Origin of the sequence: Lunatimonas sp., assembly GCF_020832325.1 — a bacterium.
Taxonomy (GTDB): Bacteria; Bacteroidota; Bacteroidia; order Cytophagales; family Cyclobacteriaceae; genus Lunatimonas.
The window spans coordinates 1-115,343 of record NZ_JAFIEU010000002.1; the positions used below are offsets into that span (position 1 = coordinate 1).

105 protein-coding genes, 2 tRNA genes and 2 pseudogenes (1 of these 109 running past the window's edge) are annotated in these 115,343 nt (G+C 47.9%); 44 read left to right on the forward strand and 65 right to left on the reverse strand.

The genetic code is table 11. From position 1 onward, the window contains the following. Nucleotides 1-809, reverse strand: a pseudogene (locus JJU34_RS00125) (Na+:solute symporter); the annotation flags it as partial. Nucleotides 810-1,116: 307 nt separating this feature from the next. Between JJU34_RS00125 and JJU34_RS00130 the strand changes: the two are divergent. From JJU34_RS00130 to JJU34_RS00165, 8 genes are all read left to right on the forward strand, one after another. Further along, on the forward strand, nt 1,117-2,181 hold the full coding sequence (locus JJU34_RS00130; RefSeq protein ID WP_228690269.1) for an aminoglycoside phosphotransferase family protein: 1,065 nt from the start codon (nt 1,117-1,119) through the stop codon (nt 2,179-2,181). A gap of 18 nt (nt 2,182-2,199) precedes the next feature. Then, complete coding sequence (gene recG / locus JJU34_RS00135; RefSeq protein ID WP_228690270.1) at nt 2,200-4,293, forward strand: ATP-dependent DNA helicase RecG; 2,094 nt, start codon at nt 2,200-2,202, stop codon at nt 4,291-4,293. Nucleotides 4,294-4,413: 120 nt separating this feature from the next. Further along, nucleotides 4,414-5,256 carry a flagellar motor protein MotB gene (locus JJU34_RS00140; protein ID WP_228690271.1) on the forward strand — a complete coding sequence of 281 codons (843 nt, stop codon included), beginning with the start codon at nt 4,414-4,416 and terminating at the stop codon, nt 5,254-5,256. Nucleotides 5,257-5,258: 2 nt separating this feature from the next. After that, a complete protein-coding gene (locus tag JJU34_RS00145) occupies nt 5,259-5,882 on the forward strand; it encodes a pseudouridine synthase (RefSeq protein WP_228690272.1) in 624 nt (207 codons plus the stop codon). A gap of 138 nt (nt 5,883-6,020) precedes the next feature. Continuing rightward, on the forward strand, nt 6,021-6,992 hold the full coding sequence (locus JJU34_RS00150; protein ID WP_228690273.1) for a MoxR family ATPase: 972 nt from the start codon (nt 6,021-6,023) through the stop codon (nt 6,990-6,992). Nucleotides 6,993-7,057: 65 nt separating this feature from the next. Further along, a complete protein-coding gene (locus JJU34_RS00155; protein WP_228690274.1) occupies nt 7,058-8,107 on the forward strand; it encodes a histidine kinase in 1,050 nt (349 codons plus the stop codon). A gap of 14 nt (nt 8,108-8,121) precedes the next feature. Further along, nucleotides 8,122-8,856: a LytTR family transcriptional regulator DNA-binding domain-containing protein gene (locus JJU34_RS00160; protein WP_228690275.1), complete on the forward strand. Its 735-nt coding sequence runs from the start codon at nt 8,122-8,124 to the stop codon at nt 8,854-8,856. A gap of 242 nt (nt 8,857-9,098) precedes the next feature. Beyond that, nucleotides 9,099-9,854, forward strand: coding sequence for a response regulator (locus JJU34_RS00165; protein ID WP_228690276.1), 756 nt, complete (start codon nt 9,099-9,101; stop codon nt 9,852-9,854). A 9-nt stretch (nt 9,855-9,863) separates the two neighbouring features. Here JJU34_RS00165 and JJU34_RS00170 read toward each other — a convergent pair whose 3' ends face one another. From JJU34_RS00170 to rfbC, 8 genes are all read right to left on the reverse strand, one after another. Beyond that, on the reverse strand, nt 9,864-11,210 hold the full coding sequence (locus JJU34_RS00170) for a PhoH family protein (RefSeq protein ID WP_228690277.1): 1,347 nt from the start codon (nt 11,208-11,210) through the stop codon (nt 9,864-9,866). Nucleotides 11,211-11,355: 145 nt separating this feature from the next. After that, the gene (locus JJU34_RS00175; protein ID WP_228690278.1) at nt 11,356-12,105 is read right to left on the reverse strand and encodes a shikimate dehydrogenase; all 750 of its coding nucleotides are present in this window, start codon (nt 12,103-12,105) and stop codon (nt 11,356-11,358) included. Nucleotides 12,106-12,107: 2 nt separating this feature from the next. Then, nucleotides 12,108-13,046, reverse strand: coding sequence for a DUF368 domain-containing protein (locus JJU34_RS00180; protein WP_228690279.1), 939 nt, complete (start codon nt 13,044-13,046; stop codon nt 12,108-12,110). Nucleotides 13,047-13,090: 44 nt separating this feature from the next. Then, nucleotides 13,091-13,858, reverse strand: coding sequence for a phosphosulfolactate synthase (locus tag JJU34_RS00185; RefSeq protein WP_228690280.1), 768 nt, complete (start codon nt 13,856-13,858; stop codon nt 13,091-13,093). Between the two features lie 38 nt (nt 13,859-13,896). Next, nucleotides 13,897-15,309, reverse strand: a complete 1,413-nt coding sequence (locus JJU34_RS00190) for a tetratricopeptide repeat protein (RefSeq protein WP_228690281.1) — start codon at nt 15,307-15,309, stop codon at nt 13,897-13,899. Between the two features lie 89 nt (nt 15,310-15,398). Then, nucleotides 15,399-16,376: an NAD-dependent epimerase/dehydratase family protein gene (locus JJU34_RS00195; RefSeq protein ID WP_228690282.1), complete on the reverse strand. Its 978-nt coding sequence runs from the start codon at nt 16,374-16,376 to the stop codon at nt 15,399-15,401. After that, nucleotides 16,373-17,122 (reverse strand): CpsB/CapC family capsule biosynthesis tyrosine phosphatase, encoded by a 750-nt coding sequence (locus JJU34_RS00200; protein WP_228690387.1) that lies wholly within the window; start codon nt 17,120-17,122, stop codon nt 16,373-16,375. Before JJU34_RS00200 ends, JJU34_RS00195 begins: the two co-directional genes overlap by 4 nt. Further along, nucleotides 17,122-17,673 (reverse strand): dTDP-4-dehydrorhamnose 3,5-epimerase, encoded by a 552-nt coding sequence (rfbC, locus tag JJU34_RS00205; protein ID WP_228690283.1) that lies wholly within the window; start codon nt 17,671-17,673, stop codon nt 17,122-17,124. The genes JJU34_RS00200 and rfbC overlap by 1 nt, the downstream gene beginning before the upstream one ends. 262 nt (nt 17,674-17,935) lie before the next feature. Here rfbC and hflX point away from each other — a divergent pair, with 262 nt between their 5' ends. Beyond that, nucleotides 17,936-19,213, forward strand: a complete 1,278-nt coding sequence (gene hflX, locus JJU34_RS00210) for a GTPase HflX (protein ID WP_228690284.1) — start codon at nt 17,936-17,938, stop codon at nt 19,211-19,213. Here the strand turns inward: hflX and JJU34_RS00215 are convergent. Next, nucleotides 19,207-20,598: a tRNA/rRNA cytosine-C5-methylase gene (locus tag JJU34_RS00215; RefSeq protein ID WP_228690285.1), complete on the reverse strand. Its 1,392-nt coding sequence runs from the start codon at nt 20,596-20,598 to the stop codon at nt 19,207-19,209. The two genes, hflX and JJU34_RS00215, sit on opposite strands and share 7 nt — an antisense overlap. A 133-nt stretch (nt 20,599-20,731) precedes the next feature. Between JJU34_RS00215 and mtgA the strand changes: the two genes are divergently transcribed. Then, the gene (mtgA, locus tag JJU34_RS00220) at nt 20,732-21,424 is read left to right on the forward strand and encodes a monofunctional biosynthetic peptidoglycan transglycosylase (protein WP_228690286.1); all 693 of its coding nucleotides are present in this window, start codon (nt 20,732-20,734) and stop codon (nt 21,422-21,424) included. A gap of 98 nt (nt 21,425-21,522) precedes the next feature. On the opposite strand, the gene JJU34_RS00225 is transcribed toward mtgA, so the two are convergent. From JJU34_RS00225 to JJU34_RS00255, 7 genes are all read right to left on the reverse strand, one after another. Further along, nucleotides 21,523-22,125 carry a DUF2179 domain-containing protein gene (locus JJU34_RS00225; RefSeq protein ID WP_228690287.1) on the reverse strand — a complete coding sequence of 201 codons (603 nt, stop codon included), beginning with the start codon at nt 22,123-22,125 and terminating at the stop codon, nt 21,523-21,525. Between the two features lie 40 nt (nt 22,126-22,165). After that, nucleotides 22,166-23,341 carry an MFS transporter gene (locus JJU34_RS00230; RefSeq protein ID WP_228690288.1) on the reverse strand — a complete coding sequence of 392 codons (1,176 nt, stop codon included), beginning with the start codon at nt 23,339-23,341 and terminating at the stop codon, nt 22,166-22,168. A 351-nt stretch (nt 23,342-23,692) separates the two neighbouring features. After that, a complete protein-coding gene (locus JJU34_RS00235) occupies nt 23,693-25,600 on the reverse strand; it encodes a metallophosphoesterase (protein ID WP_228690289.1) in 1,908 nt (635 codons plus the stop codon). Between the two features lie 76 nt (nt 25,601-25,676). Further along, nucleotides 25,677-26,267 (reverse strand): LUD domain-containing protein, encoded by a 591-nt coding sequence (locus tag JJU34_RS00240; protein WP_228690290.1) that lies wholly within the window; start codon nt 26,265-26,267, stop codon nt 25,677-25,679. Continuing rightward, nucleotides 26,264-27,640 carry a lactate utilization protein B gene (locus tag JJU34_RS00245; protein ID WP_228690291.1) on the reverse strand — a complete coding sequence of 459 codons (1,377 nt, stop codon included), beginning with the start codon at nt 27,638-27,640 and terminating at the stop codon, nt 26,264-26,266. The genes JJU34_RS00240 and JJU34_RS00245 overlap by 4 nt, the downstream gene beginning before the upstream one ends. Before the next feature lie 6 nt (nt 27,641-27,646). Further along, nucleotides 27,647-28,378 (reverse strand): (Fe-S)-binding protein, encoded by a 732-nt coding sequence (locus tag JJU34_RS00250; protein WP_228690292.1) that lies wholly within the window; start codon nt 28,376-28,378, stop codon nt 27,647-27,649. Nucleotides 28,379-28,671: 293 nt separating this feature from the next. Further along, nucleotides 28,672-29,385 carry an SGNH/GDSL hydrolase family protein gene (locus tag JJU34_RS00255; RefSeq protein ID WP_228690293.1) on the reverse strand — a complete coding sequence of 238 codons (714 nt, stop codon included), beginning with the start codon at nt 29,383-29,385 and terminating at the stop codon, nt 28,672-28,674. Between the two features lie 191 nt (nt 29,386-29,576). Here JJU34_RS00255 and JJU34_RS00260 point away from each other — a divergent pair, with 191 nt between their 5' ends. Together JJU34_RS00260 and JJU34_RS00265 are read left to right on the forward strand one after the other, a co-directional pair. Then, nucleotides 29,577-30,515, forward strand: coding sequence for a DUF1684 domain-containing protein (locus JJU34_RS00260; protein ID WP_228690294.1), 939 nt, complete (start codon nt 29,577-29,579; stop codon nt 30,513-30,515). Between the two features lie 139 nt (nt 30,516-30,654). After that, a pseudogene (locus JJU34_RS00265) lies at nt 30,655-31,040 on the forward strand (hypothetical protein). 23 nt (nt 31,041-31,063) lie between these two features. Here JJU34_RS00265 and JJU34_RS00270 read toward each other — a convergent pair. The 6 genes from JJU34_RS00270 to JJU34_RS00295 are packed head-to-tail and all read right to left on the reverse strand — an operon-like array spanning nt 31,064 to nt 35,076. Further along, nucleotides 31,064-31,411 carry a nucleotide pyrophosphohydrolase gene (locus tag JJU34_RS00270; RefSeq protein WP_228690295.1) on the reverse strand — a complete coding sequence of 116 codons (348 nt, stop codon included), beginning with the start codon at nt 31,409-31,411 and terminating at the stop codon, nt 31,064-31,066. Next, a complete protein-coding gene (locus JJU34_RS00275) occupies nt 31,377-32,900 on the reverse strand; it encodes an ATP-binding cassette domain-containing protein (protein ID WP_228690296.1) in 1,524 nt (507 codons plus the stop codon). The genes JJU34_RS00270 and JJU34_RS00275 overlap by 35 nt, the downstream gene beginning before the upstream one ends. 33 nt (nt 32,901-32,933) lie before the next feature. Beyond that, nucleotides 32,934-33,386 (reverse strand): D-aminoacyl-tRNA deacylase, encoded by a 453-nt coding sequence (gene dtd, locus JJU34_RS00280; protein ID WP_228690297.1) that lies wholly within the window; start codon nt 33,384-33,386, stop codon nt 32,934-32,936. Nucleotides 33,387-33,396: 10 nt separating this feature from the next. Next, the gene (locus JJU34_RS00285; protein WP_228690298.1) at nt 33,397-34,116 is read right to left on the reverse strand and encodes an oxidoreductase; all 720 of its coding nucleotides are present in this window, start codon (nt 34,114-34,116) and stop codon (nt 33,397-33,399) included. After that, on the reverse strand, nt 34,113-34,544 hold the full coding sequence (locus JJU34_RS00290) for a YkvA family protein (protein WP_228690299.1): 432 nt from the start codon (nt 34,542-34,544) through the stop codon (nt 34,113-34,115). The genes JJU34_RS00285 and JJU34_RS00290 overlap by 4 nt, the downstream gene beginning before the upstream one ends. A gap of 10 nt (nt 34,545-34,554) precedes the next feature. Next, a complete protein-coding gene (locus JJU34_RS00295) occupies nt 34,555-35,076 on the reverse strand; it encodes a hypothetical protein (RefSeq protein WP_228690300.1) in 522 nt (173 codons plus the stop codon). A 112-nt stretch (nt 35,077-35,188) separates the two neighbouring features. Between JJU34_RS00295 and JJU34_RS00300 the strand changes: the two genes are divergently transcribed. Continuing rightward, nucleotides 35,189-35,503 carry an iron-sulfur cluster assembly accessory protein gene (locus JJU34_RS00300; protein WP_228690301.1) on the forward strand — a complete coding sequence of 105 codons (315 nt, stop codon included), beginning with the start codon at nt 35,189-35,191 and terminating at the stop codon, nt 35,501-35,503. A gap of 11 nt (nt 35,504-35,514) precedes the next feature. Here JJU34_RS00300 and JJU34_RS00305 read toward each other — a convergent pair whose 3' ends face one another. The 4 genes from JJU34_RS00305 to JJU34_RS00320 form a co-directional block, all read right to left on the reverse strand. After that, complete coding sequence (locus JJU34_RS00305) at nt 35,515-35,976, reverse strand: DUF4268 domain-containing protein (RefSeq protein ID WP_228690302.1); 462 nt, start codon at nt 35,974-35,976, stop codon at nt 35,515-35,517. A gap of 90 nt (nt 35,977-36,066) precedes the next feature. Further along, nucleotides 36,067-36,432, reverse strand: a complete 366-nt coding sequence (gene folB, locus JJU34_RS00310) for a dihydroneopterin aldolase (RefSeq protein WP_228690303.1) — start codon at nt 36,430-36,432, stop codon at nt 36,067-36,069. After that, the gene (locus JJU34_RS00315; protein ID WP_228690304.1) at nt 36,432-37,277 is read right to left on the reverse strand and encodes a DivIVA domain-containing protein; all 846 of its coding nucleotides are present in this window, start codon (nt 37,275-37,277) and stop codon (nt 36,432-36,434) included. The genes folB and JJU34_RS00315 overlap by 1 nt, the downstream gene beginning before the upstream one ends. Nucleotides 37,278-37,282: 5 nt before the next feature. Beyond that, on the reverse strand, nt 37,283-38,191 hold the full coding sequence (locus tag JJU34_RS00320) for a PQQ-binding-like beta-propeller repeat protein (RefSeq protein ID WP_228690305.1): 909 nt from the start codon (nt 38,189-38,191) through the stop codon (nt 37,283-37,285). A 40-nt stretch (nt 38,192-38,231) separates the two neighbouring features. Between JJU34_RS00320 and JJU34_RS00325 the strand changes: the two genes are divergently transcribed. Beyond that, nucleotides 38,232-38,861: a 4'-phosphopantetheinyl transferase superfamily protein gene (locus JJU34_RS00325; RefSeq protein ID WP_228690306.1), complete on the forward strand. Its 630-nt coding sequence runs from the start codon at nt 38,232-38,234 to the stop codon at nt 38,859-38,861. A 90-nt stretch (nt 38,862-38,951) separates the two neighbouring features. After that, nucleotides 38,952-39,542, forward strand: coding sequence for a redoxin domain-containing protein (locus JJU34_RS00330; RefSeq protein ID WP_228690307.1), 591 nt, complete (start codon nt 38,952-38,954; stop codon nt 39,540-39,542). 2 nt (nt 39,543-39,544) lie between these two features. On the opposite strand, the gene JJU34_RS00335 is transcribed toward JJU34_RS00330, so the two are convergent. Both JJU34_RS00335 and JJU34_RS00340 read right to left on the reverse strand, forming a co-directional pair. After that, nucleotides 39,545-40,390, reverse strand: coding sequence for a transglutaminase-like domain-containing protein (locus JJU34_RS00335; RefSeq protein ID WP_228690308.1), 846 nt, complete (start codon nt 40,388-40,390; stop codon nt 39,545-39,547). A gap of 100 nt (nt 40,391-40,490) precedes the next feature. Further along, nucleotides 40,491-41,291: an N-acetylmuramoyl-L-alanine amidase gene (locus JJU34_RS00340; RefSeq protein WP_228690309.1), complete on the reverse strand. Its 801-nt coding sequence runs from the start codon at nt 41,289-41,291 to the stop codon at nt 40,491-40,493. A 63-nt stretch (nt 41,292-41,354) separates the two neighbouring features. On the opposite strand from JJU34_RS00340, the gene JJU34_RS00345 reads away from it, so the two are divergent. Further along, nucleotides 41,355-44,129 carry a putative LPS assembly protein LptD gene (locus JJU34_RS00345; RefSeq protein ID WP_228690310.1) on the forward strand — a complete coding sequence of 925 codons (2,775 nt, stop codon included), beginning with the start codon at nt 41,355-41,357 and terminating at the stop codon, nt 44,127-44,129. A gap of 3 nt (nt 44,130-44,132) precedes the next feature. On the opposite strand, the gene JJU34_RS00350 is transcribed toward JJU34_RS00345, so the two are convergent. Further along, nucleotides 44,133-45,350, reverse strand: a complete 1,218-nt coding sequence (locus JJU34_RS00350; RefSeq protein WP_228690311.1) for an arginine deiminase family protein — start codon at nt 45,348-45,350, stop codon at nt 44,133-44,135. Nucleotides 45,351-45,447: 97 nt separating this feature from the next. Between JJU34_RS00350 and JJU34_RS00355 the strand changes: the two genes are divergently transcribed. After that, on the forward strand, nt 45,448-46,872 hold the full coding sequence (locus JJU34_RS00355; protein ID WP_228690312.1) for an aminopeptidase P N-terminal domain-containing protein: 1,425 nt from the start codon (nt 45,448-45,450) through the stop codon (nt 46,870-46,872). 111 nt (nt 46,873-46,983) lie between these two features. Here JJU34_RS00355 and JJU34_RS00360 read toward each other — a convergent pair whose 3' ends face one another. From JJU34_RS00360 to JJU34_RS00390, 7 genes are all read right to left on the reverse strand, one after another. Further along, nucleotides 46,984-47,838, reverse strand: a complete 855-nt coding sequence (locus JJU34_RS00360; protein WP_228690313.1) for a prephenate dehydrogenase — start codon at nt 47,836-47,838, stop codon at nt 46,984-46,986. Between the two features lie 19 nt (nt 47,839-47,857). Next, the gene (locus JJU34_RS00365; RefSeq protein WP_228690314.1) at nt 47,858-49,006 is read right to left on the reverse strand and encodes an aminotransferase class I/II-fold pyridoxal phosphate-dependent enzyme; all 1,149 of its coding nucleotides are present in this window, start codon (nt 49,004-49,006) and stop codon (nt 47,858-47,860) included. Beyond that, complete coding sequence (locus tag JJU34_RS00370) at nt 49,003-49,848, reverse strand: prephenate dehydratase (RefSeq protein ID WP_228690315.1); 846 nt, start codon at nt 49,846-49,848, stop codon at nt 49,003-49,005. Before JJU34_RS00370 ends, JJU34_RS00365 begins: the two co-directional genes overlap by 4 nt. A 25-nt stretch (nt 49,849-49,873) precedes the next feature. Continuing rightward, nucleotides 49,874-50,242 (reverse strand): DMT family protein, encoded by a 369-nt coding sequence (locus tag JJU34_RS00375; RefSeq protein ID WP_228690316.1) that lies wholly within the window; start codon nt 50,240-50,242, stop codon nt 49,874-49,876. Between the two features lie 147 nt (nt 50,243-50,389). Next, entirely contained in the window at nt 50,390-51,616 is a 1,227-nt protein-coding gene (locus JJU34_RS00380) for a 3-phosphoshikimate 1-carboxyvinyltransferase (RefSeq protein ID WP_228690317.1), read from the reverse strand. Nucleotides 51,617-51,748: 132 nt separating this feature from the next. After that, complete coding sequence (aroB, locus tag JJU34_RS00385) at nt 51,749-52,786, reverse strand: 3-dehydroquinate synthase (RefSeq protein ID WP_228690318.1); 1,038 nt, start codon at nt 52,784-52,786, stop codon at nt 51,749-51,751. Between the two features lie 28 nt (nt 52,787-52,814). Further along, nucleotides 52,815-53,921 carry a chorismate mutase gene (locus JJU34_RS00390; RefSeq protein ID WP_228690319.1) on the reverse strand — a complete coding sequence of 369 codons (1,107 nt, stop codon included), beginning with the start codon at nt 53,919-53,921 and terminating at the stop codon, nt 52,815-52,817. A 256-nt stretch (nt 53,922-54,177) separates the two neighbouring features. Here JJU34_RS00390 and JJU34_RS00395 point away from each other — a divergent pair, with 256 nt between their 5' ends. The 6 genes from JJU34_RS00395 to JJU34_RS00420 all read left to right on the forward strand — a co-directional run bounded on the left by JJU34_RS00395 (nt 54,178) and on the right by JJU34_RS00420 (nt 63,439). After that, nucleotides 54,178-55,410 carry a prolyl oligopeptidase family serine peptidase gene (locus tag JJU34_RS00395; RefSeq protein WP_228690320.1) on the forward strand — a complete coding sequence of 411 codons (1,233 nt, stop codon included), beginning with the start codon at nt 54,178-54,180 and terminating at the stop codon, nt 55,408-55,410. A 73-nt stretch (nt 55,411-55,483) separates the two neighbouring features. Beyond that, nucleotides 55,484-56,719 (forward strand): Nramp family divalent metal transporter, encoded by a 1,236-nt coding sequence (locus JJU34_RS00400; RefSeq protein ID WP_228690321.1) that lies wholly within the window; start codon nt 55,484-55,486, stop codon nt 56,717-56,719. Between the two features lie 20 nt (nt 56,720-56,739). Next, nucleotides 56,740-57,756, forward strand: a complete 1,017-nt coding sequence (locus tag JJU34_RS00405) for an NAD(P)-dependent oxidoreductase (RefSeq protein WP_228690322.1) — start codon at nt 56,740-56,742, stop codon at nt 57,754-57,756. A gap of 63 nt (nt 57,757-57,819) precedes the next feature. After that, entirely contained in the window at nt 57,820-58,896 is a 1,077-nt protein-coding gene (locus JJU34_RS00410) for a dihydrodipicolinate synthase family protein (RefSeq protein ID WP_228690323.1), read from the forward strand. Nucleotides 58,897-59,094: 198 nt separating this feature from the next. After that, complete coding sequence (locus JJU34_RS00415; RefSeq protein WP_228690324.1) at nt 59,095-60,150, forward strand: LacI family DNA-binding transcriptional regulator; 1,056 nt, start codon at nt 59,095-59,097, stop codon at nt 60,148-60,150. A gap of 169 nt (nt 60,151-60,319) precedes the next feature. Beyond that, a complete protein-coding gene (locus JJU34_RS00420; RefSeq protein ID WP_228690325.1) occupies nt 60,320-63,439 on the forward strand; it encodes a PAS domain S-box protein in 3,120 nt (1,039 codons plus the stop codon). Between the two features lie 33 nt (nt 63,440-63,472). Here JJU34_RS00420 and JJU34_RS00425 read toward each other — a convergent pair whose 3' ends face one another. The 11 genes from JJU34_RS00425 to JJU34_RS00475 all read right to left on the reverse strand — a co-directional run bounded on the left by JJU34_RS00425 (nt 63,473) and on the right by JJU34_RS00475 (nt 72,659). Continuing rightward, on the reverse strand, nt 63,473-63,847 hold the full coding sequence (locus JJU34_RS00425; RefSeq protein ID WP_228690326.1) for a hypothetical protein: 375 nt from the start codon (nt 63,845-63,847) through the stop codon (nt 63,473-63,475). A 104-nt stretch (nt 63,848-63,951) separates the two neighbouring features. Next, nucleotides 63,952-64,491 carry an OmpH family outer membrane protein gene (locus JJU34_RS00430; RefSeq protein ID WP_228690327.1) on the reverse strand — a complete coding sequence of 180 codons (540 nt, stop codon included), beginning with the start codon at nt 64,489-64,491 and terminating at the stop codon, nt 63,952-63,954. 21 nt (nt 64,492-64,512) lie between these two features. After that, nucleotides 64,513-65,037 carry an OmpH family outer membrane protein gene (locus JJU34_RS00435; RefSeq protein WP_228690328.1) on the reverse strand — a complete coding sequence of 175 codons (525 nt, stop codon included), beginning with the start codon at nt 65,035-65,037 and terminating at the stop codon, nt 64,513-64,515. A gap of 2 nt (nt 65,038-65,039) precedes the next feature. Next, complete coding sequence (locus tag JJU34_RS00440) at nt 65,040-67,754, reverse strand: POTRA domain-containing protein (protein WP_228690329.1); 2,715 nt, start codon at nt 67,752-67,754, stop codon at nt 65,040-65,042. Continuing rightward, nucleotides 67,754-68,497 (reverse strand): isoprenyl transferase, encoded by a 744-nt coding sequence (locus JJU34_RS00445; protein ID WP_228690330.1) that lies wholly within the window; start codon nt 68,495-68,497, stop codon nt 67,754-67,756. The genes JJU34_RS00440 and JJU34_RS00445 overlap by 1 nt, the downstream gene beginning before the upstream one ends. Before the next feature lie 96 nt (nt 68,498-68,593). After that, on the reverse strand, nt 68,594-69,355 hold the full coding sequence (locus JJU34_RS00450) for a DUF6089 family protein (RefSeq protein ID WP_228690331.1): 762 nt from the start codon (nt 69,353-69,355) through the stop codon (nt 68,594-68,596). Nucleotides 69,356-69,429: 74 nt separating this feature from the next. Beyond that, entirely contained in the window at nt 69,430-70,305 is an 876-nt protein-coding gene (locus JJU34_RS00455) for an NAD kinase (RefSeq protein WP_228690332.1), read from the reverse strand. A gap of 8 nt (nt 70,306-70,313) precedes the next feature. Continuing rightward, entirely contained in the window at nt 70,314-70,979 is a 666-nt protein-coding gene (locus tag JJU34_RS00460) for a cbs domain containing protein (RefSeq protein ID WP_228690333.1), read from the reverse strand. A 107-nt stretch (nt 70,980-71,086) separates the two neighbouring features. Beyond that, nucleotides 71,087-71,674 carry a gamma-glutamyl-gamma-aminobutyrate hydrolase family protein gene (locus tag JJU34_RS00465; protein ID WP_228690334.1) on the reverse strand — a complete coding sequence of 196 codons (588 nt, stop codon included), beginning with the start codon at nt 71,672-71,674 and terminating at the stop codon, nt 71,087-71,089. Then, entirely contained in the window at nt 71,658-72,203 is a 546-nt protein-coding gene (locus JJU34_RS00470) for a CvpA family protein (protein WP_228690335.1), read from the reverse strand. The genes JJU34_RS00465 and JJU34_RS00470 overlap by 17 nt, the downstream gene beginning before the upstream one ends. Nucleotides 72,204-72,206: 3 nt before the next feature. After that, entirely contained in the window at nt 72,207-72,659 is a 453-nt protein-coding gene (locus tag JJU34_RS00475; RefSeq protein WP_228690336.1) for a GatB/YqeY domain-containing protein, read from the reverse strand. A gap of 156 nt (nt 72,660-72,815) precedes the next feature. On the opposite strand from JJU34_RS00475, the gene JJU34_RS00480 reads away from it, so the two are divergent. From JJU34_RS00480 to JJU34_RS00490, 3 genes are all read left to right on the forward strand, one after another. Beyond that, on the forward strand, nt 72,816-73,538 hold the full coding sequence (locus JJU34_RS00480; RefSeq protein WP_228690337.1) for a pyridoxine 5'-phosphate synthase: 723 nt from the start codon (nt 72,816-72,818) through the stop codon (nt 73,536-73,538). 36 nt (nt 73,539-73,574) lie between these two features. After that, the gene (locus tag JJU34_RS00485) at nt 73,575-74,333 is read left to right on the forward strand and encodes an alpha/beta fold hydrolase (protein ID WP_228690338.1); all 759 of its coding nucleotides are present in this window, start codon (nt 73,575-73,577) and stop codon (nt 74,331-74,333) included. Between the two features lie 61 nt (nt 74,334-74,394). After that, a complete protein-coding gene (locus JJU34_RS00490; protein WP_228690339.1) occupies nt 74,395-75,528 on the forward strand; it encodes a 6-bladed beta-propeller in 1,134 nt (377 codons plus the stop codon). A gap of 38 nt (nt 75,529-75,566) precedes the next feature. On the opposite strand, the gene JJU34_RS00495 is transcribed toward JJU34_RS00490, so the two are convergent. Beyond that, nucleotides 75,567-75,800, reverse strand: coding sequence for a DUF2905 domain-containing protein (locus JJU34_RS00495; RefSeq protein WP_228690340.1), 234 nt, complete (start codon nt 75,798-75,800; stop codon nt 75,567-75,569). 11 nt (nt 75,801-75,811) lie between these two features. Here JJU34_RS00495 and JJU34_RS00500 point away from each other — a divergent pair, with 11 nt between their 5' ends. Continuing rightward, on the forward strand, nt 75,812-76,528 hold the full coding sequence (locus JJU34_RS00500; RefSeq protein ID WP_228690341.1) for an SAM-dependent methyltransferase: 717 nt from the start codon (nt 75,812-75,814) through the stop codon (nt 76,526-76,528). Nucleotides 76,529-76,550: 22 nt separating this feature from the next. Here JJU34_RS00500 and JJU34_RS00505 read toward each other — a convergent pair whose 3' ends face one another. From JJU34_RS00505 to JJU34_RS00515, 3 genes are all read right to left on the reverse strand, one after another. Further along, complete coding sequence (locus JJU34_RS00505) at nt 76,551-77,894, reverse strand: Gfo/Idh/MocA family oxidoreductase (protein WP_228690342.1); 1,344 nt, start codon at nt 77,892-77,894, stop codon at nt 76,551-76,553. 237 nt (nt 77,895-78,131) lie between these two features. Next, on the reverse strand, nt 78,132-78,794 hold the full coding sequence (locus JJU34_RS00510) for a hypothetical protein (protein ID WP_228690343.1): 663 nt from the start codon (nt 78,792-78,794) through the stop codon (nt 78,132-78,134). Continuing rightward, a complete protein-coding gene (locus JJU34_RS00515) occupies nt 78,791-79,258 on the reverse strand; it encodes a hypothetical protein (RefSeq protein ID WP_228690344.1) in 468 nt (155 codons plus the stop codon). Before JJU34_RS00515 ends, JJU34_RS00510 begins: the two co-directional genes overlap by 4 nt. Before the next feature lie 279 nt (nt 79,259-79,537). Between JJU34_RS00515 and pnuC the strand changes: the two genes are divergently transcribed. The 5 genes from pnuC (at nt 79,538) to JJU34_RS00540 (ending at nt 86,169) form a co-directional block, all read left to right on the forward strand. Further along, nucleotides 79,538-80,152 carry a nicotinamide riboside transporter PnuC gene (pnuC, locus tag JJU34_RS00520; RefSeq protein WP_228690345.1) on the forward strand — a complete coding sequence of 205 codons (615 nt, stop codon included), beginning with the start codon at nt 79,538-79,540 and terminating at the stop codon, nt 80,150-80,152. Further along, nucleotides 80,145-80,669 (forward strand): ATP-binding protein, encoded by a 525-nt coding sequence (locus tag JJU34_RS00525; protein ID WP_228690346.1) that lies wholly within the window; start codon nt 80,145-80,147, stop codon nt 80,667-80,669. Before pnuC ends, JJU34_RS00525 begins: the two co-directional genes overlap by 8 nt. A 117-nt stretch (nt 80,670-80,786) precedes the next feature. Beyond that, a complete protein-coding gene (locus JJU34_RS00530; protein ID WP_228690347.1) occupies nt 80,787-81,716 on the forward strand; it encodes an SMP-30/gluconolactonase/LRE family protein in 930 nt (309 codons plus the stop codon). A gap of 265 nt (nt 81,717-81,981) precedes the next feature. Further along, nucleotides 81,982-83,637, forward strand: coding sequence for a proton-conducting transporter membrane subunit (locus JJU34_RS00535; RefSeq protein ID WP_228690348.1), 1,656 nt, complete (start codon nt 81,982-81,984; stop codon nt 83,635-83,637). Between the two features lie 54 nt (nt 83,638-83,691). Further along, the gene (locus tag JJU34_RS00540) at nt 83,692-86,169 is read left to right on the forward strand and encodes a DUF2309 domain-containing protein (protein WP_228690349.1); all 2,478 of its coding nucleotides are present in this window, start codon (nt 83,692-83,694) and stop codon (nt 86,167-86,169) included. Between the two features lie 141 nt (nt 86,170-86,310). On the opposite strand, the gene JJU34_RS00545 is transcribed toward JJU34_RS00540, so the two are convergent. Further along, nucleotides 86,311-86,384: transfer RNA gene (locus JJU34_RS00545), tRNA-Asn, on the reverse strand. A gap of 380 nt (nt 86,385-86,764) precedes the next feature. On the opposite strand from JJU34_RS00545, the gene JJU34_RS00550 reads away from it, so the two are divergent. From JJU34_RS00550 to JJU34_RS00560, 3 genes are all read left to right on the forward strand, one after another. Continuing rightward, a tRNA-Pro gene (locus tag JJU34_RS00550) sits at nt 86,765-86,838 on the forward strand. Between the two features lie 39 nt (nt 86,839-86,877). Then, nucleotides 86,878-87,135: a GIY-YIG nuclease family protein gene (locus JJU34_RS00555; RefSeq protein WP_228690350.1), complete on the forward strand. Its 258-nt coding sequence runs from the start codon at nt 86,878-86,880 to the stop codon at nt 87,133-87,135. A 183-nt stretch (nt 87,136-87,318) separates the two neighbouring features. Continuing rightward, nucleotides 87,319-87,606, forward strand: a complete 288-nt coding sequence (locus JJU34_RS00560) for a GIY-YIG nuclease family protein (protein ID WP_228690351.1) — start codon at nt 87,319-87,321, stop codon at nt 87,604-87,606. Between the two features lie 138 nt (nt 87,607-87,744). Here the strand turns inward: JJU34_RS00560 and JJU34_RS00565 are convergent, their stop codons facing one another. Further along, complete coding sequence (locus tag JJU34_RS00565) at nt 87,745-91,017, reverse strand: glycosyl hydrolase (protein WP_228690352.1); 3,273 nt, start codon at nt 91,015-91,017, stop codon at nt 87,745-87,747. A 249-nt stretch (nt 91,018-91,266) separates the two neighbouring features. On the opposite strand from JJU34_RS00565, the gene JJU34_RS00570 reads away from it, so the two are divergent. Both JJU34_RS00570 and JJU34_RS00575 read left to right on the forward strand, forming a co-directional pair. Beyond that, nucleotides 91,267-91,998: an SIMPL domain-containing protein gene (locus JJU34_RS00570; RefSeq protein WP_228690353.1), complete on the forward strand. Its 732-nt coding sequence runs from the start codon at nt 91,267-91,269 to the stop codon at nt 91,996-91,998. 97 nt (nt 91,999-92,095) lie between these two features. Beyond that, entirely contained in the window at nt 92,096-93,016 is a 921-nt protein-coding gene (locus JJU34_RS00575) for a metallophosphoesterase (RefSeq protein WP_228690355.1), read from the forward strand. Between the two features lie 130 nt (nt 93,017-93,146). Here the strand turns inward: JJU34_RS00575 and JJU34_RS00580 are convergent, their stop codons facing one another. The 6 genes from JJU34_RS00580 to JJU34_RS00605 all read right to left on the reverse strand — a co-directional run bounded on the left by JJU34_RS00580 (nt 93,147) and on the right by JJU34_RS00605 (nt 97,898). Continuing rightward, nucleotides 93,147-93,392, reverse strand: coding sequence for a hypothetical protein (locus tag JJU34_RS00580; RefSeq protein ID WP_228690356.1), 246 nt, complete (start codon nt 93,390-93,392; stop codon nt 93,147-93,149). Between the two features lie 139 nt (nt 93,393-93,531). Beyond that, nucleotides 93,532-93,708, reverse strand: coding sequence for a histone H1 (locus tag JJU34_RS00585; protein WP_209330915.1), 177 nt, complete (start codon nt 93,706-93,708; stop codon nt 93,532-93,534). Between the two features lie 568 nt (nt 93,709-94,276). Next, complete coding sequence (locus tag JJU34_RS00590) at nt 94,277-94,630, reverse strand: hypothetical protein (protein WP_228690357.1); 354 nt, start codon at nt 94,628-94,630, stop codon at nt 94,277-94,279. Nucleotides 94,631-94,726: 96 nt separating this feature from the next. Then, nucleotides 94,727-95,590: an HIT domain-containing protein gene (locus tag JJU34_RS00595; RefSeq protein ID WP_228690358.1), complete on the reverse strand. Its 864-nt coding sequence runs from the start codon at nt 95,588-95,590 to the stop codon at nt 94,727-94,729. After that, the gene (locus JJU34_RS00600) at nt 95,574-96,164 is read right to left on the reverse strand and encodes an HNH endonuclease domain-containing protein (protein ID WP_228690359.1); all 591 of its coding nucleotides are present in this window, start codon (nt 96,162-96,164) and stop codon (nt 95,574-95,576) included. The genes JJU34_RS00595 and JJU34_RS00600 overlap by 17 nt, the downstream gene beginning before the upstream one ends. Before the next feature lie 534 nt (nt 96,165-96,698). Next, nucleotides 96,699-97,898 (reverse strand): helix-turn-helix domain-containing protein, encoded by a 1,200-nt coding sequence (locus JJU34_RS00605; RefSeq protein ID WP_228690360.1) that lies wholly within the window; start codon nt 97,896-97,898, stop codon nt 96,699-96,701. A gap of 116 nt (nt 97,899-98,014) precedes the next feature. Between JJU34_RS00605 and JJU34_RS00610 the strand changes: the two genes are divergently transcribed. Genes JJU34_RS00610 through JJU34_RS00620 form a run of 3 tightly spaced genes read left to right on the forward strand, consistent with a single transcriptional unit; the run spans nt 98,015 to nt 103,831 of the window. Continuing rightward, entirely contained in the window at nt 98,015-101,281 is a 3,267-nt protein-coding gene (locus JJU34_RS00610) for a DUF1553 domain-containing protein (RefSeq protein ID WP_228690361.1), read from the forward strand. A 7-nt stretch (nt 101,282-101,288) separates the two neighbouring features. Beyond that, nucleotides 101,289-102,758, forward strand: a complete 1,470-nt coding sequence (locus tag JJU34_RS00615; RefSeq protein WP_228690362.1) for a DUF1501 domain-containing protein — start codon at nt 101,289-101,291, stop codon at nt 102,756-102,758. An 8-nt stretch (nt 102,759-102,766) separates the two neighbouring features. Continuing rightward, entirely contained in the window at nt 102,767-103,831 is a 1,065-nt protein-coding gene (locus JJU34_RS00620; protein WP_228690363.1) for a twin-arginine translocation signal domain-containing protein, read from the forward strand. A gap of 470 nt (nt 103,832-104,301) precedes the next feature. On the opposite strand, the gene JJU34_RS00625 is transcribed toward JJU34_RS00620, so the two are convergent. From JJU34_RS00625 to JJU34_RS00635, 3 genes are read right to left on the reverse strand one after another with little or no spacing between them, the layout of a single operon-like run. Next, nucleotides 104,302-104,724 carry a DUF1801 domain-containing protein gene (locus tag JJU34_RS00625; RefSeq protein ID WP_228690364.1) on the reverse strand — a complete coding sequence of 141 codons (423 nt, stop codon included), beginning with the start codon at nt 104,722-104,724 and terminating at the stop codon, nt 104,302-104,304. Nucleotides 104,725-104,763: 39 nt separating this feature from the next. Continuing rightward, the gene (locus JJU34_RS00630; protein WP_228690365.1) at nt 104,764-106,512 is read right to left on the reverse strand and encodes a M14 family metallopeptidase; all 1,749 of its coding nucleotides are present in this window, start codon (nt 106,510-106,512) and stop codon (nt 104,764-104,766) included. Next, entirely contained in the window at nt 106,509-108,119 is a 1,611-nt protein-coding gene (locus JJU34_RS00635) for a M14 family metallopeptidase (protein ID WP_228690366.1), read from the reverse strand. The genes JJU34_RS00630 and JJU34_RS00635 overlap by 4 nt, the downstream gene beginning before the upstream one ends. Nucleotides 108,120-108,391: 272 nt before the next feature. On the opposite strand from JJU34_RS00635, the gene JJU34_RS00640 reads away from it, so the two are divergent. The 3 genes from JJU34_RS00640 (at nt 108,392) to JJU34_RS00650 (ending at nt 111,421) form a co-directional block, all read left to right on the forward strand. Continuing rightward, on the forward strand, nt 108,392-109,114 hold the full coding sequence (locus tag JJU34_RS00640; RefSeq protein ID WP_228690368.1) for a DUF4143 domain-containing protein: 723 nt from the start codon (nt 108,392-108,394) through the stop codon (nt 109,112-109,114). Nucleotides 109,115-109,324: 210 nt separating this feature from the next. Next, the gene (locus JJU34_RS00645) at nt 109,325-110,155 is read left to right on the forward strand and encodes a universal stress protein (protein WP_228690369.1); all 831 of its coding nucleotides are present in this window, start codon (nt 109,325-109,327) and stop codon (nt 110,153-110,155) included. Between the two features lie 9 nt (nt 110,156-110,164). After that, on the forward strand, nt 110,165-111,421 hold the full coding sequence (locus tag JJU34_RS00650) for a cation:proton antiporter (protein ID WP_228690370.1): 1,257 nt from the start codon (nt 110,165-110,167) through the stop codon (nt 111,419-111,421). A 16-nt stretch (nt 111,422-111,437) separates the two neighbouring features. Here JJU34_RS00650 and JJU34_RS00655 read toward each other — a convergent pair whose 3' ends face one another. Next, nucleotides 111,438-113,588: a cation:proton antiporter gene (locus JJU34_RS00655; protein WP_228690371.1), complete on the reverse strand. Its 2,151-nt coding sequence runs from the start codon at nt 113,586-113,588 to the stop codon at nt 111,438-111,440. Nucleotides 113,589-113,794: 206 nt separating this feature from the next. On the opposite strand from JJU34_RS00655, the gene hemH reads away from it, so the two are divergent. Continuing rightward, nucleotides 113,795-114,829 (forward strand): ferrochelatase, encoded by a 1,035-nt coding sequence (gene hemH, locus JJU34_RS00660; RefSeq protein ID WP_228690389.1) that lies wholly within the window; start codon nt 113,795-113,797, stop codon nt 114,827-114,829. Between the two features lie 90 nt (nt 114,830-114,919). Here the strand turns inward: hemH and JJU34_RS00665 are convergent, their stop codons facing one another. After that, nucleotides 114,920-115,343, reverse strand: the end of a protein-coding gene (locus JJU34_RS00665; RefSeq protein ID WP_228690372.1) for a sialate O-acetylesterase. It continues 1,025 nt past the right edge of the window; only the last 424 of its 1,449 coding nucleotides appear in the window; the start codon falls outside the window, past its right edge; it ends in the stop codon at nt 114,920-114,922.

The window sequence follows — 115,343 nt, forward strand, 5'->3', positions numbered from 1 at the left end:
AGCATACGCTGGGCAATGTATCCACCACCTCCGGGCTCTGCGCCGGGATACCAAGTGGCCCACCACTGTATGGCTATTGGCATAATAAACAACGGAATCAACAGATTCCAGTCATTAAAGTCTGGCACCAGGTCTAGCTTGTCCGATACATTCGGGTGTGCCAGCAGATTACCTAGGCTGCCAATTTCCGGCAAACCGACAATATAGATGGCCGCGCCAAACGATCCCGCCATCGCAATGAAAAATTGAAAAAAGTCTGTGAGCAAAACCCCTTTCAATCCCCCCAACGAGCTATATATCACCGTGACCACTGAGACCAAAAGTAATGTGGTCAGCGGCGTTAAACCCATCATGGTACCAAAGATTTTGATGGCTGCCAGCAATACGGTTGCCATGATTACTACGTTGAAAAATACCCCCAGATACAACGCACGGAATGCCCGTAGGAATGCAGCCGGCTTACCTCCATAGCGAATTTCGTAAAACTCCAAGTCTGTGGTTACCTCAGAACGGCGCCATAATTTTGCATACACAAACACCGTCAGCATTCCTGTAAGTAGAAAAGCCCACCAAACCCAGTTGCCGGATACCCCGTCCTTACGGACAATGTCCGTCACCAGGTTAGGCGTGTCGGCCGAAAAGGTGGTAGCAACCATGGAAATACCCAACAGCCACCAAGGCATATTCCTTCCCGAGAGAAAAAATTCCTTTGCACTTTTGCCGGCAGTTTTAGACGTTAGGATGCCTATGAGCATGGAAATCACAAAAAAGGCGATAATGATTGCCCAGTCTAGTACCGAGATGTTCATGATGTAGGATAAAATTAGATTTGGAAGATATGTGATACAGCTTTTCTCTTATTCGACTCAAAACAGCCCCTAAATTATTAATAATTTTATCAAATAAAGGGTGCTTTATCGATATTTTTATTAATTATTTTCGCTTTTCGGTCCTTATTTCTGCGTGTAAACCGAGGTGGGGATAGTGGCCGGGTAAATATAAACGGTTTCGAACAAGATTAAGCAAAACTCTTGTAATTTTACAGGTTAAATACCTCTGGTATTCCAAAATGTACCATTCCGCGTTTCCACTTAGCGTTGGGACAAACAATAAACCATGGAAAAACAGATTATCGATCAGGTGTTGACAGCCTATCCTGATCTCAGAAGCGATGCTTCTTTTTCGAGGTTCGGGTCCGGCCATATACACAGCACTTACAGGCTACAGGTGGGCCCTGCAGCTTATATCCTTCAGGAGTTTAACGACAAGGTATTCAAGTATCCGGACAGAATATCGGGTAATTTAACTGTTTTGTACAGCCATTTAAAAGAGGGCATGCTTTCCTTTGAACTACCCTTGCCGGTGCAAAATAACGAAGGAGAAATGTTTACCTCGGTTGGAGGCCGGTTATTTCGAATCTTTCCATTTGTGGAGGGCATCACGAAAGATAAGGTAGATGAGCTACCCGCCTGCCGGAAGGCTGCGGCAGCCTTTGCGGATTTTATAGTAGCCTTTCTCCCAGTGGACGCTGCCACCATGCGGGATACCATCCCGGATTTTCATAACCTAGCCCTTCGGTTTGAGCAGTTTGAGGAAAGTATCCGCAACACACGGGTGGCCATTACACCGGAGGTGGACCGTTTGATCACATTTTATCAGCGGCAGCGTGATTTGGTAGACACTTATAGTATGTATAAGAAGTCGCTGCCACTTCGCGTTACCCACAACGACACCAAAATAAACAATCTCATTTATCAGGAGGATCTCTCCAAGGTCAATGCACTCATTGATCTAGACACCATTATGGCCGGGTATGTTTTTTACGATTTTGGGGACCTTGTCCGAACGGTAACCTGTTCGGAAGACGAGTCTTCCCTGAACTGGGATTCGATCCATGTAGATTTGGCGAAATACGAAGCATTGATTGCCGGTTTTTTCCAACCTTTAAAAGGCCTGTTGGATGCAAAGGAAATGGGCTCTTTGACCTATGGAGGGGAGATGATGACCTGTATCATGGGGTTGAGATTTCTGACCGATTACCTCAATGGAAACGTGTATTACCACATCTCTTACGAGAACCAAAATCTCCATCGGTCCAAAAACCAAAGCATGCTATTGCAGTCCCTAAGAGATCATCGGGCACAGATACAGCAGATGGTAGATAGTATCGTGACAGCTTAAACGTAAAAATACAAACCATTGTCGGGATTCTTTGATACGAACATTGAGTTTCTCAGGGGTGTTGGCCCGCTGAAGGCTGAGTTGCTCCGAAAGGAGCTACAGATTTTTACCTTTGGAGATTTGTTAGAGCACTTTCCTTTTCGCTACGAAGACAGAACAGCATTTGTAAAAATAAACCAACTGAATCCAGACCTGGAGCATGTGCAGGTAGTGGGAAAGTTGGGATCTTGGGAGCTGATAGGTGAGGGTAGGAAAAAGCGCTTGACTGCACAGTTTAGCGATGATACCGGGGTAATGGAACTTACTTGGTTCAAAGGAGTTCAGTGGGTCATCAAACGGCTGGTGAAGGGCGCTTCTTACGTGGCCTTTGGCAAGCCCAATCAGTATGGGAGAAAATATTCCATGGCCCACCCCGAGTTGGAATTGGTCACCGATCGGCAATCAGACAAGTCTTTTCTACAGCCGGTATATTCAAGCACCGAAAAGCTGCGTGCTAAATATTTAGACAGCAAGGGCATTTCCAAGCTGATGGAGGAGTTGCTGAAGCAGGGGCTTTCCCAGGTGTCAGAGACACTACCTCCCACGCTGATGCAGGCCCATCGGCTTATGGCAAAGGTCGAAGCCATTCGACATATTCATTTTCCATCCGATGTGCAGGTGCTTCGTAGGGCTAGGTACCGACTCAAGTTTGAGGAATTTTTCTTTTTGCAGCTTAGGCTGCTGAAGTTGAAATTGGCCAGAACGGAAAAATTTCGGGGTCAAGCTCTGGGCCAAACCGGGCTGCTGACTAATTTCTACCAAAACCATCTTCCCTTTGACCTAACCGACGCCCAAAAGAAGGTGACCCGGGAGATTTTTGCGGATTTGAAGTCTGGGAAGCAAATGAACCGGCTTGTGCAGGGAGATGTGGGATCTGGTAAGACCATAGTGGCCTTCATCAGTATTCTCATTGCCGTGGACTCCGGCGCGCAAACCTGCCTGATGGCCCCCACGGAGATCCTCGCTACACAACATTTCGAGGGGTTAAAGGATTATGCGGGTAAGATGGGCTTGGAGATTGCGCTGCTTACCGGGTCTACCAAACGTTCTTCCCGGGACGAGATACACGCTGCACTATTGGAAGGACGCCTACACATTCTGATCGGAACCCATGCACTTTTAGAAGATGTGGTGCGGTTTCAGAATCTGGGGCTGGCAATTATTGATGAACAGCACCGCTTTGGCGTTGCTCAGAGGGCAAAACTTTGGGGTAAAAACAAGGATGTATATCCCCACGTGCTGGTGATGACAGCCACGCCGATTCCCCGTACGTTGGCGATGACCCTTTATGGGGATTTGGATATTTCGGTCATCGACGAGTTGCCAAGCGGTAGAAAGCCGATACAAACCATCCACAGGTATGACCGGGACAGGCTGCGGGTCTTTGGTTTTTTACGAAAGCAGATTGAGGAAGGCAGGCAGGTGTACTTGGTGTATCCCTTGATAGAGGAGTCGGAAAAGTCGGATCTAAAGAGCTTGATGGACGGATACGAGAGTATTTGCAGGGCTTTTTCCGAGTATCCGATAGGTATTCTTCATGGCAATATGAAGCCTGCCGATAAGGAATACGAAATGGCTCGGTTTGTAAAGGGGGAGACAAAAATCATGGTTGCCACCACGGTGATTGAGGTAGGTGTCAATGTGCCCAATGCGACGGTTATGGTGATCGAAAATGCCGAACGTTTTGGTCTCTCGCAACTTCATCAGCTTCGCGGAAGGGTAGGGCGAGGCTCCAATCAGTCTTATTGCATCTTGATGACCAAGTACGAGTTGTCCAAGGATAGCCGAGTTCGGTTAGAGACCATGGTGCGAACCAACAACGGTTTTGAGATAGCAGATGTGGACCTCAAATTGAGGGGTCCGGGGGACCTAACGGGCACGCAGCAGTCTGGACTTACGGATTTGAAAATCGCTGATTTGAGTAAGGATGCACCCATTCTGGCACTGGCCCGGGACGTTGCGAGGGAATTATTGGAACGGGATCCTCAGCTACTTTCGGAGGAGCACAGGCCTATTCTAGCGCAAATTAGCAAACAGAAAAAAAACGCTGTAAACTGGAGTAGAATTTCTTAAGTCTGCGGGAATTTTTTTTGTATCAAATTGGAAGTATATTTCGTACGAGTAGTTGGAAAGAGGGGAAGGTTGGTACGGTTTTTATTGCTAAATCACTAGTTGTACAAAAAATACATGGATATGTACTTGTCTCGAATACCCTTGTTTCTCCTTTTTGGCGGAATCCTAGCCTTTTCTTCGTGTGTTTCCAAGAAGAAATTTACCGAAGCCAATATGCGCATCTCCAGCCTCACCCGATCGCTGGGCGATACCGAGTCTTCTTTACAGACGACTAGGGAAACCCTCCAGAAAACCCAGGAGGAACTGGACCAAACCAAGGGCGCGCTGTCCAGAGAAAAAGAGCTCACTGAAACCCTCAATAGCCGTCTAAGTCAGGCATTGTCCACCTCCACTTCTGTACAGCAACAGTTGACCGAAAAGGAGCGAAGGCTTTTGGAGCAACAGGAACGGCTCGACATGCTTCAAAGCCTGTTGGACGAACAGCGTTCGGTGATGGCCAATCTAAAAGCTACAGTGGACAGGGCATTGAACCAATACCGATCCGACGAGCTACAGGTCTACGAGGAGGACGGTAAGCTGTATGTCTCCCTACAGGATAAATTGCTATTTCCCTCCGGCAGTGCAACCGTAAATCGAGACGGCCGAGAGGCTTTGGGCAAATTGTCTGAGGTGTTGAATTCCAATGAAGAAATTCAGATTATGGTAGAAGGGCACACCGATAACGTGCCGATCAGCGGTCGATTTGAAGACAACTGGGCGCTAAGTACTGCTAGGGCCACTGCCATCGTTCGGATATTGACACAGACCTACAAAGTGGATCCCGAGCGCGTAATTGCATCTGGCAGAAGCTATTACTACCCCAAGGCTCCCAACGATTCGGCCGAAGGGAGAGCCAGAAACCGTAGGACAGAGATAATCCTAACGCCTAAGCTTGATGAGCTCTTCAAGCTACTCGGGCAGTAACTATGCTATTGCGGTATTTCATCGTATACAAGCCATTTGGTGTGCTAAGTCAGTTTAGTGGGGAGGACCATACGCTTGGTGGGCTATGGGACTTCCCAAAGGACGTGTATCCTGTCGGGAGGTTGGACAAGGATAGCGAGGGCCTGCTATTGGTTACGAATGACAAAAAACTCAACCACTTTTTACTGGAGCCCCGCTACGGACACAAGCGGACCTACCTCGTACAGGTAGAAGGTCTGATCAAGCTGGATGCTCTACAAGCGCTTCAAGCGGGCGTAGAAATTCGGGTAGATAACAAGGACTACCTCACCAAAAAAGCTAGAGCCATGCTGCTACCTTCCGAGCCGGAGTTGCCGGCGCGAATCCCTCCTATCCGATACCGAAAAAATGTACCGGATTGTTGGATCTCACTGACGCTAACCGAGGGCAAAAACCGTCAAGTGCGAAAAATGACGGCCAAAGTGGGATATCCAACCCTGCGCCTGGTACGATGGTCCATGGAAAATTTGACGATCGAGGGATTTAAGAGTGGGCAGGTGCTCGAGAAGTCTCGGGATGAAATTTACCTCAGCCTTGGATTTTCCCCCGAAAACCCGAGGGGCAGTTTTTCTGGAGCAAGAAAATAGGCCTTTCTTACTCCCAAAACCCAAGAACAACCCCATGTTCGTTGTGAGATCAAGCGAATTGTTCTAATTTAGGCCGAATAATAGATTGGGGGAGAGAAATTTGTTCCTTTTAATAGAAAACAACATCAAATAGCGGATATGCATCAGGAGAAAATAGCAGCAGCCATACAAGAAGTGAAGAAAATAGTGGTGGGTCAGGACCGGATGATCAACCGGTTGTTGATTGGGTTATTTACAAATGGCCACATTCTGTTAGAAGGGGTGCCGGGATTGGCCAAGACGCTGACGGTAAATACGCTGGCGAAGGTGCTGCATCTGGATTTCAAACGGATCCAATTTACCCCCGATCTGCTGCCCTCAGATTTGATAGGTACCATGATTTATAATCAGCTCAATGCGAATTTTGAGGTGAAGAAAGGACCGATATTCTCCAATATCATCTTGGCCGATGAAGTGAACCGTTCTCCGGCCAAAGTGCAGTCGGCATTGTTGGAGGCGATGCAGGAGAAGCAGGTTACAATCGGTGAAACGACCTTTATGTTGGACAAGCCGTTTTTGGTTTTGGCCACCCAAAACCCCGTTGATCAGGAGGGAACTTACCCGCTACCCGAAGCACAGGTAGACCGGTTTATGATGAAGGTGAACATCGACTATCCGTCCAAGAGGGATGAAATGGAGGTGATGCGACGGATGACCGATGCCTTTTTTGTGTCGGAGGTGAATCCCTTGCTTAATAAAGAAGATATCTTTGCTATTCGCGCAGAGATCAACAAGGTACGCATTGCCGAGCCCCTGGAAAATTACATCATTGAGCTGGTCTTCTGCACCAGGTTTCCGGATAAATACGGCATGGAGCAGGAATCCCGCTATATACAGTTTGGGGCATCGCCACGTGCGAGTATCAACCTGAATCTGGCCGCAAAGGCCGTAGCTTACATGGACGGGAGGGATTATGTGCTCCCGGAAGATATCAAGGAAATCGCTGTGGATGTACTCAATCACCGCATCATTCTGAACTACGAAGCGGAGGCAGACAACGTCAGCACCAGGGACATTATCCTTCGGATCTTGGATAAGATTCCCTTAAATAAAACCGCGGTATTTAACTGATAGGAAGATTCCCTAGTAGACCTGGTCGGTGGGGAGTTTGACCTATTTTTTGTTAAATCCCATGTATGGATAAAAGCAAATTATATTGGATACTTCAGGGCGTGGGTTGGCTGGGATATGCTGGCCTAAACCTGTTTTTTTTATCCTTTGATCGGGGCATCACGCCGATTCAGGTGGGCGCTTACCTATCACTTGCTACCTTTTATTTTTTGTCAACCCACTTTTTCAGGTATTACATCAAGAAAAACGCCTGGTTTGAATTTTCATTGGAGAAGCTCCTCAAGAAGGTCTTTATTTCCCTTGTCTTATTGAGTTTTCTTAACATGTTTGCCCAGGTGTTCATCAATCTAGTATTTGACATCTTGAACCCCTTGGTGGATTTGACACCGTTGTTTTTGCTGGCCAATCTGTTTACTAGCTTTGTGTTCTACTCACTTTGGGTATTGATGTACTTTCTGTTTTATTTTCTGGACAACTACAATGCTACCCTGAAGTATCAGGCCAAAATCAACGAAATAAAGCTGATTCACTTGCGCAATCAGTTAAATCCGCATTTTATATTTAATGCGCTGAACAGTGTGCGGGCTTTGGTTGACGAGGACCCCAAAAAGGCAAAGTCTGCCATAACGCAGCTCTCGAACATCCTGAGGTACTCGCTGATCATGGACAAGCACAAGGTGATCCCTTTTGGCGAGGAACTGAATACCGTAAAGGACTACCTTAACTTGGAGCTAATTCGTTTCGAAGAACGGCTTACGGTCAACTACGAAATCGAGGAGGCGGCCTTTCACTATAAAATTCCCCCTATGATGCTACAGACCATCGTCGAAAACGGCATCAAGCACGGCATCTCAAACCTCATGCGTGGGGGCATCATTGAGATCAAATCCAGTATTGGACTTTTGGGAGATTTGTACATTTGGGTAAAAAATAGCGGACAACTAAAAGGAGAGGCAGTCAGCCGAAAACCCGGTGAGGGCCACGGGATTTCCAATACCATTGAACGGCTAAAACTCATTTATGGAGGGAGGGCTTCTTTCAAAATATTCAACCATGGGCAAGAATTTGTGGTCACTGAAATAAAAATTCCGAAACAAAATAGTAACTTAGAATAAAAATAAGGATAACAATGCGTGCATTAATAGTAGATGACGAGAGATTAGCTAGGAAGGAACTGATCAACCTTCTTTCGAACCATGATAAAGTAGAGGTAGTCGGTGAGGCATTGAATGTCGACGACGCCAAGGAAAAGATTGATCAGTTGCAGCCGGATGTGATTTTTCTGGATATTCAAATGCCGGAAAAGACGGGTTTTGATCTACTGGAGGAGCTGGACCATGTGCCGTTGGTCGTATTCACCACCGCGTACGATGAGTTTGCGATACAGGCATTTCAAGTGAACGCGTTGGATTACCTCCTTAAGCCGGTGGAGCCGGCCCGCTTGGCGGAAACGCTCGTCAAGTTGGAAAAGAAAATGGAGGACCTCAAGAAAGAGCAACAGGAATCCACCGAATTAGCTCCCAAGAAGCTATCCTTAGCAGACCAGGTTTTTGTGAAGGATGGGGACCGATGTTGGTTTGTAAAACTGGCCAATGTCAGGCTGTTTGAATCAGACGGGAACTATATCAAGGTATACTTTGACAACAACAAGCCCATGATTCATAAGTCGCTGAACGCATTGGACGAGCGTCTTGACGAAAAATCATTTTTTCGGGCTAGTAGGAAGCACATTATCAACCTAAGTTGGGTGGACACCATAGAGCCTTGGTTTAACGGTGGTTTGGTGGTGACACTGAAAGGGGGAGACCGGATCGAGGTAAGCAGACGGCAGGCCGCACGGTTTAAAGATTTGATGAGTTTATAGATTCCATGACGATGCCATAAATATATCGTTTTATTACCTATTTTTTGCAAATTGTTGTATATTTAATCGCTTCTATCTAAGCTGCCGGAAGGTTTCTATTAAAATAGGGAACAAAGCTGAGCAGCTAGGGAAGTACAGCAAACAATGGCAATTAGACGGTAAATACCTCTATTAGATCCCACTTACGTGTTGGATAGTAGAGGTTGTACCTATAGGTATTTTTCAATAAAAAAACGTGAAATATGAAAGAAGAGCGGATACTCATTGTGGAAGATGATGTAAATATTTCGGAGAATATCGAAGAGATTTTACAGCTTTTGGGATATGTAAATATTGATATAGCCAACTCGGCTAATCAGGCGATCAAGGTCGTGAAGAAATACCGCCCAGACATGGTGTTTATGGACATCAAGCTGAAAGGGGATAAGGATGGGATAGAATTGGGTGAAATCATTCAGCAGATGGTGGATGCCCCGATTGTTTACGTGACCTCCTACAGTGACCCCGCGATCATCGAACGGGCAAAAAGAACCCATCCAGCTGGTTTTATCGTGAAGCCGTTTAATAGCAACGACATCCATGCGATGGTGGAGATTGTACTATACAATCAACGAACCCGTCCTACCATGGTCGATCACGGCGGTGCTGCCCCTGAAATCAGCCCGTATTTAGTAACCGATGCGGTGTTTATCAAAGCAGACAACTCTTTCGAGCGCGTAAACTATACCGATATTTATTATGTGGAGGCGAATGGCAATATGGTGACGATTTTTACCAAAAACCGAAACTTCACCATCCGAAAGTCCATGAAAGACATGGAAGAGAAATTGCCTTCCAACCTGTTTTTGAGGGTACAGAAGTCTTTTATCGTGCAGTTAGCACAGATTGAAAACTTCAATACGAAAGAGATTACGCTGAAAACCAACGATGTGGTGCCGGTGGGCAGGCAGTACTACAATTCCTTCCTGGCCAAACTAAACACCATTACGGAAAGCTAGAATCATTGCCTACAGCAGGTCGTTGGCCAAGTTGGCCAGTTCAGACCGCTCCCCTTTCTCCAGCTTAATATGTGCATAGATGGGATGGTTTTTTACACGGTCTATCAAATAAGATAGACCGTTGCTTTGACTGTCCAAATAAGGGGTGTCTATTTGGAATACATCGCCTGTAAAAACTATCTTCGTATTCTCTCCCGCGCGGCTGATGATGGTCTTCACTTCATGAGGTGTCAGATTTTGCGCCTCATCCACGATGAAAAAGATATTGGACAGGGAGCGTCCGCGGATATAGGCAAGGGGCTGTATGACCAGTTTTTCCAGATTTACCAGTTCCGTTATTTTTTGAAACTCCTTTTCTCCCTCTTTGTATTGGTTCTGAATAAATTTTAGATTATCCCATAGGGGCTCCATGTAGGGGTTCAACTTTGACTTGATATCTCCGGGGAGGAAACCGATGTCTTTGTTGCTTAGGGGTACGATGGGCCTGGCTAGGAAGATCTGCTTGAATTCATGCCGTTGTTCCAAAGCACCGGCAAGTGCCAACAAAGTTTTACCGGTTCCTGCCACCCCTTGTATGCTGACCAATTTTATCGCTGGGTTTAGAATGGCATGCAGTGCAAAGGTTTGCTCTGCATTTTTAGGTTTGATATTGTAGGCGGTTTTCTTCTCAATCTTCTCCAGTTGGTTTAAATCGCTGTTGTAAAAAGCGAGCACAGACTTGCTGTTATTTTTTAGGATGTAGAACGTGTTGGGCTCCTTCAATTTTTCATGCGGGATCTTGGAGGCCTCGATCACTCCTTTGTCGTACAGCTCATTGATCAATTCCGGGTTTACCTCATCGATGATGCGCTTGCCGGTATTTTCCAATTCGGAGATGTTCTTTATCTTGCCGGTTTCGTAGTCCTCTGCGGTGATTTCTAGGGACTTGGCCTTTAGGCGCAAATTAATGTCCTTACTGACCAGGATAACCTTTCTCCCCTTTTCAGACTGTTTGAGGCTAAGGGCTGCATTCAGAATTTTGTGATCATTCTTCTCCTCTCCGAATATATCGTTGGCATTCAGCTTGTTTTCCGGATTCATCAGTACCTTGAAGTGGCCCTTTCCCTTCCCGTTGAGGGGAGTCCAGTCATGAATCATATAGTCCTTTGACAGATCGTCGAGCAGCCGGATGAATTCTCGAGCCTCAAAGTTTTTGGTATCGTTTCCCTTTTTGAACTGGTCCAACTCCTCCAATACCGTGATCGGAATGACCACATCGTGTTCGGCAAAGTTCATGATGGAATTGTGGGCATAGAGTATGACGGAGGTATCCAATACAAAAATTTTTCGGTCGGCAGACTTTTTCACACGAGGCATAGGCACAAAATCTTAGGTTTTCTACACGCGATAAGTTAGAAAATTTAACTCTTGCGTAAGCCAATTTGATCAAAAAATATTCTGACTGAAAGCCTCTAGGACGCTATGCGGTTGATTATCAATAAAAAAATCTACTCCTTACGGGCTAGCGATTCCAAATATCCCAGGATGCCTCCGCCTGTAGGTGCAACATCTCCAAACCGTTTTTTACCTTCGCCCCTTTTTCAGCCATCGCAATCATGATCGCGGTGTTTTCCGGGTTATAGACCAAATCGTACACGAGGTGTCGGCTATCAATTTGCGCGATAGGTATGTCGGGGGTTCGCTCGGTATTCGGGTAGGTACCCAGAGGGGTGGTGTTGATAATCAGTGTATACGCTTGCAGCAAAGCTGAATTACTGTGTAGGTCTTCGTAAGTAATCAGCAAGGGATCTTCCTGGTTTACCTTGGTTCGGGATACGCGTAGGTAGGCGATGTTTAAATCAATCAGGGCCTGTACGACTGCTTTGGAAGCGCCGCCGGTGCCCAGCACAAGTGCCCTGGGCCGGGCATCACCCAGCCAGGTTTCAAGGGAAGACTTGAAGCCGTAATAGTCGGTGTTATATCCGAAGAGTTTCCCCTTGCTGATCTTAATGGTATTTACTGCTCCAATGGCTTCGCAAGCAGGGTCTAGTTCATCCATAAAGGGGATAACCTGTAATTTATATGGAATGGTCACATTGAGACCTACCAGTTCCGGATTGGATACGAGTACCTGATTGAGATCCGATATGTCGGGTATTTCGTATAAGTTGTACAGACAGTCGTGAAGCCCCTCTTTTTCAAATTTATCGGTGAAGTATTTTTTCGAAAAAGAATGGGATAGGGGAAAACCAATTAAGCCGAATTTTTTCATCGTTATTCCGAAGTTTTGGTGTATGCCGCTAAGCGTTCTATACCCACTACCAGCACCACGCCTACCAGAAATGCCAGGATGGCCAACAAAAAATGGGCTTCCTCTCCCGTCGCAAGTTGATAGTGGTGTGGCCAGATGTTCTTGGTGAGAAAGGGCTTTTGTTCTCCGCTACTCGAAAGCCGGTAAGAAAGTACCTCCTTCCAAGGCCAAATTTTGTTGATGGACCCGAGCATAAATCCGGATAAGAAGGCCAGTGTGATGGCATGGAAACGCTTCAGAAGCCACGATATCAACCTGCTAAAGGAAAGAATTCCCACAATACATCCTACTGCAAAGACACCCAAGGTCAGGATATCTTTCTCGTTGACAGCCCGGAGAATCTGCTCATATTGGCCCAAAATCAATAGAATAAAGCTTCCGGAGATTCCGGGCAAAATCATGGCACAGATGGCTATAGATCCAGATAAGAACGTAAACCAGATAGTCTCGGGTGTGGCTACCGGAGGGATCTCGGTGATGAAATAGGCAATCGCAGTGCCCAAAGGAATCGCTACAATTGCGAACAGGTTCCACTTTCGGATATCCCTTAAGATCACTATCGCACTTATGAGGATCAGCCCACAGAAAAACGACCAAAGTGGTATCGCATGATTTTCCATCAGAAAGGTGATGGCCCGGGAAAGGGTAAAGATGCTCGTCAAAATGCCCAGCACCAATGTAAGTAAGAAACCACCGTTTACATGCTTCCAGAAGGCTCTAATTTCCAAGCTTTTCAACAAATAAATCGCCTCCATGTCTATGGACCGGATGCTGTCCAGCAACTTTTCGTATATCTTAGTAACCAGGGCAATAGAACCCCCCGATACACCTGGTACAATGTCTGCACCTCCCATGGCCATTCCCTTCAAGAACAAAAGGAGTTTGTCTGTTACATTTCTCATGAAAGTTCCCTTCGGTGTATGTTAGGTGCGGCAAAAAGGGAGCATTACACTCCCAGATTCAAAAAATGGTCAAACGTATCCCCTCTCAATCCAAGGCGTAACGTCTCCAAGGAGATAAACTCGTTGGGAGCGATATTTCCCAAGTTCACATTTGCCCCCAGTAACTTGATAAACCACACCTGCTGCTCTTTTTGTGGAGCCTCCCAAATGATACGTTCTTCGGGGATTTTGGTGAGAATCTCTTCGACCAATCCTTGTCTCACCTCACCGGAATCTCTAAATAGTCCGACCGTTCCGCCCTCTCGGGCCTCGCCGATTACTTTCCAAGCACCGGCATCTAGCTCCTTTTGCATCTGCTCTATCCACTTGTAAGGAGGGATTATCTTGGCAGCGTCTTTGGATCCAACCTCAGAAAGCACCGTAACCTGCTTGGCCAGTGTGCGGATGTATTCGCATTTTTTCTCGTGGTCCAAGGTGATGGAGCCGTCTGATACTTCTGCAAAAGTAAGCCCGTAGGTATCAAGCAGCCTTCGGTAATCCTCAAACTGACCTCTTACCAAAAAAGCTTCAAACAATGTTCCTCCAAAATACACGGGGATGCCCGCAGAGCGATATAGTTCTATTTTTTCTTTAAGTCTCTTGGTTACGTAGGAAGTAGCCCAGCCAAACTTGACTATATCGATAAAATCACCGCTTACTTCAATAAAATCTTCAACTTCCCTTAGGCTTAATCCTTTGTCCATGGCCATGGTAAACCCCGACGTCCTAGGCTTTACCGTACGGTCTGGAATGCTCTTTAGAATGTAATTCATTCAATAAGTTATTTGTAAAGACGAAATAATAGGAAAACTTATTTGGTAAAATCGGTCCTATACTGGTTGATGATTTTATAAATGGCCTTTTGATGCTCCAGTTCCGGCATCAACTCAAATAAAATCACGTGTTTTTCAAACCCCAAAGTTAATGCATTTTCTAAAATTGAAAAGGCTTCTTTGTATTTCCCCGTCTTTATTAGGTATACCACTAGTCGGTAATATAGTTCGGCTTCCTCCGGCAATTCTTCCATGCCCTCTTTAATCACATCTTCCGCTTCCTCAAACCGGTTCTGGTCAAAATAGATAATGGAAAGGTTGATATAGGTCTCCAATATCCCCGGTTCTAGGTTAATCGCTTCCTCGTAAGCCTCAGAGCTTGCTTGAAGATTGCCTAGATTATACTCAGCTTCTGCCAATCCAACCCAATAGTTGGCATTTTCGTCTGAGATGTGAATCGCCTTTTTGAAATAGTGGATAGCTTCGAAATATTTCTTTTTCTTCAGCATGCACATGCCCATGCCAAACCACGCATCGTCGTATTCGGGATCCAACTTGGCTGACTTCTTGAAATATTTAAACGCCATGTCAATCTGATTCAGCTTTTCGTAGGCTGCACCTAGGTAGCAGCAGTTCTCCGAATTACTCCCCTCACAGTTGATCGTGTTTTGATAGGCTTCAAGCGCCAGGTCATACTGATTGGTATTCATCAATGCGTTGCCCATGTTAAAGTAGGCCGAGGCGAAGCTGTCATCAATCAGAATGGCATACTCATAGGCCGAAATGGCCTCCTCAAATTTCCCCAACCGGTTGTAAACCACACCCAAGTTGTACCAAGACCCGGCATTGTAGGGATCCTGATCGATGAATTCTTGGTAAAACTTGAGGATTTCATCAAATGACCCCTCCTCTTCGGTGATCATGGCAAGCTGAAAGAGGGCATCCTCGTGGTTGAGTTTCAGCGTGACACAGTCTTTGTACGACTGTATGGCTTTTTCTTTCTGCCCGTCTGCACGGTACACGTTGCCTAGGAGGTAGTGTACTTCTGCCTTGTCCTCTGCAACGGGCAGGTATCCCTCCAGCAATTCGATTGACTCACGGATACTACCCAGTAACGGGTAGGCATTTGCAAGTGCCAACACGATATCCTCATTGTTAGGAGAGATATTGTTAAGGTGTTCCAATATTTCTACACCCTCTTCGACATCATCCAAAAAAATCAACGCCTGTGCCCTCAGCAGCTTGATCTCTTGGGAAAACGGAAACCGCTCCAAGGCGATCTGACTGGCTTTGTGGGCCTTCTTAAATTTCAGATTATCCAGGTAAAACCTGACGATATCCTCCAGCTCCTCCTCTCCAAAATACAGGTCCAAATTGGACTTCAGGGAGTTTTCGAATCTTAGAACCAACTCCCGGTCCTGTTCTGAATGGTTTTCAAAATCTCCCGTCATTGAATATCTTTTCTGTTTAACACATAAGTTACCAAAATTTTTGGTAGACCATACAGGTTGGGTGATAAATTTCCAGGTATTTAAGTCTATTAAACGGGGATGCTTTTGCTTTCGTTCCCAGCCGCCCACAGAAGTGTTTCCTCCAATGGTCGGAACCGATAGGCGCTGAGACGCTGGGCTTTTTGGTTGTCATAAACCAGGGGCTTGTCCGAAATCAAGCCGTTGAGTCCGTCAAATCTACCGTAACTCTTTCGCTTAAAGAGAGATGGGATAAACTTCCTCCAGCCAATTGGTTTTTTCCCAGGAAGTTCTCTGTTACCGGATAGGAGGTTGAATGCCTCCTGCAGTTGGGCCAAAAACTCTCTGAAAGGAATGCTTTCTTTGTTGATGATATACCTGGCGTTCCAGTCTGCTTTCTGTACCAATCGGGCGATCCATTTACTAGCATCCCGAATGTCGATGTAGTTGAAATTTCCTGCCTCGGAACCGTACTGAGAACCTAACAAGTACCTATATATGCGTGCACTGGACCGAGAATCAGTTATTTTGGGTAGTAAGGTTGTTGGGTTAAAAACCATCACCTCCAGACCCTCCTGGGCACCTCTCCATACTTCAAGTTCTGCCAGATGCTTCGATACGGCATAGGGTGAGTTGAAGTCAGAGGTGGTCCACTTGTACTGTTCGTTGATAACATCGGTGTCTGGATCAATGCCCAATGCAGATGCAGAACTAATATATACCAATCTTTTGGTGCCCGCACTTAGCATAGCATTTACCAAGTTTGTGGTGCCTTCTGTGTTCACTTTCAGCAGTCTCTCTTCTTCTGGGGCGTTCACTGGCGTTAGTCCAGCTGCATGGACCACCATGTCCATGTCCTGTAGTGCATCTTCCAGTGACTGAAAATCGTTGATATCCCCTTCATGCCAACTGATTTGGCCTTCCAATCCATCCAACAGGTTTAACGGACTGTCTTTCCTTCTCAACCCATGTAAAGCACCTAGGTCTGCAAACTCCTTTGCCAGATAACTCCCCAAAAGGCCGGTGATGCCTGTGATTAATACCTTCATAGGGTGGAGTTAACCAACGGGAGGGACATCAGTTTTTCGTAGTATTTTTCGCTTGGCAGGTGTTCGAGTGCATCGAGGTACCGGTGGTTGTGGCAATCAGTGCCCACTACTTTTACCAACCCCATATCGATCAGTTTTTCAGCAAATTTTTTCACTGGCTTGGAGTAATATCCAGTGATTGAAAGCAAATTTAGCTGAAAGTAGATATTACGCTCCGCCAAAGACTCTAACAGAGTAGGGTTTTGATGCAGGTAGAGGTACCGCTCCGGATGTGCATAGATGGGTTTGTATCCGGCCGTCTCTAGTCGAAAAAGGGTATCCTCGAGGATGTGTGCCTTGTTCATGAAGCCGGTTTCTACCAATATCATGTTGTCCCCAAAGGTCAAAAGGGGTTCTTTTTTAAGGACTTTGTCATAAAACAGCTCGTCGAGATAATACTCCGCAGCCGCTTCCAGATGGATATTGATCCCCTCTTTGTTGACTGCCTTTCTGAGAGCCTGCAGGCCGGATTGAATGATTTCCGGTGTGTTTTTGTAAAACTCACTCATCACGTGTGGCGTAATGATAAGCTTCTGAAGTCCCCAGTCTGCCAGACGGCTGATTAGCTCTAGGGATTCGTCCATTGTTTGAGCCCCATCGTCTACGCCCGGAATGAGATGGCTATGCATGTCTGTCTTCATCCAAGACAGGTCCAGGGTGAGTTCTTCTTTGGTTTTCTTTTTCTTAAATAGATCTAGTAGTGACATCAAAGTCCTCCTCCACTCATTTTTTCAAATTCGTCTAAGGTGGGTAGCGCCAGGTCTTTGTCCGAAAGCACTGGATTAGATACTCCCCATTTTATATTTAGTCGGCTATCATCCCAGATAATTCCCCCTTCGCTTGCTTTATGGTACAGGTTGGAACATTTATATGAAAAGATAGCGTCTTCCCATACAGCGAACCCATGCGCAAAACCTTTAGGAATATAGAGCATATTCTGTAGGTTTGCATCCAATACGACGGCATGATACTGGCCGAATGTGGGAGATCCTTTTCGCAGATCCACACATACATCGAGCACTTTGCCAACGATTACCCGGGCCAGCTTGGCCTGCGCAAATTCGCCGGACTGAAAGTGTAGTCCCCGCACGATATCCCGCTCCGAAAAGGATTGATTATCTTGCATCCAAACAGTGGGTAAGCCGTGTTTTTCAAAGACATCTTGCTTATACGTCTCTAAGAAATAGCCTCGGTCGTCCCTGAATATTCGAGGGTAAATTTCAAGTACATCTTTAATGGGAGTTTCACGTATCTCCATGGGTGCGGTGTAGCTAACTGATTTTAGTATCACACAATCGAGCGATGGTCAACCTTCACGTTTGCGCATCACCCGTACTTTCTGCGTATTTTCGCCCAAAATTAGCTAAATTTAACCTGCTAAAATAGCAATAGAGTTAATTTTGTGGCTTGTAGCCGATTTGGGCATGGGGTTTGACCGCCCTAACGCTACACAACCAACGAAAAAGACCTGTAAAGGTTAGCAACTCAAAGGAGTTTTTCATACGTAAGAAGAAACATACATGAATAAATACACGAAGAAGTTAAAAAAGTTGATCGATACCGCTCCGGAGCAAGAAAAAGCGGTGTTGGTGGCACTAATTCATCAGCAGGACACCGAACGTTTGATTCAAGAGCACCTGGATGAACTGGCCCTATTAACCGAGACATTGGGGGCCAAAGCCATCCACCGATTTACCCAACGGCTGGAGAAACCCGATATTCGGACATTCGTCGGTTCAGGCAAGCTGGAGGAGATCAAGTCCTATATTGAGTTTTTTGAAGTGGACATGATCATCTTCGACGATGACCTATCTCCCTCGCAGATGCGTAACCTGGAAAATGAATTGAAGATTAAAGTGTACGACCGGTCTTTGCTGATCCTCGATATTTTTCTTCAACGGGCGCAGACGGCCCAGGCAAAAACTCAGGTGGAACTGGCCCGATATCAATATTTGCTTCCCCGGCTTACGCGGATGTGGACCCACTTGGAGCGGCAACGGGGCGGAACTTCCACCCGTGGCGGTGCCGGTGAGAAGGAAATTGAGACAGATAAGCGTGATATACGTGCCAAAATCACCCTTTTAAAGGAAAAACTCGACAGGATCGAAAAACAAGGCATCACACAGCGGAAGGGCCGAAAGGGAATCGTGCGCGTCGCCATGGTAGGATACACCAACGTAGGTAAAAGTACGCTGATGCGGCTAATGACCAAAGCAGACGTGCTGGCAGAAGACAAACTTTTTGCCACGGTAGATTCCACGGTACGAAAGGTGGTGCTGGAAAACCTCCCCTTTTTGCTCTCCGACACGGTAGGGTTTATTCGGAAATTGCCCACTCACCTAATCGAGTCGTTTAAATCGACGCTTGCAGAAATCAAAGAGGCTGACTTATTGGTGCATGTAGTGGATGTATCGCATCCCGGATTTCAGGATCAGATCAACGTGGTAAATCAAACCCTCAACGAATTGGGTGCAGGTGACAAGCCTGTGGTTTTGGTGTTCAACAAAATTGACATTGCACCGAAAATGCCTGACGAAGAAACGCTTATGCAAATGAGTGAGCTAGAGGTCGAAGAGGCTGGTTACATCGATTTTGAAAAACTTGAGCAAAGCTATGCCAAGAAATTGGCCATCAAGCCAGTCTTTATGGCAGCAGAGTCCGGAGTAAATGTTGAAGAGTTTCGAAGCGTCCTGACAGGAGAAGTGAAAAAGATACACCAGAAAATATATCCCCACTACCTGGAAGACGAGGTATTCGACTTATCCCGCTTCAACGACGAGGACGAGGATGCCTATTGAGCCATACGTATTCTCCATTCCTTGGGGTAATAATTGTTGATCCGGTTTCCCAAATTCTTAACCCAGCCCAAAGGTTGCTGTTGATAGGTAATTAACACCCAGCCGATCGAGGGAAGCTCTATTGGAAGGTTTTCTTTGCGGAGAAATTGGATAGCCTGTTCCAACGTGACCTCCGCTGTATGGATTCCTTCTTTTGGAAGGATAGACATGGCCCACTCATGGCTGGGAATCCACTGATTGTGGTTCATCTCTCCCAGGGCAATTCCCATATAGCGTAGGTTTAGGTGCTGCGCGATACATTCAAATGTTGCTTGGAATTTCATGGGAAATAAAAAAAAACCACCGCCCAAAGCGTAGAGTGCCTCCTCTCCTACGGTAGGCACCTGCCTTACCAACTCTTCATTGATCTGACGGGTGGCTACTCGTTTGAGGTGGGGATGCCGAAATTCCTTTTGCAGCTTGGGTGAAGCACTGACCGATGATGCGGTCCTTTTCATCACGCTGATGAAAAAGCCTTCGCCCCGTACTTTGTGCGGAAAAAAGCGGTAGCCGAAATAGTCCCCTGCAAGGGTTTTTACTTCGCTTTCCTGGATCCCCCAATCCTCTGATAGGGGTATGCGCACAGGCTCGTAGGAAAACTCCTCTGCTAGAAAGCGGATGTTTTCCTCGTTTTCCGTTTCATTGTAGGTACAGGTAGCATATACCAGGTATCCCCCCGCCTTTGGAAGTATCCCGACCTCGTCAAGGATTCGCTGTTGCCGTATCGCACAGTGCGTCACATGGTCTGTTGACCATTCGGCTATGGCGTTTGGGTCTTTACGAAACATTCCCTCTCCCGAACAGGGAGCATCCACCAGAACCAAATCAAATAAGCCCGCCAGTGGCTGGAAATGCGATGCATCGTTTTGGGTGACAACCGTGTTCCCAATACCCCATTTGACGATATTTTCTTTGAGAATCTGTGCCCTGCCCGATATCACTTCGTTGGCTACGAGCAATCCTTCCCTCCCTAAATAGGAAGCCAGTAAAGTGGATTTTCCGCCCGGCGCTGCGCATAGATCCAAGAATACCCCGTCCTTTGGTGCCGAAAGGCTGGATAGCATGTGAGACAGAAAAGTGGAGGAAGCTTCCTGTACATAGTAAGTACCCGCATGAAACAACGGATCTAAGGTAAATGATGGGCGTTGACTCAGGTATAGAGCGTCCGAACACCAGGGTACCGGAAGGGTGTCAGTAAATTGAGCCACAGGCTTAAAAGGGTTCAACCGCACGGAAGTGGGCGTATCTTCTTTCAAAGCGGCTAAAAAGGAAGGGATTTCACCGGCTTCCAAGACAGGCGCAAGGGATCGGAGGAAAGGCTGCGGTAGTGGTGAATCTATTTCCATAATTTTAGGGGCTTTCGTGGGGCTCACAGATTGACTGCATGGCAAAAATAGATTTTATCGGACACTATGCATCACGAACACTGCATTTATACCTAAATTAGCCCCATGGTCACCATCGGTTCATTCAACTAGTATGTGGAAAAAACTCAGAAAAATCGCGGTGTTTTTGGCTCAGCTTCTGTTGGGTCTGTTGATTTTTTCTTGGGTCATGGTAGCAGTTTATCGGTTTGTACCTGTATGGATTACGCCATTGATGGTGATCCGCGTAGCCGAGTCACTGTTTGGACCGGAGGAGTTTTCAGGAGTACACCAATCCTGGGTTTCCTACGAGCGCATTTCACCCCATGTGGTACTGGCTGTGATTGCGGCCGAAGATCAGAAATTCCCAACCCATCGTGGCTTTGACTGGGAGGCAATTGCAGAAGCCAGAAAAGAGATATCCACCGGCAAACGATTCCGTGGCGGGAGTACAATTACCAATCAAACCGCTAAAAACGTATTTCTATGGCCTGCAAGAAACCTATTCAGAAAGGGGTTAGAGTCCTATTTCTCTTTGCTCATCGAATACGTGTGGGGCAAGCGCCGCATCATGGAAGTTTACCTGAACGTAATCGAAATGGGTGATGGGCTGTACGGTATAGAAGAGGCTGCTCAGCGGTATTTCAAAAAATCCGCGGCAGATCTCACCCGTCAGGAAGCTGCCTTAATCGCAGCCGTATTGCCCAACCCAAGACGTTGGAGTCCGGCACAGCCCACCAGCTATATCCGAAACCGGCAGACTTGGATTTTGAGAAATATGCGTAACCTGGGGCAGGTGGAGCTTTAGGCATTTTCTGCTGGTCTAGCTCGGTGATACTTGGTTTAGACAGGTATTATTGCCCAGATCACTAGAATGTTGGGGCAGGAGGTTTGCCTATGGGGGTGCTATTTGCGTATTTTTCCTAGCAGGCGTACGGCAAAGTTTGGGCGGTCTTCCGTCATGCTAAAGTCGTCCTCGCTTACCCGCTTCACACTTTCGATGGTATAGAAGGCCTTTTCGTTTACGGTTTTCACTTTTGCTACAAAATCCTTCAGGTTTTCGCGTTTCAGCACCGTAAATAGCAGTTGCACCCTGCCGTAGCGGCCCTCCGCTCCCACAATCGTGAAGCGGTGTTCTTTTTCCTTCATGTATTCCACCAACTGCGGCATCGGTTCAGGGGTAATCACCCGCACCAGTACCCTACCCAGGGCCAACTTTTCCTCGATGGTCATACCCACCCAGATACCCATGGCAAACCCGCCCGAGTAGGCAATGTATGAGAGTGGGTTGTTGATGTTTTGGAATATCTGCCCGATAGCCAACAGCCAGATCATCGCCTCAAAAAAACCCATGATCGGCGCGATATATTTTTTTCCGGACATCACAAAAACGATCCGAAGGGTATTGATAGACACATCCCCGATTCTCGCCAGGAAGATCAGAAGTGGCATGATCACATAGGTGAAGACGTTTTCAGAAATTCCGAAGGTAGACAGGTACTCTTGCATGGCAAAGGATTTGGTATCACACAAAGTTACCTATTAACCACTAAACCTTCTTATTCTTACCCGCAAAATAACCAAATCCCCCGAAGAACAGCGAAGTAATCAGTACCAGGTAGATCAAGTGATCCCAGTTTTGCCATTGATCCATCGCCATGCCAAATAGTACCGGTCCCAATGCAGCTAGGTAGTATCCGGTAGACTGGGCCATCCCGGAAAGTGCCGCAGTCGTTCGGTCGTTTGCTGTTCTCAGCGTGATCAGGGTATAGGCCATGCTCAGACTGGCTCCCATACAGAGTCCCGCAAGGGATATGCCAGCGATATTCCAGACGATTGCTGGTGAAAACAGCAACCCATACCCCACCAGGTAACAACCTCCCAGTACAAGGATCATCTGGGATTGCTCACGAGAACGAACGGCTATAATAGGTGCCAAAAAGGTCCCGATTAAGGCCACCAGTTGCATGAGAGATATTATAAGACCTGCGTTTACCGGAGTCACACCACGGGAGATAAACAGATCAGGCAGCCAAGTAATCAGGGTAAAAAAAAGCAGCGACTGAACCCCCATGAAAAGGGATACTTGCCAGGCAAGTTTGGATTTCCAGACGTTTACGATCGGACTGTTGCTCTGGATAGGATTTACCGTTTTCTGGGGTTTGACCTGTGGTAGCCAAATGACGATGGCAACTACTAAGAGGACTATCCAAGCAACCAGCGATCCCCGCCAGCCCAATGAAAAGTCCACTGCTAAAGGGACGCTGACGGCGGAGCCAATTGCGGCAACCAGTGTCATCACCGTGGCATAGATACCTGTTATCTTCCCTACTTTTTCGGGCATGCGTACTTTTACCAAGGGGATGAGGAGGACATTGCAGATCACGATGCCAATCCCAGTCAGGCCTGTGCCCAGAAATAGCAAAAAGGGTCCACCAGTCACCCGTACCAAGATACCAATTGCAATGATGATCATCCCAAGTAGGATTGCCCGCGCATAGCCCATACGCCGGCCAATGGATGCCGAAAACAAAGAAAAAGTCGCAAACGTGATCAAGGGCAAGGTGGTCAAAAAGCCGGCAAGGCCGTTGGATAGACCCAAGTCGGCGCGTATCATGGGAATCAACGGCCCCACAGTCGTGATGCTTGGCCTGAGGGTGGCAGCAACCAAGATAATCCCTAATAGCAAATGGCTGGGCTGGGTTTGGGGTAGTCGGTTTACCATTTGGGCAAAATTAAGGTAAAAAGGCAGTGATTGGTCAATCCAGGTGGGATATTTAGTACATCATCTTCGTGTGCATATTATGGCTTCGAAAAGTTTAAAAAAATGGGGGTTAAAAAATATTCGAAACAATAACCCCCGATTTTAATCCATAAAAACATCCAGTTTGAAAAGTTGCTTAATCACCCGATGTAAAGGTAGGCCATTGATTTGGTTTAAAAAATACCCTGATCGGGGTATTTTTCAGGTTTTTTGGGTCATTTTCTGTCCGTTTTTGAACAATTTTCGATAACGAAGTAAGATTTCTCATTTTTTTGGGCATTTTGGTGACTATAAAGGGCTATAAACCTTGGGTTACTGCTCGATGAAAAAGCGCCATTGTTCCGCGGGTTCCCGCAGCCCGCTTGGGTGTACAAGTTCTAAACTACCATAGGCATCGTACCGATCAGGGAGGTGGTATTCGATTCGAAACGGGTGGAGTCCTTTCTCCAGCAACACCTCCCCGGTGATACCGACCTCCCTCGTATTCTCCTCGATGAGGAGTTGATCGTGTAAGTAGAAGCGGAAAAGCTGATAGGCATGGCCTTTAAATCGGTAGTATCCGCTTTCAGGTATGGATAGATAGCCGGTAAGTTCCGCTCCCCAGTTATTCGCACGGCGTGGAAGGAGATTCCAGTCATAGCTATCGATTATGCCGCTTGCGGTTTGCTGTAATTGGGAGGATAGTGGAGCCTTGGGGTCTGATAATTTTCCGGTGTAGTAGATATATCGTAGCCCCGACTTCGGATTGCTTACCGAAGCAGGTTTCAACGCAGCCATATGTTCAAAGCGATAACTCCCAACCGGCCCGGCTCCCTGTTTATTGAAGGCGATTGCCTGGAGGTGAGTGGTTTCGCGGATGGTGATAGGTTTGCTATACCTTGGAGACTTCCTGGAGGGAATGCTGCCATCTGTAGTATAGAACAATTCGTCATCACCATGGGCGGTGCTCAAAGCGACGTTCAGCGGCTGCGAAAATTTTCGCTGCGGGGTGCTAGGTGCCGGTGTAGTCGGAGCGAGTGCTGAAGCTGGGCTTTTGGGTCGAGGTGCTAGAAGTTCGAACTGGTCAAAGAGGCTACCGTATTGATCAATAGCCTGGTACTGTAGGTGATTTCCGTTAATAGCGATGTACGCATAGTGGTGGAGTGTGCGTACCTTGTTGGTAAACCATGTACGGGTAGGTGCGGCCTTTTCCAAGCCACCTCCAGAACCACCTAAGATGAAATACCTCACGCCATTCTTTTCTACTACCCGGCCATTTAAGATAGGCCAGGTCCGCTCATACATGTGCAAATGGCCCGAAAACACCATATCCACGCCATATTTTTCATATAGAGGTACCAACAGACGGGCCTCATCGTCTCCCTGTTCCGAACTTTCGTACTGGGTGTTGCCATAGTCATTTTCTTCGGAGGAGTAAGGCGGATGATGCTGCACCACAAATTTCCAAGTTGCCTGAGAGGTCGCGAGCGCCCTTTCCAGCCATAGGTAAAGTGGTGTGCCTGGCTTTTGATACTGATCTGTATCGATCATGAAAAAATCTGCATTGCCGTAGCTAAAGGTATAATAGTGCTCCGGGTCGGGATTTTTCATGTACTGGTAATAGTAGGCTGCATCGTGCTCGTGATTCCCCAGAGTGGAAAAAATGGGGATCTGCTTCATAAAGTGCTTGGCAGGCGCGAAAAATTCCTGTATCCATTCGTTTTTGCGGTAACCGAGTCCTACGAGATCTCCTGCATGTACCGCAAAATTTGGACGCTCCTCGAAGGCGTGATGAGTGACGTTGGCCCAGACTTCGGGGTTGTTTTGAGAGTCAGAAAACACCGTGAACGCAAAGGCGCTTTCTTTGTGTACGGCTGTTCGGAACGGGATAACATCACTCTGAATGGTATCGCCTGCCTCGGTGACTGACAAGACCCGATAGAAGTAGTTGGTTTCCGCTTCGAGTGAGGTAAGCGTGACCTCGTGCATGGTCTGGTGCTGTGAATTTCCGACACTTTCTGAAAGGATGGCCTTCCCCGTGTTGAACTGAGATGGTCCATACATCACCTGGGTCGATGCGGGATGGGTGGTTTCCCAAAGTATGGAAATTTCCGTCTGGGTGCTATATTGCAGGTAGGGGTGTATCAAAAACCCTGGCCTATTGTCTGGGTGCTGCTGCGCAAACAGGAGTCCTGTGGCAACAAATAGGAAAGTGGAAAGGAGGGGAAGTGTTCGGTTCATGGAGGTGAAGATACGGCTTAGTGGATACCCGTAATACTTCTTTCCTCCTAATTAAGGCCCCTGATGCGTGTATCAATTAGTCCTCATGCACCAAAAATACCGTCATACTCCTAGGTCCGTGAGCGCCTATTACCAGAGACTGCTCTATATCTGCCGTTTTTGAAGGCCCTGCGATAAATACACCGTAGCCGGGGCTGTTTACCTGAACTTTTTCATAAACGGCATGCATGTCCCCCAGTAGGTAGCTACTAGAGATCACGACTGCCAAGTGCTGTGCTATAAACGGTAGGACCCTGTGTACTAGGTTTTCCTCGGGCATCCATATCGCAGCGTTCTCGGCTGCCGACCAAGTACCTTCTAACACAGCCAGTTCCACCGCCTCTAGATCGTGGGGATCGGAAATGGTACTAAGATCCACGGTACTGCTTACTTCAGACACCGTGGAAACCACTTGGAGGCCTTTTTCGGTATGTTCGCGTAGGTAGCTGCTAATTTCCGCCCGGCTTTTGATCCGGATGGTTTTTCCCCCATTTAGCCTGCTAGCTTCCTGAAAACGCTCGAACAAAACTTCTTGGGAGGGACTCTCGAATGAAAGGTGATCGGGTAATTGGGTTGGGGCCGGCTTATTTGCTTTTGCGGCGGCAAGTATTTGTTCCCTACTGCTCATTTTTTTCGGTTTTTCTGGTACCACTCTTTGAAACTTTCTTTCGGTACTGCCGGAAGGTCGCGTTTTTTGCCCCAAGCATTCAACTTCGAATATATCAGGCTGTCCGGTGTGATCTTCAGCATGATGCGGGCACTTTTACCCATAAAATTATACCAAGCGGGACTTCCTAGTACTTTACCAGCAAGCTTCATCGACCATTTTTTGGCCAACTGCGGATGCCCTTCCTTCGCAATGACCTGACGCCACTTGTATAATTGTTCGTGGATGTTGATTTTTACGGGGCATACATCGGAACAGGAACCACACAGTGTAGAGGCAAAGGGAAGTGTACTGTATTTGTTGAGATCTATACCTGGTGATAGAATGGATCCTATGGGGCCCGGTACGGTGGATCCATAACTAAACCCACTGCTGCGGCGATAGATGGGGCAGGTATTCATACAGGCACCGCAACGAATGCATTTTAGGGAATTTCGGAAATCCTCCCGTCCAAGCTGCGTGGTTCTACCGTTATCCACCAGGATGAGGTACATTTTTCTGCCCGGTGCGGGGCGATGAAAGTGGGAGGAATAATTGGTGATGCTTTGTCCAGTGGCACTCCTAGCCAGTAAGCGAAGGTATACGCCCAGGTCTGCTGCCCGGGGAATCAATTTTTCAATGCCCATACAGGCGATGTGCACATCTGCCAAGTGGGTGCCCATATCGGCATTTCCCTCGTTGGTACAAACAACAAATCCGCCCGTCTCGGCAATTCCAAAGTTCACACCGGTGATGGCGGCATTGGCCTGAATAAACTTCTCACGCAAGTGGATGCGTGCAGCTTCTGTCAGGTACCCCGGGTCCTCGGCCCCCTCTTCGGTGCCCAGGTGCTTGTGGAATATTTCTCCGATCTCCTTTTTCTTCAGGTGGATGGCCGGCATGACGATATGGCTAGGTACCTGATGGTTGAATTGGATGATCCGTTCGCCTAGGTCCGTATCCACCACGTCGTACCCTTTTTCTTCCAAAAAATGGTTTAGACCACATTCTTCCGTCAGGATAGATTTGCTTTTTACGAGCTTTTTGACCTGGTTTTCCTGAAGGATCCGGTAGACGTGCTCGTTGTGCTCCTTGCCGTCTTTGGCCCAGAGGACGGTGATTCCGTTTGCTTTGGCATTTTTTTCAAACTGAACCAGCAGTTCGTCCAAATGGGAGAGTACGTAGTCTTTTATCTGAGAAGCTTGGTTGCGGAGGGTCTCCCACTCTGGTAGCTTTTGGGCGGAGGTATCCCTTTTTTGCCGCACATGCCAGAGGGTCTCGTCGTGCCAGTGGGTTCTCGCTTCGTCCTTTAAGAACTCTTCGGCGGCAGCCGCATGGGTTTTTGGTGATGACATGGTCGTTTAGGTTTTTGAGAGCGTGGTTCCGTTCAGGATTTCAGCTATGTGGAGGATCTTGACGGGACTTTTTTGTCGTTTGAGCAATCCCTCTAGGTGCATGAGGCAGGACATATCTGCCCCAGTGATTACCTCCACCTCTTTGCCGAGGTGATCGGCTATGCGGTCCTTTCCCATCTGTACGGATATACCTTCCTCAAAGACGGCAAAGGTTCCGCCAAAACCGCAGCATTCATCCTTTCGGTCGAGGGTAACCAACTGTAGGTTGGCAACTTTTGCCAATAGGCTTTCCGGCTTATTAAAGTCCTCGCCCACAATTTCGGAAGGCTTGGCGAGCCGTAATCCACGCAATCCGTGGCAGCTAGAGTGAAATCCCACCTTGTGGGGAAAACTTACGCCCAGCTCTTCCACCTGTAGCACGTCCGTGAGGAACTCGCAAAGTTCGTAAATCTGAGGGCCACTGCCATCGTGGGCCAGAACGTGTTCTTTGACGTGAAGTGTGCAACTTCCTGACGGGGCCACGATGTAGTCATACCCCGCAAAGGTCTTCGTGAAGTGGTCAGAGGTTCCATCACTGAAATGCGCATAGCCCGAGTTGGCCATGGGTTGTCCGCAGCAGGTTTGGTTCTGGGGGTAATCTACGTTTACGCCCAGTTTTTCCAATAGCTCAAGGGTAGCTATGGCCACCGAAGGGTAAAACTGATCTACGTAGCAGGGTATAAACAATCCAACTTTCATGGGTTAGGTTTTCAATGGTACAACATGCCCTAAGGGCGATAGTTTGAGCTAGCACCTTTAAAGATAGCAATAAAGGGAAAAAGGGGCAGTGGATAAAATGATTTTTGATACAAATACACCCGTTGGGTTTTTTCCTCAGGTCCAAAATTAGGGGATATGTGTGAAATACTATCCTGTACTGTGCTGATGGATTTGGCCCCAGTGGACTGGCATGGGAATGGTCTGGGATATTGAACCAGGCAGTTTGATCAGGATCTTACGGTCGGGCGGTCGCCGTACTTCGAAATGGATGCTCACTCGAAATAGGTAAAGATCTCGTCAGCGATCAATTGGTGGCCGTTTTTATTTGGGTGGTTTACCTGCGACATGAAATGCGTAAGACTATCACCTGCGATAATTCGGTCCTTGAACAATTGATAGCTGTCTACTAATCCAACTCCATGGGCTTCTGCCAGTCTGACGACCTGATCTCTGTGCTGTTCCAATTCATTATTCGGCTCGAATATATCGATTCGCTGGTCGGGCGATGGTGTAAGTAGAATAACCTTAAGCTGATGATCCAAGGCCTTTTTAATCATTTCGTTCCAAGCCTGGAAGGCATTTTCCAATCCAATCCCACGATCATTCAGTGAATAATCGATGAAGAGAATGTCTGGATGGTGTGTCAGTACCTCGGCGTCAAATCTTTTTCCACCATTGACAGCGTGCTCTCCCCCAATTGCTGTATTGATCACATTTATTACGGCATAAGGGTATTGTTCTTTCAATTTTATCAGCAAGAGGAAAGGATACGAATCCAGTGTATTTACGGTGGGCGTTTTGAAGTACCCCGCTGGAACCGAATGGCCATGAAAGACCAGGTTGATGGTCCTATTTTCCGGCCACTTTTTCTCCAATTCGGCTTTTATTTCCTGTAAATAGCTCGATTTATTCTCAATCCTATTTTCAGGTTTTGGGTTTAATGATGCCAGCATAATAATGATGATGGCGTAAATGAGTTTTTGCATACGTGTAGGTTGTTGCCGGCAGGTGTGTCATTCGGGTCTAGACGCTGTACCAGAGTAGTAAGTTAACGGATTTCTGCTAAATTTACCCCGATCGAATGGTAATTTACCTCTTGGCATCTAAGACTTGGGCTCAGTACTACGTTCATTCGATTTTTGAGGAAGTGTTTTAGTATTGCTAATTTTACGGGCCTATGGACCTATATGCTATTAGTTTGAACTCCCCTGCGAACAGATCGGTGTTTCTATTTGCCCTACTGTTTTTGGTTTTCGGACTTTCCTGCACTACCCAAGAAAGTCGGCTGCAAATTTCGGATAGTGAACACGAAGCGGATATGGCTACCTGGGAGGATTTGCGAAGGGAGGCGTTGACCGCAGAGGACGGCTGGTTAAACCTAATCGGACTGGAATGGTTAACTCCCGGATTAAACAGGATGGGATCCGGCGAAGCGCTTGAGGTGCCTTTGCCACATGAGGCTTTCCCTTCAGAATTAGGGGTTTTTGATTGGTCGGCTCATCAGGTTTTTTTCGAGGCAACCGTAGATGGGGTACAAATGGACGGGCAGCAAGTGGTGGGAAAGGTTTTGGTGTTTGATGCCGACACGGGATTGTCGCCTCTCATGGCGTTTGAATCGCTTCGTTGGCAACTCATTCAGCGGGGGGATCGCATAGGAGTCCGCTTGAGGCATCTGGATTCAGAGGTTGTTCGGAATTTTCAGGGAGTAGACCGATTCCCTCGTCAGATCGGCTGGCGCAAGGTGGGCATGTTTACACCCTACGAACCCCACAAACTGGTTCCATTGGCCAATGTGCTGGGGCAGACCCTTCCTACTCCGGCGCTTGGCACGGTAGACTTTGAAGCCGAGGGGAAAAGATTTCAGCTCGATGCGTTTGAAGAAGGGGAAGAGCTTTTTTTGATTTTTGCCGATGAGAGCAGCGGCAGATCTACCTATGGGGGAGGGAGATATCTCTATGCGGAAAAGCCTGATGCGGAAGGCAGGGTAATTTTGGATTTTAACAAAGCCATCAACCCACCATGTGTGTTCACCCCGTTCGCGACCTGTCCCTTGCCTCCGAAGCAAAATATCGTGGAACTGCTCATCGAGGCAGGAGAGATGGCCACGTATCAGTGAAGGGCATGTTGGGATTATTAGTTGGTGGGTGACTTTAAATGTGTCAAATACTTTACCTGAGTCTATAGTCCAATAAATCTCATAATTTTGTGCACTGTTACTTTGTTATAGGTGGTCATCCAATTATTCAAGTTAAACTATGTCAATAACTAAAGAATCAGAGCTTATCGGGATGAAGCGGGTAAGCGAAGCAGTTGCATGTACGCTTAGGGAGATGATTGGCTTCGCCCGGCCTGGTATGGCCACAAAGCAGCTAGATGACTTTGGGGCAGAAATTTACACGAACAACCCGATGAGCTTTTAAATCACAGAAACAAATTTGACCAAAGGCGATTCAAGAAGAATTCGGTTGTAGCTATTGAAACGTTTATTTCAACGGCTTCCACGTACGCAGTTGAGCAGCGAGATGGTTGGACACTAGTCGGTGATAGAGGGGGCTTTATGGCTCAACATGAACATACGATCGTCGTAACAGACCATATGCCGATCATTTTGACGGAGAGCAATGGATTATGGTCCGATTGAGCCGCTTCGATGCCAGCTTTTCTCTACTGTAGCTTTTCATTTTCCTTATGCCGGTCCTTGTCTCGGGTGGATTTCTTCTCAAAGTTCTTTTCCAGTGCTGCACTTAGGTCTATACCGGTTTGGTTAGCGAGGCATATAAGCACCCAAAGTACATCGGCCATTTCGTCAGCGAGGTCTTTATCCCGGTCACTTTGCTTAAAGGACTGTTCTCCGTATTTGCGTGCGACAATTCGCGCCACCTCCCCGACCTCTTCTGTCAGAATGGCCATGTTCGTCAGCTCGTTAAAATAACGGACACCAGTGGTGTTGATCCATTCATCTACGCGCTTCTGCGCTTCAGCGATGGTTAGGGGATTGGATTTGTTTTGCATGGATTCGTTTGCCATTTTCCAAGAGTATTTCTTTATCTACTGATTCGGGAATGTCGTCTGCGTAGTGGCTTACATAGACCAGCCCGATCGGTGCCTCCCGACAGATATGGTCTACAATGTGTTTGAAGCGGGTCCGCTGTTCATCGTCCATTCCTTGGGCTGCTTCATCCAATATCAGCAAGGCAGGCTTTTTGATCATGGCTCTGGCCAATAGACAAAACCGCTGATCTTCGAGGCTGGCTTGATGCAGCAGGAGACGCTGTACGTGTGGTATCTGAAGGGCGGCGAGCCAGTGCTTGGCCATTTCGGTTTGTTCCGGTGTTGCCTGCCGAAAGAGGCCCATCGTATCAAACAATCCGGAAAGGACTACCTTGAGGCAGGTTTGGTTTTGGGGAAAGTACCTGCTAAGCTCGGGAGACACGAAGCCAACCGGTCGCTTGATATCCCATATAGATTCCCCCGTGCCCCGTTTGCGGTCAAACAAGGAAAAATCGTTGGCGTAGGCTTGGGGGTTTTCTCCGAGCAGCAAGCTGATCAGGGTGGATTTCCCAGCGCCATTGTGGCCTTTGAGTGCCCATCGCTCGCCGGGTTTGACGGTCCACTGCACGGTATCCAGCAATAGCTTGTCGCCGTATCGAATAGAAACGTCGCGCAGTTCGATGAGATTTTTGTAGGGAACCGACGGATAGTCGCTGATCAAAGCTTTGATATGCGCAGTCTCTTCTGGAGAAACTGCCGGTTTTTCCACCGTCAGGCTTGATCGGTCCGGCACAGGAAGTAGGTTTCCCTGACTGATTTTACCCACATGGGTGATCGCTTTTGGGATCTCCTCCGGGGAGGTAGTCATTACTACCTGAATGCCAGATCCTATGATTTGATCCAGGATGCCGTCGAATGCCTGGCGCGTCGCCAGGTCAAGTCCCGTGAGCGGCCGGTCCATTAGAAAGAGTTTGGGATTTTTTAGTAGTGCAACGGCAATGGCCAGTCTGCGGGTTTCTCCATTGGAGAGTTTGATCAGTGATTTCTCGGCAAGGGGGGTCAGGCCCAGCAGGGCCATGGTATTTTCCTTGTTCCAGTACCCGGGTCGTTTTCCTTCCGTTTGGTCTAGGTAGTTGGAGACGGTATCGGCTTCTTCGGATTCGCTGCTGTTGAACCGTTGCTGGTAATAAAACTCCTGTACGTTGGACTTATTCTTAAATGTATAGGCTTGGGAAACAAAAGACACCAAGTCGCGAAAGCTATTTACTTTGCCCTGCTTGGACTGTTCCTCCTGATAGATTTGGGAAAAAAACCGCGTTATTCGCCCCTGGGTGATGGAGGTGCGTCCATACAGGGTTTCGAGAAAAGCCGTCTTTTCGGCGCCTGAGGCAGCAAGTATGGCCCAATGCTCTCCGGTCTGCATCGAAAAGTCCAGTCCTTGAAAAAGGACTTTGTCGTTTTTACGAATGGTAGCGTTTTCAATGGTTAAAAAGGGTAGATTCTGGTGCATATTCGTGGTAAAAATCCGCTGGAAATTCTTGTCTTACACTTTGTTTTTGGAGTCAAGGATGATGGTTACGGGCCCATCGTTTACCAATGCTACCTGCATATTGGCACCAAACTCACCGGTTTCAATAGACTTGCCCATTTCCCCTATCAGTGCAGCGATGGTTTTTTCGTACAGTGGGATGGCTATATCCGGCTTTGCGGCCTTGATGTAGGACGGGCGATTGCCTTTTTTGGTGCTGGCGTGTAAGGTAAACTGACTGATGAGCAGCAGGTCTCCCGCTGCCTCTAGGATGCTCCGGTTCATGACCCCTTGATCATCTGGGAAAATACGCATCTGCACAATTTTACGACTGATCCACTGTATATCCTCCTCATTATCGGCGTCTTCAATCCCTAGCAATACGAGCAGACCGATCCCGATTTTTCCGCGTATCTCTCCGGAAATCGCGACCGATGCTTCTGAAACGCGCTGTAATACGGCTATCATCGGCAATGGGTTAAAGTTGATGCATCTCCTCGTTGGAAACGGTTTCTATCATTTTCACAGAGGACCGTTTTGCATAGATCAGCATGGCCTTGGCCACTTGATGGTCGTAGATAGGCTTGTACTTTTTGAGGACCCCAAGGGCAGTGATACCCCGCATGACCAGGGATCCGATTTCCTCTCCCAGCCTGGATTCGCGGCGGTTTCCGAGCAATACCGATGGCTGAAATATCGCGAGGTAGTGAAAAGCGATCAGCTTGAGATCGTCCTCGGTTTCGCCCTTCACGCGGCTGTAGAATACGCTGGATTGCGGATTAGCCCCAACGGAACTCACGTACATAAATTTGCTGGTTCCCTGATGATAGGCCCATTGGGCAAAGTCAACTACATAGTCGTGGTCTATCTGGTAAAACGCATCCCGGGATCCAGCTTTCTTGATGGTGGTGCCCAACGAACAAAAGCCGTGTATCTCCACCGACTTCTCTTCCAGCCATCCGATCAACGCATGATAGTCACCTCCCATATTTCGCTGCCGGATTTTCTCGATCAGGTTGGTAAGGTGCAATCTTTCAAAATCCACGGTCACCTGGATTAGTTTTTCGTGTTTGATGGCTAGTTCACGCCTACCAAATGAGATAACATACGTATACTCGGGGTCCTTGAACAACTGATGAAGCACCTGCATGCCTACCAGTCCAGATCCCCCAGCAACAAACGCGATCTTTTTTATCATAATCTGATATCCGTTTTAGGTCGGTTTTGCTCCCAAAACAGGAACTTTTCAATGTCTGCCTGTAGGCTTTTGTATATACCCAAAAGCACGGATAAGTCGTCCACGTAGCCTACAAAGGGTATAAAGTCCGGAACCATATCTAAGGGTAGCGCGAAGTAAAACAGCCCTAGGACCAGCAATCCCAACGAGCGGCTGGAGAGGCTTTTGTAGTCTCCCTTGATGTGGGCTGTGAGCATTCGAACGAATATTTCTAGTTGTATACGCGCACCTGCCACCAGCGGTGTTTCCATCAGTTCGTACGTTTTTAAGCGTACTCGGTAGATTAGTTCCCTTAGCTTCGATTCCGAGGCGGCGATGCGCTGCGCCTTTGCAAAGTAGATTGCTTTTGCTTTCTCGAAGACCTGCTGGTACTCTTCCTTTATGTTCATAGTTGGCAAGTTAGAAATATACCTGGATTTCGGATTTTATTTTTTTGCGGGCGCCTGCTATCACATCATTTTCGCTTTCCAGAGAAAGCTGAAAAATCCGCTTGGCAAGTTCAATACCCTGTGCTTCCGGAGCCAATCCCTTATTGGCCCGATTGATCAGCGTGATGACCTGTTCTACAGCGTTTCGCACGTCTTCCCAAGCTTCGTCGGAAAAGTACACTTGCTGGGAAAGGTTGTGATTAAACTCCTCGCGCACTTCGTTTATCAACAGCACATAGAGCTCGGATGCGGCTAGCCCTCCTTGGTTAATGCGCCGCACCAGATTGTTTGGTGTGATGCGTTCCAGCAGAAGACAAAGTCGCTCGGCCGCCTGTACCCGAAGGGGCAGGATAGTGTCGGTGTTTTTGGTTTTGAGTTCGAGTACACGCTTCTCCCATTCTTTTTTCAAAAAAGAAATGGTTACAATATACATGCCGTAAACCGCCAAACCGGCGGGCAACAAAACCTTTAAAAGTTCCGAGATAAATTCCATGTTTTGTAGTATTAACGTTCTAATATCTTAAATCTATGCTTCCCATGCTATAGGTGTCGGTTTTTTCTACCGTATCTTTGAACCTTTAGACGCACAAAGGAATTTATTTGTCATGTTGAATCCAATAAGTATTTCGGCAAAGGCACTGGATGAAATCAAAAACATCATGCTCCATAAAAACATTCCCGGCGAATATACACTACGGGTGGGTGTTAAGGGCGGCGGATGCGGAGGTGTATCTTACATGCTGGGCTTTGATAAGCCCAAGACCGATGATCAGGTGTTTGAATGGGAGGGTTTGGAGATTCTCATTGAGAAAAAACACGTGATGTTTTTGATGGGTATGCACATCGATTTCTTTGAGAGTAGCGAAGCCCGGGGATTTACGTTTATCAATCCGGAGGTACCTAAACGGCACGATGCCTGAATCGCACCCTTTCAAATAAGTCCTTCGAATCCATATTTCATAGTAGACCAGAACGCATCTAGGGCGATGATACGGGGCTTTAAGAAAGAAATGATGTCTCCCCATTGTGCCTGATCCATCACACTTACCAGATTCAGGCGTTTTTCGATCTTGGCTATGGGCTGCCCCGACTCCGTGAGGGCGTGCAGTTCCCAGTCCCAAGGTTCGCCCAGCTCTGTGTGCAGGATTTTTTCAAATTGTCGGAACTGGTCAAAAAACAATTCCCGGATATCTGGGTCAGGATGGACAATTTCTATCCCTATGGAGGCAAAGTTTCGCTCGGCTTTCATCCGGAAATAGATTCCCTTGATACCGGTTTTGTAGTTCTGCCATTGCAGTCGTGTACCTTCGGCGGATGGTACGGGTTTCATGTATAAGCCAAATGCCGTCCAAAACGCTTGCTTTATTTTGCTAACTTGGTTTCGTGTATACATACGGAAAAAACGGATCGCAGCGATGTATCAGAGGTTTTCCAGGCGAAAGGAGCTATACATCAAATCCCGTCCCATGGCCATTTCGTGCTATCAGCTGTAATCGGCGGGATAACTGACTTCTACCACCGAATAGTTTACTACGCCTCCTAGGGCGGGATTGTGTTTTTTGATAATAATGTCTATCTCCTTCAGTGAAGGGTAGGCCTTGAGGATATCCTGTATCATCCGATGAGCGAGGTGCTCCAATAGCTTTACCGGTTCCTGCATGTGGGATTTGGCAATCTGGTAGATTCGAAAATAGTCAACAGTAGCCTTTAAATCATCCTCCAGCATAGCCCGGGTGAAGTCTGTGTTCACATGGATGTCTACTGTAAAACGGTTTCCGAGTTTCTTCTCTTCCGAAAAAACCCCGTGGTAGGCATGAAACTCAATGCCTTCAAGCGATACCCTTCCCATCAATCAAACTGGTCAAAAAACGAACCGGTTCCGTTTCCCTTCTTCGTGGAGGCACTGCCGGATGGCGCGGACTTTTCGTCTTTTTCCCTCTGCTCAGGCCCCTCATCAGGTATCTCTGCTTCGGCTTCCTCGCTACGGATAGATTCCTCATCGACTACTTCGGATGCTTCATCCCCCTCGGTGTAGAGCCTTTCTACGTCCGGAATTTCCGGTTTCAGTATCAGTTCCATTTCCGGTTCATAATCTTCCGGTTCTTCGGCTGCCGATAGCGTGCCTCCTTCGAGGAGTTGTTTTACTTGTTGTTTGGGAATAGAGAGATCAATCTGCTGAAAATTTTCTTGGGAGAGACGGATATTTTCCAGGGTGTCCTGCGCCAGATTTCTGAGGTTGCCCAGCAGGATTTCCCGTTGGCTGAGTAATTGTTCGTAGGCGTCGGAGAGCATAGATACTCCCTCTTTGAGATCTTCAATCACGCCTTTGGATTTGGATTCCGCCTGCTCTTGCAAGTTTTTGGCTTTGTTTCTGGCGTCCGATTTCAGCAAATCGGCTTCCATATGGGCTTCCTTTAGGATCAGATCGGCGGTGTTTTTGGCATGTTCAATGATGGTTTCACCGGTGTCTTCTGCGGTTTTTAGAGTTCTGAAGAGGGACTGTTCAATTTCCCGTAGCTTTTGAGCCTCTTTATCGGCATGTTCAAATTTCAGTTGGAGTGTCTTTTGCTCATCCAGAACTTTTTCCCATTCTTGGGATAGGTAGGTCAAAAAAGCGGAAACTTCCTCCTTATCGTAGCCTCTGATTTGTTTTTCAAAGGTTTTCTGACGGATATCCAAAGGTGTTATCTTCATACGTGTTACACTTCTATGTTCCAAATTGATGCGGTACGGTCATCACTCACTGCCACTACATGTCCGTTGTACCGGCTCCAAAAAAGCTTGTTTACCGAGGTGCCGTGTCCGGCATGGCGTCCTTTGTCGATTACTTTCAGGAGTTGATACTTATGGGCGTCCCATAGTTTAATGGACTTGTCCATACTACAAGTTACAAAATATCTGCCATCATCCCGAAAAGATAGGTAATTAATCGCAAACATGTGGGCTACGATGGTTTTTTCCAAGTTAAAATTGGCCGCATTCCAGATGTTGAGGTGGGCGTCTCTGCCACCACTTAGGAGGGTACTGCCGTCTGGAGAATATCCCAGTGCAAAGACGGAATTGCGATGTTGGTCCAACTTAGCCACGGGGCTAAAGTCGGTGCTATTCAAGATTTTTACAGAATGGTCGGAAGATCCTATGGCCAAATGTCCCGTACTTGGATTTGTTGCCAGAGAGCGAAGGGCGGCGTCACTGAGTTTGATATGTTTGAGGGGAGATCTTTCTTCCATATCTACCACGATCAGAACGCCGTCTCCGGTAGCCACATGCAATAGCCCTCCGGAGATCTTCAAGTCAAAGATGGGTTGGGAGGTCAGTTTGAGTGACCACAGCTCTTTTTTATCGGTAAGATCTATTACGTGGATTCCCTCAAAATTATGCCCGATCACCAGCAAGTTACGCGCATGGTCTACCGTCAGCGCATAGACAGAATGGGGGAGTTTGGCGATCAGTTTCCCGTCCTTTGGATGATCCATATCCCATTCCACCACATACCCATCCCCGGCGCCTGTGTAAAAAAAACGCGGGTTTACCCCCTCCGATAGTGCATAGATGGAATGATTGTGGCCTGCAAGTGTATGTAGTTTATTTACTGTGATTTTTGACATATATTGCACCTAATTTATCACCACCCCTCCTCGTTTACGCATGCAAACAAAATTAGAAAAAATTAGTCCGTTATCGGCTTTTGCGGTCAATAATATTCATGACCTTCACGATCGGGACTTGGATTTTTTGAGTTTTAGAGAGAAACTTTCCTTTGCCAACATCAGCCATCCCCAAAAACGGCTGGAATGGAAAGGTGCCCGTTTAGCGGTAAAATCAGCTCTGGACTTGATACCACTTCCCTATCCGGGGTTTTATAAGGACTCCCACGGAAAATCCTACTCCATGGATGGTTACGGCCATGTATCGCTGTCTCACTGTACGCACGTGGCTGCGGCGATTTTCCATCGGGAGATGCCTGTGGGAATCGACCTGGAAATGATCCGGGAGAAGACAGTAACCGTTGGCCACAAGTTTTTGCAGGAAGCAGAGATGGAGTTTTTGGAACAGGATGTGCTGCTGCACACCATCGCATGGTCCGCCAAAGAATCAATCTTCAAATGCCAAGGAAGAAAAGGCATTAGCCTGAGGCAGCATATCTCCCTGCAGCGTTTTGATGCAGATACCGAGGTCATCAAAGGTAGGATCTCAGGCACGGGCACTTCCGATCACCACTATGAAGTACGGGTGATGGTGGAGGGAGATATGGTACTCACGTACACTATTTGGTAAAAAAACGCCGTAATGCAGTGAATCCCGCAGAATTTGCCTAATTTTTGTGGGGGAACGCCGTATGGAGGCATAGCAGACTCCCGAAAAAAAATGATACAGGTAATTAGGACACTGGTATTGGTTGGGTTATCCATGTCATTGGTACTCATGGGTAAGGCTCAGCGGCTGTCGGATATTGAGTTGCAGGATGCGGTTTCCGGGGAGGTATTCTCGTTAAAAGAACACCGCTCTGCCAAAGCCGTGGTGCTTATATTTTCCAGTTTGGGCTGCCCCTTTGCCAAACTTTATGAAGAACGCATCCGGTTATTGCACGAGGAGTATGCCGGGCAGGGTTTTGTGTTTGCCCTGGTAAATCCGCACGCGGGGCGGGGAACTGGTGAAAATCAAGCCGATATGGCGAAGCGTGCAGAGGAGAAAGGATATCCCATGCCCTATCTCATGGATACCGACCAAGAGATGACCCGGTATCTGGAGGTAACCAAGATTCCGGAGGCGGTAGTAATCAGCAATGGTCCGACGGGCTATTCGGTGGTTTACAAGGGGGCGATCGACAACAATCCCCAGTCTGCCGACAATGCCCAGATGAAGTACCTTGATGCTGCGTTGGGAAATATCCTGGCTCGCAAAAATCCCAGCCCGGCAGCTACGAGGGCAGTGGGTTGTAATGTTCGTTTGCAATAGCGCTAATCCACTGCTAGGATATCCAAGAGTTCCTGCACTTCTCGGGCCTTATCAGGCTCGCCGATTTTTTCAAAAGATAATTTTAGGTTTCGCAGGGTTCTGCGGATAATTTCGATGTTCTCACAGGGTTCGAAGTACTCGTCTTTGGGTTCGTATTTCAGGTGCTCCAGGTAGTTTAGGATATCGTGCCGTGTAAAAATAAGCCCTTTGTTAAAAGCATTGATATAAAAGGTCGTTTCTTCTGTTTTGTAGCTGAGTACAAACAGGTTGGGGAGGTTAACACCGTATACCGGAAGTCCTAATTTTTTGGCTACTAATAGGTAGACTGAGCAAAGGCTGATCGGATTGCCTCTTTTGGAGTCCAATACAATACTCAGCATGCTATTGCTGGGGGAATGGAAATTTTTGGTATTTGCGGCAAACTTCAGTTCATGGAAAAGGACGCTGTTAATCGTGCGAACTTGCTCGTAGGGTGTGAGATGATTGTCGAAGGAGGTCCATACATCAAAGTAAATTTGGTGCATCGAAGCGTTTAAGGTATCAAATTCCAATTCCGGATATTGAAAGGTGTTGACAATCCAAAGGCCTTGTAGAAGCTCTTGATCAGAGTCATGTCTCCATGTATGGAGGCGCTGTTTCAGTAGCGAAAACTGAAGCTCGTGCACCAAGTCTTCGATCTCCTTTTGGATGACCGGGTCAAAGCTGTCCTCCCATTTTTTTTCCAGAAATGGAATAATATCGTTACCTAAAGAAATAATCTTCTCCCGAATGTGATCTTTTACTTCCGGATCTTGATCATCCAGTAGAGAGACCAATGCTGCTAATTCCTTTTCATTCAATACTCCCATGCGCGTGCCCTGATAGCGCTCTTGGCAACCTGCCTGTAGCGAATACTTAAAATTATCAATAATTTTAGAAAATTGATACCTAAGCGGTGAGGGATGTAGGCTATAGTGATTCGATCTCCTCTTTGTAGGCCTTGATGGCGCGGAATAATCCGGAGGCAATATAGGTTTGGCCATCTTTGCTATTGAGGTAACGCTCTTCGTTGGCATTGGACAAAAATCCTACCTCCACCAATACACTCGGCATACTGGTGGTCCACAACACATAAAATGGTGCCTGCTTTACCCCTCGGCTGTAACGGTTCACCCGGGTTTTGAAGTCGTTTTCGATTTTTTCAGCGAGCGAAAGACTATTGGCGAAATAGGCTTTTTGCATGAGGTTAAACATCATGTAGGATTCTGGTGAGGAGGGGTCAAATCCTTCGTAGTTTTCTTCGTAATCATCCTCCAGTAAGATTACCGCATTCTCTCGCTTGACGATCTCAAAATTGGCATTAAAGTTTTTATTCCCCATCACAAAGGTCTCCGTACCGTACACTTGCGTACCGGCAGTGGCATTGCAGTGAATGGAAATAAAGAGGTCGGCTTTGTTGCGGTTGGCGATGTTTGCCCGTTCCTTTAGCTCGATAAACGTATCGGATTTACGGGTGTAGATCACTTCCACTTCGGGTAGCAGGTCATTGATGTATTTACCCAATTGCAGAGCCAAGGCTAGGGCAACATCCTTTTCTCTGGAGATTTTACCCACGGTTCCGGGATCCTTGCCACCATGTCCTGCATCGATCACGATACGGCGCAATTTGTACTCTGCAGTGCGTTTACCCGTCGGGATGAAAGCCGTAAAAATCAAGGAGAATGTCAGTAAGGAAATAATGAGAATATTTTTCGGTCTCCTTCGTTTCATAAACGTTATTAAAGTTAACTTTACGCAAAATTTATAAATTTTTGAAGCAAACAGAAATAAACGGTGCATAATCTTAAGCTCGTATTTCTTTCCGTAACGCTCCTAACCCTTATTTATCAGGATCTTTTGGGACAGGAGCCCGGTAGAAGACCCGTCGAAAGAGAGCTTACTGTACCCGATACGCTTGTCAATCCGCCGTCGTTTGCAGATACCCTACTTCCTTCCCTTCCAGATAGTATCCTTTCGATCGAACCGGAAATGTTGGAGCCCGACTCCGCACAGTTGGCGCAGATAGGCGACATCGAAACCGTTATCAATTATTTTGCCGAAGACAGCATAGTATCTGATTTTTCGCAAAATAAAGTTTTTTTGTACAAAGATGCATGGTTTGAGTATGGAAACATCCGACTAGATGCGGATTATATCGTGATCGATTGGGAGAAGAGTGAGCTTTATGCCTCCGGATTGGCCGATACCACCGGGGTGATTCAGGGAACGCCCATGTTTAAGGAAGGGTCCAGCATCTATGAGATCCGAAAGGACATGCGCTACAATTTCAAATCCAGCAAAGCAATCATCACAGACGTGGTAACTCAACAAGACGAGGGGCTTTTACGCGGGCAGACCGTAAAAAAGGGCCGGGATGGCAGCATTTATCTGAACAAGGGCTTTTACACTACCTGTGATTTGCTGGAGCCGCACTGGCACATCTCCTCTTCTAAAATAAAATCTATTCGGGGCAAACAGGTGGTTTCAGGTCCTTTTAATCTTTACTTTAACGGAATACCTACTCCTTTGGGATTGCCGTTCGGTATTATCCCGGACACCCCCGAAGAGAAAGTTTCCGGGATCCTGTTTCCCTCCTATGGGCAGGAGCAGGTGCGTGGGTTTTTTTTGAGGGACTTTGGTTATTATTTTGCGCTGAACGACTACATCCACTCCAAAGTTACCGGAGAGGTATTCTCCTTGGGTGGATGGGGAGTGAAGACAGCCTCTGTGTACAATAAGCGCTATCGCTTCAAGGGAGGTTTTAACATAGACTTTCAGAAATTCCAAAGCCCCGAGACAGCAGAGACTCCGATCGCTTACGATGCGTTTTGGTTGCGCTGGAACCATACACCTGAATCAAGGGGAAATTCCCGCTTCTCAGCATCGGCCAACTTCGGAACCAAGTCCTATAATGACAACGTCTTGCAGCAAGCCAATTTTCAGCAAAACATGTCCTCTGACTTTTCCTCCAACATTGCGTACAGTAAAACCTTCGTAGGTACGCCTTTTAGTATGTCTGCCAACCTACGACACTCCCAAAATCAGGTTACGGATGAAGTAAACCTGCTTCTTCCCGATGTGGCGGTGAACATGAATCGGCAGAATCCCTTCCGAAATGTCAAGTTTGAGCCGCTAAAGACGCTCAATATCTCCTGGAACTTTAATGCGCAAAACTCCATCAACAACCGGATCACGCCGGAGTTTGGGGTAGACCCAAACCTACTGAGAAACGAAATGGAGATGTTTAGCCAGCCAAACGCGCCGAATATCCTGCCGTTCACCTTTGCCAATATGCCGCAGCTTCTCAGGGAAGCCGATAATGGTTTTAGGCACACGGTCCCGGTGTCCTCTAACTTTACCTTGTTTCGGTTTTTTACGGGCACTGCCTCTATGAACTTCACTGAACTTTGGTACCTGGAGCGGATCAACTACTATTACAACCCTCAAGAGGGCCGACTGGACAGGATTTTGGAACCTGGATTTAATCGGGTTGGGTATTACAATAGTTCCTTTAACATGGCTACCAACATCTACGGGTTTTATACCTTTAAGAAAGGGTCAAAAATAGAGGCAATCAGGCACCACATGCAGCCTACCTTTGGCTTTTCGTCCACACCGGACTTTTCGGACCCACGGTTTGGCTATTACCAGGAGTTACAAGTGGATCCATCCGGACGCACGCAGCGCCTGTCTAGGTACCAGGGCTTTCTATATGGCGGAGCTCCTATGGGAGAGGCCAAAGCGTTGAGTATCAATATCCGTAACGTGGTAGAGGCGAAGGTAAGAATGGAAAGTGACACCGCTGAAGTACAAACTAAGAAAGTACCCCTGCTGCAAACGCTCAATATCGCTACCAACTACAACTTTGCGGCAGACTCGTTTCAGCTAGCTCCCATAAACATGAATACCAGAACCTCCCTGTTTGACAACAAAATATCGGTATTTGTGAGTGCTAACTTGGACCCCTATGCCACTGGAGTCTATAACATTGGCGGTCAGGAACGCGTGTCTCGGATCAATGATTTTGCCTATAGACGCGGGCAGGGCATCGGAACGATCCGAAGTGCGACCATGAATCTCAACGGAAGCATTAATCCGAGTAGGACGGAAAAATCACCCGGTGAAGTAAGGGATGAACTTACCAATGATTTTTTGAACAATGGGGGACAAATGACGGAGTTTGTGCAAAATGAAATCGACCGCATCGCAAACGATCCCAGCCAATACATTGACTGGTCAATACCTTGGAATATGACGTTTGGATATAACCTCAGTTACAATAAGCCACCTACAGGGGACTCCAGAATTACCCAAGCGGTCAACATCTCCGGTGATATCAGTCTGTCTGACAAGTGGAAGGTAAACTTCAATTCTGGCTTTGATGTCACTGCTGGAAATATTACCCAGACGATGATAGGCATCGCCAGGGATCTACACTGCTGGCAGATGAATGTTAACTGGGTTCCTTTTGGCCGCTTCACCAGTTACAACATCGATATCCGCGTTAAGTCAAACATCTTGCGAGATCTGAAAGTATCGCGTAGACGCTCCTTCTTCGATAGCTTTTAGTGGCTAAAAATCTGCTCTACTGATGGGCATGGTCATGCACCTGGGTCCGCCCAATCCCCGAGACAGTTCCGAAGAGGGGATTTCCAACACCTCTACCCCCACATCGCGCAGTGCCCGATTGGTGTGTTTGTTGCGGCTGTAGGATATTACCCTTCTGGGTGAAATGGTCAATACGTTGGCCCCGTCAAACCACTGCTCGCGCAATGCGTAGTCTGGGTTCCCGTTGCCGGTATGGATGATCTGTAGGTGTGGGATTTCTAATTGAAGGATATCGGCCAAGGATTCGGTAAGGATCGTTTTTTTGATATGGACTTGATCTTGTTCCCTGCTTTTTAGTGTATATACGGAGGTTTGTACCACCGCTTCTAGGGCATCGGGATAGGTTAAGATCAGGTTTTCATCCAGGACCGTAAACACCGTATCCAAGTGCATGAAGTTCCGTTTTTTGGGAAGCTGTACTTTGTAAACGCGCTCAATGGTACCCTCCGATATCAGCTGCTTGGCCAGGTGATAGATGGAGCGCTCATCGGTCCGTTCTGAGTCTCCCACCGCGATGGCCTTTTCCGAAAGGATGATGATGTCCCCCCCTTCTATGCATGGGGGGTTATTTTGATTGTCCTTGGGATAAACCCGGTGAATTTGATTTTTAAAATCGGGGTGGTTTTCAAAAACAACCCTAACCAAATCCGCTTCCCGTTGTCTCTCTTCATTACGCATGCTGGAAAACAGCATCCCGCCGGGGCAAATGGCGGCGGTGTCCCGCTGGAAATAGAGGTTCGGTATGGGCGGTATCAGGTAGGCAAAATCCAAGAGCTCCTCCAATTGCAGCCCCTTCATTTTGCGCCTGGCTTCGTGAACCTTTATACCTGCAATAAGTGCGGTCGCACATTCGGAAGTAGAGAGTTTTTCCATAAACTCATCTGCCAAGTATCCCAGCCGGTATTTTTTCAGTCCTTCGGTGAGGAGCCTATGTTGTAGTTTCTTATCGAGCAGCACCTCCATCAGCAGCTCGTGTAGCAGATACACCTTGGCCCCAGTAGTCTGGGTCAGTAGGGATCGGAAATAATCATGCTCACGCTGCATGTCTTCCAAGTAAGGGACATCCTCGAAAAGCAGTAGGTGCTTGTTATAAGGGGTAAGCCGGTCGATTTCCTTGCCGGGGCGGTGCATCAACACAGCTTTAAGTGTTCCGTATTCTGATTTTATTCGAAGGTCTGTCATAGAGGGTCTACCCGTTTAGCTTTGGTAAGACGCTCTAATTTCGCAAAATCTAGACAATATTGTATCTTTCCCCCTCAATTTATCAACGTTACTTACTATGAAGTTTTTCTTTCAATTATTCTACCAACTCCTTTGTATTGCTCTTCTAACGGGATCTCTGACCGTTCATGCGCAGTCGTACTTTGCAGATGGTCTATCTCCTGCGTTTCACAAAGAACGAAGGCAGGCGTTTCGGGACCTTTTACCCGAAAACGGCGTTGCTGTTATTTTTAATAATCCTGTAAAGAATAGGTCCAATGACACGGAATTTAGTTACCGACCCAATTCTGATTTCTATTACCTGACGGGATTCAGGGAACCCAATGCCGCACTGATTATTTTCAAAAAGCCACAGACGGTCGATGGGGCAAAAGTAAATGAAATCATCTACGTGCAGCCTCGAGACCCCAGAAAGGAACAATGGGATGGCGTTCGGTTGGGAGTCGATGGCGTGAAAGAGAAGCTGGGTTTTGAACATGCGTATGTTCATTCCGATTTTATGAAATCCCCTCAGATTGATTGGAACAATTTGGCACCGGTGTTATCCTTTGATATGGGGATCATAGAGGGTGGAAGCCACAATGCGCCCCTTAATGAGATGGTTTCAAAGTTAAAAAGTATGAGCCTGTCTACAGAAGTTCCCAGCAATACCGCATTGAATCAGATCATGGCGAAATTGCGTGCGGTGAAGACAGCGGAGGAGTTGGTGATTTTGGAAAAGGCAATCTTGATTTCGGGCAAAGGACATATCGAATCGTTTAAGTCCATCAAGCCGGGGGTATCGGAACGGGCCGTACAGGGAGTTCATGAGTTTGTCCATAAGGCCATGGGTGCGGAGGATATCGGCTATGGATCTATCGTGGGTTCGGGAAACAATACCACCATTTTACACTATGTAGAAAACAGCGTTGAAGATTTGACAGATGGATTGATTTTAATGGATGTGGGAGCGGAGTACAAGGGCTATTCTGGAGACATTACCAGAACGGTTCCGGTGAAAGGCGTTTTCTCACCCGAAGAAAAAGCCATTTACGAGATTGTCTTGGAAGCCTTGGAGGCGGGAATTGCCGCATGTACCGTTGGGGCGGAATATAAGGAGATTGACCAAGCTGCAAGAAACGTAATTGATGCCGGGTTGGTAAAATTGGGATTGGTGAAGCCAGGAGAAAAACATCCTTATTTCCCCCATGGGACCGGCCATCACCTGGGATTGGATGTGCACGACCGTGGAGGACGGGGAATCTTAGAGCCTGGAATGGTCCTTACCGTGGAGCCTGGAATCTACATTCCTGAGGGAAGTGATGTAGATCCCAAGTGGTGGAGAATAGGCGTCAGAATCGAGGATAATATTCTGATTACCGCTGACGGTAATAGAAATCTTAGTGCCTTTGTTCCCAAAACAGTTGAGGATATAGAAAGGACGATGAAGGAAGAGGGTATTTTACAAAAGCTGGAGCTGAATAGTGTCGCGGGGTCGTTTTAGACCGCCAAAGAGTAAGCTACGAATACAAACAAGTCCCGATATCGTTTCAATAGCAATTGAAGTGGTATAGGGACTTGTTTCAAATGGTAAGCTACACAAATGGAGTGGCTATTACCTTCCTTTTTCCAAATCCAAAATATCCCGGATTTTGTTCGCTTCTGCCATTTCTTCGGATAGGCCCTTGTAGTCTTCTGCAGCGATCTTATTGCGGAAGTCCTGCATATGGGCGATGTACGAGTCCATGGCTTCCAGCAGATTTTTGCGGTTTTCGACAAATATCGGTGCCCACATGGCCGGAGAGCTCTTCGCCAACCGCACCGTAGAGGCAAATCCACTGCCTGCCATGTCAAAGATGTGCTTTTCATCTGCCGTCTTGTCCAGTACCGTCTTGCCCAGCATGAAAGAGGTAACGTGCGACAGGTGCGATACAAACGCTAGGTGCAGGTCATGGTCTTTGGGGTCCATGAAACGGAGCTTCATATTCATCAGCTCAAACAGCTCGTAGGCCATTCCTTTCAGGTGTACATCGGTTTTTTCCATTTCACAGATGATCATCACCTTGCCGTCGAACAGGTCTACTTCAGCGGCCTTTGGTCCGGAGTTTTCCGTTCCGGCGATGGGGTGCACAGCCAGGTAATTCGCGCGTTTTGGGTGCTTGGCGATTTTCTCGCAGATCAATTCCTTAGTGGAGCCGAAGTCAAACACTAAAGTCTTGTCGCCGGTCTCTGCCAGGGTTTGTTCCAAGAGGCTGGTTAAGGTATCTACCGGGGTAGCCAGGACCACCACGTCGGTATCGGCGTCCGGTTTCTCTTTGGCTTCGGTGATCATGCCCAGGGCTTGGGCTTGCTCCAAGTGAGTGGAGTTTTGGTCGAAACCTGTAACGATCAGGTCGGGTCGCTTCTTCTTTAGTACCAGGGCAAATGATCCCCCCAGCAATCCCAAACCAATAATGTGTATCTTCTTCATGGGTAACGTTGTTTGTTAATCAGTGTTCAATTCGATTCAATGCCTCCAAAATATCCTCTTCGGCAACGCATAACGAAAAGCGAATATACTGCTCGCCCGCACTGCCAAAGATCATTCCCGGTGTCACGAAGAGGTGCTTCTCGTGCAGCAGCCTATCTACCATTGCCAATGCGTCGGTTCCTAAAGGGACCTTGGTCCAGACGAACATCCCGCCCGGTTGTTTCAGCAGTTGTAAACCCAGCTTTTCGGCCAGTTTCCATACCAGCGCCCTTCTGCGTGCGTAGATCGCATTGTTTTCGGCAAACCAGTCATTGCCTAGGTTGAGCGCAGCTACGGCCCCTTCCTGTAGGCCCAAAAACATGCCCGAATCCATGTTGCTTTTTACCCGAAGTACCGCCTGCAGGTAGTCCTTTCTTCCTGCCAACATCCCTACCCGCCATCCGGGGATATTGAAACTCTTGCTCAAGGAGTTCAATTCCAACGCATGTTCTTTGGCACCGGGCACGGCCAAAAGGCTGATGGCTTCCTCATACAGCACAAAGCTGTAGGGATTGTCGTTGATCAACAGGATATCGTTGGCTTCTGCAAATTGGAGCAGGCGCTCAAAGAGCTTGGGATTTCCAGGTGCACCTGTAGGCATGTTTGGGTAATTCACCCACATCAACTTTACCTTTTTTAGGTCCATTTGTGCCAGCTGTTCCCAATTGGGCTCCCAGTTGCTGCTTTCATCCAGCTCGTAATACACAGGATTGGCATTTAATAGCTTGGTCACGGATGTGTAGGTGGGGTAGCCAGGATTGGGAATCAGCACCTCATCTCCCTCATCCAGGAATGCCATGGAAATATGCATGATACCTTCTTTGGATCCCATCAGAGGGAGGATTTCCTGTTCAGGGTCTAGCGATACGCCATAGTGCCGCTCGTAGAAGGCGGCAAAGGAGTTCCTCAGCGCCGGAATACCGGTGTAGGACTGATAGCCGTGGGCCTTTGGGTTTTCTGCGGCTTTTTTCAAGGCATCGATTACGCTGGGGTGCGGTGGCAGGTCCGGACTGCCGATGCCCATGTTGATGATCGCGTGACCAGCCTGCCGAAGCTGTGCCACTTCCTTTAGTTTCGTGGAGAAGTAATATTCCTTTACTTCACCTAGCCGCTTGGAATACCCTTTCATATTTTTCGGTTTTGATACTCCCCAAATAGTTTTACTTCACCGAAGTTCTCTTGGATTTGTGCGATGGCCTGTTTAAAAAGGTCGTAGTCACCGATCAGTGTGTCGATGAAAAAAGCATACTCCCAAGGTTTATTAATCACGGGGATGGATTGGATCTTGGTGAGGTCCAGGTCGTGTTCACTCATTAGGGTGAGTAATTTGGCTAACCCACCTTTTTGGTTGTGGATGGTTACTTTTAACGAGGCTTTGGTGGGAGTTTCCTTGATTTCCGGTTTCTCTCGCTGTAGGAGGATAAATCGGGTAAAGTTGTTTTTAACAGTTTGGATGTTGGAGGCAATGATTTCCAGTCCGTAGTAATCGGCGGCTTTGGGGCTGGCGATGGCACCTATTCCCTTGAGTTCTTTTTCGGCGATTAGTTGTGCTACGTAGGCGGTATCTACGTCGTCTATCAAGCGGATATGGGGATGCTGTGCAAAAAACACCTTGCATTGCAGTATAGCCATCGGATGAGACCGCACCTCGTGTATAGTATCGATAGATTGACCGGGCCAAACCATCAGGTTATGGGAGATGGGGAGATAATACTCGTCGAATACGAAGAGGTTGTGCCGGTCTATGATGTCGTAATTGGGAAGGATGGCTCCCGCGATGGAGTTTTCGATTGCCATGACGGCATAGTCGGCGGTTCCAGCCTCAACGCTTTTTGCTACTTCCTCAAAGGTGTGAAAGCCGCCCACATCGATGTTTTCACCGAAATACTGCTGGGCTACCTGATGGTGAAACGAACCCGGTACGCCCTGAATGGCGATGTTGAGCTTTTTGGTTTCCAATACTTCATTCATACCATTGCCTCCATCCGGAGATTAATCATTTTTTGAAAATAAAATAGACAGCCAAAACCAGAAAGCCAAAGCCTACCAAATGGTTCCAGCGGAAGGATTCATTTTTGAAAAACAGAAAGGTGAAGATCATGAACACTACCAACGTAATCACTTCCTGCAAAACTTTCAGCTCCACCAAGGAAAAAGGACCTCCGTAAGCTTTATATCCCAATCGATTGGCGGGGACCTGAAAGAAATATTCAAATAGGGCTATTCCCCAGCTTATCAAAATGATGGAGATCAGTCCCAAGTTTTCAAACCACTTGAGTTCTTTGAATTTCAAGTGGCCATACCATGCCATGGTCATAAACGCATTTGAAATGACCAACAGGACGATTGCATAGACACCTTTCATCTGTTTATTTTTTGTTTTTCAAAGGTCAGATGGAATCCCTGCCTACCGCAGGCAGGTCGCATGGTTACCACGATAGCTATCGGGGCATCCCAGTGTGTGTCGCTTGCGTCATGCTCGATTTCATGGCGGATTCTAGATGACAAGGGCCTATTGTTGGATCAGGGGTTCCACGCCGAGCAGCGCCACATGTTTCCAAAAGCTGGGGTAGGACTTATTGACTACCTCAGGATCGTCAAACGACACTTCCATCTTAGCCATCAGTGGCATAAAGGCCATGGCCATGCGGTGATCGTCGTAGGTGTGAATCTGCACCCGGTCGGGGAGCTGTGTACTGGGGACAAGGGTGAAAACGCCCTCTTTCCGCTCTTCCAGTCCGGCGTGGATTTTTGCCAGTTCCCGTTGCAATGCATCTATGCGATCGGTCTCTTTTATCCGCAGGCTTTCCAACCCGCTAAATTCACAGCTACGTCCCAACAGGGCACACGTGACGGCTACCGTCTGAGCAATGTCCGGACAGTGGGTGAAATCGATGTGTTCGATGCCAACTATTGGTTTCTTGGTCAATCGAACGCCTTGGGAGTCAAATTGACTCTGCACTCCTAGCTTATCCATGATGGCTACGATGTGCGAATCTCCTTGCATGCTGTTTGCCTTTAATCCGGTCAGGTACAGCTCCCCCTCTTCGGCACAGGCTAGCAGGCTGAACCAATAGCTCGCCCCGGACCAGTCACTTTCCACGGTAAATCGCGTTGGCCGGTAGGTCTGGGGTTTGATGAAAATAATGTTTTCTTCAAAGGTGTATTCCACACCAAATTCCTTCATCAGCTCCAGAGTCATTTCGATGTAGGTTCGGGAACCGATCTTTCCAGTCAATTCCAGCGTTAGCCCTTTGGGTAGTAGGGGGGCGTTCATGACCAAGGCGGAAATGTATTGGCTACTTACATCACCCCGAATCTGGAGGCGGTCGGTCAGTTGGGAGGTAAATCCCTTTGTCTTTAGGGGTGGGTAGCCTTCCACTCCCAAGTATTCGATGTCAGCGCCCAGGGTCCTCAGGGCATCAACCAATATCCCTATGGGCCGCTCACACATTCGGGGAGTGCCGGTGAGTATTTTTGTCCGGTTGGTAAGGGCAGCGTATGCCGTCAGAAAACGCATGGTGGTGCCTGCATCAAGCACATCTAACGTGTCGGGATCCTCTTGAAGCAAGCGGATCATGGTTTGCGTATCCCTCGCCTCGGCCAGGTTGCTTAGCTGATTGTCCCCCTCTGTCAATGCATCGATGATCAGGGCCCGGTTACTTTCACTTTTGGATGAAGGCAGGGGGATCATCACTTGGCCGAAGCGGCTTTTTCGGGGGATAGTGACGGTGTTCATGTGATTATAAAAGCTTTTTTTGCGGTCACAAGGTGTCCAGGTGTATGCGGATCATATATCCCATAGTTGCTGGATAACGTGTTGCCGGATTGGTGATCATTCCTTGGTATGGCTCGTTCCCCCGGTCCGATTTTACGGGGCAAGGTCGTTGTAGTAACGTAGGGATTGGAAGATTTCATCCTTACCAACGGCAATATTGTATTCGCACTGACCGATTTTGGTCAATAGCGAAAAGTTGAGAATGGAACCCTCGTTCTTTTTGTCCTGAAAGCACAGGGAAACGATGGCTTCAAAGTCATCATCGGGAATGCTAACCTTACCAAAAACCCCTAGGATCTTAGACTCGATCTTTTGAAGGTCCTCGTGGCTCAAGCGAAGGTATTTTTGTGAGAGGAACGCTTCGGCCAACATGCCGACTGCGATCGCTTCGCCGTGTAACAGGTGGTTTGGGCTATCCAGGTAGTGGGATTCCACTGCATGGCCTATCGTATGGCCAAAATTTAGGATTTTCCGCAGTCCTTCTTCCCTTGGATCTCGGCTGACTACCGACTCCTTGATCCCCACAGACACTTCGATGATGTCCTTCCAATTTTGAGTTTGCCAGTTTTCGGTTTTGAGACTTTCAAAATAGTTGGCGTTGGAGATTAGCCCGTGCTTGATGATTTCTGCATACCCGGAGCGCAGTTCTGCTTCCGGCAGAGTCTGCAGAAATATGTCGCTGATGATCACTGCTTCGGGTTGGGTGAAGACACCGATGTGGTTCTTGAACCCCATGAAATCTATGCCGAGTTTGCCGCCCACGCTGGCATCCACTTGAGAAAGTAGGGTAGTGGGGATATTGATGAAGCGTATGCCTCTTTTGTAGGTGCTTGCGCAAAATCCGCCCATATCACCCGTGACACCACCGCCAATATTGATCACCAAGGCTTTTCGGTCAAATCCCTGTTCGGTCATCCACTGCCAAATCTGGGTACAGGTATCCAGGTTTTTGTGGATCTCTCCGGCTTCGAATGCGAAGACGGTGTGTTCCGGCAGGGATGACTGAAGGAGGGGGTAGCAAGTCTGCACGGTATGGCTGTCTGCGATGACCCCCAGCTTGGAATATTTCCGGGTGTCCAGATAGCGCTGTATATCCTTAGCGATTTGCGCCGAATAGATGACTTTTTCCAATGTGGGTATGTTTAAGAGCAGGTCAAAATTAGACGCTTTTCTTTACAGATACATCTTCTCTTAACTTTTTCTCTTGTCTTTTCACGGATTCTTCATGGATGCAATAAAGCAATTCCTTCATGAATTTCTCGCTAAGGTTCTTTTCAATACCTCGTTGCGTCCTGGAGTCCATCACGGCTTTCCAGCGTTCGGCTTGAAACACGGTTAGGTTATGCTCGCGCTTGTGGTCACCGATTTGGTCGATGATCGCAAATCGCTCGGCAAGCAGGTCCAAAAGCTGATCGTCGATGTGGTCAACAGCTCGGCGTAGATCCTGAAGTTTTTCAGAAGGTTGTTCCGCTTCCAATGGCTTTTTGAAATCGATCGCGTCGATGATTTCTCTCAAGCGCCGGGGCGTTACCTGCTGTTTCGCATCAGACCACGCATTGTCTGGGTCGTGGTGGGTCTCGATCATCAATCCATCTAAGCCGAAATTGATTGCTCGCTGAGCCGTTTCCAGTAATCCCTCCCGGTTACCAACGATGTGGCTGGGGTCATTGATTACCTGCATGCCCTTCCAGATTCGCTTTAGGTGCATGGGCATAGACCAGTTTGGCTTGTTTCGGAAACGCTTGTCGTAGGCGTCACTGAAACCACGATGGATAGCTGCCAACTTGTTAATACCGACGGCCTGCAACCTCTCAAGTGCTCCTCTCCAAAGCTCCAAGTCGGGGTTCATGGGATTCTTCACCATTACCGGGATGTCCACACCTTTCAGCGCGTCGGCAATTTCCTGTACGGCAAAGGGGTTTACGGTAGTTCGAGCACCTATCCAAAGGATGTCCACACCATGCTTCAGCGCTGACTCCACGTGGGCGGTGTTTCCTACCTCGGTAGTAATGGGGACATTTAGGTGATGCCTTACAATTTCCATCCAGGTTAGACCCACTTCTCCGATACCTTCAAAGCTTCCCGGCCGGGTTCGTGGTTTCCAGATACCTGCACGAAACACGTCGGGAACCATATTGGCCTCCTTCATGTCCAAACAGATTTTTTCGATTTGCTCAGGAGTCTCCGCGCTGCAAGGTCCCGCGATGATCAGGTGCTTGTCTTTCAAGCCCAAACCCCAATCCTGTGTTTGTAAGTGATTTTCCATTTTCTTGATTCTAGTTAATAAAAAAGGCCCGATTCCTTCGAACCGGGCCTCTTTAAGTTTATCTTTTGTTTTAGTTTTAACTCAGACAATAAGCAGCTCCGATTCGCCCTTGGGGACGAAAGTAAAAGTAAAAGAAGCTAAAATAGGTAGCTGCGAAATTTTTCATGCGTCAAATTTAACCTTCCTGTTATTAAAATCAAATTAATTATTGAAAAATATGAAACATTTTTGTCCGTTCGATTTTTAGCACTAAATTTTGAATACTATAGAGAAGCCATCACTTATGCCCCATCTTAACCTACCCAAGATATTTCCGTTGCTTGTTTCCTTATCCGTGCTATCGATATGCGCTATGGTCCCGGATTGCTTGTTTGCCCAACGAAACAGCGATTCAGACATGCCGCGCCAACCCCATGAAAGCTGGGAGCAGATCGCTCCTTTCTTTTCGCCGCCGGCGGCTTACAAAAACCAATACGGTGAATACCGCAGTCCGCTGCTTTTTGAAGATGGAAAGCGCGTAAGGAATAAGCGGGCATGGGAAAAGCGGAGGGTCGAGATCCGGGACAAATGGCATGGTCTGATGGGAACCTGGCCCGAAATCAACCAACTCCCTGCATTTGAGATCTTAGAGACCATAGAGAAAGAGGGCTTCTGGCAAAAGAAGATTGCCTTCGACTGGGTGCCCGGCCAACGCACGACGGGTTATCTCCTGATACCTTTTGGGGCGTCCAAGTATCCGGCCGTTATTACGGTATATTACGAGCCCGAAACCGCAGCGGGCTTGGGCAGACCCGATTTACCGGATCGGGATTTTGCCCTGCAATTGACTCAGCGGGGTTTTGTGACGCTCTCTCTCGGTACCACGGAATCCACCTTAAATCAGACTTATTCTATCTACTACCCCTCTATAGATGAAGCGCAGGTAGAGCCCTTGTCCATGTTGGCCTATGCCGCCGCCACCTCCTGGCATGTATTGGCTCAACAGCCCGAGGTGGATCCAGATCGGATCGGCATCATGGGCCACTCATACGGAGGTAAATGGGCCATGTTTGCGTCCTGTCTGTACGATAAGTTTGTCGCTGCTGCTTGGTCCGATCCCGGCATCGTATTCCAACAGGATCGCCCCAGTATCAATTATTGGGAGCCGTGGTATTTGGGATATCATCCCCCTCCCTGGCGAAAAAGAGGCATGCCCGAGGCGGATAACCCTGCGGTTGGCCTGTATCCGATATTGCTGGAAAAAGGGCTGGATTTACATGAGTTGCATGCGCTGATGGCACCAAGACCTTTTCTGGTATCCGGCGGTTCTGAAGATCCTGTGGAGCGATGGATCCCACTCAATCACAGCGTGGAAGTCAACAAATTGCTTGGGTATACACACCGTGTAGGAATGACCAATCGGTCTGATCATGCCCCCAATGCGGCTTCCAATGCGGTTATTGTGGATTTTTTCAGTTATTTTCTGCTACTTGAATCCCATACCCGTTGATTAAAAAAATGAGTATATTGGCAGGATTTTGCCAGAACGTGGACAAAAAATTTGTCACCCAAACCAACAAACATTGAAAGAACCATCCTCTCTGCCATCCAAACACCCAGGATCGTTTCGACGCTGGTGGAAGTCCCTGGGACCGGGCATTATCACGGCAGCCCTAGTGTTTGGCCCCGGCAGCCTAACCATCACCTCCAAGCTTGGTGCCGTATTTAGCTATAACCTCTTGTGGGTGCTGGTAGTAACCACTGTGCTGATGATGACCTTCACGGGAATGGGAGCCCGTATTGGGTTGGTTACCAATCAGTCGCTGTTGGCCACTTTCCGGCAACGCTGGGGAAAATGGGCAGCTCTTTTGGCAGGATTTGGGATCTTTCTGGTAACTGCCTCTTTCCAAGCGGGAAATACCATCGGAGCCGGTCTGGCATTCGCTGAGTCATTTGGTACGTCTACAGTCCCCTGGATTCTGTTTATCTCCCTCGCCGCAATATCCCTGTTATTTACCCGCTCTTTTTATAAGATTTTGGAGAAAGTCATGGTAACCATGGTGGGGATCATGCTAATTTCTTTTTTGTTTACTGTAGTTATTTCCAAACCAGATTGGGTTCGAATCCTTCAAAGCCTCGTACCGTCTGTTCCGGAGGGATCGCTGTTGCTGGTCATTGCGCTGGTGGCTTCTACCTTTTCCATAGGCGGGGCTTTTTATCAGTCTTATTTGGTGCAGGAGAGGGGGTGGAAAACGTCTTCAGCCACTCAGGCCAAAAAAGAAGCCTTTACGGGTATTCTGGTGCTGGGATTGATCTCTGGGATGATACTGGTAAGTGCTGCGACCATCCTGTTTCCACAGGGTATTCAGGTAAATTCGGCTTCCGATATGGGGAAGGCGCTTGAGCCCCTGTACGGTAACTTGGCTACGCATATCTTTATGCTGGGGCTTTTTGGAGCTTCATTTTCTTCGTTGGTGGGAAATGCCACCATAGGGGGTACCTTATTTGCAGATGCGCTTGGTCTGGGGAGGGATCTGAACAGCAAGCCGGTAAAGATTCTGATATCTTTGGTCATTGTATTAGGGGCCACGGTCGCGCTGGTGTTTGGAAGGCTGCCGCTGGAGCTCATCGTCTTTGCTCAGGGGGTCACGATCTTTGTGGTGCCGTTTATAGGGATTGGTATGTTTCTCATTGCTGGGGACACTAAGTTGATGGGAGCGCTGGCGAATAGTAGGCGTACGCGGGTGCTTGGCGTAGTGGGCATTCTGGTGCTGCTTGTCTTGGCGGGAACCAATTTTAAGAGTCTCTTTTTGTCATAACCTAACTGTTACAATAATACATGAATTCATTGGAAGAATTGGAGAGGAAACTGGCTACACCCAGCGAAGCTTGTGTAGCGGACATGGCAAGAATACAGGGAGATATCCTTGTCTTAGGGGTGGGTGGCAAGATGGGCCCTAGCTTGGCAAAACTAGCCGTAAATGCCCTGAGGCAGGCAGGTTCCTCCAGTAGGGTCATCGGTGTTTCCCGCTTTTCCGAGGCAGGCGTGAAGGATGATTTGATCCGCCATGGGGTGGAGGCGATATCCGCGGATATCCTAGATGACGGGGAGTTGGCCAGATTGCCCAAGGTGGAGAATGTGATTTTTATGGCTGGGAAAAAGTTTGGTACGAGTGGCAACGAGCATTTTACCTGGGCTATGAATGCCTACCTTCCCGGGAGGGTGGCCGAGCACAACCGGGCTGCCCGAATCGTGGTTTTTTCTTCCGGTAACGTCTATCCTTTTGTACCGTTGAGTTCGGGAGGGGCCACAGAAGATACCCCGCCGGGGCCAGTGGGTGAGTACGCCCAATCCTGTCTCGGCCGGGAACGGATCTTTCAGTCCTTTAGCCACCGCTACCAAATTCCCATGCTCATTTACAGGCTGAATTATGCCATTGATATGCGCTACGGAAATTTGTTGGAAATCGCGAAGATGGTTTACGAAGAAAGGGAAATCGATGTGACCAACGGATACATGAACGTGATCTGGCAAGGTGATGCAAATGAGATTGCCCTGCGTTCCCTGCTGCATTGCGAAGCTCCGGCCAAGATCCTCAACGTCACCGGTCCGGAAATCGTATCTATCCGGTGGGTGGCAGAGGAGTTTGGAGAGTTATTCGGCAAGCGGCCTAAGTTTGGCGGTGAGGAGGCCCCCAGTGCCTTGCTTAACAATGCGGCACGGTGCCATAGGCTGTTTGGCTATCCCCGTGTTACCCTCAAAGAAATGATAGAAATGACGTACGAATGGGTCATACAAGGCGGGGAGACCTTTAATAAACCCACCCATTTTCAAGAGCGATCTGGAAAATATTAATCCAGCCGGTTCCGGCATTCGGTGCGGGACGAATGCTGACTGCTGGAGATAAACCAAAGTGAAATGAACATACTAGATAAATCGATAAAGACAGCCTTGCATGATGGCTTGGCCATACCGGCGCACCCCTTGGCATTGGATGGTGAGCGGAAGTTCGATGAGCGAAGGCAACGAGGCCTTACCCGCTACTACATCGCAAGTGGGGCCGGTGGTGTGGCGGTGGGAGTACACTCCACCCAGTTTGAAATCAGGGATAAGAAGGTAGGGCTGTTTGAGCCGGTCTTGCGCATCGCCATGGAAGAGATTCACGCGGCCCAGATTACCCGGCCCTTTGTGAAAGTTGCCGGAATCGTGGGGCCCACGGATCAGGCTATCGCAGAAGCCCAATTGGCGGCTGAATTGGGCTATGACTTGGGTCTGTTGAGTGCCGGTGGCCTTGGGGACTGGTCCGAAGCGGAGCTGATACAGCGGGCAGAAAAAGTTGCCGACCATATTCCGCTATTTGGCTTTTACCTCCAGCCTTCAGCGGGAGGCAGGTTGTTGAGCCATGCATTCTGGAGGGACTTTGCCGATATTCCCAACGTACATGCCATCAAAATGGCACCCTTCAACAGGTACCAATCACTGGATGTCATTCGGGCCGTGCTGGGTTCAGACAGGTACGCAGATATCGCCCTGTATACCGGCAACGACGATAATATCGTCGCTGACCTCTTGACTACGTACCGCATGTGGGTAAACGGCAGTTACCGGGAAAAGGAAATCGTAGGTGGGTTACTCGGCCATTGGGCTGTATGGACCCATAAGGCTGTGGAGCTCTTGGAGGATATCAAACACTGTAAGCGGAGCGGTTCACCGAGTATGTCTGAGCTGCTAGCACTCGGTGTGCAGGTAACCGACGTGAATGCGGCGATCTTCGATCCACACCACCAATTTCACGGCTGTATCCCAGGGATTCACGAGATACTTCGTCGGCAGGGGCTGTTGGAAGGTCGCTGGTGCCTCAACCCTTCCGAGGAATTGTCACCGGGCCAAATGGAAGAAATAGATCGGGTATACAGGGACTATCCGCACCTGAACGACGATGACTTTGTTCGGCAACATATGAATGAATTCTTGGGAGGGCAGGCGAATGGGTAGTTGGGTTGGTTCAGGGATCCGCTAGCCCAATCTTTGTGCGCAAGATATGACAGCCAATAAAAAGTTATAAACACATGAAATCTAGCATGATGTAGCCGTCACACAGCGGGATGCCCCGATAGCTATCGGGAAAACATGCGACCTGCCTGCCGATAGGCAGGGATTCTATCTGACCGTTAAAGAACAAATTATAAACAGATGAAAAGCAAGAGAGTTCTTTCGGGGGTCAAGGAAATAGCCCGCAGGGCAAACGTATCCATTGCTACCGTAGACCGCGTATTACACAATCGAAGTGGGGTGTCTCCCAAAACGAAAAAGAAGATTGAAGCCATTATCAAAGAGCTCAACTACCGACCCAATATCTTGGCGAGTAGGCTGGCATCGGGTAAGGTGTTTCACATCGCCGTGATCATTCCCAAGCGTTCAGAGCGGACCGACTTTTGGGATGCTCCTTTGAAGGGCATTGAACGGGCACAGGAGGAAATCAAGCAATACGGCGTGACGGTGGATACCTTCCTCTTTGATCTGCAGGACAGAAGTACCTTTCAGCAGGGGGTAGAAAAAATCAAGGAAAAGAACTATGACGGCGTGTTAATCGCTCCTTCTTTTGTGGAAGAGGCCGTGCCATTCCTGAAATACTGTAAGGAGAAAGGTATGCCGTTTGTGTTTATAGACAGCAATATCGAGAACCAACCGAGCCTATCTTATATCGGCCCGCCGTTACTTCAGAGTGGCTTTCTTGGCGCGAGATTATGTGATTTTGGACTTGGTAAGTCCCGGAAAATTTTGTTGGTGCATATCACCAAGCAACCAAATAGCTATAACTACGCACAGATCGAAAAGGGCTTTAGATCCTATTTTGAACAAAGTGATGATCCCTATGACCTGATCAGACTGGACATTGAGCATGCGGATCAAGAATCGGTGGAAATTTCGCTGAAGCGGGCCATGATGCATCATCCCGCTGTGGAGGCGATTTTCGTGACGAATTCGCGGGTGTTTTCCGTGGCAAAGTTTCTGGAAGACGAAGGAATCACCCATTTGCACCTGGTTGGATACGATTTTGTGTTACAGAATCAGGAATATCTGCGAAAGGGAGTCATAGACTTTTTGATTTGTCACAAACCGGAGGATCAGGGTTATAAGGGTCTGATGAATCTTTACCGCCATTTGAGTCTCAAGCTGCCCGTAGACCCGGTGTACTACATGCCCATTGATATCGTGACCAAGGAGAATCAGGAGTATTACCGTTAGGTGTGTTAGGCTGGTAGTATGATATAAGCGTGATCCAAGTATCAGGAGAGCTAATCATAGAGGGGGGTTCTCTTTGAGAGGTTTTGGGAAATCGTGAATAGTTAGGTTTTTTTCAGAATATTTGGTTACTTGGATAATTGATAGTTTTTAACGATGATACAACTTTACTATGGCCTCGAGTATTAAGGAGGAAGAACAGGAGAGATTGAGAGTGTTAGGAGAGTACCATTTAGATGGTATAACCGACCTAGAAGAGTTTGATTTTTTAACGAAGATGGCGTCTCGGATTTGTGAGACCCGTATATCGTTGATCAGCGTGGTTTTCGAAGATAAGCAGTGGTTTCTCGCCCGTCATGGGATCGAGCAGCGGGAGACTCCAAGGCAGTATTCTTTTTGTGCGCATGCCTTGCATCGGAATGGTGAGATGATGGTGGTACAGGACGCCAGAAGGGATCCTCGATTTCAGGATAATCCGCTCGTCCTTGGTGACCCCCATATAGTTTTTTATGCAGGGATACCTTTAGTTAGTCAGGAGGGATTCACGTTCGGTACCCTATGCGTGATCGATAGTAATCCGCATGTCCTTTCGGATGAGCAAGCTGACTCCTTGAAGCGTCTTGCCACCCAGGTGATGAAGTTGTTGGAGTTGAGAAAAAAGAACCTGGATTTCGAGAAGAATGAACTAAAGCTTCGGAAGGCACTTTTTCTGTTGGAGGAAGCTCAGCAAATTAATCAGATTGGAGCATGGGAGCTTGATATATCGACAGGAAAGACCCGTTGGACAGAACAGGTTTACGATATCCATGAGTTACCGGTTGGTTTTGATCACAATCGTTCCAATGGCATTGATTTTTATCATCCAGATGACCGGCATATTATCCGGTCGGCGCTAGTGCAATGCATTGAAAAGGATACTCCATTTGACGTGACCTGCCGTTTGGTCACTGCCAAAGGGAATTTGAAGTGGGTGCGAGCTACCGGGAAGCGGATCAATGGCACGGTAGTCGGGGCTTTTCAAGATATCTCGGTCGTCAAAAAGCAGATGCTGAAATTTCAGGGTATATTTAATTCCAGTAATTCTTTCATTGGATTTCTGGATACCCAGGGCATCTTGTTGGATGCCAATGAAACCGCTCTGAATAGGGCTGGGTTGAAAAGAACAGACGTGATAGGTAGATTTTTCTGGGACTGCTATTGGTGGCAGATATCGGAGGCAGCTCAACAACGGCTAAAAGAGAGTTTTGAAAAAGTACTTGAAGGACAGGAAATAGCTTATGAAGAAACTGTGTTGGTTAAAGATGGTCTTACAACGACCATTTTATTTAGTCTAAAGCCCGTAATAGATGAGTCAGGCCAGGTTTTATTTATTATTCCTGAAGGTCGACCTATCCAAGATATTGTCGATTCCAGAAACCGCTATCGAGAGCTGATCGAAAGTACCAGCGCAGGAACGTTTGAGTGGGATATATCAACCGGCGAGGTAGTGATTAATGACCGTTACGCCCAGATGCTTGGTTACGAGAAGAATGAGATTCAGCCTATTTCCTTTTCGGGGTGGGAGTCTCATGCCGATAAAGATGGACTTGAAGGTGCGAGGAGACTATTGATCGAGTGCTTCAAAAAGCAGCGGGAGTTTTTCCAAACGGAACTGCGTATGAGGCACAAAAATGGCAACTACATTTGGGTAAATGTACGTGGTAAAGTTATTTCATGGTCGACCGATGGTAGGGCCTTGAAGATGTATGGAACACACCAAGAGATTACTGATAGGAAGCAAAGAGAAGAGGAGGCAGAATACCAAAGGAACATTCTCAAAGCGTTGTATGATTTATCTCCGATTGGTATTTCTCTAAACGATTATCATACTGGCGAATTTCTAGATGTGAATGCTAAACTCTTAGAGCCCACTGGTTACGAAAAGAGCGAGTTTCTGGGGTTAAGCTACTTTGATATCACCCCAGAGGAGTATGCAGACAAAGAGAGCGAGGCTGTGCGGAATATGGAATTGTCAGGGAGATATGGTCCACTTGAAAAGCAGTACATCAGGAAAGATGGATCTCGTTACCCGGTTCTTTTAAATGGTGTCGTCATCAAAGACCTAAATGGCAGGAAGTTAATTTGGTCTGTGATTGAGGATATATCCGAAAAGAAGAAACGCGAAAAAGATCTTCAACGTGCAATTTCCAATTTACAAGCTGTGCTGGATGCAGGGTCACAGGTGAGCATTATTGCCACAGATACGGAAGGTACCATATCGTTGTTTAATACTGGAGCTGAAAAGATGCTGGGGTATTCAGCGGGTGAAGTGGTAGGAGTTGCCTCACCTCAAGTTTTTCACCTAGAAGAGGAGGTCGTTCAGGAGGCAAATATCTTAACAGATAAGTACGGAGTTGAGGTCTCGGGGTTCGATGTGTTTGTGTTTAGAGCGAAACAGGGTGTCGCTCATACGCAGGAATGGACATATATTCGAAAAGATGGATCAAAATTGCCTGTCTTGTTGTCGGTTACCGCAATAGTTCAAAACGATCATACGATTGGTTACTTGGGCATTGCGGTGGACATTAGCCAACAAAAGGATGCTGAAAAAAGAATCGAGACATTGCATCAACTCACAATGGCCCAAAACGATCGGCTTAAAAATTTCGCCTACATCGTATCCCACAATCTCAGGTCTCATAGTGGTGGGATATCCGGGTTGTTGGAAGTGTTAAAAGCAGTACAACCTGAGTATTTCGAAAACGAAATCGTTCAGATGATTGAAACCGGGTCAGAAAATCTCATGAATACCATCAAGGACCTCTCTGAGGTTATTCGTGTAAACTTGGACGAGGAAGCTAGGTTTATACTTTCAATTCGGCCGATTGTACGGAAAAACATAGAGAGTTTGCGTGCGATAATCGAAAGAGAAAAAATTGAAGTCATCAACGAAGTTTCCGAGGACCTAAAAATTCGAATTATTCCTGCATATATCGAAAGCATCACGCTGAATTTTATTACAAACGCCATTAAGTACAAGTCACCCGAACGACCTAGCTGTCTTAAAATATTCTCAAGAGAAGAGAAGGATGTTGTAAAATTGTATTTTGAAGATAACGGACTGGGGATAGATTTAACTAAATATGGCAAAGACCTTTTCGGCATGTACAAGACCTTTCACCGACATGAAGATTCACGGGGTGTTGGCTTATACATTACTAGAAATCAAATTGAAGCTATGGGGGGCTACGTAGAGGTCGAAAGTGAAGTTGGGAAAGGAACTACCTTTGTGGTGACCCTTCCCTACGAGTGAAACCAATCGTCAGTCAAAGCAAACCTGTACTCTTTACCACGATACGGTTCCTAGGTATTGATTGTTTGCCTTGTTGGCATCCTTGGTATTGATCTTTAGTTTAAATTTCAGCGGCTTGTTTTTTTTGTCGCTTGGAGTAAATTTTGTCTCTGAGGTGTAAAGAAGGGATTTGCCGGGATCCAATGCCGAGGTTTTGGTATCCAGGCTGATCACCCGCCCGTTTACTGAAAGGAATACTTCGTAGCTTCCCGCCGGGGCAATTTCACTTCCCACGTTGGTGATGAGATACGAAAAATAGCGCTCACCGGCATCGGTGGTTTTCACAACGACCTCTGTGGCTTCCAGGTCATATAGGACGCCCTGTGGTAAAAAGGTTAGCGCGGTCCATAGCAAAACGGATAAACTCATTTGGTGCTGGGGTTGGGTAAATAAGAAATCTGCCTCTAACTATAAAAGTATAAAAAAAGCCCACACCGAAGGCGGAGTGGGCTCATAATTTTTTAATGTTAAAATTAATTATTCGGATTTGCTGGAGGCGTCACTCCCAGTTTGGTCAATACCAAGTCGGTAAATGGATCATCGTCTTTGGTGTACAATAGTACAGGAGCCTGACCAGCAGAGTCGGCAAAGATATGGGTATAGTTGTTTTCAGCGGCAACCGCATTGATGGCATTATATACCTTGGTTTGTACGGGCTCTAGAAGCTCCTGAAGCTTGCGCTGATAGGAGGCCTGTACATCCTGCTGAAACTTCTGGATATCCTGCTGCATTTTGGTAAGCTGCTGCTCTTTCTCGCCTCGGGCCTGTTCCGTCATCGAATTCATGGATTGCTGATAGGATTGCACCTGCTGCTGAAAGTCCCGGTTTTTGGTTTGGATCTGTTGATCCAATTGTGCACCGTAATCGGTGATATCCGCATCTATCTGCTCCATCTCTGGCATCAGGCTCATGATGTATTCTACGTTGGTATAACCAATCTTTACCTCCTGTGCAGAGGCTACAAATCCAAAGCAAAGCACTGCAATTGCCGATAGGATGATTCTTGCTTTCATAGTGTTAATTTTTATTAAATGTTAATTGTTTTCATCTAAACCTAGCTCTTCCAACACAAAGTCGGAGTAATCGTGCCGAGGGTCGGTATATATGATGGCGCTTGGTCCGGAGGCCTTATCAAAGAGAATTGCCAGTGCATTTCGCTTCGAAACCCGGTCTATGGCATCGTAGATCTTCGATTGAAGGGGCTGCATCAGTTCGGATTGCTTCTGATAAAACTGCCCATTTACGCCAAAAACACGGTTTTTGAAGGCTACTGCCTCCCGTTCTCTCTCCCTGATCACAGACATTCGCTCCTCATACATCTCTTCTGTCAGCAGGACTTCTTCCGCCTTTAGGGCGTTGTAGAGTTCCTTTATTTCAGTATCCAATTTTTGTGCCTCTTTTTTCCATTCAGATCCGAGGGCCTCCACCTCTTCCTGCACTTTCTTGTAATCCGGGTGTTTGTTGAGAATATATTCGGTATCTACATAGCCTATCTTCTGTCCCATACCCACCATCGGCAAAAGAGACAGCAAAAGTACTAATTTCAGGCACTTTTCCATAATTATCTGAACTGTTGTCCAATGGTAAAGTGGAACATGCCACCACTGCGTCCTGGATTTGGATTGGAAATGGAAGGGACTTCGTCAAAGCCGTACCCCCAATCTATCCCCAGCAACCCAAAGGCAGGCATAAAAATCCTGGCACCAAATCCCGCTGACTTCTTCAGGTCGTAGGGGTTGTACTCAGCGTAATTACCCCAGTTGTTACCAGCCTCGGCAAACCCTAGGAGGAAGATGGTTGCTGAAGGGTTGGGTGATACTAGGAAGCGAACTTCCATCACGTGCTTGTTATAGACCACTCCTCCGTAGGGGATCGGTGCTCCAGGTTGTCCCCTGAAATCCCTACCGGGTGTAATGGATTGGTTTTCGTAACCCCGCAGACCGATAATTTCCTGGCCAAGGGCAAAGTTCATCATGTTCATACCATCTCCACCCAACACAAAACGCTCCAATGGAATGATGCCTATACGGTCGCCGTAGGAGCCCACAAAACCCAAGTGTGTTCTGGCACTAAATACCAGTTTATTGGAGCCAAAGAGTGGGGTGTAAAGCGATGCATCAAACATCCACTTGTGGTACTCCAACCATTGGTACTTTACCTCATCGGGTGATTCCCGATTGATGCTTCGGTTCATGGACGTGTAAGGCGGCGTTAGTGTACCGCTCAAAATGATGTTTGAGCCAAATCGAGGATAAATCGGGTTGTCGATGTTATTCCGTGCAATGGTAGTGTTTAACGCGATGCTTCGCGCAGTACCGGTGTTATAACTTAGTCCAAAGAAGTTTCCATATCGGTCAAAGTCATAGACTTGGAATTGCAGTGAATTACTAACCTGGAAGTAATCATCCGGCCAGGTAACCCGCTTGGCCAAGCCCACATTGACGCCGGTGATCTTAAAGGATCCCATGTCTGCGCCGAAGTTTTGGCGGTTCCACAGATCAATCTGTCGCTGCACGGAGTGGTTAAACCCTATGCTCAATGCGTTGGGCTTTTTCCCGCCAAACCATGGCTCGGTAAAGGAGACACTGTAGTTTTGGAAGCTTTGACCGTTGGCCTGAACCCTAAGGGACACTTTCTGACCGTCGCCCACTGGAAGTGGCCGCCACTTGGAGAAGTCTTTGATGTTTTTGATTGAGAAGTTATTGAAAGTAAGGCCCACCGTACCTACAAATCCAAATAATCCTCCCCATCCACCAGATAGCTCTATCTGATCATTGGGCCGCTCTTCCAATTTAAAGACGATATCTACCGTGGCGTCTTCAAAGTTAGGACGCATATCCGGCTCGATGTTTTCCGGATCAAAATATCCAATCTGGGAAAGCTCCCGGATGGTTCGCACCAAGGCGCTACGGTTGAATTTCTGTCCTGGAAGTATTCGGATTTCCCGCATAACCACGTGGTCGCTGGTACGCTCGTTACCTTCTATGGATACGGAGTTAACGGTCACCTGTGGTCCTTCAAATATTCGCAGCTCGATGTCAATGGAGTCGCCGGCGATATTTACTTCTACTGGATCAATGGTAAAGAACAGGTACCCGTCATCCTGATAAAGAGAACTGACGTCATCTCCCCGCTGAGGGTCATAGTTTAGTCGTTTGTCTAGCTTCTCTTTGTTGTAGATGTCACCTTTGAAGATGCCAAGCTTGGCCTGTAGCTGCTCACTATCATAAATGTAGTTGCCCGCAAACGTAATGTTTCGATAGTAGTATTGACGGCCCTCTTCGATGGAAAGGTCTAGGTTGATCCGGTCTTTATCGTAATTATAAATGGAATCCCGTACGATCGCTGCGTCGCGGTATCCTCGGCTATTGTAAAATGCGATAACCTTTTCTTTGTCCTCCCGATAATCATTTCGAACGAACTTGGAGCCATTGAAAAAGTTGAGCTTAAAGTTTCGGTTGATGTAGGTTTGGATCTCCTCTTCCGTGACCGGGTTCCGGTATACGATGGCTTGCTTGGCGGTTTTGGGGGTGGTATTGGTGATACGGGACACCAAGTCTTTAAAGATGTAAAACCTAGGGTGCTCTTTGGTACCTTTTAGCTTTTTCTTGATCTTATTGTCGGCGATGTTATCGTTTCCGTCGATCTTTATTTCATTGATGCGGACTTTGGTGCCCTTGTCTACGTTAAAAAGTAGTTTCACGCTGTTCGGGAGGGTAGTGTCCCGTTCCTGCACTACTTTGACCTCGGTATTGAGGAACCCTTTGTCCACGAAGTATGCTTTGATCTTCCGCTGGGAGTTGTTCAATACATCGTCCCGTACTACCCGGCCCCGGATAGAGACCTTGTCTTTGAGTTCTCCTTCTTGGGTTTTATTGATACCAGTAAATTCCACCCGGCTGAATCGGGGTCTTTCGGTAAGTTCTAAAAGCAGGTGAATGTCATCGCCTTCAATTTTGGTTACCAATATCTTCACGTCTCCGATGATCCCTTGTGCCCACAGCTTTTTGAGGGCACTTGATATGGCATCGCCTGGTACGCTGATCTCGTCGTCTACACGGAGTCCCGCCAAGGAGATGATGGCGGTTTCGTCCAAGGTACTCAATCCAACCGCTTGGATTTCGGCTATTCGGAATTTTTTCGGCTTGGAATAGTCTAGGTCCAGAATATTTGTCGGCCTTTGAGTGGCAAATCTACTTTGGCCCAGACGAATCTGCGCCTCTGACATGCCCACGGTCAGCAGCAATAAACAGACGATAATACTAAATTTTTTCATCAACTTTGTGATTTAATCTGAGCTCCAGTCATACCAAAGCGGCGTTCCCGCTGTTGATAGGCCAGGATGGCTTCGTGGAGATCTTTCTTTCTGAAGTCGGGCCACAATACCTCGGTGAAAAACAACTCGGTATAGGCCACCTGCCAGAGCATGAAATTGCTGATACGCTGCTCTCCACTGGTTCTTATCAATAATTCTGGATCAGGTATGCCGGCGGTATTGAGGTGTGCCGCTATCATCTGCTGATCGATTTCGTCCTGCTTTATGTCACCGGAGACTATTTTTTTGACAATTTCAGTCACTGCACTGGCAATTTCCCAGCGTCCGCTGTAGCTGAGGGCCAACACTACGGTGAGTCCAGTGTTATTTTTTGTCTCTTCCTTACCCCACTTCAGGTGCGACTGACACCCGTCCGGCAGACTACTAACGTCGCCGATAGTCGCCAAGCGGATATTGTTCTTCATCATGGTGGGGACTTCATCCACGATGGCCTGCACCAATATTTCCATCAGCGCATTTACCTCATCCTGAGGCCGGGACCAATTTTCGGTAGAAAAAGCATATAGGGTAATGTACTTGACACCCAATTCGGCAGATCCTTCAATCGCATCCCTAACTGCAGAAATGGCATTCCGGTGTCCGAATATGCGCATGGCTCCTTTTTTCTGAGCCCAGCGACCGTTACCGTCCATGATTACTGCGATGTGTTGGGGGATGTTATTCCTGTCGATTTTATCCTTCATGCTTTGCACTTCTCCAAAACTTCTGTTTTTGAAGGTACAAAAATGACATTTCTTTTTTAAAATTCTACCCTAAAGGCTAATTATAAATCGTTAAAGCTAGTTAAAGCACTTAACTTGGTGGAAGGAATAACTGAGCGTGAGGCCAAGGAAATAATACCAATCCCGGTCATTTGGATTGCCAAAATTTAGTGCATAGGGATTAATGGTGCGATTGGTAGGGGGCGGCCCGTCCTGAAAACGGGGCAAATACCGTTCTTCATTGGCAATTTTGTCCACCTGATCGCTGAACGTAGCCCGCATACCTGCTTCCATCCCTAAAATGAGTCGATCTTTTAGCTTGTACTTGAGGCCTATACCGAAGGGGATTACCGGTGTGGAGGTCGTATAACTGCCGGCCGTTAGGTCATCGTCGTGGGCCTGTCCGTTGCCGCTGAAAATACTGTATCCCAATCCGAAGAAACCGTATGGAGAAAACCGTGTCACGGAATTATGGGCCATGTAATCCAGAAAATGGAATTCCATTACGGCGGATACCTCAACGAGGGTCCCACTGAAATGGGCGTTTCTGGCGAAAGCCATCGGGTCTATGGGCCGCACACTGTCGGCTGCGTTTAAGCGGGCCACATGCACTCCGGCACGCAAGCTCCATGCATTGTCAAAATTTCGTCTGCCAAACAACGTACCTTGAATACCCAACTGACTGGGATCCACCCTGCGGATGATGTCTCCGGTATAGGTGGCTCCTCCCAATCCAAATCCAACTTCATACTGCTGTGCCTTTCCTGTACTCAGCCCAATAAAGAAAGCTGAAAACCAAGCTGCTACGTGCAGCGCAACATGGAACGTTTTTCTATTCAAGTCTGTGCAATTTATAAACTACCCAACGAATAAAAAACCAAACAAGGTATTTCCCGGGTTAATTTTTGTTAAAACTAATTTCGCATATCAAAGCCCCAATTCAGTTTTTGGCGGAGGGTGTCAAAGAAGCTGTACTTGTGGCATTTCACCAGTTTGGCGACGAACCGTTCCTTTTTGATCTTCAACTCAACCGAGGCGTCAATGGGTGTGGACCTAGAGTCTAAAGATACCAGAAATTTCTCGCTTCTTCCCTCTATTTTAAACGAGATTTCACTGTCATCTGAAACCACCATCGGTCGAACATTCAGGTTGTGTGGGCTTACGGGGGTGATTACAAAATTTTTGGCCGAAGGCGAGATCAATGGACCGCCGCAGCTAAGGGAATAGCCTGTAGATCCTGTGGGTGTGGAAATAATCAGCCCATCCGCCCAATAGCTGTTTACATATTCTCCGTCTATATAGGTATGCACCGTAATCATGGAGGAGGTGTCCCGCTTGTGAATGGTAAATTCGTTTAGCCCAAAGGGCAGCCCATCAAACAGCTCCGGTTTGGAGTCCAAGTGGACCAAGGTTCTATCTTCTAGGGAATATTCTTTGTTTGCCAAGGTATGAATCGCACCTTCAATATCGTCTTTGGCAATGGTAGCCAAAAAGCCTAGCCGTCCGGTGTTAATTCCCATGATTGGAATCTCATGAGGGCCCACCAGGCAAACGGCATCCAAGAGGGTGCCATCTCCGCCCACGGATATCACCACATCCATCTCCGATATCCGTGTTTTATCAGAAAGAAGGGATATGGATGCCGAAGGTATTCCCAATTTTTGCAAACTTTTAAAAAATGCGGAAGTAACGAACACCTCAAAGCCTACTCTCTCCAATACCTGGAGAAGTTTTTGGATAGAGGGCTTAAATTCGGGTTCAAAGTTAATACCGTGGAGTGTGGCTTTCATCCAGTCAATTAAATGTCTAAAAAGCGCAGCAGGTTGCCAAGTCGGTCCTGTTCCGAGCTTAGTCCGATCTCTTCCTGGTAGTGATCAATGACTTTATAACCAAATCGCTCCATGGTTGCCTTGATGTGACGCAGTTCGGTTTGGTCTAACTTCAGGGTCACCTTGATCTTGCTATCATCTAGCGGGTCGCTGGAAATGAAACTGCTGAGAATCTTGGCATTTTCAGATTCCACAATCCGCGCAATATCGTATAGGCTATAATCCGTCATAAACATGGACAAGATCAACACCCCGCCCTGCGATTGGATCGATATGGAATCCGTGAACGCGGTGATCGCATCTTCCACGGTGACTACCCCCTGATAGACCTGATCTTTGTCCAAGACGGCCACCATATTCGCGTGATGTTCCGAGGAAACCCGCAATACCTCGTAGATATGCCTGTCCATCTGCACAAAGCCACCGGTGGAGATAAGATCCATTTCCTGTATGGTTAGGTCTGGATTGTTGATCTCGTAGATCATCTCGTCAGTTACAAGGCCCATGAAGTGACCTTCGTGGACTACAGGCAACACGTCTGTTCTGATTTCCTCCATCCAAGCCAAGGCTTTACCTACCCGGTCGGTAAGTTTAAGAGGTGGAATGAGGTTGTTGATAAATTCGTATGCCTGCATATATCGCTAAAGATATTAATTTGAAATCAAAAATAAAACGTCCTTATCCGGACGAATGTTCAAAGTGATAAAAAATGTCAGGAATAAACAGATTTTTTCTTTATTTCTTAGGGTTTCGCCGGTAATTTGTCCAATTCATGTGTAAAAAGCCATGAGCGGATCATTTGCTCTCCGTATTCGGACAGGTAGGCCTCGGGATGAAATTGAATTCCAAGAATCGGGAGCTTCCGGTGGGCCATGGCCATAATTTCTCCTTTTTCCGTGGTGTATAGGGTTTGCAATTCCTCCGGTAGGTTTTTCAGCTCCAGCGAATGGTATCGGGTTACGCTAAAGCAGTCAGGCAACCCCTCGAAAGCAGGGTGGGTATGTTGCCGAAATACCCGACTTACTTTTCCATGCATGGGCCTTTCGCTGCGGACCAAGTCGGCGCCGAAAAACTGACCGATAGCCTGATGCCCCAAACATACCCCCAGTATGGGGATCTTGTCGTGGTAATAGGCTAAAATTTCCATCAAATTACCTGCTTTTTCTGGTGTCTCCGGGCCAGGAGATACGACTAGGGCAGAATAGTCTGTAAGGATGAGCTGATTTAACTTGACATCGTTTCGGACGATGGAAAGCGACACCCCTGTGCGGAGGAAATAATCCGCCAATATGTGAGAAAAGGAATCGAAATTGTCAATTAACAGAATCACTTGCTCCGGAGTTTACCAGGTCTTTTACCGCCGCCATGGTGGTTTCGATAATGGGCGTGTATTGGTCTAAGAGGCTGACGACGGTAGGGGCAATGGGCGTTAGGATGGGGTAGAGGACAGTACCTTCCATGAATCTCTCAGGGATTTTAAAATCAAATGCATGGGCTACCCACAAGAGCAGGCTGATCATCATCGCCCACTTAAATACGCCCAGTACCATTCCTGCAAAACTGTCGAAAGATCCCAATATCGTCAAATTCAAAGCCTGCTTTACCAAGTAGGCCAAGATTCGGATCACTGCTGTCACCACGAAGAAGATAATCAAAAAAGAGATAAACGGAAGCATAAACGTGAGACTTTCCACCCGTTCTGCCAACATAGCCGCCCCGATATGCATAAAACGGAAGGCCACTAAAAGGCCGAAAAAGAAGGCGATGATGGACAGTATGCCTATAAATAAGCCTTTCTTATATCCGCTATAGGCCCCCACCCCCAGCATGATGAGCAAGATGACATCAATGGTAGCCAATGCTTATGGGTTGAGGAGGGCTTTTACTGTTTGAGATATGGCCTTGCCATCGGCTTTTCCGGCCAATTTTTTGGTGGCAGCACCCATTACTTTTCCCATGTCCTTTGGACCTTCGGCACCTACCTCAGCGATAATTGCTTGGAGTTCAGCTTCCAATTCTTGTTCACTGAGCTGTTTGGGAAGAAATTCGTTGATCACCCCCAGTTCACTAAGCTCCAGATCTGCCAGGTCCTGACGCTTTTGTTGAAGGAAAATCTCTGCGGAGTCTTTGCGCTGCTTGGCCGCTTTGGTAAGGATTTTGAGTTCTTCCTCCTCACTGATTCCCTTATCACCGCCCTCCTTGGTTTCTTCGAGGAGTATCAGCGATTTGATGGCACGCAGTGCACGTAGCCTGTCCCGCTCCTTGGCGAGCATGGCTTTCTTGATTTCCTCTTCGATTTTCAGTTTAAGGCTCATGGTCTAGATGTTTAGGTTTATTTGGTCTTTGCCAACACATTTTAAAAAACAAATTTGAAGGCCTCCATGGATTTGCCAAGAAACCAAACGAAATATCGCCGGTTGTGGTTTATCTTTGAGGCAGCTTTACCACAAAATTAACGTTTAATTAGACACATGACGAAATTAAGTGTGAATATTAATAAAATCGCCACATTGAGAAACGCCCGCGGAGCCAATAACCCGGACGTGGTCAAAGTGGCCTTGGATGCAGAGCGTTTTGGTGCCCAGGGTATCACTGTGCATCCACGCCCAGATGAGCGGCACATCCGCTACGATGACGTGCTTGCCTTGCGCGAGGTGGTCACAACCGAATTCAACATCGAGGGGTACCCGGATAAGCGGTATATGGAGTTGGTGCGGTTGACCAAGCCAGCACAGGCTACTTTGGTGCCGGATCCACCGGAGGCGATTACCTCCAATACCGGTTGGGATACTATTGCCCACCAGGCCCTGCTCAAAGATATCATTGCCGAGCTGCATGAATACGGGGTGCGCACGTCGATTTTTATCAACCCGGAGCCCCGCTATTTCGAGCCGGCAAAGGATACAGGTACCGACCGGGTGGAACTCTACACGGAACCCTATGCCAGCCACTACCACCAAGATAGGGACGCCGCGGTGCGCCCCTATGTGGAGGTGGCCAAGTTGGCACGCGAGCTGGGTCTGGGATTGAACGCCGGACACGACTTGGACCTGCACAATCTGGCCTTCCTAAAGCAGCAAATCCCCTGGCTTGATGAGGTATCCATTGGCCATGCGCTGATCTGCGATGCGCTATACTACGGTCTAGAGAATACCATTCAGATGTACCGCAGGCAGCTAGAGCTACAGGCTTAGCAGATTGTTGATAGTAGATGCAAAAAAAGAGATAGTATGCTATTGAATTTTCGAAAAGCGGGTGAGGGCAAGCCTCTAGTCATTTTGCACGGGCTGTTTGGGTCGGCCGATAACTGGATGGGCATTGCCAAAGACCTATCCCAACACTATACCCTTTACCTGGTGGATCAGCGTAATCACGGCGACTCACCGCATTCAGACGAATGGAATTATGCCGTGATGGCGGATGATCTGAAGGAACTGCTGGATGGGGAGGGCCTGGATACCGTGTACCTGATGGGGCATTCCATGGGGGGCAAGACGGCGATGAACTTTGCGCTGAAGTATCCGGAGCGTGTAGCAAAGCTTGTAGTGGCCGACATTGCCCCTCGCTACTATCCCGTACATCATGCCACCATCCTCGAAGGGCTGAACAGCCTGGATTTTGACCAGATAAGTTCCCGGAAGGAAGCCGACGATCAACTGGCCAAGTTCATCTCGGAGCTGGGCATACGGCAGTTTCTCCTCAAAAGTCTGACCCGGGTAGATGGCAAATTTGCCTGGAAGATAAACCTGCCCGTCATCACTGAAAAAATCGAAATTGTGGGCGAAGCCTTGCAGGGCGAGCGGACTTTTGAAGGACCTACGCTATTTATGGGCGGGGAAAACTCCAAGTATATACAGGAAAAGGACCGGGAGGACATGGAGCGGTTTTTTCCCGGACATCACCTGATTTTCATCAAGAAAGCCGGCCATTGGCTGCATGCGGAGCAGCCGGAAGCTGTGGTAGAAACGTTGAAAGCGTTTTTGGGGTAGAGCAACCTAAATAATTGGTTTTATCTAATATTTTAGGTAATTTTAGATAAAATCTTTCTCTATGGTATTTAATGGTGTCCGTTATTTTCCAATAGTATTGGCTGCTATTTTATCCTGTGGCAGTCCAATCGAAGATTCAGGGAAATTAATTACTTTAAGGGAAAGCCCCACGCCACTTGCCCTTGAGGAGTATTTCTACCATCCAAGTGCGTATGTGTTAGCGGGTGATGCTGAAGTAGGTAGCCGCCATACAGTATTTGTCACAGAGGAAAAAGTAGTACTGGTTGATCAATACGATCGTGTGGATGTTTCCGTGGTTTCTCTAGACGGAGTGGGGGTAGTGAAGCGGTCTTTTTATGGGGAAGGGCCAGAAGACTATATAGAGATCACCGCAGCTCAGGTCTATAATGAAGAAATTTACCTATGGATTAATAACAGACAGCAGCTGGATGTTTATGGAATGGACCTTGGCTTCCGGAGGCGAATTCCGGTCGAACTATCGGCGGGCAGTTTGCTCATAAATGACGAGGGGTTGTTTTTTTATCGTGCTTGGTACGATCCATCCACCCCAGCCAAGTTTTCCAGGGTAACCCATGATGGAAAATTAATAGAGGTTTACGCTTATGAGCAGGAAGAACGCTGGCTACCGCCCATTTCTGGTGACATGTTGGTTCCACTCACTTCAAAATCACTGCTCCAGTATCATCCTTCATCGGATTCGATTTTCTGCATCCAGGCAACGAAGTCTACGGCCTTCCAGATCGACTTTAACGGACAGTTTTTGAACGCGGCACACATCAGGGATCTACATCCCCTCGAACAACTAAAATACGTCAATGGATTTGAGGGATATCGGACACTGCAATCCGGTATTAGGCTTAGCAACAATGAAGTACTTTTCTCCCTTAGCTATCAATCCAAGCCTTATCACCTTCTGATTGACCTAGACGGAAAAACAGCTACCCGCTATAGCCAATTAGTAATGGAGGGTTTCTCTCTACCACAAAATATACGTTTTTTGGGAAGCAATGAAAAGGGAGCCTGGTTTATGATGGCAATGACAACTTGGGAGATGAGTGGCATGCAGTCTAAAGTCTCACCTACCATTGTTCCCCATGGTGGAGCTATCGACCAAGAATCGTCGGTATTAGTTTATTTGCCGTATAAGCGATTGGCATTTACTTGTGTTAGCTAATTGTGAGGTTTGGCTTGTCTGCATGGGTATTTCGTGATTTATCCGCTTACCTTCCTCCACAGATACAACAGCAGGGTTAGCAGCACGCTGACCAATATGGAGGTACCCAGCGGAAAATAGAAAGTGAAGTTTTCCCTTTTGATCACGATATCGCCGGGCAGCGATTTAAACCCTCCCCACTTGGGAAGCAGCCAGAGCAGAAACCCCGCTGCGGCCAAAAGCAGTCCGGCAAATATCAGTATCTTTGCCACTTGTCCGGTTCCATGTTCCATACCCAAAAATAATGCATTCCCACGGAAAACTCTACCTCATCCCCAATGTACTGGCCGAAGGCACGGCGCCTCAGGTGATAACGCCTCAGGTGAAGGAGGTAGTATCCCATACTACCCATTATTTGGTGGAGAATTTCCGTACCGTACGGCGCTACATCAGCAGCCTTCAGCTCGGAGTGGATATTGGTACGCTACAGATGTCCCTGCTGGATAAAAATTCGTCCGAATCCCAATTGGCAGAACTGATGGATCCTCTCTTCAAGGGCCATGACATGGGCGTGATTTCGGAGGCGGGCTGTCCGGGCATAGCGGATCCCGGAGCCTTGGCAGTGGCCTATGCGCACCGAAAGGGTATTCAAGTAGTACCCATTCCTGGACCTTCGTCCATTTTTCTGGCATTGATGGGGTCGGGTTTTAGTGGACAGGCTTTTGCCTTTCACGGATACCTTCCCATAGACAAAAAGGAGCGGGCGGCAGCCATCCGCCATCTGGAATCCACCGCCCGCAAGGATCAAAGCACGCAGATTTTTATGGAGACCCCCTTTCGCAATCAGCAGCTTGCGGAGGATCTGCTTCGGCACTTACAGCCCACTACCCTGCTATGCATAGGAAAAAACCTCACCGCTACGGATGAGGAAATCCTCACCCTGTCGGTTAGTGCATGGAAAAGTAAGGGGTTGCCTTCCCTACACAAAATTCCTACGGTATTCTTGCTATCTGTATCCTAAAATCTCCATCTAGACCTTGCCTCTACGCCTTCTTGGCCAGTGGTTTGAGCGATGTCAAGTCGGCTATTTTTACGATTTTTCCGGTTTCGATACTTTGTCGGGCCGCTATTCCGATCAACGCCGACATGGCCCCGTCTCTGGAACCTGCAGACTGCTTAAACCGATCCGGGCTATCCGGAAACCGAAAGATTTTGTCTTTCAACCGAGGGTCAGATCCTCCATGTCCACCGGATTGGGGGATTACTTGAATCGTTTTGACGTGACCAAAAAGGTTGGTAATCACGATTTCTTGGTAGGGAGGCACGCCCGTAGGCATGGAAGATTTGATCCAGGCATCCAGTCTGCCTTTGGTGCCATTGATCGCTACCCGGAAGCCTTCGTAGGGGGAGAAAGCCGTGAGGGAGTAGTTTACGGGCACCCCATTGGCATACCGGTACTGCACGGCCATGGTGTCATAAATATCAATTTCCTTTCGGAAAACACATCCATCCCGCAGGTAGCCATCGTGCTTTTCATGATCTACGTACAGGCTCATCGCTCCACGGTCTTTGGTGATGTCCCAATAGAAATTGCAGGAGGATTTATGCGGGCAGGGCCGGCAATGGGTGTGGTGGATAGGACTGTTTTTTTGTCCATAAAAATCCAGGGAACCGTACGCAAACACCTCTTCGGGTTCCGAGTCCATCCAGTAATTCAGCGTATCGAAATGATGCGTGGCTTTGTGCACCAAGAGGGTGCCGCCAAACTGTCGCTCTCCGTGCCATCGCCTGAAATAGCTGGCGCCATGGCTGGTATCGAGGTACCAGTTCAGATCCACGGATTTGATGTCTCCTATTTCACCGTTACGAAGTAGTTCCCAGATTTCCTCCACATAGGGTGTGTAGCGCATGTTGAAGGTGACGATTACTTTGTTGCCGGTTCGCTTTTCGGCTTCAAAGATGGCCTCGCACTTCTCGGCATCGGTAGTCATGGGCTTTTCGGAGATCACACGCAGGCCAGCCTCCAGACCCTTGATGATAAATTCGTGGTGGGTAGAATCTGTGGTAGTAACGATGAGGGTATCCGGTTTGGCCTCTCTGAGCATTTTATCAAAGTCCGTGTATACGGGGCAGGCCACTTTCATCTGATTTTTTGCGTAAGCCACCCTGCCCGGGTTGATATCACACAGCCCGACGAATTCGACGATATCGCTGTAGGCTTCTACAACGGAAGTGCCCCACATGCCTATGCCTCTACCACCCGTGCCTACCATGGCAAGTCGTTGTTTTTCCCGGCGGTAACTGTATCCGGTCAAGGGGGATAAAAGGCTCCCCGCGGCGAGTAAGCCAGTATGCTGAATGAATTTCCTTCTATTTAATGCTTCCATGGAGGTTGGGGTTATTTCGTTAAAGGGTTGTATTGTTATGCGGATCTGCAGGACTTGGTGATTGTTTGCCCGTGATTTATGATTCACACTACTATTTAAGCATTTTCAGGCAAAAAAGGATGTGGGTGGTCTGTTTTCTCCTCGACAAGTGATAAACGGCATAGAGTCCCTTCGAAAACCCACTAGCTAGCCTATCACCCAGTCAATCCATTGCCCAATAAAAATATCTCGAGCGAGCTATGGCTTCTGTAAAAAGTAGTACCGTATACCCAATGTGGGCTGGTCCATCATGCCTTTAATTCCCAAACGATAGCCGGTAACTTCTCCTTCACCTTGTGAAGATCTGCTTGAGTTTTTCATCCTCGCGAGGTCTCCTTGTTGAAAAATCAGCTCTATGCTCCATCGGGGATTTGGGAAGTAGATGATGCCGCCTTCGGCAAAGACCCCCATGTCCCGCTTTCGTTCTACGGTCTCTTCCTGTAGCGGAGAGCCCATGAGCAAATACAATTCTTCGTTTTCATGCTGGTAAAAAGCACCCAAGGTGCCTAGAAGGTAAAATTTTTCCGCGACTTGCACGTGTTTCCGGATTCCCGAAAACACCCTAAAATCTCTAATCAATCGCTCATTTGGATTGCCGTCAATAAACGACCATTCTTGTGTCCGCCTGTTTGCAGTAGCCCCCGTTATCATGGCGAGGCCATCCCGGAAAAAGTACGAATAGGAAGGAGTGATTCGCAATGAACCGAAATTTGCACCGCCGACTTCCCAAGAATCTTTGAAGGTGCCACCTGAGAAATCAAGTCCCAGGGAGTGGGTTCCTTTCTCCAGCTGAGAGAATACAGCCTGCGAGTAGACCATCAGGATGGCAATGAAAAGGGTTGATTTATAGAGCCTGTTCATTGGTTTTTCCGGGTAAAGATATAGGCAACGGTAACAAACCCTGAATTGGAAACGTTGGCTGTTAACTGCCGGGTTGTATTTTTACTCGTCGTGCTGATGGCTGTATTTACCAATCGGTAATCCAAGGAGCCCAAGGAAAGATCAAACATCCACCGTAGTGTGGGACGGTAAGTCATTCCAGGTGAAAAGCGTAGAGAAAGATCGTTGAATTTGTATTCATCACTCAGGTTGGTGAGGTAAACCATCGAGGGGCCAAACTGAAAAAAGAGCTTGTCGGTAATGCTGACATACCTTCTGTAAAAAAGTGAGACTCCACCGGAATGCCTGGCATAGGTACTGGATAGACCACTGTTGATGCTGAGAACCGGAGAAATACCCAAGGCGTCTTGTGACGACGAAAAAAAACCGATCGAAGGTTGCAATCCGAATATAGTGCGGGTTTGGGAATTGGTCGCAGTGTACACATCCAAGTTTATCCCGCCTCCGAGAAATGTCCCCCTTTGGCAAACTGGGCATAGGAGGCCGATAGTGGAGCCAAAAAAAGGAAGGACAGAAAAAGGGATCCGATAAGCTGTTTCATAAACTGAATTTTAATGGAGGTAAAAAGTCTTATCCCCAGATACCTAACCTACGGGTATAAATTCAAAAGGGTTACATAATTACTAAAATATTAGTGAGTAATTTGTCTTGGGCTAACTGTGGTCGAAATTTCCGATTTCGCCTTTTTTGTTCGATTTTCGGCCATGGATTGGTTCATGGAAGGGCTTCAGGCCGGAATTGCGGAAATGTCTTGGTTAGAGGCCGTGGCGGTATTTTTTGGATTGGCATCGGTGTTTTATTCGATGAAGGAGAATATACTGGTGTTTCCGACGGGGATTGTCAGTACGTTGATTTATGTGTGGATCTGCCTTCAAGTGAAGCTGTATGCAGACATGGGGATCAATGCCTATTATTTCAGCATGTCAATTTATGGTTGGTATGTTTGGTCTAGGCCCAAGCCGGGCAGTGACCGGCTACCCGTTACCTGGTTGAGCAGGAAGGGAATTTTGAATTCCGTACTGCTACTGGTAGGTTCGTATGTGGTATTATATGTTGTGCTGGTCACTTTTACCGATAGCGATGTACCCCAGTGGGACTCCTTTACCACTGCTACGGCCTTTGTGGGCATGTGGCTGATGGCCAAGAAAAAGGTGGAGAATTGGATAGCCTGGATTATCACGGATTTGGTATCCGTACCTCTTTATTTGTACAAGGGGTTGGTGCTTACCTCTTTTCAGTTTTTGGTGTTCACGGTCTTGGCAGTAATTGGCCTATTGGCCTGGAAAAAGTCTGCAAAGCAAGTATCTGCCCATGCTTAAGCGCATTGTGATCATAGGCCCCGAGTCCACGGGTAAGAGTACCCTCAGTGCCGATCTCGCCGCCTACTTCGGCGAGCCTTGGGTACCCGAGTATGCGCGGGAATACCTGAACCAACGCAACGGCTCGTATGACTACGACGACCTATTGAAGATTGCGGAGGGCCAGGTAATCAGCGAAGATACGTTGGCGGCCTCGGCGAGGAATTTTTTGTTTTGCGACACGGATTTACACGTGATTAAGGTGTGGAGTGAACACAAATACGGTAAGGTGGATCCGTGGATTACCCAGCAGCTCAAAAGTAGGCACTATGATGCCTATATCCTTACAGGCGTAGATATGCCCTGGGAGGCGGATCCACTACGCGAGCACCCGGATCCCTCTATGCGCGCGTACTTTTACGGCGTGTATCAGCAGTTGTTGGAAGACCGGGGTCTCCCCCTTTTGGCAGTTAGCGGTCCTCCATCAACGCGCCTTACAGCAGTAATTAGCTGGCTGGAAACGGAACAGAACTGGTAGTTCCGCCTGTGGAAAAATGAATGGAATCGAAAAATATGCGGGACAAACTTTCTATTTTTAGGAAGCGATCGCCTTATCTTTGATCATTCAACCCACGGATAGAATCCAATTACGCACATGAAGAGAAATTTGCTCCTTGCAGGGGTGGCCATGCTGGCTGCCTGCACTTCCAACTCCAGCCAAAACCAATCTGACACCATGGAAAACACATCAACCGAGGAATACTACGTCGCCAAGCCCTTTACCACCGGAGGAGAGTTTACCGGCGGGATCGAAGGGCCCGCAGTGGATAAAGCCGGAAACCTGTATGTGGTCAACGTCTTTCGCGAGGGCACTATCGGTAAGGTAACCCCGGACGGAGAGGTGTCGCTGTTTATTGAGTTGCCGGAAGGAAGTACGGGAAATGGCATCCGTTTCCATAGTTCGGGTAAGATGCTAATTGCCGACTATACCGGGCATAACGTGCTGCAGGTGGATATGGATACCAAGGAAATCAGTGTCTATGCCCACGACCCGACACTGAATCAACCTAACGACATCGCCGTTATGGACAATGATATCGTATTCGCCAGTGACCCTAGCTGGAAAAACAGCAACGGACAGATATGGAGGGTTAGTAAAGAGGGTGCGTTTGAGCTCTTGGAAGCCGATATGGGAACTACCAATGGTATCGAAGTCAGCCCTGACAACAAAACCCTGTATGTCAATGAGTCGGTGCAGCGAAACGTGTGGGCCTATGATCTGTCCCCTGAGGGAGAAGTTAGCAACAAACGATTGTTGATTCAGTTTGAAGATTTTGGCATGGACGGGATGCGTTGTGACGTTGACGGTAATTTGTACATTACCCGACATGGGAAGGGCACCGTGGTGAAACTTTCTCCAGCGGGTGAAGTGCTGGAGGAGATTACCATGTCGGGTAGCAAACCTTCCAACATCGCCTTTGGTGGTCCCGACGGAAAAACGGCTTATGTGACATTGCAGGACAATGGCAACATCGATAGTTTCCGAGTAGAAAGCCCCGGTAGAGCATTTCGCCTATTTCAGTAGAATCCTAATTTTTTTAGTTGGTCAAACAACTTTTTGTTTGCAATGAGCTTATATAGGCCTCCTCTTCGATCGTTTGTTCGGAGGGGAGGTCTTCTTTTTTTGAAGCTCAACCTGCTGATGAATAGGTCTATAGTATCTGATTTTTACTTTTCGAATTACTTTTTTGCGCTGAAACATAAAAAATCCTTATGGTTCTCATACTAAATCAAAATGAAAACTTATGCGATTTTTTACAAAACTTTGCGGCGAAAAAATCAGGTATCCTATGTCAGAAAATGTACTAGCACTTATTGCGCTTATTTCTCCGGCGATTTTTGTTGCCGTGGCCATCGCCTCTTGGTTTCAGCGCGGATCAAAACCACGACAGGTGATTTTAGCGGGCAAATTTGCCACGATCAGCAGTCTGCTTATTTGTTGCATTTGTTGTTTTTACACCATCAGGTTGGGATTGATCGAGTCTGCTTTAGTCGGAATCAACGACATTGGATTTAGCGTTCGCCTAGATTCGCTTAGTCTGTTAATGCTGGGAATGATTGCGCTGCTGGGCTTTATCATAATGAAATTCAGCATCAATTATTTGGATGGAGACGAGCGTCAGGGCGTCTTCTTGGGAAGACTTGCGGCGACGATTGCATCGGTTCAAATGCTGGTTCTTTCGGGAAATATCGGGCTGTTGTTTTTAGCTTGGGTATTGACAAGTATGTCACTCCATCGCCTGTTGCTTTTCTACCGAGAGCGGCCGGGGGCTCAAATTGCTGCGAAGAAAAAGTTCATCTTGGCCCGGCTTGGGGATTTCTGCTTGTTAGTAGCCGTTGGATTACTGTACCATCAAGTAGGATCGGGTAACCTTGAAGTCATCTTTTCCTACTTTAAGCATCCCACTACCATCGACAGTACGCTCGTGCCGGTTGAGTTAGCAGCGTTGTTTTTAGCCATGGCAGCGATTTTAAAATCTGCTCAGTTTCCTACACACGGATGGCTGGTTGAAGTAATGGAAACGCCCACCCCGGTGTCCGCATTGCTACACGCAGGTCTTTTGAATGCAGGGCCTTTTCTGATTATCCGTATGAGTTATGTCATGGACGCTAGTACGTATGCACCGATGCTGTTGATGGCCTTGGGCGGATTTACAGCGCTTTTTGCGTCTATTGTGTACCTCACACAGACCTCCGTGAAAACTGCTTTGGGTTATTCGAGCGTTGGTCACATGGGGTTTAGCTTAATGGTTTGTGGTCTAGGTGTATATCCTGCTGCCATGCTTCACCTCGTGGCCCATTCCTTCTACAAAGCACACGCTTTCTTATCCTCAGGTAGTGTGATCGATGTGGTCCGAGCATCCAAAATCGCCTACACACCGGAAAAAGTAGATTTGCGACGAGTTATGGGAGGTATTGTCATGGCCCTATTGATGTATACTGTATTTGCGCTAATTTGGGGTTTAAATCCCTCGAAAGACCTATCCCTACTTTTTGTCGGCGCGGTCATCGTATTGGGGTTATCGCGTATTTTTGCCGCGGCACTAGCCGGAAAGTGGCAGCTAGCCCTGATAGCCCGTGCGATGTTTCTCGGGTTGGTGGTTACGGTTTCCTTTTTTGTATTGGAATCTGGTACCCAGTACTTACTAGGTTCCCAAGTTCCGGAGATGATGCAGCCTAATCTGATAAAAGCACTGGTGATGGGGGTTCTTTTGCTCGGCTTTGCCTTTGTCGTGTTCGTGCAACATCATCTGTGGCAGCTTTCATCCAACGCCAAATACCAAGCCCTCGCTGTTCACTTTCGAAATGGATTCTATGCCAATGCTTGGTTTGATAGGGTGATACAAGCCCTACAAGTCCCTTCTGCTGATGGCAACGAGTTGGAGAGAGTCCGTTTTTCTCTAACAAAGATCGAGGGGTCCCAAAGACGATGGCTTTTAAAGTAATCAATTTGGTCGAATATTCAATAGTTAGAAGATCTGCAATCATAAAAATTCACAATGGAAGACCATTTATTAACACAAGAAAAGGAAGCGAAGGTTGCCTCGCTAGCAAGCGTACTCCAAGAGGCTTGTAAGAAGATAGCACCTGTTTGGCCCTTGGAGAATTTCGTTGCGGTGAATCCCTATTTGGGCCTTACCGATCAAAAGTTCAACAATGTTGCGCAGTATCTTGGCGCTGTCGCAGGCATACAGATGACCTTGCCCGTATCTTTTTACCGAACCAAAATCCAGGAAGGGGTAATAACCCGGGGGGATTTGCAGGCTGCATTTAAAAAGCATTCAACCAATGAGGTAGATGTAGAGACGTTTATTCGAGGGTTAGGTGGAATTTCCGATGCAGGAGACCCCATGACATCCGTTGCCACTTTAACTGACGTTGCCACGGTCGTTTCAGGGAAAGACTGGAATCGTTTTTCCATCTCCCGCATATCTACCTGGGCTGCTACGTATTTTGATAATGGCCAAGCGGTTTGGAATGTCTCCAATCGGCAGGGGGGTATGTTTCTGTCTTGGAAGTGGGAGTCGCAGATCGATAAAACGCCTGAGGTCACGGGTTTGAAAAACTTTCGTGCAGTGGTGAAGGCAATGCCAAACCAACCGCTATTGGCTGCGAAAAGTGCCTTGGAAGTACTAGGCGTGTCCGATGAAGCCCTGCCCATTTACCTACACCGCCTACTGTTGCGGGTAGGGGGTTGGTCAGCACATGCTGCGCGACTGGACTGGGACAATGCGTTGTACGGAAAGGAAGGAGGTGTCTTGCAGGAGTTTTTGATCATACTTATTTGCTGGGAAGCCTGCTTGCTGCAATGCCTCAAGGAGTCTGAGCTGAACTTTGTATGGTTGGAGGCCAAGAAGCAGCTTTCCGAAGCAGGATTGAAGATAGAGATCAGTCATGCACTTTCGGAAAAGCTGTTGTTGCAGGAGGCATTTGATATCGCTATGCAGCGGGAGCTTATTACAAAATTTCAAGCTACGGATACCGTTGCTCCAGAGAAAGCAGCGAGGCCTTTGGCACAAGGGATATTTTGCATTGATGTGCGGTCAGAGGTTTTTCGGCGAAATTTGGAGCAGGTAAATCCACAGATCGAAACGATTGGGTTTGCCGGTTTTTTTGCCTTTCCGATCAATTTTGTTCCCATCGCCCACGAACAGGGTGAAGCGCAGTGCCCGGTACTAATTCCTACTGGACCCACCATTATGGAGGAATTGCAGGATAAGGCATCGCACGAGGTAGCCTATCGGGAGCGCGTGCTGCGGTATCAAGTTAAAAAAATCTGGAAGTCATTTAAATCCGGGGCTGTAACCTGCTTCAGCTTTGTAAGTCCCATGGGGTTGTCTTTTCTGCCTAAGCTATTTACCGACTCCTTTGGGATGACACGGCCGGTACCTCACCCCGATCGTGCAGGACTCAAAGGTATTTCATCCAAGCGCAAGACTGTATCCCTTCAGGTTTGCGATCACCACCAAGGTACCACAGGTATACCCCTGGAGAAGCAGGTTGAAATGGCCAAAACTGCCCTAAAGGCCATGTCCCTGACGGAAAACTTTGCACAGTTTGTTATGATCATTGGCCATGGAAGTACCTCTGTAAACAATCCCCACGCCACTGGATTGGATTGTGGTGCCTGTGGCGGACACACCGGGGAGGCCAACGCCAAAGTGGCTGCGGCAGTGCTAAATGGTAAGCAAGTAAGAGAAGCACTGCGCAAACAAGGAATAGCCATTCCGGTTGACACGGTGTTTTTGGCATGTCTCCACGATACCACCACCGATGAAGTAACCGTATTTAACGAGGATGCGGTGCCGGAGTCGATGGTAGAAGATTATACTACGTTGACCACGTCCTTATCTAAAGCTGCTAAAGCGACCCGTGCTGAGCGGGGACTGCGCATGGCGATAACGAGAAATCAGGATAAGGCGGTGCTGGCAAGGAGCAAAGACTGGTCGCAGGTCCGACCGGAGTGGGGTCTGGCGGGTTGCCATGCCTTCGTGGTGGCACCACGCAATCGTACCAAGCATATAGATCTAGGTGGCAAATCGTTTTTACACTCCTATGATTGGAAAAAAGACAGCGGATTTTCCATCTTGGAACTGATCATGACCGCTCCGATGGTAGTAACGAGTTGGATCAATCTTCAATACTATGGATCTACCGTGGACAATCTGCATTTCGGTTCCGGAAACAAGACCTTGCATAACGTAACATCCGGAACCGGCGTGCTCGAGGGCTACTCTGGCGACCTGCGGGTAGGGCTACCTTTGCAGTCGGTGCATGATGGGGAAAAGTACCAGCACGAACCGGTAAGGCTCAATGTGATTATCGAGGCACCCTTGGATGCCATGAATGGGATTCTAGAAAAGCACAGTACCGTAAAAAATCTCTGCGACAACGGCTGGATTTCCCTCTTGGCCCTGAATGAGGAGGGCAAAGTGGCTTATCGCTACGAAGGAGGTTTGCAGTGGGAATGTGTCTAATTGAAGAAGATAGAAAGTGTGTAAAAAGCCAGGGGGATATTTCTTCTTGGCTTTTTTTCTTGGCATAAAATACAAGCTGCTTCGAGGGAAGCGGGGAGTGAAGAAACAAAAAAAGCTGTCCATTTATGGACAGCTTTTTCGCTCCTCCTCTTGGGCTCGAACCAAGGACCCTTTGATTAACAGTCAAATGCTCTAACCAACTGAGCTAAGGAGGAATGTTATCGAAAAAAGGCATACCCGTTTTTCGTGATGCAAACATAACAGGTTCCTTATTTTTTTCCAAATTACCCAGGGAAAAAATGTACCTCCCCAATTTGTACCACACAATACAAGCTAGCAGTCAAGTGGTTAATTTTTCTAAAACCACCCTTCAACATGCCTTGGGAAAGAAAGGGATAGGTATATATGAAAACTGCAGGTCAAATTTTTAATTTTCTAAATTTATTCTAATTTTGCAGTCCACAAACGTGTGATATACTCGTTCAGGGTGAATCTCGGGGTGTAGCGCAGTCCGGTAGCGTATCCTGACAGGAGTCAGGAGGGTCGTGGGTTGAAATCCTGAATTTGAATTAAAAAAATAGTAAACAGAGAATCTCGGGGTGTAGCGCAGTCCGGTAGCGTACTTGCATGGGGTGCAAGGGGTCGTGGGTTCAAATCCCGCCACCCCGACGAGAGTTTAGCCAGACTGTATCCCAGTCTGGCTTTTTTATGGCATACGTTGTCTACATACTTTATTCACCGTCCTTGTGCCGATTCTACGTTGGTCAGACGGAGGACCTCGTCGACAGGCTGATCCGGCACAATTCGGGCAGGAACAAGTCCACCAAGGCTGGTGTGCCTTGGACTTTGGTGCACTCGGAACAGGCTCCAAACCGGGCTGAGGCACTGGCAAGGGAAAGAAAGATAAAGAATCTCGGAGCACGGAGATATCTCAGAAACCTGGGCATAGACTTTGGCCTCAACTAGGAAAATGATTAAGCGGCGCCGGAATCCGAAAACACAGATAATTAACAGGGGCTGCAGCGCAGTCCGGTAGCGTATCCTGACTGGTGTCAGGACGGTCGTGGGTTCAAATAGAGCGGACCCTGATGGCAATCAGGGTACCCCGACGAGAGTTTAGCCAGTCTGTATCCCAGTCTGGCTTTTTTTATGGCATACGTTGTCTACATACTTTATTCACCGTCCTTGGGCCGATTCTACGTTGGTCCGACGGAGGACCTAGTCGACAGGCTGATCCGGCACAATTCGGGCGGGAACAAGTCCGCCAAGGCTGGTGTGCCTTGGACTTTGGTGCACTCGGAACATTTGCCAGACAGGGTAGTAGCAATTGTAAAGGAAAAGCAGATAAAAGACCTTGGTGCCAGAAGATGCCTAAAAAGTATTGATAAAGAGTTTGGAACGGACAGTTGTGATATTCATTCGCCTCCAGACGTATAAAGCACCTATTGACTAATTTTCCTGGGGGTTAGCGCCTTAGGTTAGGGCATCCTGACGGTAGTCAGGAGGGTCCTTGGTTCGAGCCCAAGAGGAGGAGCAAAAAAAGAGGTCTCTTTGGACCTCTTTTTTTGTGTTTGATTACTCCACTTTTAGAATCTTCACCGGACCAAGTAATCCAGAGGGAAGTAGGGGAGCATTGGCCTGATAGAAAGGCATGGTGGTAAACGTGGATTTTTTCGCACCGGGCTGTGCATCACCAATAAGGCGGTTAACCCAGAGGTTGGCCACACGTATCTCCAAAAGGTTTTCACCGCTTTTTAGCACATCGCTGATGTCCAGTTTGAAGGGGCGCTTCCAAACAATGCCCACAGTATGTCCATTTACAGTCAGTTCGGCGAGGTTTTTCACTTCTCCTAGATCTATCTCGTAGTTCCCGGGAACAAAGTCTGTCGGTAAAACCAGGGAATGGGTATAGGTGGCGATGCCGGAGAAATATTTCAACGTAGGATCCGTATGGGACGACCAAGAACTGAGAGATGGGAAGTTTTCTTTCACGCTTCCGAAATCCAGTTGCCAAGGGCCATCGATGGTTGTCAAAACAGTCCGTTTTTGCTCGGGTACGCTAAAGGACTCCGCGCTAGCTGCTTCTCGGAACACAATGAAGTAAGCATCCCAAGAGGAGAAAGTTAGTGGTATCTCGGTTCTACCTTCCCGTATCTGATAGGAAAGTTCCTGTACGCTGCCGTCTATGGGATTCCAGCGCATGGGCTTTTTATCCGTCATGCGGAAGCTTACCAGCGCGGAGGTTTCGTTTGCATGTCGATTGTTTACCCAATAGATATCCGAATCCTCTGTTTTTCGATGTCTGAAAAGGATTTTGTGACTAGTACCCGTGATCTGTACATCTGGAGCAACCGGAAGTTTAACGGCGGGTCCTACATTACTCTTCTCCCATAGTTCCTTTGCCAACGCCTGAAAGTCTTGGTCTGAATCAGCTAGGCTGGGTGATTGGACCGGGCGTTCACCAATGATTGGTACACCTGCATCTGCCAAAACTTTCAGTTTACGGAGGACGCGAAGGGTCATCAAGCGGGTGCTTTCGTCCAGCATTAACGCTTCGTAGGTGTTTCCGCTCCGTGCCTTGAGCCGATCCTTTTCTGCTTCGATGGCCTCGAGTAGAGCGGTAGCGTTGACAAAGTCGAATTCATAACCCGCAGGTATAGCTGGGAGTGTTTCCCGCGCAATCCATGTGATATTGGTATTTTCCCCGTATAGGTAAAGAATATCGGCTACATTACTCCCTTGCTGCATCATGGCCGAGCTTCTGCTCAGGTAGTCTATCCATGGTTTTGCCAGTTCCGCCCAGGTTTCCTGCCGCGTGAAGTACTGGCCGAAGGGACCAAGAGAAAAGCCCGGCTTTTTATCATCCAATGGTTGATGCACGGAGGTGTGGATAACGAAGCGGTTGAGTCCGGAAGCGAGCTCTAGGTCGGCGGTACGTTTTAGCCGTTCGGGGTACTCCTGAAAGGGTCGCCCCACAGAGGTCATGGATTCGGCTGCTACAAAGGGTTTTCCGTAGATATTTGCTACAGAGGCAGATTCCCGGATGTCAGCCTCGCTGCGCACTTCCTCGTCCTCGCCTCCCGCCAGACTGCCGGGAGTCCACATGGCCGACATGGGGATATCTGCGTTCCTTTTCACATCCATGCCATCTGCGAGGTAAATGCGTTTGTTTTCGTGGGATTCGGTATACCGCTTCATGCCCCGTTTTTTCAGTTCCTCTCCGATTACGTCGTAGTGGTAATCGGAGATCATCTCACCGATCGTTTGCCGAAAATCCCATAGAAATTTTTCGCTCGCTTCCACGCTGTTTACGACTCGCCCGGTGAGCGCGGGCAGGAAGCTTAGTAGGCTATATCCACGCCTTTTTTCAAATTCTGCCGGAAAATCTCCCGTCCAGTTCATGTGGCCGGCCTCGTAGCTGTCCAGAATCATGTATTCCAGTCCACCCGGACCCAGTTTGCCGCCGGTGGCGTCTTCGTACAGATCCAGGTAATGGTTGATATAGCGGCGAACTGCTTGTGGATCCAATTTGTCGACTTCCAGTCCTGTCGCCTCTGGGGAAGCGGGATGGTTCTGCCTTCCGGTCAGGGAGTAGCCAAATCGGATGATCTTCCACCTACCGGAAGGAGCTGACCAGCTGAGCGCACCATTTTCACCCATTTTGGAAGTCAGGTCCACTACCCCGTCGGCAGGGATAATTCCAACGGCTTCCTGTGTTGCAGGGCTTGCCAGGAGGTAGTCCTCTGTCCAGGGAGAAAATCCAGCTTTGTCTTCCACCTGATCAATGCGTGATGTGGTGTAAAGCTGAAATTCGGCTACTTCCACCCCATCAGGTTTGAGTTCACCCTGATTCAGTCCGGCCATGGCCGCAAAAAAGTTCGGCTCGGGAGGCAGTGTTTCAAATGCGATCCGCCAGTATTTCGCTTTAGTGGCAGGAATCGCTACAGTATTGAAGGGAACCGTACTTCCCGATACAGTGGCTACCGTGTGGAAAGTTACCCCATCGTCGGAGACTTTTAGCCGGCGGTTTTTCGGACCTCCATTAAATTCAGCCAACGGGCCGTTCATGGCTCCCGAAATGCTGAAAGCCCGAAAGGTTTGCGGCTGCTCGAAGGCGTATTGAATCCACATATCCTCTCCGATTTCCATTGGGGGGAGAAACCCTGATTTTTCTAGGCTACCATCTAGTAATAGCCGGGTGTCAAAGTCACCGCCGCTATGCGTGATGCGGGGATTTAGATCAGGTAGGGATAATTCTGTTTCGGGCACTTGAAAAGCCACCACGAGTGCATCTTTATAAAACCGTGGTACCTCCCCAATAAACCCGCCGGATATGCCACCTCCCTCTAGATGGGCATCCTGGTATTTGCCCGTTTGATCAGAGGGCATGGGCAATGGGCCCGAAAAGGTGCGACCTCCCTCAACTTCCCATTCCGACCAAACGTATTTCTTCATTGCATCGTCAGGGCTGACCCAGGGACCTCCTGTTACACTCCACCCGGGTGAGCCGGCAATAGCCATTTCCAAACCTTTCTGACTGGCTAGCTCGGTGGTGTGTCGAAAGGCAGCCTTCCACGGCGGTGTCATAAATACCAGTTTTTCCGGAACTACCACCGGCGTAAAGAGGTTGGCATCGAAATTTTGGAAACCACCTATGCCCGTTTTTTCCATCCATTCCAGGTCTTTTTGGATGCCCTCCTGTGTGATGTTGCCATTCATCCAATGCCACCACACCCGCGGTTTGGCGAGGTTGTCGGGGTGCAGAAAGTTAGTGTAAAGGGGGTCTTGCTGACACATGGCGCTGTGTGCCACCCACAGCGATACAACAAGCAGTATGATTTGCTTCATAGAGAGGTGTTTTGGGTTAATAAAAGTATCGTCTCTTCGAAAAGCTGCTTTCCTTGTTTTGAAAATGGGAACCTATCCGCGGGAGAATATGGAGGTTCATGCAGCACGTACCTTTCCTCAGAGGAATGATGGGTCTAAGGTACTAAATTGTAGGAAAAAGAAATAGAAAGGGTAGCGACATGAAGTGGATACTTGCTTATTATCCTTATCTTTCGTAGGGAAATACCAGTAGATCATCTTGCCATACCTATGAAACGACACCTTACCGCTATCATTTTCGCCGTCGCCTTGATCGTTTCCTCGGCCATTTTGGGGAATGCCTTCATCAACCGTAATAAGAAAACCGGCACGGTGGATGTGACGGGTCTGGGTCAAAAAGATTTTATGTCCGACTTAGTGGTTTGGGAGGGTAACTTCAGCAGGGAAAGCCAGGACATCAAGGTAGCCTATGCAGAGCTTGAAAAAGATCGCAGGAGCGTGTTGGAGTACCTTACCCGAAAGGGAATTCCCAACGAGCAGATTATTTTTAAGGCAGTGAACACCAATCCGCTTTACCAGCAGAATTACAGTGCTTCGGGGAATTATATGGGGCAGACCTTTTTGGGATATGAACTAAATCAAAGCCTACAGATAGAATCTAAAGAGGTGGACAAAGTGGAGCAGATTTCGAGGGAAATCACCGAGCTACTCTTGCAGGGGGTGAAATTCTACTCACAACCTCCCAGGTATTACTATACCGATCTGGAAAGCCTAAAGATTGAGATGATATCCCGGGCGACGGAGGATGCACGGCTGCGTGCGGAGACCATCGCAGAAAACTCCGGATCGAAGCTGGGCCGACTTATCTCTGCCAACATGGGTATTTTCCAGATCACCGGCCAAAACTCCACCGAAGACTATTCCTGGGGCGGAACGTTCAACACCGTGTCCAAAGCGAAAACAGCTTCCATCACCATGCGGTTGAGCTATTCGGTCAAGTAAAAAGTGGCTGGGCCTCTGTCAGCAAGGAAGGGAAGCCATGGATAGTCTTTTTAACAGGTTTTGACGTAAGCGATAGTGATTCACTGATTTCTTTTCCATGATGCGATTTCCCTTGTACGTTTTGTTCGGCTTGTGGTTGCAGCTACCTGTAAGCGGAAGCCTTGTCCATGCGCAATCAACTTCCACACCCCAGGAGAGGTTTTCCTTTGCCTTCCTCACCGATATCCACCTCCAACCGGAACGACGGGCGCCCATTGGATTTCAAATGGCGATTGATAAGGTAAATGAATTGAATCCAGATTTTGTCATCAGCGGCGGAGATCAGGTGTATGACGTGATGCGCGGCAACCAAACAAGGGCTGATTCTTTGTTTTCGCTTTACGTAGAGATGTGCAAGGGATTCAACATGCCTATTTACCATACCGTGGGCAATCACGACCTTTTTGCGATTTATCCCGAAAGCCCCGAAACGGAAGGTCATCCGGATTATAAACTTGGCATGTTTGAGCGCTACCTAGGCCGTCCTTATTACTCCTTCGGTCACAAAGGCTGGCATTTTATCGTGCTAAACTCACTGGATGTGACGGAAGAGAAACGTTACAAAGCTTCGGTAGATCAAGCCCAAATTGAATGGCTTAAAGAGGACCTTGCTAAGCTAGATGGTACAACGCCAGTGGTAGTGGTGACCCATATTCCCTTGGTTACGGCCCGGGGCATCGTTACCGGCAATCCAGCAGGAAATTCGGTCACAAACAGTGCTGAGATTATCTCCTTATTCGAAGACCACAACTTAAAGCTCATACTACAGGGTCATATTCATTGGAAAGAACATGGGCAGGTCAATGACCGCTTTCAGTATCTAACTGGCGGGTCGATCGCTGGAAATGGGTGGAAGGGCAGGCGGCACGACACCAAAGAAGGCTTTGTCCTGTTGCATGTGGAGGGAGATGATTTTCGCTGGGAATACATAGACCACGGCTGGGAGGCTGATCGCCTTCGATTCGGCGTGGAGGAGTAGGTACGTTCCTTGACCCTGTCGAATGCTAGTAGGTATCCAAAAGAAACTTAGGGGATATACCGGTGTGCACAAAAAAAAGCCCGCGCGGTTGGCACAGGTCTTTTCTGTAGATGGGGATCTGGTACAAGGTCTATTGTTTGGTCAATCCTTCAATTGCTTCAATCACCAAAAAATCATCGGTGTTGGACCGCCCTTCCATTTTTTCCTCATCGCTTTGCGAGGGAAACGAACCGTTTTTCAGGTGTTCTTGATAGACGGATGAATCCGCATGAAACATCCCCCTACCCGGAAAATAGAAGATATGGTCACCCTTTTTAATCTTCTGTTTGGTCTGTACGCAAACGCCGTCATGCTTTGCATCAATAAACTTTCCCATATCTGCTCATTAAAATGTAGACGAAGCACCGGGCTTATCCCGGATATTCCTGTAAAAACCTCAAACGTCGGTATCGATTTCCCTCAACAGTAGGAGAGATCACGTACCGAACGGAGCGTGCTACAAAAAACGCTGAAGATTATTCAGCGTTTTTAATGTCTTGAACTTCTTTTCGGATATCTTGGGCCAGGTTTTTCAGGTCCATCATCGCCTTTCTGATCCGAGTTCCAGCAGCTTTGTTTTTGGCGCCATAAAATTTCTCAAAGTCAGCTTCAATGCCGTCTACCAGTTCTTTTACTTCTTTAAATCTGCTCATTGTAATAATGGTTTTTTGGTTAATTTGTTTGCTCTATTTTCTAAAGTTAGTTAAAATTCTCAATTAGCCCATTAATTTGGAATGAAAAGCGTTTAATTTTTTGCGCACTTTCTGCCTTTCCGGAGTCCTTGAGCAGGTTTTTTAGACCAGCTCCTTGGTTGTTCCAAACGGTGAAAAACCAAAAAACGCATCTCGGCCAAATTTATTTGCATTTCGAGAGGGAGTCGCCTGCTGCGCTTCCCGGGGATGCGGGTTACAAAAACGGTGCCTTTTTTTCCGGATACCCCTTTCTTTTTTTTCCCTGAGGCGGCAGGAGGGATAAAAAAATCCCCCAGCCGGGTGGGGCTGGGGGATTTCGACTAGGCCCTTTAAGTTATGGACACCGTATTATCCTGCTTTTTTCTTCGCATCCTGTTTGGCTTTCTTGTCAGCCCGCTTTTCTATCAGGCTTTTAGCCGCTTTCTTTTTGGGGTCTTTTTTCTCCCCTTTGTCCTTGCTCATAGTAGTATAGCGATTAGGGAGAAAGGTACAAATAATTTCTGCAAATTACCATTTACCCATGGGGGAATTAACCACGCTTTAATAGTCGGATCAGGTCTTCGAGGAGTTTATTTTTCTCCTTCTCGGCATGAAGCAGTTGTTCCAAGTAATGAATCTTTTGGGTCAAAGCTGCCTCCGTTTTTTCGGAAAGGCTTTCCTCGTCAGTGACAAGCATGGAGCCGTTGCCGGTAAGCAGCCAAGTGGGGTTGATGTCTGCATAGCTCTTTACAAACCGTGCGATCCATTCGGATAAGACGTCTTTGTCTTTTCCTATTGCCTTGGATAGTGTCCCATTCCCGGCCCCAATCTCCATTTCTATCCGTCGTATACTGATCCCTTTTCTTTCGGCGTACAGCCCAATTCGGTCTACAATGCTTCCCATGTATTCTTTTGACTACGATTTCATTCTAGGTTACACGTATGTGCGAAATCACGTAGGAAGAGTCAAAAATAAAGCGATTGATATCCTCCCAATCCTTCAAAAGTATGTTTTCTTTTCCGGAATCACCCCTCTCACACCTCCCTGTGGATCTTCCACATCTCCGTCATACCTCGGAATCAAATGGATATGAACATGCGAAACCGTTTGTCCGGCCTTTTCGCCAATATTGATCCCAACATTAAATCCCTCAGGGTTAAAACGTTTCTGAACCTCCTTTTTTACCTGATTAAGCATAAGCAGGCAAGAGGCTTGCTCTTTATAGTTTAATTCGAAATAATCCGAAACATGCTTCTTGGGGATTATCAGGCTATGGCCAGGATTTACCGGATATTTATCGAATAGGGAAAACGTCCGCCCTGATTCCAAAATCAACTCCACATCTCCACCCGGATTGCAAAACGGACACGCAGACTCAACTCTTTGTAGTTGATTATAATGCCGGTATTCGTATATCTCACAACTATCATTTCGGAAAATCGACTGAAATGGCAAAACTACATTGGTCTGATAGGTTGGTTTTTGATGTATTCTGTGCATTCGGAATCCCTCATAAACCAGATCTCTTCGTACGGCAAAATAGGCTTTGCCGGAAGGTTTAAGCAAGGAAGAAATTTCCATTAGTACCGATGCCTGTTCTTCCGGAAGCAGCACATTTAGCACATAAAAGCAAATAATGGTATCAAATTTTCGTTCTGGAAATTTGGGGAAATAATGCTTATCATATCCTTCAATTAGAATGCCTTGATTGGCTAATATCTCCACATCTTTCCCAAAACCGCACCCAAAATCTAGCACATCCCCATCCATAAGCCCCCTTTCCTTCACTACTCTCGCAGGAAAGGAAAGGGAATCTCGCTCTTTGGCGGTGAGGTGAGAATACTGGTTAGCGTTTAGGTTCATAGATTTCAAAGCCATTATTATGGGCAATGGTTATCAATGGTTCAAGCGTTTCCTTTAACCTGGCCTTTCCCGTTTTCTCTATAAGAAGCCCATCAATGGAAGGGAAAATCGAGAGGTATTGCTCGATGTATTTAGAACGGGGAGCTTTTCTGAAAACGATCTCAAAACTCTTTCTTTGAATTTCAAAAAACACATCAAAAAATTGCGTGAGTCTAGGGAGTTTATCGCTTTTCGAAGAATTGACTGAACGATGGGCAGGAACCAAATTCCAGTTCAAATCATGTGATACGAAATTGTATGGCACAAAATGGTCTAGCGAATAATCTCTTTTAGTCAATAGATTGCCTGAATAAATACATCGTTGTTCTTTTACTTCATCAAAATACAAATTCCAATACCCCTTTTTGTGATTTTCTAGGCTTCCTCTTCTTATAGGTTTTATCAATTTGTTTGGAATATCCGGAACATTTGGGTTATGCTTCTGAAGGAAAAGGCTTAAATTCCAAAAACAAAAGTCTTTTAGGATGGCGGAATTTTTGGTCAGGTATTCCTGCCATGCAGGATTTACTTCCACATAGTCCCTTTGCAAAAAATAAGGGCTGTTGATTGCTGGATTCTTAGAGTGGACGTATATCTGTTTTTTCTTGTATTTAGACGGAAACCAGGGAGAAATAAACCAATGAGGAACCTGATTATCGAAATGGAGGAGGCAAGAAATGGATGCAGTGTCCTTACAGGTCAAAATGCTTTCCCAGACTTCATGTCGGGTTAAATCTATGGGGATTCCCCTTTGTTTGTGAAAAAAGGAAATTGCTTCCTGTATCTTATCCTGCTTTCCAAAGGATAGCTTGTAATAGTTTATCGGGTACCATGCGTTCGCTAGCATGCGGGCAAAGATTTTCCGCTTTTCAATTTTAACCCCTTCTTCCTCAAGAAGCTGGAGCAATGACAGAAACCAGTAAAACTTGTACGTCGCCGATGTATTTTTAAAAGTGGCGGACAAAAGCTGAACAGGTAGATTTTGATTTGGTGGTATATTAAAATTCATAGCTTTTAAAAAAACAACATCAATATACTAAAACAGCCACGAAAAGTCAAAATTATCTTATCAATCTACCGAATGCAAATACACCACCCTACTCGTCAACTCCATTCTGTCCAGACCACTGACCTCGATCAAGACTTCGTAGTACTTGGGGACAGCGCCCCATGCGGTCTTCATCTCCTCTTCCAGGTCCAGGGCCAGTTGGGAATCCGTAAAGATCTTCAGGCTTTGTGTGGCACCCGTGTCCCAGATCCCCCCAAACACATAGACCGCATTGCCGTTGGGTCCGGGCACCTTGGTCAGCACGGCATAGTCGGTGTGGTAGCCATTTGGGTCACCGAAGGGCGCATAGACCTTGCTTTCCCCTCCCTCCGACACACGAATCCCGTCTAATTCTGCGTCGTACAACAGCCGGGACCGCGGAAAAAAATCCCTGAAAAGCCCCAGCGTCTTCAGCATACCTACCACCAACAGGTCCTGATCCTGAATTTCCTTCGGGTTAAAGCGGGACATGGTGCGGATAGAGTAATCTTTGCCCAGTACTCCAAACATCTCGGTCAGGTTCTTTATCCAGTGCGCACTGCCCTGTATCAAAAGGCCGTAGGTGGCTGGGTTCCATGTCAAATGGGGAGGCTGTTGTTGCTCTTTAAAGGACTCAAACTCCCTCAGGGAATTGATGCCGGCGTCCCGGATGGTTCGTGTGGTTCCCCGTTCCGGATCCTCTTCGTTGAAGATAAATAAGTCGCCCAGCAGTACCGTGGTCGGAAACCGGCTCCTTTGCAGGTCCGACCAAAGGGATGGTAGGGGTGCCGGACGGGTATCCGGGCCGGTTAGACGCATCGTCATATACATACCAGCAGCCGCCACCAATAGCAGGATCAGTGCAGCTACCAGCTTTTTTTTAGACTTACGGGGTCTAGAGTGGCGCGGACTTAGCTGCAGGGCGTAGCTGCCTTTTGGTATGGTCAGGATGTCCGGTTCCTCGCTGCCTTCGTTGACGTAATAGGCTGCTAGTTTCTCCCGAAGCTTGTACATGTATACCCGGATCAGCGTACTCTGTGAGGGGTCATAGTCCTCCTTTCCAAATATCTCTGCCGCGATCGTAGCCTCTTTGGGCACATTTTCGGCCGCCGTACACCTCGCTAGGTAGCGGAGCAGATTGGCATAGGTGAGGGACCTCCCAAAGGATTTGCTTTGAATGATCCGATCTACAATTTGCTCATAATCTTGGGTATGCATGGACGATTTACTTTCTCCATTCAAAGATAATCATTAATTTTAACTGTTAACAAAACGGTTTTTTAACGGAATTTCCGCAGATATAAAGGTGTATATTTGGATTTCGTGAAAGAACGTACAACAAACCCAAGGAATCAAGCATGATGTTATGTAAGGACAGGCGATGGATTTTCTCACTGAACGTTGCCGGGCTATGCCTGCTACTTGCCTGCGGGCGATGGGAAGCCCCCGACGAGGTGGCCATCCATTTTAAGGACCTGCCGGAGCAGATCGACTTCAACTACCACGTGAAGCCTATTCTATCCGACAAGTGTTTTGCCTGCCACGGGCCGGATGCCACCAATCAGTTGTCCAGCTTTCGGATAGACTTGGAGGAGTACGCCTTTGCCGCCTTAGAGGGAAGTCCGGGGAAAAAGGCCCTTGTGCCAGGCAAGCCCGGAAAGAGCGACGCCCTCCTTCGGATGCTATCCCAAGATGCCGCCTACCAAATGCCTCCGCCGGAATCCCACCTTACTTTGGAGCCTAGGGAAATCGCCCTCATAGCCAAATGGATCGAACAAGGTGCCGAGTATAAACCCCATTGGTCCTTTATTCAGCCCGAAAAGGCATCTCCTCCTTCAACCCGATTCGCAGACTGGGCAGTAAACGACATAGACCGGTTTGTAGGGAAGAAACTGGAAGCGCATAACCTGTCTCCTTCGCGGGAAGCTTCCAAAGAAACCCTGATCCGCCGGCTTAGCTTTGATCTGACCGGCTTGCCGCCCACTTTGGAGGAAATCGAAGCCTTTGTCCAGGACGAATCTCCCGATGCCTATGAGCGGCTGGTAGAAAAATACCTGGCATCTCCCGCCTACGGGGAGCGCATGGCAGCCGATTGGATGGACGTGGCCCGGTATGCCGATTCGGACGGTTACCTCGACGACAAGCACCGGGATTTCAGTCCCTACCGGGATTGGGTCATTCAGGCCTTTAACGATAACATGACCTACGAGCAGTTTATCACCTGGCAGCTCGCAGGAGATCAGATCGATCACCCATCCAAGGAAAGTATATTGGCTACGGCCTTTAACCGACTTCATAAGCGGAACTCCGAGGCAGGAATCGTCTTTGAGGAGTATCGGGTGGAGTATGTCGCAGACCGTGCCCAAACGGTGGGTAAGGCCATCATGGGGCTTACCATGGAATGTGCCCGATGCCACGACCACAAGTATGATCCCATCACCCAACGCGAATACTTTGAACTATTTGCCTTTTTTAACAGCACCAATGAGATCGGCACGGCCGTGTACGGACCAGGACAAGTGCCGGGACCTTCGCTGCTGCTGACAGATGAAGAACAGGAAAAATTGCTAAACTACCTGGATGCACAAATACGCGAAGATAGCGACGAGCTGCATGCGTTGTTGAAGGTAGAAGCACCGGATCTGCATGCTTGGTCGGAGCAACCCGACCGGGTCTTGGCTTCGGTAGAAAAAGGCCTACGGGATGGATTGGTCGCCTATTACCCGCTGGACCGCCTAGATGCCCAGGAGCAGCCGGGCCAGTATACGAGCCCCAATGCCGTTCCAAATGGAAAGCCAATCCGGGTCAAGGAACCCGACAGCGGCAAGGGCTTTCGGGGGGAAGGTATCTTCCTAAACGATTACACCACGTTGACCCTTCCCGAAAAAGTGGGCTGGTTTGACCATACGGACCCTTTCAGTGTGTCGTTGGCGGTTTTTCCGGAAAAGGAGTTTGAAGAGGCGGGTATATTTTACCATTGCGAGGATATCCGACTCGGATTAAAGGGGTACTCCCTTTTTTTGGAGGACAACCGATTGAAGTTTATCATTTCCTATTCTTGGCCCACCAATGCCATACAGGTGGAGACCGTGGATCCAATTCCCGTGCAGGAGTGGACGCAGGTTACCCTGACCTACGATGGGCAGGGAAAAGCCGCCGGCATTGGGATTTACCTAAACGGAAAGCCGGTACCGGTGCAGGTGAAAGCCGATAACCTATACAAGTCCATCCTGTTCAAGCCCGATATTCATACCTATGGGTTCCGGGGCCTAATCTTGGGAGAGCGGGACAAGATGAAGACCTTCCTCAAAAGCGGGTTGGATGAGCTCGCAGTATTCGCTACCGAGCTGACTCCGCTCGAGGTGATGCAGCTATACGACCGGGAATCTGTCAAGAGCGCCCTTTCCGAGCCCACAAAGCCTCAGCAGTTTGAGTTGATACGTGCTCAGTATCTGAAGCGGGAATCAGTAGAGGTAAGGCGCTTGCAGGAAAGGATCCGGACCAAAAAGAGGGAAAAGATGCAGTTGGTGGAGGACATTCCGGAGATCATGGTGTTGGGAGATACCGAGGAGCCTCGCGCTACCTTTGTATTGGACCGAGGGTTATACAGTGAACCTACCGAGGAGGTTTTCCCGGCTTTGCCGGAAAGGGTTCTGCCATTTGACGAAAGCCTGCCCAGAAATCGGCTTGGCCTGGCGAAGTGGCTGTTTGATCCCGAAAACCCGCTTACGGCGAGGGTTTTTGTGAACCGCCTCTGGCAGATGCACTTTGGCAAAGGCTTGGTGGCTACTGCCGATGACTTTGGTAATCAAGGGAGCCTGCCTACCCATCCGGAATTGCTGGATTGGCTGGCGGTGACTTTTCAGGAGTCGGGATGGGACATCAAGCACATGCATAGGCTGATGGTCCTTTCTGCTACCTACCGGCAGTCCTCTTATGTCAGCCCCGAATTGTTGGAAGTAGATCCGGCAAATGACCTCTTGGCCCGCGGGCCCAGTTACCGCATGACGGCCGAGATGGTACGCGATAATGCGCTCGCAGTAAGCGGTCTGTTGTCGACACGGGTGGGTGGTCCCAGCGCCTATCCCTACCAACCAGAAGGATTGTGGGATGAGTTATCCTCCAAGTCCTGGCGCTACAAGTACCTACAGGAACCAGGCGAGGGGCTGTATCGGAGAAGTTTGTACACGATATGGAAAAGGACCTCAGGGCCACCTTCCATGATGATCTTCGATGTGGGGGATCGAAACGAATGCTCCGTACGGCGAAGGCAAACCAGTACACCACTACAAGCCTTGGTGCTGCTGAACGACCCACAATACCTAGAGGCAGCCCGGATACTGGCAGAAAATCTGCTGGAAACCTCTCCGGAACGGGAGGCTAGGCTAAAAAGGGCTTTCCTGCTAAGCATAGGACGGACACCGGGCGAGCGGGAGTTTGAGCTGGTACGCAAGTATCACCAAGAAGAGTTGGAGAAATTTCGCGTGAATAACCAAGATGCCATTGCCTATGTGGGCATTGGTAGCACACCGCTGAGGCCGGGATCAGATCCCGTAGAGGTGGCCGCACTAGCCACCGTCATCAATGGTCTTATGAATACTTCCGACGGATACACCATTAGATAAGAAAGCGATGGATGAATATTTAAAGCATTTGCAGTTTACCGAAAGCAGAAGGGGATTTCTCAAGAAAACATCCATGGGGTTTGGCGCCATTGCTTTGGCGTCGCTAATGGGTAAATCGGGATCCTTTGCCGAGGAGTTGGCTGCGCCTCGGGGGGCGGCGGGCATGGGTGGGTTGCTAAATGGCACCCATTTTCCTCCCAAGGCCAAGCGGGTCATCTACCTGTTTCAAAGTGGCGGGCCCTCCCAGATCGAAACCTTTGACTACAAGCCTGAACTGGCCAAATGGCACGGTCAGGAGATACCTCCCTCCGTACAAGGAACCCAGCGAAATTCCGGCATGGTGTCTGACCAGTCGACTTTTCCCCTGGTTAAGTCCATTTATGACTTCAAACAATACGGCCAATCCGGCGCCTGGGTTAGCGAGCTGTTTCCCCATACCGCCAAGGTTGTGGATGATCTGTGCATCATCAAGTCCCTAAAGACCGAAGCAATTAACCACGAGCCGGCGGTGATGTTTGTGCAGACAGGTAGTCAGCTGAGCGGGAGACCATCGATCGGTTCTTGGGTAAGTTATGGCTTGGGCAGTGACAACAAAAATATGCCCTCCTTTGTGGTATTGATATCCCAAAGCCAGGGAGACCAGCCGCTAAACTCCAATGCGTGGGGCAACGGTTTCTTGCCATCCCATCATCAGGGGGTGCAGTTTCGTTCGGGCAAGGACCCTGTGCTGTACCTGAACAATCCCCACGGCATTCACGATCAGGACCGGAAGAAGGCCCTTTCCTTTATCGAAGAACTAAACCACGAGCAATTCGAGATATGGAATGATCCCGAAATCCACTCCAAAATAAGCCAATACGAAATGGCTTATCGCATGCAAAACTCCGTTCCGGATGCGGTGAATCTCTCCGAAGAGCCCGAACACATCTATAAACTGTATGGAGACGATGCCCGGATTCCGGGCACCTACGCGGCCAATTGCCTTCAGGCGAGGCGTCTTGCGGAGCGGGATGTGAAGTTTATACAGCTTTACCACATGGGATGGGATCAGCACGGGAATCTGCCACGAGGCATCAAAACCCAGGCACAGGCCACCGATCAGGCTACCGCAGGCCTGATTATGGATCTCAAACAGCGAGGGCTTTTGGACGATACCTTGGTCATCTGGGGAGGGGAGTTTGGCAGAACGAGTTTTTCCCAGGGTAGGCTTACCAAGGACAATTATGGCAGAGACCATCATCCCGGCTGTTTTACCATGTGGATGGCAGGTGCAGGTGTTAAGCCCGGCATCGTCTACGGCGAGACGGACGAGTTTAGCTACAACGTGGCCGAAAACGGCGTGCACGTGCATGATTTTCAAGCCACCCTGCTCCACTTGATGGGCGTCGATCACGAGCGGCTTACATTTAAGCATCAAGGGAGAAGATACCGCCTCACCGATGTGCACGGACACGTAGTCAAGGATATTTTAACCTAAAAGAAGGAATGGCAAATAGACGGGAGTTTTTGAAAGCATCGGCCTTGGGGGCCGTGTCATTGGGAACAGGTGTCAATACCTTTCACATCGGCAAAACAAAACGGCATCTCTCAGACGAGCTGTTGGGCCATGGAGACTTCCAATACCGATTGGACCGAGCCTGGGGCGATCTGGATCCGGCCAGGACCCCGGTAAACAACTGCCACGAAATGGTGATGGACCGAAGGGACCGACTTTTTATGCTAACGGATCACCCTAAAAATAATATCATTGTCTACGATACCGGAGGCAAGCTGTTGTTTACCTGGACTCTAGGCTTTTCGGGTGCCCATGGGCTCACCCTGGTAGATGAGGGCGATGCGGAGTACTTGTATGTGACCGATTCCGGTTTGGGAAAAGTGGTGAAATGTACATTGGATGGAAACGTGGTCATGGAATTACCCACTCCGCTGCAGGTAGGTACCTATACCGAAACCATGCCCTACCGCCCTACGGAAACAGCGGTAGCCCCTAACGGAGACATCTATGTAGCCGACGGCTACGGAGCTCAGTTTATCCTTCAGTTTGACGCCAAGGGACAGTTTATCCGGAAATTTGGTGGAGATAGTTTTTTACAGCCGGATAAGTTCAAGCAGGTACATGGTGTGGCGATGGATCTAAGAGACCCCAAAAATCCTACCCTGTTATGCTCGGCGCGAATAAAAAACACCTTCAAGCGCTTTACCTTGGACGGGCAACACCTGGAAGATATCTATTTGCCTGGTGCGTTCATCAGTAGGCCCGTATTGGACGGCGATAACCTCTATTCCGGGGTTTGCTTTGGCATGTCAGAAGGGAATTACAACATGCAGTTGAACAAAGGTTTCATTACTATTTTGGATAAAAATAACCTGGTGGTATCCAATCCTGGAGGAACGGCTCCGCGTTATGAAAACGGGAAGTTGACCCTCATGCTTCAAGAGGCACCTGTTTTTAAACACTGCCACGATGTGTGCGTGGACCGGGATAAAAATCTATACGCATGTCAATGGAACGCGGGTGGCATTTATCCCTATAAGCTGCACCGTGTTTGAAAGGCACGAGCTTATCCCCCACCTTAGCTGCACTACCCCTTTAAACTGAAAAAAGCTATGAAACAATGTCTCATAGCTTTAGTCAATTAACAATAAACCCAAAATAACCTGCTGTAGGAGAAGGATTCGAACCTCCACGGGGCAGTTAGGCGAAACACGAGCTCCATGTTTGCTTTATCCTTAGCTCCCCACCCCCGAGACCGGAGGGCATGTCTGCCAGTTTCATCACCCTACATTGTCAACAAACCTTTTCGACACGTTTTGTCTTTGTTTGATATTTCAAAGGTAGTATAAGGCAGTGTGTTTTGCAAATAATATAAAAAAAATATTTAAAAAATACATATATCGTAAAAATAAACCTTATTTGTTAACGAATCATAAATTTCATATCGCTGAAAGGCAGGGCTTATTGAAAAATACTTAATCGGTTTTTTGAGCGGAAGATGGAGAAAATCCTTCTCGGATCGGTTTTAGACTCTTCCATAGCGGGTTTCCTGAAAGCGAATGGTCTGTTGAATGAGATTTTTTAACACCGACTCGTCGATATCGGAAAGCTGTTTCACGTAAATGCATGCTTTACCCATGGTATACTTGCCCAGTCCATTCAGGTAGTGTAGATGTTTCTCAAGTCCCGTAAAAACGTACAGGGACATAGCTTTCTTTCGGGGGGAAAACCCGACGAGAGGTGCAAAGCCCTCATGTCCACTGGTATATTTGTAATGGTATTTTCCAAACCCAATGATGCTGGGGCCCCACATTTTGGCCGGGTGCCCGGTGATTTGTTCCATCCACTGTATGAGTTGCAGGCTGTCGGCCTGTTTTTGAGTGGAAGGCACATCGGCGATGTAATTAAGCACATCCTGCCCGGTTTCTTGGTTTTTCTGTTTGCTCATGTTTTTTGGGTCAGTCCGTTACGGTAGTGAAGAATTGAGCTAGGGTTTCCATTCTGCCATGCCTCCTTTGGCGGAGTCCACCTGAATGCGGTAGGGCCTGTTTCCTTTCACAATCCAGCGTACTTTGACCGTTCCCATTCCCGGGATATTTGTCACGCGAAGTTTTTCAGGTTCAAAGGTCTGTTCCTGCACTTTGTTGAAATCCTCGTTCTCGACGATCATCCCGGAAAGCACCTCCACGCCGCTGATCGACACGAAATCCGGCCTTTCGATGCGGTACTTTAAATCCTGACTGGAATGAGTGGGCATTAGGCGCTCGTTTTGGATGGTGGCGGTGATGGCTTTTAGACCTCTGCCCAGGTCTTCTTCTTTTACGTCACTCACAGACAGTTTGGGAGTATGGTAGCCATGGTAAATCGTAAAGGCCATGTTTCTGTGCGCATCTTGTTCCAGGAGAAACCCAGGATGCAGGCGGCCAAAATTTTTCTTGAACCCACCAATTTCGACCGTGCCAAACTGCGGGTGTTCGAATTCCTCCCAAGGCACAAATGCATCGCCAAAGGTCAGGTACTTGTCCACTTTCATTTCTTCGTCTTGGTTACCTCTGCCGGCATTTTCGTGGAAATACAGGTAGGATACCATCAGCTCGTTGGTGTAGGTATAGATACCCCTTCCGCCATAAAACCAATCCAACTCTCCCCCAAATACGGAATACAGATCCTTATAGACAACCAGGTATCTGTAGCCGGGGATCATTTCCTCTCCTTTTTTGGCGATGGCATCGTAAATGCGGATATCCTGTTGGTTGTAGGTGTCCAGATCTTCTTCGGCACCAGGTCCGCGAAGGATCATGCCTCCGTAGTTGTGGTAACTTTGCGCTCCGGCGATGTTGGGGTGCTTCATGACAAACTCCATGACGGCGCGGTTTTCGGGTAGGCTAAAGGGGTATTTATAAGCACCTCGTTGCACGTAATCGGGTTGCCATTTCCATCCCCAGTCCCGGTTGGGATCGTAGTATCCGATGCCGTCTTCGTTTACCCTTCCGTCTCCGTCGCGGTCGATGCCCTCGTAGCCCAGCACTTCGTAGTCACCAAACTCCTCCACCGATACAGGAATGAGCTTTCGGGGGTCACGGGAATCTTTGACATACCGCCCGGTGGGAGACTTTCGAATCATTTGGGTGATGTGTCCGTCTGCGTTCAGGTCGTCGAACCCGTCTTCACCGGCCAGTCCATCTTGGTCATCGTCCAGCTTGATCATCCCCGATCGGGGGGAGTGGGGTGTGTTGGCCGCTTTGATGAAGTAATCGCGGGCATCGGGGTTGATGGTGGGAGCTATGTAGAAGGTCTTGTCCAGTAGCAGCTCGCGGATAAAATCCAGTTCACCATACATCTCGGTCAGGTACCAGGCGGTATATAGGGCAAACTCGGATCCCTGCAATTCGTTGGAGTGGATATTTCCATCGATGTACATGGCTGGCTTTCGGTCCGGATCTCCCTGGCTGAAATCAGAGATCGTGAGCAGCCAGATATCTCTGCCTTCGTAGGATTTGCCGATGCTTTGAAGTTTTGCCAAGGATGGATGGGCTTTGACCATGCGCTGCATGATATCCAGCAGGCCATCGTTGGTATGATAGCGGTTCCAAGCCACCTCCACTTTGGGTTGGTGGGGAGTTCCAATGGCCCGGAAGAACTTTTCTTGGGCATTAATTTCTAAGGAAACAAGCAGAAATATCGTTCCGAAAAATAGAATCTTTTTATTGAAAGGAATCATAGTGAAACGGATCATAGGTTAACAGTGATTTCGGTAAAGCCAGTATGTGGTGCTCCTGCTTGTATGCGGACAGCACCCTTTCCTTTAACCACCCAACTTAAGGTCGTTTTCCCGTACGCCTCGAGGCTGTCAATCAATTTGATTTTATCTCCTACCAGGATGTCGGCGGCCTCCCTGCCCATATCCACCCGGATTTTTTGAAACCAGCGGGAGCGTTTTCCCATTTCGGTATGGGTGGGAAAGGGTGCGTCGTTAAACAGCTCCACTGTAATTCGGGTCAAGTCTTTGTCCAGTGTTTCCGTTTTCAGATCTAGCAACATCAATTTGGGATGTTGACGTGCTACCTGTAGGATAAAATCCGTGTGCATCAGCGCTAAGCTGTCTGCCATGCCAAAAGGAGGATTGTGCATAACAAAGGGTTTGATGCCACCCACTTCCACCTGTTTGCCGGGATAATCCGGGTGCTCTATTTTTGTCCAGGGCACAAAAACATCCTCCATGTCCATGGAATCCGCCCAAGCCAGAAAATTGGCTTCGGAAGATCTGAAGTTTTTGGTATCACCTGTTTTCATTTCAGGTACCCACCATCCAGGTGTGGACAAGCTTAGCCGGGCAAAATGAAAATAGGCCCATTGGAAAAAATCTCCAGGAGTTCCCTGATTGGTTTGTCCATAGGATTTTAAGGAAACCGTTCCTCCATAAAGCGTTGCCAGACGCTGATTTAGCTGGGCATCTTTCTCTAGGATGGAGGTGACAACTCGTTTTTGGGCATTGGCTGCCTGATACGGTAAGGCTTCGGATAGGTTATTCGCTGGCCCAAACGTAAATACCGTATAGATATTCACTCGTTCGTACAGGTAATCTAGCAGCAACCGACTTTCTATCTGGGATACGGGAAAGTCACCGGCTAACGCTTCAAACGCCGGGAATTGGTAGGATAAGCTTTTGTTGAAAGCAATACCCTCTTCCAAGTCTTCATTGAGTTGTCCGTCTTTATCGTTGTCAATTCCCTCAATGAGGTACATATGGGTTCCTTTTTCACCTTTTTTAGAATCAATGGGCCGTAGTAGAAGCGGGTTTTCTTCCGAGGCAATATATCCTCCCAAGGGGGACTCAATCCGCATCATCGTAATATACCCGTCTCCATTTAGATCATCGTATCCATCTTCACTGACAGCTCCGTCCCTATCATGGTCTACCGCTGTTGCATTTCCCCTGCGTTCGTATTTGATGGGGGCAAAATATTGCTGATAGGCATCCGGAGACATGTTTGGAAAGATGTAGAACGTTTGGGAATCGAGGATTTCTTTGTTGGAGGTGAGAAGGTTTTCGGCAAATTTAAGGGCAAGTGTAACCCCCAAGAGATGGTAGCCTTCCACTCCTCCAAATACCGCCATGGCAGGCTTACTGTCCATCCTGCCGGTCCCAACTTCGAGCACCCAGATATCTTTACCGCCAGCGGTCTTTCCAAGGCTTTTAAGTGTTGCCTCAGGATGGGCGTTTGCCAGTTGCCTCAACTGCGCTGCCAGTTGGTCCAATGTTGGGTAATCCCCCTGCCCGTTGACAGCAACTGTAATCGTGAGGGACACCATCATTCCCAATCCAAAAAGCAGGTGTTTCATATTTTTTATAGACATATTGGATAAAAAGAAAATCAAAATTAGGGATAAGTATTGATTGAGGATTAAAGATAATTGAAAAATTAACTCGGAGGGTGATTGGTTGACTAAATAGAAGGAACCACGGTGGACCCGGAGAAATTTTTTAAACCGTTTCGGGTATCGTTGTGCCCGCTTCGTCAGAAAAAAGAAAACCACAGAGACCACGGAGGTTCACAGAGTACACGGAGTTTTTTTGAAGACACGATGTGGCCGTTGTGCCTACTTGGTGATCTTTGTGGCTTTATGGTGGATTTCCTGAGCCTGCGCTTAGTGAAAGCATTAAATACAAACAAACCTGGTATGCGAGTTTTATCCATAGTTACATCCAAAGAGATCTGCCATCCCTAGGTTTAACCGCCAATCCGAATATCACGAGGCAACTTATGATGATGTTAGCTTCACTTAACGGTGCAATAGTAAACTACAGCACGTTGGCGAAGTCACTTGGCCTAAGTATGCCAACCGTCAAAACCTACACGGGGTACTTTGTCAACGCCTTTTTGGTTACCGAGCTGCCTTCATGGCATATCAATGTCAAAAAGCGGCTGGTAAAATCCCCAAAAATCTATTTTAGGGATACGGGCATGCTTCATTACCTGCTAGGTATTAAAGGCATGGAGGGCCTTTATGGAAATATAGCCGTTGGGAGCTCGTGGGAATCCTTTGTCGTTCATCAGGTAAAGGCTGTACTACATATTGATGATGAGCTATATTTTTACCGCACGCAGGACGGGGCCGAGATTGACCTACTGATAAGGAGGGAAAACCGCTGGCTTGCCGCCGCGGAAATTAAACTAAGCCTATCTCCCAGGCTGACTAAGGGCACCTATATCGCCATGGAGGACCTCGGTATCGATAAATTGCATATCATCACACCTGGTGAGGATAGCTATGTTTATGATTCGAAGGTGCAAGTGGTTGGATTACGGGGTTTTTTGGAGAAGCTGGTAGGATAAGGCTGTTTGTTAGATGAAAGAATTGATTGAGCCGGCATTGCAAATGCCTAAAGTCCGTGAACAGACAGATAAATAAGATGTAGATGCAGTCTACACCCAGTAAACGGAAAAAATGCTTCAGTCGTTGAGTTTACTTTTTATTCCCGGAAGGGACCAGATTTCCCAATATTTTTACCTACTTTGATTTTTGATAGAGATCCCGAAAAAAATATGTACCGGAAGATAGCCCTTGCCATAGCGTTTTCGCCCAGGATAGAGGCGTTGATTGCCGAAACCAAGAGATTGAAAGATTTACACCGCTCCGAGTTGGTATTGATCCATATCGGAAAGAAAACGGCGGAACTGGAGAATCGACTTTTTGAGATGCTCAAAAAATACGGGGTGAACTTAAGTCAAACCAAGATTGTATGGGAAGATGGTAAGCCGGCAAAAAAAATCATCCAAGTCTGCAATACGGAAGGGGTGGACCTGCTGGTGGCAGGAGCGCTAAAAAAGGAAGAATTGTTTACCTACTACATAGGTAGTATTGCCCGGAAAATTATCCGCAAGGCAAAATGCTCGGTGTTGGTCTTAATCGAGCCAAGCAATACGTCTCGTCCTTTCCATAAGATCGTCATTAACGGTACACAGCAGACCCAGACTCCCTACGTCATCGGGCAGGGAGTGGAACTCTGCAAATTGGAGCAGGCCAAGCAGGTCTTTATTTTAAACGAAATAAAAATGTATGGCCTAAAGATGGCCACCATATCCGACAACAGCGAGGAAGAGGTTTCAAAAAACCGGAAAAAGCTCGTAAGCGAAGAGGTCAGCTATGTGGAGGATATCCTTAAGACCATAGATCAGGGTGATCTAAAGATAAATATCAAGGTTACTTCAGGCCGATGGGCACCGGAGTTGGCCAAGTTTTCGGAAAGTATCTCCGCGGATTTGCTCATTTTGGGAGGGCACGAAAACCTTACTTTTTTTGACCGGCTTTTTCCTCACGACATTGAGGACATTTTGGGGAATTTACCCTGTAATCTTTTGATTGTTAAAAAATAAATTCCCTACATGAGCGGACTATCCCATACCGAGGTCATCAACCTATTGATTCAGCTTGCAACCATGCTTTTTATGGCACGGATGTTTGCCGAACTGGCCAGAAAATTTAAGCAGCCGGCTGTGGTGGGAGAGCTCTTGGCCGGTATTCTATTGGGGCCTACCATTTTGGGGACCGTGGCTCCGGGCATGTTTGAGTCCTTGTTTATGAGTAACCCCTCGGCCAATCTCGCATTGGACGGCTTTATACAAATCGCGGTTATTTTACTTTTGTTCATAGCAGGCTTGGAAGTAGAACTACACCTGGTGTGGTCACAAGGCAAAGCTGCCCTCAGCATCAGTCTGTTGGGATTGGTGGTTCCTTTTGCCCTAGGCTTTGCATTTCCCTATTTCTTTCCGGATTTCTTTGGCTTAGCAGAAGGGAATAGGATGCTGTTTTCCCTATTTATGGGAACGGCCATGTCCATCACCGCGCTGCCGGTGGTGGTACGAATATTAATGGATTTGGACCTGTTCAAGACGAAGATGGGGATGCTGATCGTGGCTTCGGCCATGGTAAACGACATCATCGGCTGGCTGATTTTCTCCGTGATTCTTTCCTTTATGGGAAAATCGGGTAGCCTATCCCTACTTCAGACCATTGGCATTACCTTACTCTTCACCTTTTTTATGCTTACCATTGGCAAGGCACTGATCAATAAGGGACTGCCCTGGGTGAATAAGAAATTGGCCTGGCCGGGAGGCGTACTTTCGCTGTCGATGGCTGCCTGTTTTATCGCGGCGGCGTTTACTGAGTGGCTGGGAATCCACGCCATATTCGGTGCCTTTCTCTTGGGCGTGGCCTTGGGTGATAGCGAGCACATGTCGGAACGGGCCAAGGAAATCGTCCATCAGTTTATCAACAACATATTCGCACCCTTGTTTTTTGTGTCGATCGGTCTTAAGATCAACTTTGTTGCCAACTTTGACCTCTTTCTGACGCTAGCTGTATTGGCGATCTCCTTTGTGGGCAAGATCGTGGGAAGCGGATTTGGGGCCTATCAGGGCGGCTTTAAAGTCAAAGAGTCGCTGGCCGTGGGCTTTGGGATGAATGCCCGCGGAGCAATGGAAATTATCCTAGGCCTCATTGCCTTGGAAAATGGCCTGATCGACGAAAAATTGTTTGTCGCCTTGGTAGTGATGGCCATCGTGACGAGTATGACCTCCGGGCCGCTGATGAAATGGAGCCTGAAAAAGGCCAAAGACCTACCAGACCCACAGATCAAATAGCCGAGAGCAGGAAGTTTTACTTCTTCTTGAACAGCGCTTTGAGCGTTTGACCAATATCATCGAGTCGCTCAAAGTTGTTCACAAACGGACTGAAAATATTGCCGGCTTTAAACTCGGAAAGCCCCTGCTGCATGGGGTAGATCAGCGCAAAATTATAGGTTTGGAAGTACTTGTTGAGGTATTTGGGGATATTGTCCATGTAGGGATTAAAGGAAATTTCGTTTTTGCGACTCAGTATTACCAGCAGTGCATCGTTTTCGCGCATATCTCTGGAGATAATCAGGAAGTCCTCCCAGTCGGAGAATTCTCTGTATTCTACCTCCAGCCCATGGTGTTTGTGTATTTCTTTGACATAGTTGATCAGGCCTTTTGTTCCATAGAATACCAATTTAGCTCCCGTGTTTCGGCCTATATTCCAGATACGTAGTAACCAAAAGGGGAAACCGATTTCTTTTTCGGCGTTTTCGGGAGCAACGATGATGTACCGCTCTATGGTGTTTAGCGGCTGCGAAAAGCGGTAGATCAACGTAGTGGCGTTTACCCTGCTTAAGATGCCCTCGGTGAGATTTCCCAAAAAGGATCCGGATAGTCCTGAGTGCTTGTGCAGCCCTAAAATGATGTCGGAAACCTTTTGTTCTTTCACCACATTGGTGATGCCCTGCACGATGTTGCTGTCGTAGCGAACCAACTCCGTGATCTGATTATCGGTGGCCGCGGCAGCAATACTTGCTTTTTCCAGGAGCTTTTTTGCGTCTTTTTCGAGCTTCACGTCGTCGTTATCGGTGGGGATGATATTTAGCGCAATCAGCGTGTTCTGGGATTTTTGCGATTTGATGGTGACGCCGAGGTTGATCAGCTCCTCGATATTTTCCGGGTAGTTAATCGGAATCAGGATTTTTTCCGCGCCATCTTGGTCGGAAGAACCGTCCTCTTCGGTATCCATTTCCTCCAATGCAATCTTGGTGCCTCCTCTTTGCGCAACGAATGACGCGATGGTACAGGTAACCAGGATCATCAAGATGGTGCCGTTTAGGATGGCTTCGTTCAGTAGGCGAATGGGTTCACCTTCAGCGGTTTCCCCCAGAATGATTTCATAGCCGACCAATACCGCTGCCAAGGTGGCCGCAGCCTGTGCATTGGACAGGCCAAAGATCACATCCCGCTGTGCCTTAGACAGGGAATAGGTCTTTTGCGTGAGGGTTGCTGCCAGGTATTTGGATAGGGTGGCAATCACCGTCATCACCAGAGCTACCCAGATGGTTTGGATGTCTACGAAGAACACCCGGAAATTGATCAACATCCCCACGCCAATCAAAAAGAAGGGAATAAACAAGGCGTTGCCGACAAACTCGATCCGATTCATCAGGGGTGAAGTGTGTGGAATCAGCCTGTTGAGCGCGAGGCCTGCAAGGAATGCACCGATGATGGCTTCTACTCCTGCGGCTTCTGCCAAGAAGGAGGCCAAAAACACCAATCCCAGCACAAAGATGTATTGCGATATGTTATCGTCGTAGTTTTTAAAAAACCAACGCGCCAGCAACGGGAATACAAAGATGACGATGCCTGCAAAGATAACCATGGAAATGCCCAGTCGTACCCAAAAATCATTGGTAATCTCCCCCACAGCCATGCCGGCAATCACCGCGAGTACTAGCAAAGCGAGGGTATCGGTGATCATGGTACCTCCCACGGTGATGTTCACTGCCCGGTTTTTGGCGATACCCAGCTTGCTGATCAAGGGATAGGCGATGAGGGTATGGGAAGCAAACATACTCGCTAGCAGTACCGAAGTCATCCAGTTGAATCCCAATACGTAGGTTCCCGAAAGGGTTCCCAATCCCATAGGGATCAAAAAGGTATAGAGCCCGAATACAATGCTTTTGTTCTTGTTTTTTTTGAAGTCTCCCAGGTCGATTTCCAGCCCTGCCAAAAACATGATATACAGCAGCCCTACCGTACCGAAGAGAACCACGCTAGATTCTCTCTCGAGCAGGTGGAATCCGTTGGGACCAACCAGGGCCCCGGCAATGATTAACCCAATCAGCTGTGGGACGCGGATCTTATTGAGTAATAAGGGCGCAAAGAGAATAATGAACAGGATGATCGAAAACTTCAAAACGGGGTTTTGAAGCGGCAGGGAAAAATTCATGTCCGAAAGGAACATCATGGTAGACAGCGGTTTCGTTAGTGCCGAACAGCAGGTGGCTGCACAGACCTGCACAAAGATATACATTCTCTTCTACCTTTCGTGAGCACCAGACAAATTACCAGCACGCGGGCCACCGAAGCGGGAATTGGCGCATCGCCTTTCCTTTTTATAACATTTGGGTGTACCTTTGGTTTAAAGAGCATGTCAACGGAAAACCGAATATGATGAGTAAAAATACCGCTAAAACCGGCGTATTGCTGGTTAACCTGGGAACCCCGGACAGCACGGCTACCGGCGATGTCCGCAAATACCTCAGGGAATTTTTAATGGACGGCAGGGTTATCGATTTTCCATTCATCCCCCGGTGGATGTTGGTCAATCTGATCATCGCGCCGTTTCGGGCACCCAAGTCGGCCAAGGAATACCGCAAACTGTGGACCGAAAGGGGCTCTCCGCTTATGTTTCATACCCAGGACCTCAAAGACAAGCTAAAGGAAAAGTTAGATCCGAAAAAATACCACGTGGAAATGGCCATGCGGTACCAAAGCCCCAGCATCGCAGATGGCCTGAAGGCTCTGAATAAGGCCAATGTCAAGAAGATTATTATACTGCCCCTGTTTCCGCAATACGCCTCGGCGACAAACGGTTCGGTGATAGACAAGGTAATGGAGGAAGCGCGGAAATGGCAAATCATTCCCAGTATTTCCTACGTCACCAATTTTGTGGAGCACCCACTGTTTCTACAGGCCTGGGAAGAGCTCGGTAGGGAATATGTGGCAAAGGAGGAATACGACATGTTTGTGTTTTCCTACCATGGCCTGCCTGAACGCCAAATCAGAAAGGGTTCGGTAGACGGGTATTGTCAGCTTAGTGATAAGTGTTGTGCGCAGTACACCAAGAAAAATCAGTTTTGTTACCGTTCGCAATGCTTTCTGACCACCCGTTTGATTGCCGAGCGGTTGAATTTGCCGGAGGATAAGGTCAAAACCTGCTTTCAATCCCGGCTGGGCAATGACCCCTGGATCAAGCCCTACACCGAAGATCTGATCAAGGAAATGGCCGCAAAGGGTGTCAAGAAGGTGTTGGTTTTTTCACCGGCCTTTGTAGCCGACTGCCTAGAAACCACCGTGGAGGTAGGAGAGGAATACAAGGAAGAGTTTATCGAGCTGGGAGGCACTGCCTGGGATTTAGTTCCCAGCCTGAACTCAAACGATACCTGGGTATCCTGTGTGCAAGCGATTGTCGAGCAGGAAGCCTAGCAAACATGTTCCTTTGATCAGGGTTTCTTGAGCCTATGAAGATATCAAAAACGCCCGCTGTATCGAGATGCAGCGGGCGTTTTTGCAAACTTATTTTTTTCCGTAGGTTATTCCTGGCCAATCGTCTGTACGGAAAGGATTTAAAGGAAGTCCCTCTTTATTGTACACGTTTACATCGTCCGGATTATCCGCCCATCCATAGCGGATGGCCACGGGGTTGGAAATGGAAGAAACATCCAGCAGGATATCATTGCCGTCCTGGCGTCCGGTTACCCAATGAAATGTGCGATCCGAACCGGCTACCGCAAACCCCTTTACATACCCATACTTGTCTTTAACCATTAGACCGGATCCCAGATGATCAAAGCTGACGCGCAGGCTATTGCCCTCTAGCTTCATGGCCTTGTACATGGGCCCGCTGTATACAACGTCTTTGCCATAAGCGACCTTTTCGGCTGTCCGGTAGAGTCGGTTGGCCACGGTCCACTTATCTCTGGGGTGAATGTCGGTGGCC

Coding starts and splice junctions, on each gene's coding strand:
- JJU34_RS00485 (WP_228690338.1), top strand. CDS start 73,575: ATGCTATTGAATTTTCGAAAAGCGGGTGAGGGCAAGCCTCTAGTCATT.
- JJU34_RS00275 (WP_228690296.1), bottom strand. CDS start 32,900: ATGCACCAGAATCTACCCTTTTTAACCATTGAAAACGCTACCATTCGT.
- JJU34_RS00630 (WP_228690365.1), bottom strand. CDS start 106,512: ATGATCCGTTTCACTATGATTCCTTTCAATAAAAAGATTCTATTTTTC.
- JJU34_RS00200 (WP_228690387.1), bottom strand. CDS start 17,122: ATGTCACTACTAGATCTATTTAAGAAAAAGAAAACCAAAGAAGAACTC.
- JJU34_RS00415 (WP_228690324.1), top strand. CDS start 59,095: ATGAAAAGCAAGAGAGTTCTTTCGGGGGTCAAGGAAATAGCCCGCAGG.
- JJU34_RS00445 (WP_228690330.1), bottom strand. CDS start 68,497: ATGAAGGATAAAATCGACAGGAATAACATCCCCCAACACATCGCAGTA.
- JJU34_RS00585 (WP_209330915.1), bottom strand. CDS start 93,708: ATGAGCAGATTTAAAGAAGTAAAAGAACTGGTAGACGGCATTGAAGCT.
- JJU34_RS00305 (WP_228690302.1), bottom strand. CDS start 35,976: ATGTATACACGAAACCAAGTTAGCAAAATAAAGCAAGCGTTTTGGACG.
- JJU34_RS00300 (WP_228690301.1), top strand. CDS start 35,189: ATGTTGAATCCAATAAGTATTTCGGCAAAGGCACTGGATGAAATCAAA.
- JJU34_RS00455 (WP_228690332.1), bottom strand. CDS start 70,305: ATGAAAGCCACACTCCACGGTATTAACTTTGAACCCGAATTTAAGCCC.
- JJU34_RS00370 (WP_228690315.1), bottom strand. CDS start 49,848: ATGAATGAAGTATTGGAAACCAAAAAGCTCAACATCGCCATTCAGGGC.
- JJU34_RS00190 (WP_228690281.1), bottom strand. CDS start 15,309: ATGACGGGAGATTTTGAAAACCATTCAGAACAGGACCGGGAGTTGGTT.
- JJU34_RS00185 (WP_228690280.1), bottom strand. CDS start 13,858: ATGAATTACATTCTAAAGAGCATTCCAGACCGTACGGTAAAGCCTAGG.
- JJU34_RS00320 (WP_228690305.1), bottom strand. CDS start 38,191: ATGTCAAAAATCACAGTAAATAAACTACATACACTTGCAGGCCACAAT.
- JJU34_RS00360 (WP_228690313.1), bottom strand. CDS start 47,838: ATGAAGAAGATACACATTATTGGTTTGGGATTGCTGGGGGGATCATTT.
- JJU34_RS00340 (WP_228690309.1), bottom strand. CDS start 41,291: ATGAAACGAAGGAGACCGAAAAATATTCTCATTATTTCCTTACTGACA.
- hemH (WP_228690389.1), top strand. CDS start 113,795: ATGAGTAAAAATACCGCTAAAACCGGCGTATTGCTGGTTAACCTGGGA.
- JJU34_RS00225 (WP_228690287.1), bottom strand. CDS start 22,125: ATGCAAGAGTACCTGTCTACCTTCGGAATTTCTGAAAACGTCTTCACC.
- mtgA (WP_228690286.1), top strand. CDS start 20,732: ATGTGGAAAAAACTCAGAAAAATCGCGGTGTTTTTGGCTCAGCTTCTG.
- JJU34_RS00230 (WP_228690288.1), bottom strand. CDS start 23,341: ATGGTAAACCGACTACCCCAAACCCAGCCCAGCCATTTGCTATTAGGG.
- JJU34_RS00175 (WP_228690278.1), bottom strand. CDS start 12,105: ATGAAAAAATTCGGCTTAATTGGTTTTCCCCTATCCCATTCTTTTTCG.
- JJU34_RS00245 (WP_228690291.1), bottom strand. CDS start 27,640: ATGTCATCACCAAAAACCCATGCGGCTGCCGCCGAAGAGTTCTTAAAG.
- JJU34_RS00215 (WP_228690285.1), bottom strand. CDS start 20,598: ATGGAAATAGATTCACCACTACCGCAGCCTTTCCTCCGATCCCTTGCG.
- JJU34_RS00180 (WP_228690279.1), bottom strand. CDS start 13,046: ATGAGAAATGTAACAGACAAACTCCTTTTGTTCTTGAAGGGAATGGCC.
- JJU34_RS00560 (WP_228690351.1), top strand. CDS start 87,319: ATGGCATACGTTGTCTACATACTTTATTCACCGTCCTTGGGCCGATTC.
- JJU34_RS00335 (WP_228690308.1), bottom strand. CDS start 40,390: ATGGGAGTATTGAATGAAAAGGAATTAGCAGCATTGGTCTCTCTACTG.
- JJU34_RS00525 (WP_228690346.1), top strand. CDS start 80,145: ATGCTTAAGCGCATTGTGATCATAGGCCCCGAGTCCACGGGTAAGAGT.
- JJU34_RS00435 (WP_228690328.1), bottom strand. CDS start 65,037: ATGGAAAAGTGCCTGAAATTAGTACTTTTGCTGTCTCTTTTGCCGATG.
- JJU34_RS00500 (WP_228690341.1), top strand. CDS start 75,812: ATGCATTCCCACGGAAAACTCTACCTCATCCCCAATGTACTGGCCGAA.
- JJU34_RS00330 (WP_228690307.1), top strand. CDS start 38,952: ATGATACAGGTAATTAGGACACTGGTATTGGTTGGGTTATCCATGTCA.
- folB (WP_228690303.1), bottom strand. CDS start 36,432: ATGGGAAGGGTATCGCTTGAAGGCATTGAGTTTCATGCCTACCACGGG.
- JJU34_RS00195 (WP_228690282.1), bottom strand. CDS start 16,376: ATGAAGGTATTAATCACAGGCATCACCGGCCTTTTGGGGAGTTATCTG.
- JJU34_RS00165 (WP_228690276.1), top strand. CDS start 9,099: ATGAAAGAAGAGCGGATACTCATTGTGGAAGATGATGTAAATATTTCG.
- JJU34_RS00430 (WP_228690327.1), bottom strand. CDS start 64,491: ATGAAAGCAAGAATCATCCTATCGGCAATTGCAGTGCTTTGCTTTGGA.
- JJU34_RS00235 (WP_228690289.1), bottom strand. CDS start 25,600: ATGAACCGAACACTTCCCCTCCTTTCCACTTTCCTATTTGTTGCCACA.
- JJU34_RS00285 (WP_228690298.1), bottom strand. CDS start 34,116: ATGATAAAAAAGATCGCGTTTGTTGCTGGGGGATCTGGACTGGTAGGC.
- JJU34_RS00350 (WP_228690311.1), bottom strand. CDS start 45,350: ATGACAGACCTTCGAATAAAATCAGAATACGGAACACTTAAAGCTGTG.
- JJU34_RS00635 (WP_228690366.1), bottom strand. CDS start 108,119: ATGAAACACCTGCTTTTTGGATTGGGAATGATGGTGTCCCTCACGATT.
- rfbC (WP_228690283.1), bottom strand. CDS start 17,673: ATGGAGATACGTGAAACTCCCATTAAAGATGTACTTGAAATTTACCCT.
- JJU34_RS00255 (WP_228690293.1), bottom strand. CDS start 29,385: ATGCAAAAACTCATTTACGCCATCATCATTATTATGCTGGCATCATTA.
- JJU34_RS00365 (WP_228690314.1), bottom strand. CDS start 49,006: ATGAAAGGGTATTCCAAGCGGCTAGGTGAAGTAAAGGAATATTACTTC.
- JJU34_RS00380 (WP_228690317.1), bottom strand. CDS start 51,616: ATGAACACCGTCACTATCCCCCGAAAAAGCCGCTTCGGCCAAGTGATG.
- JJU34_RS00160 (WP_228690275.1), top strand. CDS start 8,122: ATGCGTGCATTAATAGTAGATGACGAGAGATTAGCTAGGAAGGAACTG.
- JJU34_RS00615 (WP_228690362.1), top strand. CDS start 101,289: ATGGATGAATATTTAAAGCATTTGCAGTTTACCGAAAGCAGAAGGGGA.
- JJU34_RS00170 (WP_228690277.1), bottom strand. CDS start 11,210: ATGCCTCGTGTGAAAAAGTCTGCCGACCGAAAAATTTTTGTATTGGAT.
- hflX (WP_228690284.1), top strand. CDS start 17,936: ATGAATAAATACACGAAGAAGTTAAAAAAGTTGATCGATACCGCTCCG.
- JJU34_RS00580 (WP_228690356.1), bottom strand. CDS start 93,392: ATGGGAAAGTTTATTGATGCAAAGCATGACGGCGTTTGCGTACAGACC.
- JJU34_RS00570 (WP_228690353.1), top strand. CDS start 91,267: ATGAAACGACACCTTACCGCTATCATTTTCGCCGTCGCCTTGATCGTT.
- JJU34_RS00420 (WP_228690325.1), top strand. CDS start 60,320: ATGGCCTCGAGTATTAAGGAGGAAGAACAGGAGAGATTGAGAGTGTTA.
- JJU34_RS00325 (WP_228690306.1), top strand. CDS start 38,232: ATGCAAACAAAATTAGAAAAAATTAGTCCGTTATCGGCTTTTGCGGTC.
- JJU34_RS00505 (WP_228690342.1), bottom strand. CDS start 77,894: ATGGAAGCATTAAATAGAAGGAAATTCATTCAGCATACTGGCTTACTC.
- JJU34_RS00410 (WP_228690323.1), top strand. CDS start 57,820: ATGAACATACTAGATAAATCGATAAAGACAGCCTTGCATGATGGCTTG.
- pnuC (WP_228690345.1), top strand. CDS start 79,538: ATGGATTGGTTCATGGAAGGGCTTCAGGCCGGAATTGCGGAAATGTCT.
- JJU34_RS00270 (WP_228690295.1), bottom strand. CDS start 31,411: ATGCAAAACAAATCCAATCCCCTAACCATCGCTGAAGCGCAGAAGCGC.
- JJU34_RS00655 (WP_228690371.1), bottom strand. CDS start 113,588: ATGATGTTCCTTTCGGACATGAATTTTTCCCTGCCGCTTCAAAACCCC.
- JJU34_RS00565 (WP_228690352.1), bottom strand. CDS start 91,017: ATGAAGCAAATCATACTGCTTGTTGTATCGCTGTGGGTGGCACACAGC.
- JJU34_RS00510 (WP_228690343.1), bottom strand. CDS start 78,794: ATGAACAGGCTCTATAAATCAACCCTTTTCATTGCCATCCTGATGGTC.
- JJU34_RS00540 (WP_228690349.1), top strand. CDS start 83,692: ATGGAAGACCATTTATTAACACAAGAAAAGGAAGCGAAGGTTGCCTCG.
- JJU34_RS00355 (WP_228690312.1), top strand. CDS start 45,448: ATGAAGTTTTTCTTTCAATTATTCTACCAACTCCTTTGTATTGCTCTT.
- JJU34_RS00440 (WP_228690329.1), bottom strand. CDS start 67,754: ATGAAAAAATTTAGTATTATCGTCTGTTTATTGCTGCTGACCGTGGGC.
- JJU34_RS00260 (WP_228690294.1), top strand. CDS start 29,577: ATGGACCTATATGCTATTAGTTTGAACTCCCCTGCGAACAGATCGGTG.
- JJU34_RS00575 (WP_228690355.1), top strand. CDS start 92,096: ATGATGCGATTTCCCTTGTACGTTTTGTTCGGCTTGTGGTTGCAGCTA.
- JJU34_RS00490 (WP_228690339.1), top strand. CDS start 74,395: ATGGTATTTAATGGTGTCCGTTATTTTCCAATAGTATTGGCTGCTATT.
- JJU34_RS00290 (WP_228690299.1), bottom strand. CDS start 34,544: ATGAACATAAAGGAAGAGTACCAGCAGGTCTTCGAGAAAGCAAAAGCA.
- JJU34_RS00425 (WP_228690326.1), bottom strand. CDS start 63,847: ATGAGTTTATCCGTTTTGCTATGGACCGCGCTAACCTTTTTACCACAG.
- JJU34_RS00555 (WP_228690350.1), top strand. CDS start 86,878: ATGGCATACGTTGTCTACATACTTTATTCACCGTCCTTGTGCCGATTC.
- JJU34_RS00645 (WP_228690369.1), top strand. CDS start 109,325: ATGTACCGGAAGATAGCCCTTGCCATAGCGTTTTCGCCCAGGATAGAG.
- JJU34_RS00405 (WP_228690322.1), top strand. CDS start 56,740: ATGAATTCATTGGAAGAATTGGAGAGGAAACTGGCTACACCCAGCGAA.
- dtd (WP_228690297.1), bottom strand. CDS start 33,386: ATGATAGCCGTATTACAGCGCGTTTCAGAAGCATCGGTCGCGATTTCC.
- JJU34_RS00150 (WP_228690273.1), top strand. CDS start 6,021: ATGCATCAGGAGAAAATAGCAGCAGCCATACAAGAAGTGAAGAAAATA.
- JJU34_RS00240 (WP_228690290.1), bottom strand. CDS start 26,267: ATGAGCAGTAGGGAACAAATACTTGCCGCCGCAAAAGCAAATAAGCCG.
- JJU34_RS00480 (WP_228690337.1), top strand. CDS start 72,816: ATGACGAAATTAAGTGTGAATATTAATAAAATCGCCACATTGAGAAAC.
- JJU34_RS00140 (WP_228690271.1), top strand. CDS start 4,414: ATGTACTTGTCTCGAATACCCTTGTTTCTCCTTTTTGGCGGAATCCTA.
- JJU34_RS00315 (WP_228690304.1), bottom strand. CDS start 37,277: ATGAAGATAACACCTTTGGATATCCGTCAGAAAACCTTTGAAAAACAA.
- JJU34_RS00530 (WP_228690347.1), top strand. CDS start 80,787: ATGAAGAGAAATTTGCTCCTTGCAGGGGTGGCCATGCTGGCTGCCTGC.
- JJU34_RS00610 (WP_228690361.1), top strand. CDS start 98,015: ATGATGTTATGTAAGGACAGGCGATGGATTTTCTCACTGAACGTTGCC.
- JJU34_RS00390 (WP_228690319.1), bottom strand. CDS start 53,921: ATGGAAAATCACTTACAAACACAGGATTGGGGTTTGGGCTTGAAAGAC.
- JJU34_RS00250 (WP_228690292.1), bottom strand. CDS start 28,378: ATGAAAGTTGGATTGTTTATACCCTGCTACGTAGATCAGTTTTACCCT.
- JJU34_RS00155 (WP_228690274.1), top strand. CDS start 7,058: ATGGATAAAAGCAAATTATATTGGATACTTCAGGGCGTGGGTTGGCTG.
- JJU34_RS00460 (WP_228690333.1), bottom strand. CDS start 70,979: ATGCAGGCATACGAATTTATCAACAACCTCATTCCACCTCTTAAACTT.
- JJU34_RS00130 (WP_228690269.1), top strand. CDS start 1,117: ATGGAAAAACAGATTATCGATCAGGTGTTGACAGCCTATCCTGATCTC.
- JJU34_RS00620 (WP_228690363.1), top strand. CDS start 102,767: ATGGCAAATAGACGGGAGTTTTTGAAAGCATCGGCCTTGGGGGCCGTG.
- JJU34_RS00650 (WP_228690370.1), top strand. CDS start 110,165: ATGAGCGGACTATCCCATACCGAGGTCATCAACCTATTGATTCAGCTT.
- JJU34_RS00625 (WP_228690364.1), bottom strand. CDS start 104,724: ATGAGCAAACAGAAAAACCAAGAAACCGGGCAGGATGTGCTTAATTAC.
- JJU34_RS00535 (WP_228690348.1), top strand. CDS start 81,982: ATGTCAGAAAATGTACTAGCACTTATTGCGCTTATTTCTCCGGCGATT.
- JJU34_RS00495 (WP_228690340.1), bottom strand. CDS start 75,800: ATGGAACATGGAACCGGACAAGTGGCAAAGATACTGATATTTGCCGGA.
- JJU34_RS00475 (WP_228690336.1), bottom strand. CDS start 72,659: ATGAGCCTTAAACTGAAAATCGAAGAGGAAATCAAGAAAGCCATGCTC.
- JJU34_RS00595 (WP_228690358.1), bottom strand. CDS start 95,590: ATGAACCTAAACGCTAACCAGTATTCTCACCTCACCGCCAAAGAGCGA.
- JJU34_RS00145 (WP_228690272.1), top strand. CDS start 5,259: ATGCTATTGCGGTATTTCATCGTATACAAGCCATTTGGTGTGCTAAGT.
- JJU34_RS00295 (WP_228690300.1), bottom strand. CDS start 35,076: ATGGAATTTATCTCGGAACTTTTAAAGGTTTTGTTGCCCGCCGGTTTG.
- JJU34_RS00590 (WP_228690357.1), bottom strand. CDS start 94,630: ATGGGAAGCATTGTAGACCGAATTGGGCTGTACGCCGAAAGAAAAGGG.
- JJU34_RS00375 (WP_228690316.1), bottom strand. CDS start 50,242: ATGAAAGGTGTCTATGCAATCGTCCTGTTGGTCATTTCAAATGCGTTT.